Here is a 115,343-nt window from a genome sequence, read left to right on the forward strand (position 1 = left end):
CCAGGCCAGGAGCCTGATGCACCTCGCCGTGCCCACTGGCCGGGCGAAGAGGACGAGCCCGGCTGGCCGGGCGAGGAACCCCCGCGCCGCCCCCAGCGCCGGACGCCCCCGAACGGCACCCCCCGCTCGGCCCCACCACGGTCCGCTGCCCCGCGCCCGGTCGACCCCCAATGGCCCGGCGGGGACAGCGGTGGCAACGGCGGCCCCGAGTGGCCGTCCGACGACGAACCACGCCGTCCCGCGGCCCCGCGCCGCCCCAACGGCATGCCCCCGCGCAGGCAGGGACCCCCGCCGCCCGGTGGCCGTCCCCAGCGTTCCCAGCAGGGCGCCGTCGGTCACCGGCCGCCGCCGCCCCCGCCCGGCAACCGCCGCCCGCCCGCTCCCGCCGACCAGGCGACCGCGATGGTCCGCCCGGTCGAGCCGGACCCGTACGAGCGCGAGCCGGACCTCATCACGCACCACGCGCACAACGGCACCGAAGACCCGTACGGCTACGACCCGTACGACGATCGCTATGACGATCGTCACGAAAGCTCGGCCCTCGGCGCGGAGAGTGACGATCAGTACGACGACGAGCCCGCCGAGGACGAAGACGGCGACAAGAAGAAGGTCCTCACCCCGAAGCAGCGCAAGAAGCGCCGCTGGCGGATCGTCCGCCGGGTCCTCTACTCGATGTTCGGCCTGTTCGTCGTGGTGCCGGCGATCGCGTTCGTCATCACCTACTTCCTGGTGGACGTCCCGTCGCAGGAAAGCATCGCGAGCCTGCAGAGCCAGCCGATCACGTTGACCTACGCCGACGGCAGCCCGATGGGCAAGATCGCGCCCGCGAGCGGCGGCAGCCGGTACCTGCTTCAGCCGGGCGACGTCCCGGACGCGGTCAAGAAGGCCGTTTACGCGGCCGAGGACTCGTCGTTCGAAACCAACTCCGGGTTCGACGTCGGCGGCATCCTGCGCGCGGTCTACAACAACGTCACCGGCGGCCAGGGCGGCGGTTCGACGATCTCCCAGCAGTACATCAAGAAGGCCACGGCCAACGAGGCTCCGACGCTCACCCGTAAATGGACCGAGCTGGCCAAATCCTTCAAGATGAACAACCAGATGTCCAAAGAGGAGATCATCACCGCGTACCTCAACACCATCTACTTCGGTCGCGGCGCGAACGGCATCGAAGCGGCCGCGCAGGCCTACTTCAAGAAGCCAGCCAAGGAGCTCGGCGCGTCCGAGGCCGCCTTGCTCGCCGGCCTGATCCAGGGCCCGAGCAAGTCCGAGAACGACGCGTACGCGCAGAGGCGCTGGAACTTCGTGATGGACCAGATGGTGGCGAACAAGTGGCTGGACCCTGGTCAGCGCGCCACCGCCGAGTACCCGAAGCCGATCCCGAAGGCACAGGCGAAGGCCGACGACGCCGGGACGCTGAGCCTGCACATCCGCAACCGCGTGATCGACGAGCTCGAGGCCCGCGGCTACGACCAGGACCGGCTGCACCAGGGCGGCTTCAAGATCACCACGACGATCGACCCCAAGGCGCAGAAGATGGCCGAGGAGTCCGTCGCCGAGGGGATGAAGGGCCAGACCGACGAGAACATCCTGAACGCGCTGGTCGCGATCGATCCCAAGACCGGCGGTGTGGTCGCCTACTGGGGCGGCCCCGACTGGACGAAGAACGCGCAGGGCCAGGACGTCCAGGCCATCGACTGGGCGAACGTGCCGCACAACCCCGGGTCGGCGTTCAAGGCCTTCGACCTGACCGCGTTCCTCAAGATGGGCAAGGGACTCGGCGAGACGTTCGACGGCTCCAACAACCGGAAGTTCGACGGCCGCACGATCCGGAACGCGGGCGAGAGCTCCAACTGCGGTACGCAATGCACGGTCGCCGAGGCGATGAAGGTCTCCGCGAACACCGTGTTCTACGACATGGTCCGCAACGCGACGAAGATCGACCCGGTGGCGAAGGCCGCGAAGGAAGCCGGCGTGATGGTGGAGGCCGACGGCGGCAAGGCGAAGCTGAGCCCCGACATCAACATCGCCCTCGGCGGTGGTGGCACGGTCACCACGGCCGAGGACATGGCGGCCGGTTTCGCCACCTTCGCCGGTGAAGGCGTCCGGCAGAAGCAGCACTTCGTCGCCAAGCTGGCCAACTCCCAGGACGAGGTCGAGTTCGACGAGACGGCCCCCAAGGGCTCTCCCGCCTTCAGTGACGACGCCGACAAGAGCAAGCAGATCGCCGGCAACGTCACGGACGCGCTCGAAGAGGTCATCCCGTACTCGAAGCTGAAGTGCCCGAAGGGTCACGACTGCGCGGGCAAGACCGGCACGCAGCAGTACGACTTCAAGGACAGCGACCCGGCCAGCTACCGCGACCGCAACGCGCAGACCTGGATGGTGGGCTACACGCCGACCATCTCGACCTCGGTGTGGGTCGGCGGCGACGGCAACAAGCCGCTGCACGACAAGGGCGGCAAGCCGGTCTACGGCCGGACCATCGCGGGCCCGATCTGGGAAGACTTCATGTCCCGGTACATGACCGGCAAGCCGTCGGAGAAGTTCGACAGCGTCAAGCCGATCGGCAAGGACGCCAGGTACGTGCCGCCGACGACGGCCTCGAAGCCGCCGCAGACGTCGACGCCGCCCGAGACGCCGACGACCACCCCGACGCCGACGATTCCCACCGAGCCGACCGAGCCGACGGAAACCGGCGGCTGGCCGACGAAACCGACAAAGCCCACGAAGCCGACCAGGCCGGGGCCGGGGACTTCGGAGCCGTTGTTCCCGAACGGCGAAGATCCGTGATGACCGGGCGAAGCGCATGAAAAAGGTGTGCCGGGCAGGGCTGCCCGGCACACCTTTTTTCGTCGCCCCCGGTGAACCTGAACCGATTTGATACGTCTTAGGTAGAAGGAGACCTGCGACCGCAGGACCGCGCTCACCCACGAAAGGTTCGGAGGACGTCAAGGTGAACGACGATCCCCACGGCGGATGGCCAGGTCAGGACCCGGACCCCGCCCGTCGTCCGCAACGCCCGGCCGGACCGCCCCGCCGCCCCGCCGGAGGTCCTCCTCCGGGTTACGGGCAGCGACCGGGTCCCGGACCGCAGGGACCGGGGCAGGCACCGTGGCAGCGGCAGGGTTCGCCCCAGCAGCAGCCGCCGCCCCAGCAGCCGCGACGTTCGCAGCGACCGCCGGTCGCGCCGCAGCACGAGCCGGACCTCATCACGCATCACGAGCACAACGGCACCGAGCACCGGTACGACGCCGACCGCGGCTACGAAGAGCCGTACGAAGACGAGCAGTACGCCCCGGAGACCGACGAAAACGGGAAGCCGATCCTCACCCCGGCGCAGCGCAAGAAGCGCCGGTGGAGACGGATCCGGCGGGTCTTGCTCGCCCTGTTCTGCCTGTTCGTCGTCATCCCGGGGATCGCGTTCGTGATCACCTACTTCAACGTCGACGTCCCTTCGCCGCAGTCGATCGCGGCGACGCAGGGCCAAGCGGTGACGTACTACTACGCCGACAACACCGAAATGGGCAAGGACGTGCCCAAGGGTGGCAACCGGCAGATCCTGACGCCGGAGCAGATCCCGGACGTCGTCAAGAAGGCCGTCATCGCCACCGAGGACGCCTCCTTCGAGACGAACTCCGGCTTCGACATCGGCGGCATCCTGCGCGCGGTCTACAACCAGGTGACCGCGGGCAAGGGCGGTGGTTCGACCATCTCCCAGCAGTACATCAAGGTCGCCAGCGGGAACGACGAATCGTCACTCACCCGTAAATGGACCGAACTCGCCAAATCCTTCAAGATGAACCAGACGTACGAGAAGAAGGACATCATCTCGGCGTACCTGAACATCATCTACTTCGGGCGCGGCGCGTACGGCATCGAATCGGCCGCGCAGGCGTTCTTCGCCAAGCCCGCCGGCGAGCTGAACGCCTCCGAAGCCGCGCTCCTCGCGGGCCTCATCCAGCAGCCCGGCCGTTCGGAGAACGAGAAGGTCGCGAACGAACGCTGGACCGTCGCGCTGAACCGGATGGTGCAGAACGGTTTCCTCTCCGCCGCGGACCGCGCGAACATGCAGTTCCCGACGCCGGTGCCGCAAGCCGACAAGGAACAGGCCGGGGTGGTCAACCCGTTCATCCGCGACAAGGTCAAGGAAGAGCTCGCCGCGAACGGCATCACCGGCGACGTCTACTACACGGGCGGCTACAAGGTCTACACGACCATCGACCCGAAGGCGCAGGCCGCGGCCGAACAGGCGGTCGCCGACGGGATGAAGGGCCAGACCGACGAGAACCTGCTCAACGCGCTCGTCGCGATCGACCCCAAGACCGGTGGCGTGAAGGCGTACTACGGTGGCCCGTCCATCGTGAAGGGGCCCGACGGCAAGGACCAGAAGGGCCGGGACTGGGCGAACACGCCGCAGAACCCCGGGTCGTCGATGAAGCCGTTCGACCTCACCGCGTACATGCAGATGGGCAAGGGCGGCATCAACTCGACGTTCGACGGGTCCAACAACCGGCAGTTCGGGAAGCAGACGATCCGCAACGCCGGTCCCGGCAGCTCGTGTTCGGCGCAGTGCACGGTGTCCGAGGCGATGCAGCGCTCCGCGAACACGGTGTTCTACGACATGGTCGTGAACGTGACCAAGCCCGGGCCGGTGGCACAGGCCGCCAAGGACGCCGGGATCAAACCCGCCCCCGAGGGCGCCTCCGAACTGTTCGCCGACAACAACATCGCGCTCGGCGGTGGCAAGACGGCCGTCAGCCCGGAGGACATGGCCGCCTCGTACGCGACCTTCGCGGGTGATGGCCAGCGGCGGAACAGGCATTTCGTCGCCAAGGTGACCAACTCGCAGGACGAGGCCGCGTACTCGGCTCCGGAGGAGGCGAAGCCCGCCTTCTCCGACGACTCCGACAAGAGCAAGCAGATCGCGGGCAACGTCACCGAGTCGCTCAAGGGTGTCATCCCGTTCTCGAAGCTCAAGTGCCCCAACGGTCACGAGTGCGCCGGCAAGACGGGAACCCAGCAGCACACCTACCGGCCGGGCGAGCCCGCGTCGGCGAAGGACTCCAACTCGCAGACCTGGATGGTCGGCTACACGCCGTCGATCTCGGCCGCGGTGTGGGTCGGCGGCGACGGCGACAAGGCGCTGAAGGGCAAGAACGGCAAGGCGATCTTCGGTTCGACGATCGCCGGGCCGATCTGGCAGAAGTTCCTTTCGCTGTACCTGAACGGCAAGCCGGGGGAGCGCTTCGACAAGGTCAAGATCATCGGCGGGGACGACAGCAACACCGTCCCTTCGACGCAGACCCCGCCGAGCGACAACGAGGACCCGAACGAGACCGGCACGCCGTCGACGGGCCCGTCGACAGGGCAGTCTTCGCGGAATGAGGAGACGGAGCCGCCGTCGAGCTCGAAGAACCCGCCTTCGTCCAGTGAGAACAACGGGGAAGAAGGCAACGGTCCCGGCCGCGGTGGCGGCAGAGGGGACAACGGATAGCAGCAGCTGAAGGGGCCCTTCACCGCATGTCATGCGGTGAAGGGCCCCTTTGCTACGTCCTATGCGGGGAAAGTCCCCTTCAGCCCCTCGGTCAGAGGGTGACGACGCGCCGTTCGGCACCCGAAAGGTGAGCGGCTTCGATGACCCGGAGCGCGTCGACGGCGGAGGCGGGATCGACCGGGAACTCGCCCTTGCCGAGGAGCGCGTCGCGCACCTGCGCGTAGAAGTCCTCATAGCGGCCGACCTCGGTGGGCACGGTCTCGACGTCGTCGTTCACGCCGAGCTTTCCGGCGTCCGACGGCGGTTCGACCGCCCAGCCGGGGTCGCCGGGCCGCAGCCCGTCCTTGATCTGCGGCTCTTGGACGTCGAGGCCGTACTTGGTGAAAGTCGCCTTGTCGCCGAGCACGCGGAACCGGGGATTCCGGGTCCCCGCCAGCGCGGACGCCCACAGGTGCGAGCGCACGCCGTTCGTGTGGTGGAGGGCGACGAAGACGTCGTCGTCGACCGAGACCCCGTCACGGCGCTTGTCGACCTCCGCGTAGACCTCCGCGACCGGGCCGAACAGCTGCAGCGCCTGGTCGACGATATGCGCGCCGAGGTCGTAGAGCAGCCCGCCCGCCTCGGCGGGATCACCGAACTCGCGCCAGTTGTCCCGCGGCTTCGGCACCCAGCGGTCGTAGCGTGATTCGAAGCGGAAGACGTCGCCGAGGCGGCCCGCGTCGAGCAGCTTCCGGACGGTGAGGAAGTCCGAGTCGAACCGGCGGTTCTGGAACACCGTCAGGCCGACGCCGTTGGCCTCCGCGGCTTCGACGACCTTCGCCGCTTCGGCCGCTGTCGGCGCGAAGGGCTTGTCGACGACGACGGGCAGCCCTGCCTCGATCGCCCGAAGCGCGAGCGGGACGTGCGTGCGGTTCGGCGTGCTGACGACGACCAGGTCCAGGTCGTCCGCCTTCGCGAACAACGCGTCCGCGTCCGGCAGCACCTCGGCGGCCGGATAGTCGGCACTGGCCTGCCCGACCCGCTCCGGGTTCGAGGTGACGATGGCGGCCGGGGTCAGCCCCGGCGTCGCGCTGATCAGCGGGGCGTGGAAGACGCGCCCGCCGATGCCGTATCCGAAGATCCCCACTCGCAAGTCAGCCATGCCTCCATTAAACAACAGTGTTGCGTAATCAGCCAGCCGTGGCAGGATGCGCGCTATGCCGGACACCGGGGTCAATCTGCGCGGGCTGCGCCAGCACAATCGGGCACTGCTGCTCACGCACATCCTGCGCGCGGGCGGGCTCAGCCGCGTCGAGCTGGCGGAACGCACCCGGCTCACGCAGCAGGCCGTCTCGAAGATCGTCCCCGAACTGCTCGAAGCCGGCCTGCTGGACGAGGAACGCCAGCCCGCGGCCGGGGTCGGCAAGCCGCGCACGCTGCTGCGCATCCGCCCGGACGCGCGGCACGCGCTCGGCGCGCAGCTCGACCGGGACTCCTTCCGGGTGGTCCGGACCGATCTGGCCGGGAAGATCGTCGCCTCGGAAGACGGGCCGCTGTCGCCGGGATTCACCCCTGACCAGGCCGTTTCCGCGCTGGGTGAAGCGACGGAAGCACTGCTCGACGGCATCGAGCGTGAACGCGTGCTCGGCCTCGGCGTCGGCAGCGTCGGCCCGCTCGACCACCACGAAGGCGTGGTCCGGGACGCCACGAACATGCCGGGCTGGCACCACGTCCCCCTGCGCGACCTGCTCGCGAAGCGCACCGGCCTGCCCGTGCGACTCGACAAGAACACCAACGCCGCCGCCTTCGCCCAGCACTGGCCGGAGGGCGACCGGGCCGCGACCGCCGTCGTGCTCGTCGGCACCGGCATCGGCGTCGGCCTGCTGATCGACGGCAGGCTGTACCGCGGACCGCGCACCAACGCGGGTGAATTCGGGCATACGACCCTCGCCTTCGACGGACCGCGCTGCGCGTGCGGGCGCCGCGGCTGCGTCGAGGTGCTGCACAACGCGGCCGCGACCACGGAGGAGGCGGCGGGGCTGCTGGGGACCGGGCTCGCCGACCTCGTCCAGATCCTCGACCTCGAACGTGTCGTGCTGACCGGGCGTTCGGTCCGCGAGGAGCCGGAGGTGTACCGCGACACGGTCGCCGCGCGGCTCCGGGAACTGCTGCCTTTGCCGCACTGGCAACGAATCCAGGTCGATCTCGACGAGATGGGCGACGACGTCGTCGCGTTCGGCGCGGCGGCCGAGGTGCTCGCCGGGTTCTACGACAGCGGCGATATCACCTAGGAGCTTCCCAGTAACGGACAGCACCCTCTCGACGACCTAGCATCACATTCGGGAGTCAAAGGGGAGCCAGTTGCGCGCCAGGACGATCATCGCGACCATAGCCGCGACTTACGGGGTTTTGCTGACAGGCTGCGGCGCAGAGGAGACCCCTCCCGACCCCAAAACCGAGTGGACGGCCGCGATGAAGACCGCCGGGTTCACACCGAACTCCCCGCATACCTATGACGAGATGTTCGATGCGGCGAAGAACTTCTGCAGTGCTGGATCCGCACTCGCGATCAGCGGGCTCGCGCGCACCGTTCTGACACCTGAAATGGCTGATCGCACGGCTATGCCAGCCCGCGGCAAGGATCCTGACACCGCGGCCAAGGCCTACGGAGACGCCACCTGGAAGTGGGTCTGTGGACACCAATAGCTCGCCGAGTTCTACGACGGCGGCGATATCGCCGGAGGGGCCTTCACGCGCCATCTCCGGGAGGTGTGAGGGGAACTTTGAGGGACCCTGGGTCCCTCAAGGAGTCCTTCACGGACTACATGGCCCCGGCTCACCCGCCACTCACGACCCAGGTAGCGGCGATATCACCGGAGGGTCACCCGGATAGGCGCTAACATCCGCCACGTGTCCGACCAGACGACCCCGCCGGAGCGCGAGACCCCGCTGTCCCTCACCCCGGGCGAGCGGGTCATCCCGAGCTGGAACGAACCGCTCGTGGCCGCGGCCACCCGGCCGATCGGCGGCCCGCTCGGCGAGCACGCGGCCGTGGGGCGGCACTGGTTCTGGTCGCCGCAGCGGGTCGGGCTGCTGCTGGCCTGCCTCGCGCTGCTGCTCTCGTGGTTCGGCAAGGCGTCCTGCATCCAGCAGTACACCGACGACTCCGGCGTGAACCAGCTCGACTGGCGGGCGGGCCGCCCGTTCGTCGCGATGTGCTATTCGGACATCATCCCGCTCTACAGTTCCGAGCGGCTGAACGATCCCGACACCTTCCCGTACGTGACTTCGTGGACCGAGGACGCGGGAACGGCGAAGGAGACCACGCGGTACATGGAGTACCCGGTCGCGACCGGGCTGTTCCAGTGGATCAACGCGAAGCTCACCGAAGCCTGGCTCTCGATCGCGGAATCGGGCTGGCTGCCCGGCGCGCTCCCGGTCGCCGTCTACTTCAACATCTCGGCGCTCTGGCTCGCGCTGGCCTGGCTCGTCACGGTGTGGGCGACCGGCCGGTCGTTGAAACGCCGGCCGTGGGACGCGGTGCTGGTGGCGATCTCGCCGCTGGTGCTGGTGCACACTTTCACGAACTTCGACGCCATCGCGACCGCGTTCACCGCGACCGCGCTGCTCGCCTGGGCCCGGAAGCGGCCCGAGATCGCGGGTTTCCTGCTCGGTCTCGGCGCGGCGGCGAAGCTGTATCCGCTGCTCCTGCTCATCCCGTTGTTCTTCCTGTGCCTGCGCGCGGGCAAGGTCAAACACTGGGCACTCACCGCAGGGCTCGCCGTGGCGACGTTCGTGGTGGTCAACGTCCCGTTCGCGCTCGCCGCGCCGACCGGCTGGTGGGAGTTCTTCCGGCTCAACACGACGCGCCCGATGGATCCGGACTCGCTCTACAACGTGTTCTCCCACCTTTCCGGCTGGGCCGGTTTCGACGGGAAACTCACCGCGGGCCAGACACCGGTCGTGCTCAACACCGTCGTCGCGGTGTTGTTCCTGGCCGCCTGCGCCGGCATCGGGTACGTCGCGCTGAAGGCACCGCGCCGTCCGCGGCTCGGCCAGCTGGCCTTCCTGGTGGTGGCCGCGTTCTTGCTGACCAACAAGGTGTGGAGCCCGCAGTACTCGCTGTGGCTGGTGCCGCTGGCGGTCCTCGCGATCCCGCGCTGGCGGCTGCTGCTCGGCTGGATGGTCATCGACGCGCTCGTCTGGGCGCCGCGGATGATGTACTACCTCGGCGTCGATCACAAAGGCCTGCCCGAGGACTGGTTCCTCGGCACCGTCGTCGTCCGCGACCTCGCGGTGATCGGCCTGTGCGCGCTGGTGGTCCGCGACATCTACCGGCCGCGGACCGACCCCGTCCGCCTCGCCGGTGACGACGATCCGGTGGGCGGCTTCCTCGATGGCGCTCCTGACGTCAAGCGCGCTTCAACACATCAGGTCCAGGACGTTCCAGCCTGAGATTCTTGCCGAAGTCCTCGGCACCGAAGTCGTTGATCTGGACGACGACCGCTTCGGGTGACGTCTCGACGAGGCGGCAGGTGACCCAGTCCTCGCCGTGCTTGACCGACCAGCGCTCGGCGAGCACGGCCAGGCCTTCGGCCTCCAGCAACGCGACGGAGTCGTCGAAGGCGGCCGGCCCGCCGAGCGGGTAGCCGAAAACGGTCAGTGCCTGCCAGCGCGTGTCCGGCGCGGGGACGACGTAGCCGACGTGCTCGCCGTCCTCCGCCCGGTAGACGGTCCGATTCTCGATCATGCGGACCAGGTTCGACCCTCCCGTGGCGAGAGGGTCAAGCCGATTTCATCGGACGGTGTAGCCGCCCGTGCTCGTCTGGAAGAACGGCACAGGTCCGGTGCACGGCAGGACGTCGTGCTCGATTCCGCCGTAGGCCCAGCTCCAGCCGATTCGATCGTGGCCGCGCGGCTCGTCCTGCACCGAGAAGCCGACCCGGCGGCCGACGACGTTCACGGGGAGGCCAGGAATGTCGGCACGTTCGATCACGCCGGTCAAGATGGCGAGGGTGCCGGCGCGGGAGACACAGTCGACCCGGCCGTCGAAGTCGGCGACGAGTTTTCCGTCCTTGGTCAGATGATTCACGTGGAACCGGCCCGAGGATTTGCCGGGCTCGCCGAACGCGGCGAAGTCGAAGCGGACCGGGTCGTTGTCGTAGCCCGGGAACGTCAGCGGTCCGCCCGCCGATCCCAAGACGACCGAACCCCGCTCCGGCGCGGCACTCGCCTGCGTCGCCCCCAGTGTTCCCGCCGCGATGGCGAGCACGGCGACCGCGGCGATCTTCGACTTGATGTTCATGGCTTCCCTCCAGTACCAGGACCGTCCTGATGGGAATGAGCCTTCCGTGCCGCGCCCGCCCGGCCCTCCCGCTGGAGAGGGAAGTGACTCCCGCTTGAGTAGCCTGCGCGCATGGCCTTCCACCTGGCGCACGGCACGGTCGTCCACCGCACGACGACGTTGCACGGGTATTCCGCGATCATCATGGTCGAGCGCTTCACGGGAGGCCGGTGGCAACTCGCGGCGGAGTTGCCGCGTGACGCCGAAGAGCTCACCGACGACGCCGTGCGGGAAATGCTGGGGGAGGCCGCCGACGAGCCGAGCCCGTTCGCGTTCGCGCCCGAAGACGACGTGACGAGCGGGCTGAACGCGCGGTCGGCCCAGCTGGATTCGATGATCGACACCACGGTGGAGTGGCTGCGGAGGACCGCGGTCGGCACCGACACCGAGCTGGCGTGGGCCCGCTACCAGTCGTCGGATTACGACTACGAGCTCGACACCCGGGAAGCCCTGCGCGACGCCGCGTCGCTCCTGTCCCAGATGGTCAAGCAGCGCACCATGCTCGCCGCGCGTGCCGAGATGCGACGGCGGAAGATCGCCGAAGAGGACGACTGACGACCCGCGCCAGTCCGGACGGCGTGGGTCGGGTTGGTCGTGAGTGGCGATTCGGGTTCTAGCCAAGGGTGCCCTAGGTACCTATTGGATTTTGCGTGCGAGTGTTCGCAAGTTCGTGCTGCCCAGCGGCCGTGTCGCGAAAGCCACTTTCGGGACACCAGACGTCGCGAAAGTGGCTTTCGAGACACCCGGACTGGCTGGCGCGGCCCTCACGACGACCCACCACGCCACCGCCGGGTGTCGCTGAGACGGCGGAGGCCGATCACGTAGTCCGTGAAGGCCTCCTTCACTACCTTCAGAGTAGGCAAGGAGGCCTTCACGGACCTGCAACCAACTCCAGCCACAACCAGCAGGTACCTAAGACCCCTTCGGCTCTAACCCGAATCGCCACTCACGACCACCTGGACACAACGCGGATCCGCCGGGCGAAGACGTCGCGAAAGCGCCCTTCGCAACATCCCCTCAGGCGGACTGGCGCTATGGCGATCGGGTAGGTGAGGCGGGACTGTGTGGATTTTGGGACGTCAGATGTCCCAAAATCCACACAGTCATCAGGCCTGACCCCGCGCCGGAAGAAACCACCAGGCCCGGGGACGACGCCTTTGCCTTACCCCGCATTTAGTCCTCTAAATGCGGGGTAAGCGCATCTAGAGGACTAAACGCGGGAGGGTCAGGCGGAGGCGACGCGCTCGCGGACGTAGGCGATGTCGGCGGCCTGGCCGTCGGCCGGGGTCTCGACGATCACCGGGGCGCCCGCCTCGGCGGCGACCGCGGCCAGCACCTCGGGGTCGATCGTGCCGTCGCCGCCGACGATGTTGGCGTGCCGGTCCCGGGTGGAACCGAACTCGTCGCGCGAGTTGTTGAGGTGCACCAGGTCGATCCGGCCGGTGATGGCCTTGACCTTCTTGACCGCCTCGGTCAGGTCCCAGCCCGCCGCGTACGCGTGGCAGGTGTCGAAACAGAAGCCCGCGCCGAATTCGCCGACCTTGTCCCAGAGCCGGGCGATCGTGTCGAGGTCGCGGGTCATCGCGCTGTCGCCGCCGGCGGTGTTCTCGATCAGGATCGGCACGGCGAAGCCGCCCTTCTCCTGTTCACGCTCGAAAAGCTTGCGCCAGTTGACGAGGCCGTCTTCGACGTCTTCCGAAGAACCGACGTGGCCGCCGTGCACGACGAGCCCTTTCGCGCCGATCTCGGCCGCGCCGTTCGCGTGCTGGGTGACGTTCTTCCGCGACGGGATGCGGATGCGGTTGTTCAACGACGCCACGTTGATCAGGTACGGCGAGTGGATGAACACCTCGACCGGCGACTCTTTGATGGCTTCGCCGTGCGGATGGGGTTTGGGAGCCTTCCAGCCCTGCGGGTCGGAAAGGAAGAACTGGAGGACCTCGGCCTCGCGTTCGGCGACCGCGGAGAGGGGGTCGTCGTCGCGGACATGGGCACCGATTTTCATGCCAGCAAACTACCCTCGTCGCTTTTTCCCCGGCGCGGCCCAGGTTCGTCACGCTCGTGGGGTAGCGTGAGCGCGTTCCGTTAAAACCGCGTTGGGTCTTGAGGGGCGGAGGACGAACTCGATGGGGAAGACTGCCGGGCGGATCACGGCACTGGGTTTCGCACTTTCGGTATCGGCCGGACTCGCGTTCCCGATGACCGCGATGGCCGCCGAGCCGAATCCGACCCTTTCCGGCAAATGCGCCGCGACACTCCAGAACGGGGAGACCGCGGACGGCCTCGTTCTCGACGCGGGCGCGCCGCTCAACTCGCCCGAGGCGCTGACGGTCGGTTTGGACTCGAAGGCCAAGACGGCCCAGGGCAAGAAGCCACTGCTCTCGCTGCCGGTCGGGGACTTGGTCAAGGCCACCGGCCTCACCGACAACGCGGTCGGCGACCTCGTCGCGAAGGGTGCCTGCCCGCCCGCTCAGGGTGTGGTGAACGCGGTCGGCAACCTGACGCAGGGCGTCGTCGACGAACTCCCCATTCCGCCCGATCCAGGTCCGGACCCCGAGCCCGAGCCCGAACCGCCGAACCCCGGGCCGAACCCGCCGCAGCCCCAGCCTCCGAAGCCGGGTCAGCCGGGCGGGCCGGGCAGCGAACTCCCCGTCGAAACCGGCCCGGGTTCCTCCACCGGCATCGGCGGCGACTCGATCGCGGGCGTCATCAGCAACGCGGCGCTGCTGCCCGGGAACTTCGTCCAGGCGCCGGTGATCACCGAGATCATCCCCGGCGAGGTGCCGCCCACCGTCGACGAGAAGGACACCGGCAACGCGCAGGCCGTCCAGGCGCCGGTCGCCCCGGCCAAGCTGCCGTTGCTGCTCGCGGTGCTGGCGCTGGCCGTCGTCGCCGCGGCGCTGGTCCGAGCCTGGCTGCGGGGCAAGCCCGCCTGATCTTCACCGTCAGTGACGCCCGCTTCCACTCGAATGCCTGACCTCTTCGAGTGAGCGGGCGTTACTTGTCTCCATTAGCGTCGTTGGGCAGGTAGGTGAACCCGACGACGGAGGAGTCGAAGGCATGCGCGAACGGACACGGAGGGCGACGGCCCTGGGTGCCTCGGCCTTCATTCTCGCGGGCTCGGCCGCCCTCGCCATGCCTGGCACGGCCGCCGCCGCCGAGACCAAGACCGCCGTCTGCGGTGGTTCGGTGACCGCGAAGACCGGCGACAAGATCCTCGGGAAGACGCCGTTGCTCGGCATCCCGCTCGACCTGGGCCACGCCGGCCCGGTCTCCGGAATCCTCACCGGCACGATCAACGCGCTGCTCGGCACGGTCTGCAAGGTGACGGTGACCGTGGTGAACGCCGTGGTCGCGCCGGTCCCGGTCATCGGCGAACCCGCCGCCGAAGCGCTGACCGGCGCCGTCACCGGTACCCACGACGCCCTGACCGGCGCGGGCAAACCAGCGCCCGGCGGCAAGCCCGCACCCGAGAAGCCCGGCACCGGTACGCCCGGCACCGGCGGCCCGCAGACCGGCGGACCCGGCGCCCCGGCACAGGGCGGGAATCCGGCGGGCAGCATCCCGGCGGCGAACAGTCCGCTGCTGCCCGGCACCTTCACCCCGAACTTCGGTGGCCTCCCCTGGGGCGCCAGCACGGGCTACGCCCCGATGCGCGACTACAGCTCCATCCCGATGGCGATGGCCGGTCTCTTCAGCCCCTCGCCCGGACTGCGGTACGGCGGCCAGATCCCGGGCTACACGCCGCAGTTCGGCCTCGCCGCCGAGGGTGAGAACGCCGCCGGTAATCCGGACGTCCAGAATGCGGGACAGGCCGAGGCGCTACCGAGTGTGAGCGATGGATTCACTCAAGACGGGAAACTGCCGCTGCTGATCGCCGTTTTGGCACTCTCCGGAGTCAGCGCGGGCCTGGTTCGCACCTGGGTACTCCGCCGAATGGCCGCTACAAGTTAGTCCTACCGCCTAGTATCTTTCTGGTCACTCCCTCGTTATCCCCGTTGGTAGTGCTTTTCTCTCTGGTGAAAACCTGATGCACTGCCTGACGCCCCCACCGACCCGGAGGATCGCGCTCGTGCGGAAGACCACCATCTGGCAGACCACCCGCAAGGCGCTCACCGTCACCGCACTCGCGACCATGGTCACCGGTGGCGCGCTCCTGACGGCGGGCACCGCCTCGGCCGCCACCACGCTGGCGAACGCCTGCGGCGGCACCGTCAACGGCGGGATGAACGACACCGTCGCGATCACCGGCTCGTCGGTCAAGGAACTGGTGCGCGCGGGCGCGAAGGAAGCGGGCACGCTCGCCCTCTACGACGTCGCCGCGAACGACATCGCCAAGGTCAACACCATCTCCGTCGGCTCCGTCCCGAGTTCCGCGGGCGGCACGATCGACGGCAAGACGATCGGTGCGGCCGTGCGGCAGGCGGTCAAGGAGACCAAGTCCTGGGGCCTCGGCCTCAACCCGGACAAGACGCTGGACACCATCGCGCACAAGGTCGCCGGGAGCTGTGGCCTGACCACGGTCGCGACGAACTACGTCGCGCCGACGCTGCCCACCCCCGGCACCACCGCACCGCAGCAGGGCGGCAACGGCGGCGGCACCAACGGCGTCCCGTCCTCCCCGAACCTGCTCCCCGGTGGCAGCAACGGCACCGGCTACGCCCCGCCGCGCGAGTACGGCAACCTGCCGGTCGCGCAGCCGGGTGTCGCGGTGGCGCCGGGCGTGCGTTACCCGGCCAACAGCCCGCTTCCCGGTGAGGGTGGCCCGCAGTACGGCGTCCCCGGTGCCGACGGCCAGGCCGGACAGGGCACCGACGTCCGCAACGCGGGCAACGCCGAGGCGCTCGCGACCGACGGCCTGCCCGGTGGCGACGTCCAGCTGCCGATGCTGCTCGCGGTCCTCGTGCTCGCCGGCGTGACCGCCGCGCTGGTCCGCACCTGGGTCCTGCGCCGCGTCTCCTGACGCCCGCTCGGGACCGCCGGAAGCCGCCAGGTACTCTTACCTGGACAAACCCTCCTGTCACGGACAGTCCGTGACCGCGAGCCCATAGGAGGTGAGTGGTTGTGTCACGCCATTACGAGGTAATGGTCATCCTTGACCCCACGCTCGACGAGCGCACGGTCGCCCCCACGCTGGACACTTTCCTCAACGTCATCCGCACTTCGGGCGGAAGCGTCGAGAAGGTCGACGTCTGGGGCCGTCGCCGGCTCTCCTACGAGATCAAGAAGCACGCCGAGGGCATCTACGCGCTCCTCGACCTGAACTCCAGCTTCGAAGCGGTGAAGGAGCTGGACCGTCAGCTCTCGCTGCAGGAGACCGTGCTCCGCACCAAGGTCATGCGCCGCGAGATCAAGCGCGCCGCTGCCGTCGCCGCCAAGGCCTGAGCCGAAGGACTTTCCCGATGGCTGGAGACACCGTCATCACGGTGATCGGCAACCTCACGTCCGACCCGGAGCTTCGCTTCACCCCTTCCGGTGCGGCGGTCGCGAACTTCACGGTCGCGTCCACCCCGCGCACGCTGGACAAGCAGTCCGGTGAGTGGAAGGACGGCGAGGCCCTGTTCCTGCGCTGCAACATCTGGCGTCAGGCGGCCGAGAACGTCGCCGAGTCGCTGACCCGCGGCGCGCGAGTCGTCGTGCAGGGGCGCCTCAAGCAGCGGTCTTTCGAGACCAAGGAAGGCGAGAAGCGCACCGTCGTCGAGCTCGAGGTCGATGAAATCGGCCCCTCGCTGCGTTACGCCACCGCCAAGGTGAACAAGGTCAGCCGTGGCACCGGTGGCGGTGGAGGCGGCGGCTTCGGTGGCGGCGGCGGTGGTGGCCAGAGCGGCCCGCCCGCCGACGACCCGTGGGGCTCCGCTCCGCCCGCCGGTGGCGGCGGCGGTGGCGGCGGCTTCTCCGACGAGCCGCCCTTCTAGCCAGGCGTCCGCCGCGGGCTCCGGCCCGCGAGTCGCCTCGACACAACCACTACGTAGGAATTCAGGAGTAGAACCGTGGCCAAGCCACCCATCCGCAAGCCCAAGAAGAAGGTCTGCGTGTTCTGCAAGGCCGAGAAGAAGGGCCGCCCGGAGAACATCGACTACAAGGACACCAACCTGCTTCGGAAGTACATCTCCGACCGCGGGAAGATCCGTGCCCGCCGGGTCACCGGCAACTGCAGCCAGCACCAGCGTGACATCGCCATCGCGGTCAAGAACTCCCGCGAAATGGCGCTGCTGCCCTACACCTCGACCGCACGCTAAGGAGGCACGTCAATGGCGAAGATCATTCTCACCACCGACGTCGCCAACCTCGGTGGACCCGGCGACATCGTCGAGGTCAAGGACGGCTACGCACGCAACTACCTGCTCCCCCGCGGCTACGCCATCGTGGCCACCAAGGGCGCGGAGAAGAACGTGCGCACGATCAAGCGGGCGCAGGAGAGCCGTCGCATCCGCGACCTCGACCACGCCAAGGAGATCAAGGCGACCCTGGAGGGCCTCGGCGCCATCCAGCTGAGCGGCAAGGCGGCCGAGGGCTCGAAGAAGCTCTTCGGTTCGATCACCACCGCCGAGATCGTGGACGCGATCAAGGCCGCGGGTGGCCCGCTGCTCGACAAGCGCGTCATCGAGCTGAAGGACCACATCAAGACCGTGGGCAAGCACTCGGTCGGCGCCCGTCTGCACCCCGACGTCCGCGTCGACGTGCGGCTCGAGGTCAAGGCCAAGTAACACCGCTTCGCCAAAGGGCGGGACGTCTCCTTCGCGGAGGTGTCCCGCCCTTTGCTTTCCGCGGAACCCGGCCGCCGCGGGCTGCGTCTGAGCCCTTGACGGGGGATCAAGGCATTATGAGACTCGACATTTGAGGCACGGGGACTCAAAAGGGGATCTGGAACCATGGCTTACGACAGCAACGCCGAGCAGAACCGGCAGGAGAAGGTCACGGTGTCCGCGCCGGCCAATCCGGACAAGGCGCCCTCGACGTCGGGCGGAGGTGGCGGCGGGTTCGCCTTCGACAAGGACAAGATCGACGGCATCATCAAGAAGTGGACGGACCTGCAGGTCGAGCTCAAGAGGGACTACGCCGACGCGAACCTGATGGCGAACGTCAAGGCGCCCGGCAAGGAGTTCGCGAGCGGCGACTGGGAGAAGCTGGCCAACCCGTCGGGCAAGGCGTTCCTGGAGCAGAACCAGAAGATGCAGGACTACGTCAAGAACTACATCGACCAGCTGACCACTGCGAAGCAGAAGATCGCGACGAACGAAGCCGAGACGCAGGCCTCGCTCAACAAGCACAAGGCCGTGTGATGCGACGTTCCCTCGTTCTCATCCTCGCCGCCGGTGCGCTGCTCGCCGGCTGTTCCGGCACCAAGAACGGCACCGCCACCACCTCGGAGCCGTCGTACACGACAGGCTCTCCGAGCGCGTCGAGCGGCTCGTCCGGCTCCGCGCCCAAGGTGTCGAACCCTCTGAAGACCTCGTCGATCGAGAGCGACGCGTGCGCCGCGCTCTCGGCGGCGAAGCGGTCCGAGCTCGGTCTCGGCGAAGGCGAGCGACGGACCACGAGCGCCGGACCCGGCTGCTCGATCTTCGCCGCGGACGACCGGCTGAACCAGATCGAGATCAGCCCGGTGCTCGCGAACAAGAACGGCCTCAGCGACGTCTACGACACGAAGGCCAACGACGCCTACTTCGAGACGACCGAGGTCGCCGGGTACCCGGCGGTGTACGCCGCGGCGCTCGACGACCGCAAGAGCGGCAAATGCGGCCTCTTCGTCGGCGTGACCGACCAGCTGGCCGTCAACATCCTGGTGCAGTACGACAACGGGCCCGGCGCGAGCGAGCCGTGCCCCGTCGCGCTCAAAGTGGGGGAAGCGATGATCGAGACGTTGAAGGAGGGCTGACGCGTGTTCCTGCTGCCGATCATCGCCGGATACTCGGCCTACAACCTGGCGACCACGAAATCCGGCGACTTCGAAGCGTCGGGCGGCGATCGCAAGATCGACTGCTACAACATCTGGGAGAAGATCGTCACCGGTCCGGGCACCGGGTCGATCCAGGAGGGACAGGCCGCGGCCACCCGGCTCAAGGCCGGTTACCAGGACAGGCTGACCACCATCGACAACCTGTCGAAGGAGATGGACGCCGCCTGGACCGGCAAGAGCGCCGAAGCCGCGCAGCAGTCCGGCGCGCATCCGCTGCGCGTGTGGATGGACGACTCCGGCAAGAAGCTGGCGGACTCCGACAAGTACCTCGGCGAGCAGAACACCGCGTTCACCACGGTGAAGGCGAAGGTGCAGCAGGTCCCGAAGGACCCGCCGAAGAACAACCTGCTCAACTCGATCACCCCGTGGACCACCGACACCGACCGCGCGATCCGGGACTACAACTCCAAGGGTCAGGCGAACGTCGACGCGTTCAACGAGTACTTCAAGGCCAGTTCCGAGAACGGCAAGGGCCTGCCCACCTACAACAAGATGGAGGGGCAGAAGTCGAACGTCGACGTCAACGGCGGCGGCGGTAACGACAAGGACAAGGACGGCGGCGGCCAGGGCGACCGCAACGGGAACAACGGCATGCCGGGCATCTCGACGCCGCCCGGTTCGATGCCGCCCGGCGGGATGCCGAGCGTCCCCGGTTCGAACATGCCGGGCATCGGCACGCCGGGCTCGAACCTGCCCGGTTCGAACCTGCCGGGCGGCAACATGCCCGGGTCGAACTTTCCGGGATCGAACCTCCCCGGGTCGAACCTGCCGGGCTCGAACCTGCCCGGCGGGCAGTACAACCCGAACATCCCCGGCAGCAACTACAAGCCGCCCGGCTGGGACGACGGGACGAGCGCGTCCGGCTTCACCCCGCCGAAGATCCCCGGCGCCGGAGGCTTCGGCCCGAGTGGCGGCGGAGGCGGTGGCGGCGGTTTCGGCGGCACCGACATCCCCGGCGCGGGCGGCTTCGGCCCGGACGGTGGTGGCTTCGGCCCCGGTGGCGGCGGGTTCGGACCCGGCAGCGGGAGTGGCGCGGCCATGCCCGGCAGCGCGGGCGCGATGGGCGGTGCCGGTATGGGCGGCGGCGCGGCGGGCGCCGGTGCCGGAGCGGGTCGCGGCGCGGGCGGAATGATGGGCGGCATGGGCGGTATGGGAGCCGGTGGCGCCAAGGGGAAGGGTGCCGAGGACGAGGAGCGCAGCTCCAAGTTCCTCGTCGGCGACGACCCCAACGAGATCTTCGGAACCGACGAACTCACCGCACCGCCGGTGATCGGGGAGTAATACGAACAGGCGAGCCGGGCGCGTGCCAAGATTGGGGCCGCGCCCGGCTTGTCTTGTTCCGGGCTGGACGACCAAGAACGACTAGGGGGCAGTTCCGGTGCTGGACAAGCAGGTCACCATCACGACCGGCACCCTCATCACGCTGATCCGCCGCCGCGGCGGCGAGCCGCACACGATCCTGTCGGAGACACCGACCTGGTACGACGAGGACGCGCAGCGGGCCGAGGACGAGCGGACCAACGAGGAACTGGCGAGCCAGGGCCTCTTCGGTGCGCGGGGCCTGCACCCCGGGTTCAAGGCGACGCTCGAAGCGATCGCCAGGCCGTCCCTGGAGTACTACGGCTGGGTCGACGGCGGGTTCGAGGGCAAGGCGCTGAGCTTCACCGTGCTCGCGGGAAGCGCCGGAGGGGAGGGCTTCGTCCTCGCCCGCCACAGTGAGCACGACGGTGTCGCGCTCGCTTCGGCGCGCCCCGAAGAACTGCTCACCGAGTTCCTCGACCAGATCCCGAAGCTCGCACCGGGACGCGGCCGCCCGGTGGCCGTCCCGAAGAGTCAGGTCGAGGCTTCGCGCTCGTCGTCGACGGCGCAGGACGAGGGCTTCGAGGTGCTTCGCAGCGGACGGCAGAGCGCCGGCAGTCAGGAGGCCGACGAGCTTCGCCGCATCCTCGCGTTGCGCCGTTTGGGGAGCGGCAGCCTGTACGTCGCCGCACGCGGCCGGAGCGGCGCGCGGCAGCGGATCGAACGCCCGGTGAACTACATCGATACGACCGAGGGCCGGTGGCTGACCGAAGAGATACCGGGGAGTGGCGAGCCTCGGATCGCCTTCACACCCGCCGACCAGCAGGTTCTCGGAGAACGACTACGGAGCGCACAGGGCAGGTTGTTCGCGTCCTGAATTCGACGCCGTTCAGCCCACCGGGTCATGGCTCTACGCTCCGTAGTATTCATCCACAGGGCACCCCTGTGCGCCCCCGTGCGACACGCCGAACGACCGGTTTTGCCCGACACGCCGCATGGAGTTGAATAAAGTTCTCCACAGTGTCTCCACAGGGTTTGACCAGCACTTTTGTCAGACCGCTCCAGCGTTGCCCACAAGTTGTACACAGGCTTTGGGCCACCTGTGAAGGGATGCCCGCAGTCATCCCCAGGTTGTCCACAGGGCGGTCCCCAGGCGAAATTGCGCTCGTCCTTTCGGGGGGCCTACCGTGCCCGATTGGCCGGTACGCACAGTGGCGTTCTTCCGGCCGAAGGGGAGCACCGGGGGCCGCGGGAGGGCGGCCGGTGGGCACAGGCGGACCGACCGGGGAAATTCTGGCATAATCGAACGCGTGTTCGATGCTTGAGGAGGTGGCAGCAGCGGTGGCGCTGACCGACGACCGCAATCCGATGTACGCGGAGTCCGACCCGGGTCCCAGCGACCCCGGTCCGCGTGGCGGGGAATACGACCGCCAGCCGCCGCAGGACATCGCGGCCGAGCAGTCCGTGCTCGGCGGCATGCTGCTGTCGAAGGACGCCGTCGCCGACGTCATCGAAGCACTCGGCCCCGACGACTTCTACAAGCCGGCACACCAGGCCGTCTACGACGTCATCCTCGACCTCTACGGGCGAGGCGAGCCCGCCGACCCGATCACCGTCTCCGCCGAACTGGAACGCCGCGGCGAACTCGGCCGTGTCGGCGGCGCGCCGTACCTGCACACCCTGATCGCGACGGTGCCGACGGCGGCGAACGCCGGGTACTACGCGGAGATCGTCTCCGAGAAGGCGGTGCTGCGGCGCCTGGTCGAGGCGGGCACGCGGATCGTGCAGTACGGCTACGGCGCGGCCGCGGCCGACGGCGCGAACATCGACGAGGTCGTCGACCGCGCGCAGGCCGCGATCTACGACGTCACCGAGCGGCGCACCAGTGAGGACTACGTCGCGCTGGAGGAACTGCTCCAGCCGACCATGGACGAGATCGACGCGATCGCGTCGCGCGGCGGGCAGTCGCAGGGCATCCCGACCGGGTTCGCCGACTTCGACGATCTGACCAACGGCCTGCACCCCGGCCAGATGATCATCGTCGCGGCACGCCCCGGTGTCGGTAAATCGACGCTGGGACTCGACTTCGCGCGTTCGGCCTCCATCAAACACGGTCTGACCAGCGTCATCTTCTCGCTGGAAATGAGCAGGACCGAGATCGTCATGCGCATGCTCTCGGCCGAGGCTCGAATCCGCCTGGCGGACATGCGCGGTGGCAAGATGTCCGACGACGACTGGACCCGGCTCGCGCGCCGGATGAGCGAGGTCTCCGAGGCGCCGCTGTTCGTCGACGACTCGCCGAACATGACGATGATGGAGATCCGCGCGAAGGCCCGGCGGCTGAAACAGCGCAACGACCTCAAGCTCGTCGTCCTCGACTATCTGCAGCTGATGACCTCGGGCAAGCGCGTCGAGTCGCGGCAGCAGGAAGTCTCGGAGTTCTCGCGGCAGATGAAGCTGCTGGCGAAGGAGATCGAGGTCCCGGTGATCGCGATCAGCCAGCTGAACCGTGGTCCCGAGCAGCGGACCGACAAACGCCCGATGCTGTCCGACCTCCGTGAGTCCGGCTCACTGGAGCAGGACGCCGACCTCGTCATCCTGGTCAACCGGCCGGACGCCTGGGAGCGGGACGACCCGCGCGCGGGTGAAGCGGACCTGATCATCGCCAAGCACCGTGCCGGGCCGACGGCGACGATCACCGTCGCGCACCAGCTGCACTACAGCCGGTTCGTCGACCTGTCGCACGACTAGGGCGAGATCGACCCGGGCTCCGGGGATGATCCTGGGCGTCGTTCGCGTCGAGCCCGCCGGCTAACCCCGAGCGACCTCAGCGGTGTGCGCGGGGGTGTAGCGCTCACCCGTCACCTGGTCGCTCAGCGGAGCCAGCGCGGCCAGCGCCTCGGCGTCCAGGATGAGCTCCAGCGCGGCCGCGTTCTGCTCCAACCGGGCCGGGCTGCGGGTGCCCGGAATAGTCGCCACCGCCACCCCGAGCCGCTCGGCCTGGGCGTACACCCAGGCCAGCGCTACCTGGGCCGGGGTGGCACCCAGCCGGTCGGCCACCTCGCGCACGGTCTGCGCGATCTTCTCGTTGGCCTCGCCCGCCTCGCCGGCGAAGCGGGGGTTGGTGCGCCGGAAGTCCTTCTCGCCCAGTGTGGAGCGATCCAGGCTGCCGGTCAGGAACCCCCGACCCAGCGGCGAGTACGGCACCAGCCCGACCCCCAGCTCGGCCATCACCGGGGTGACCGCCTCGACGTCGCGGGTCCACAGTGAGTACTCGCTCTGCACCGCGGTGATCGGGTGCACCGCGTGCGCCCGGCGCAGCAGGTCGCCGTCGACCTCGGACAGGCCCAGATGCCGGACCTTGCCCGCCTCGACCAGCTCGGCCATCGCCCCGACGGTCTCCTCGATCTCCACGTCCTGGGGCGGACGGTGGGCGTAGTACAGGTCGATCACGTCGACACCCAGCCGCAGCAGCGAGGCGTCGCAGGATCGCAGCACGAAGTCCCGGGCACCGCGGATGCGACGCGCCCGGTCGCCGGCGCTGCGGTCGATGCCGAACTTGGTGGCCAGCTGCACCTGCTCCCGGCGGCCGTGGATGGCCCGGCCCACCAGCACCTCGTTGTGCCCGGTGCCGTAGGCGTCGGCGGTGTCCAGGAACGTGACACCCAGCTCCAGGGCCCGGTCGATGGTGGCCAGGCCGCCGTCCCAGTCGGCGGCGCCGTAGCTCTCGCTCATCCCCATGCACCCCAGGCCCATCGCGCCGACGGTGAGACCGGGCGAGCCGAGCGTGGTTCGGGTGATCATGCGCGGACACTCCTCCTGCCCGGCCGACCGGGCGATACCTCGAAGGCTGACGAACGCCACCGACGCTAGGACCTGGAGCGCGCTCGACGTCAAGCCGGGAGACCCTTCAGCGCAGGGCGTTTTCGACCAGCGCGACGGTCTCGCGCGGGTCGTCGACCTGGAGGACCAGCCGGGTGTAGCGCTCGTCGGCGAGTTCGATCACCACGGCTTTCGATGGGTTCTTGACGTCCCAGAAGACCTTTTCGCCGTCGAGGTGGAACGTGCCCGCCGTGATCACGCCGGGCAAGTGGGCACCCGGCGCCCGGATTCCCTTGGGGTCGGCGGCGATGCCGGGATCCGCGGTCGCGCCGCGGACGTTGGCCAGCGGGATGGTCAGGCTGCTCTTGAAGGCCCAGAGCTTGTCGAGACCTTCGATCACGACGACGAGTTCGTCGCCGTCGATGGTGACCAGTGCCATGTCTGTTTCCTTGTCAGTCGAGAGGATCGAGGCGTTGGGTCAGCGCGCTGCCGGCACCTTCGGGGTCACCGCGCAGGCGGAGGCCCAGAGCGGCGGCCGTGAGGGCGGCGGCCAGGGCGGTGGAGATGCCGAGCGCGTCGGCGATCGCCTGGTCGACCGCGGCCAGCGCCGCGCCCACCTCGGCGGCCACCTCCTCGTCGGCCGGTGCCCGTTCGACCGCCGCGAGCAGCAGCAGATCGAGGTCGGCCGACGTGACGAGCCGCAACGCGGTCGCCGCGTCGGTCGCCGCGGCGAGTGCTTCGGCCAGGGGGCGGACGTCGTCGGCGAGGTGGCGGCGCAGGGCGACCAGGTAGAGGCCGCGTTTGCTGCCGAACGTCTTGTACAGGCTGTTGCGGTGCACGCCGAGGTGGGCGACGAGGTCGTCGATGGACACCCCGTCGTACGCGCGGCCACCGAACAACCCCACGGCGGCGCGCACCACCTCGTCCTCGTCGAACGCCCTTCGCCTGCCCATGCCCCGAGGTTAGCTTTTTGAGGAACGATCAGTCAAGAACGATCGTTCCTCAAAAGTTGCGTGGGGTCTCGTGAGGGATAAAGAGGGGCCTTCGCGGCGTGGTTCCGGACCGGCCAGCGGGCGCCAGTCGTTTCCCGAGTGTCCACAGGGGACACTCTCTGCCAGCCAAATGTCCGATTAATGGTTATATGTGCGGTTTTTGAGAGGGTCGTGAGTGACAAAGAGGGTTAGAACGCGCCTTATCACTCACGACCCCCGTTGCAAAGCGTGCAGATGGGCATCAATCAGACATTTACTCGCCCGGAGGTGTCCTCTGTGGACAGTCAGGATGCGGTCGGCTCTCGTCGGCCGGCCAGATCCGCGAGACCGAAGGCTCGGCGCGACCGCTGGCAAAGCCGCGCTCGGGCCCTATCCGGAGGCATCGAGGCCCGACTCTCACGCTGATGTCAGCGGCATGACTGCCTCGTGTCAGCGCGACCCGCGAACGTGGTCCCATGAGCACTTCACTGAGGGGTACCAAGTTCATCCGGCGCGCCGGCGTCACCGCGGTGGCCGCCACGCTGCTGGCGGGCGTCACCGTGTCGACGGCCTCCGCCGGGCAGGATCGCCCGGAGCTGCGACAGGCCGTCCAGGAGTTCGTCGACAACGGGTTCGCCGGGATGCAGCTTCGAGTCCGCGACAAGCTGGGCGAATGGACCGGCAGCGCCGGGGTGCGCGAGCTGGGCGGGACCGCGAAACCGCCGACCGACGGCCACTTCCGCGTCGGCAGCGCGTCGAAGAACTTCACCGCGACCCTGGTGCTGCGCCTGGTGGCCGAGGGCAGGATCGGCCTCGACACCCCGGTGACGGGTTTCCTGCCCCGGTTCGGCTTCGACCGGCGGATCACCGTGCGGATGCTGCTCCAGCACACCAGCGGGTTGTTCAACCACACCGGCGAGTACTTCCCGGACGGGACGGTTGTGCCGGGGATCCCGTGGCAGGGCCGGGAATGGGTGGACAAGCGCTTCCACACCTACCAGCCGGAGGAACTGGTCCGGCTGTCGCTGTCCAAGCCGCCCCGGTTCGAGCCGGGCGCGGGCTGGAGCTACTCCAACACCAACTACGTCGTGCTCAGGCTGCTGGCCGAGGCGGTCACCGGCCACTCGTTCGCCGACGAACTGGACCGGCGGATCCTGCGGCCACTGAAGCTGCGGGACACCTTGTCGCCGGGCGCATGGTCCGGGATGCCCAAGCCGTACGCACACGCCTACTACACCTACGACGACGCCGGTCAGCAGAAGACGCTCGACGTCACCCACCAGAACCCGTCCTGGGTCTCCAGCGCCGGCGACATGATCTCGACGACCAAGGATCTCCAGACGTACTTCTCGGCCCTGCAGAGCGGAAAGATCCTCCCGGCCTGGCTGCTGACCGAGATGCGCAAGACACACCCGCAGAGCGAAAGCCTCTTCGGCTTCTACGGCCTCGGACAGTTCTCGAAGGACCTGGGACCGGACTGCGGCGGCATCGTCCTCAGCCACAACGGCAGCAACAACGGCTACGGGGCGCTGATGTACAGCACCCCCGACGGCCGCAAGACGATGACCGCCTCGGTCACCTCCGGGGCCACCGTCAGTGACGCGGCGTTCCCTGCGGCGCTGGCCAAACTCCTCAAGACGGTGTTCTGCGGCAAGAGCTGAGGGCTACTCGTCGTCGACGACCTCGAGCCGGGAGGTGAGGTCGTCGACGAACCGTCCGAGGAGGCCGCCGAAGGTCTTGCGGTCCTCCTCGGACCAGTCGGTCAGGGCGTCGCCGAACCAGCCGAGCAGGGTCCGCAGGTACCGATCGGGGATCACCTTCCCGTCCGGGGTCAGCTCGATCAGGCGCGCCCGCTGATCCTCGGGATCCGCGACCCGGACGACCAGACCTCGCCGCTCGAGCCCGTTGAGATGCCGGGTGACATGCGGCCCGACGACGTGCATGCGGTCGGCGATCTCGCCGACCCGCAGCGGCCGGTCGGCCATGTGCAGCGTGACCAGCACCGTCATCGCGGGCCGGTCGAGGGTGATCCCGGCACTTTCCATCGCACGCTCGCCCAGCCGGCTCCGGTTGAGCACGGTGCTGAGCTGCGTGAGCCGGGGGAGCACCGCCATCAGGTCGAGCTCCGGTGAACCTGTGTCGTCCATCACGCCTCACAAAGATACCTAAGTTAGGTATATAGTCGTCTTGAGCCCATAAGGATACCTAAGTTACCTATCCAAGGAGCACTCATGAGCACCGTCCTGATCTCCGGCGCCAGCATCGCGGGCCCGGCACTCGCGTACTGGCTGCACCGCTACGGCTTCGACGTCACGGTCGTCGAGAAGGCGGACGCGGTGCGCGGGGGCGGCTATCCCATCGACGTCCGCGGTACCGCTCTCGACGTCGTCCGGCACATGGGGATCCTTCCCCAGCTGCGGGAGGCCCATATCCACACCCGCAGACTCACCTTCCTCGACGCCGACGGCGAGAAAATCGCCTCGCTCAGGCCCGACGCGGTGGCGGGCGGAGTGGAGGGCCGCGACATCGAGGTACGCCGCGGGGACCTCACGTCGGCCCTCTACGACACGGTCCGCGACGACGTCGAGTTCCTCTTCAACGACTCCATCGACACGCTCGACCAGCGGGCCGACGGTGTGGACGTGCGTTTCCACAGCGGGATCGAACGCTCCTTCGACCTCGTCGTGGGCGCCGACGGCCTGCACTCGAACACCCGCGCCCTGGTCTTCGGTCCCGAGGAGCGGTTCCACCACTACATCGGCTACTGCTTCGCGGGCTTCACCATGCGAAACGACTTCGGGCTCTCACACGAGGGCCTCCTCTGGAACAAGCCCGGCAGGGCCGCGGTGCTCTACGCCGTCGGGGACGGCGACGAACTGCACGGCTTCCTGAACTTCGCCCGCCCCGAACCGCCCTTCGACGCCTTCCGGGATCCCGCCACGCAGCGCGACCTGGTCGCCTCGGTCTTCGCCGGGGACGGATGGCACGTCCCGCTCATGGTCGACACCATGCGGAACGCCGACGACCTCTTCTTCGACGTCGTGAGCCAGATCCACCTGCCGCGCTGGTCCAGCGGCCGGGTCGCCCTGGCCGGCGACGCCGCGCACGCCCCGTCGTTCCTCACCGGACAGGGGTCGAGCCTCGCACTGGTCGGCGCCTACATGCTGGCCCGCGAGCTGGCCATGACGGCCGACCACACGGAGGCGTTCGCCGCCTACGAAGGAAGCATCAGGGAGTTCGTGCGGCTGAACCAGGCGCTGGTCACCGACGGGGGCGCCACCATGTTCCCGAGTACGGCCGAGGCCCTGGAGCAGCGCAATGCCGCGTTGCGTGACCTTTCGGCGCTGCCCGAAGACGCGGAAGAGCCCGCGCATTCGGCGCTCACGCTTCCCGAGCCCGCGCTGCCAGCCGGCCTGCCAGCGCGCTGACCAGGTCACGAAGGTCGTCCGGCCGCTCGATGACGAACGGCCGGTCGAGGGCGGCGAGCAGGGGCGGGATCCAGTCGAGCCGCTGGGCCCGGATCCGGGCACGCACCCAGTCGCCGTCGGCTTCCAGGACGGCCACGGACGGCGGGAGGACGGCGCGGATCCGCTCGGGCGTCGCCTGGATCCGCACGGAGACGTCGTGCCGGTGCGGTGTCTCGGCGAGAGCGGTCAGCACTCGCTCGGCCGGGTCGAATCCGGTGGGCACCTCGAAAGTCCCGGTCCGTGCCTCGGCCGACTTGATCCTGTCGACGCGGAAGGTGCGCACCTCGCCGCTGGCCGAGTCGAAGCCGGTCAGGTACCACCGCCCGGAATGCGCGACGACGCCATAAGGATGGACGACGCGTTCGCTGGCCCCGCCGTGACCGGCGAGGTACGCGAGCCCGACCGGGCGGCGATCCCGCGCCGCTTCCGCGACGGTGAGCAGCACTTCGGCCTCGGCCGACAGGGTTTCCCGGGCGGGCGAGGTGAAGTCGGCGGCCTCCAGCAGCGCGTCCAGCCGACGTCCCAGTGCTTCGGGCAGCACGCGGCGCACTTTCGCGACCGCGCTCTCGGCGGCCGCGACCGACGTGGTGATCAGGCCGGCTCGCCGTCCCGCGACCAGGCCGAGCAGGACCGCCAGGGCCTCCTCGTCGGTGAGCATCAGCGGCGGCATCCGGTAGCCGGGGGCGAGGCGGTACCCGCCGTACCGGCCGCGCACCGAGCGGACCGGGATGTCCAGGTCGAGGAGGTGTTCGACATACCGGCGGACCGTGCGTTCGTCGACGTCGAGCCGCCCCGCGAGCTCGGCGACGGTGCGGGTGCCGCCACTCTGGAGGATTTCCAGGAGAGCGAGCACTCGGGCGATGGGCCGGGTCACAGCGAAAGCGTCTCAATACCGGGCGGATCCTGTCCAGTATTGCTCTTAGCGTGGCCGGTGTTCCTGATTCCCCTGTAAAAGGACCTGCCGTGCAGTTCGTTTCCGTCCGCGTGATCACCCACGACGTCACCCGCCTCACCGAGTTTTACGAGAAGGTGACCGGCCTCGAAGCGCGAAGGCCCGCCGAGCAGTTCGCCGAACTCGTCGGCCCGTCGTGCACCTTGGCGATCGGCAGCGCCGAGACGATGACCCTGTTCGCCCGCGCCGCCGCGGTGCCCGAGTCGAACCGGACCGCGATCCTCGAGTTCCGGGTGGCGGACGTCGACCGGGAGTACGCACGGCTGGCGGGCCTGGCCGAAATCGTGCAGAAGCCGACCACGATGCCGTGGGGGAACCGGTCCCTGCTGTTCCGCGACCCCGACGGCAACCTGGTGAACTACTTCTCGCCGAGCGCGCCGTAGTTCCGGACGAACGCGGTCAGCAGCCGGGCGAACTCGCGGCGGTCGTCTTCCGGCCAGTCCGCCATCGCCTCGGCGAACACCGAGCGGCGGAATTCGTGCATCCGCGTCACCTCGTCGCGTCCGCTCTCGGTGAGGACCAGGACGGCGCGGCGGCCGTCCCGCTGATCGGCTTCACGCCGGAGGAAACCACCCTCGACGGCCCGCGCGACCAGGCGGCTCGCGCGCGGCTGGTCGATGGTCAACGCCGCCGCGAGGCTGGTCACCGTGCCCGGTTCGCCGCTCTCTTCGGCCGCCTCGACGGCGTCGAGAAGCCCCTGTACCGCCTGGTCGGGCATCGTTTCGGCGCGGTCGCGGGCGAGCTTCGAGAGCGAGCGCCTCGCCTGGCTCCGCCGGATGGCGATCATCGCGCGTTCCACGTCGGCCACGGCGTCCGTCATTGCCCATCCTCACCAAATGCATGTACTTTTACATGTAGTTGCCGTCTACATGAAGGAGTATCCATGAAGCCCATCGGATTCTGGTTCGCCCACCTTCACCAGGCCCTCGAATCCTCCCTCGATCGGGTCCTCTCCGGCGAAGCGCTGACCCGCCGTCATTGGCAAGCACTGAACACGATCGACAGCGGGGCCCCGATCGCCGAAGCACTGTCACCGTTCGAGGGAGCACAGGAGGCCGTCGCCGACCTGCGGACTCGCGGCTGGGTCGACGACGAAGGTGGCCTGACCTCCGCCGGAAGGCAGGCACACCTTCGCCTCAAGACCGAGGTGGGCGAGTTCCGCGCACGCGCGACCGCGGGCATCAGCGACGACGACTACCGGACGACGGTCGGCGTCCTGGAACACATGGCGGCGAACCTCGCGCGGGAATAACGCGGAACACCGCGGCGTCGTCTATCCTGGTAGTTGAAAGTTCAAACACCTGGAGCTGACATGACGCCGGTGCTTTACCTCAGCCACGGCGCGCCGCCGCTCGCCGACGACGCCACCTGGACCCGCCAGCTCGCCGGCTGGTCGGCCGACCTCGAAAAGCCGAAGGCGATCCTCGTCGTCTCCGCGCACTGGGAAGAGGCGCCGCTGACCCTCGGCGCCACCACGACGGTGCCGCTGGTCTACGACTTCTGGGGTTTCCCCGATCGCTTCTACCAGGTGAAATACGCCGCGCCCGGCGCTCCCGAGCTGGCGGACAAGGTGCGGAAGCTCCTTCGCTCGACGCAGACCCCGGTCCACGACGCGCCCGATCGCGGCCTCGACCACGGCGCGTACGTCCCGCTGGTGGAGATGTACCCGGACGCCGACATCCCGGTGCTCCAGGTGTCCATGCCGTCGCTGGACCCGCGCGAGCTGTTCGACCTCGGCCGCAAGCTCGCGCCGCTGCGCGACGAGGGTGTGCTGATCATCGGCAGCGGCTTCTTCACTCACAACCTGAGCGCGCTGGGCCAGACCGACGGCACCGACGGCGCGCCGCCGTCGTGGTCGAGCGAATTCGACCACTGGGGTGCGGAAACCCTGCGCGAAGGCGACCTCGACGCACTGCTGGACTTCCAGCACAAGGCACCCGCCGCGGCCCTCGCGCACCCCAGGATCGAGCACTTCGCCCCGCTGTTCGTCTCGCTCGGCGCGAGTTCCTCCGAAGGGAAGGGCGAGACCGTCATCGACGGCTACTGGCACGGCCTCGCCAAGCGTTCCCTCCAGTTCGGCTAGCGAGACCGGAGCACCCCGGCGCCCGCGATCAGGCCGAGCGCGAGCAGCGTGACCAGCCCGAAGGACACCGTCAGCGACGTCAGGTCGGCGATCCCGCCGATCAGCGACGGCGCGACGAGCCCGGAGGAGTAGGTGATGGTCGCGACGCCCGCGATCGACTGGCTCGGCGTCGGCCCGCTGCGTCCGGCCGCGGCGAAGGCGAGCGGGACGACGACGGAGACCCCGAGTCCGATCAACCCGAATCCGGCCAGCGCCATCACCGGATGCGCGGCCAGTACCACCAGGAGGCCGCCCGCCGTCGCGAGCACGCCGCCCGCGCGGACCGTGTTGACCGAGCCGAAGCGCCTGACCAGCGCGTCGCCGGAGAGGCGGGCGACCGCCATCGTGCAGGTGAACGCGGTGGTCGACGCCGCCGCGATCCCGGGCGACGTGCCGAGGACGTCCCGCAGGTAGACGGCGGACCAGTCGAGGCTCGCCCCTTCGGCGAAGACGGCGCAGAACGCGACGGCGCCGATGATGACGGCCGACTTCGGCGGCAGCGCGAACCTCGGCGGCGGGTGCTCGTCGGGTGCGCTGCGGACGTCGAAAACGCCCTGACAGATGAGCAGTCCGGCGATGGTGAGCACGGCGGACGCGATCGCCAGGTGCACCCGGGCGTCCAGCGCGGCGTGCGCGGCGAGTGCTCCGGCGGCGGATCCGACGAGCGCGCCCGTGGTCCACATGCCGTGCAGCCCCGACATCACCGACTTGCCCATCCTCTCCTCGACGTCGACGCCGAGGGCGTTCATCAGCACGTCCGAGGTGCCCGCCGCGGTACCCATGACGAACAACGCGACGCACAGGGTGACGAGGTTCCCCGCCAGCGCGGGGAGGATCAGCGCCAGCGTCCAGTACGCGAGCAGGATCCGGAGGCCTTGCCTGCCGCCGAGCCGGTGTCCGATCCGCGCGGCGAGCGGCATGGTGAGCGAAGCGCCGATGGCGGGGAAGGCGAGCGCGAGGCCGAGCTGGCCCGCGCTGATCCCCGCGTGTTCCTGGATCCACGGGATCCGGGTGGCGAAACTGCCGGTCACCGCGCCGTGCACGGCGAAGATGGCGGCGATGGCGACCCGCGCCTGCCGGACCCGCCGCGTCGGCCCGCCGACGGTTTCCACTGTATTGGTCACTGGGCCCCCAAGGTCCATGAGACAACTCGACGGCGTCAGCGTAAACTATCAGGAAGGGAACCTGATAATTAATTCTGGGAGGATCTGCCGGTGAGTGTCATCCGGATGCCGTCCGCCTCCCCGAGCACCGCGCGGGCCATCAACGACCGCCTGGCCCTCGACCTGCTCCAACGCGAGGGCCCGCTGACGGCCACCCAGCTCAAGACGTCGACCGGGCTTTCCCGGCCGACCGTCGCCGACCTCGTCGAACGGCTGCAGGACGCCGGGCTGATCGAGATCGTCGGCGAAGCGGGCGCCGAACGCCGCGGGCCGAACGCGAAGCTGTACGGCATCGTCGCCGATCGCGCGTACCTCGCCGGGCTCGACGTCCGCACCCACGGCATCGCCGTTTCGGTCGCGGATCTGCTCGGCCGGACTCGAGCCGAAGCCTCGCTGCCGTTCGAACTGGACGTCGACACCGACGCGGCCGTCGAGCGGGCGATCGCGCTGCTGAAGACCACCGCGGCCGAAGCGGGCGCGACCGGGCTGCACACGATCGCCGTCGGTGCTCCCGGCCTGGTCGACCCGGCGACCGGCGGACTGCGGCCCGCCGGGGGACTGCCCGCGTGGCACGGGAAACTCGTCGACGAGCTCCGGCGGCGACTGGGTGTCCCGGTGCTGCTGGAGAACGAGGTCAACCTCGCGGCCGCGGCCGAACAACGGCTCGGCGCCGCCCGTGACCGGGAGACGTTCGTGCTGCTGTGGCTCGGGTTCGGTGTCGGCGCGGCCATCGTCCTCGACGGTTCGCTGCGACGGGGCGCGTCGGGCGGCGCGGGGGAGATCGGGTTCCTGCCGATGCTGGGACCCGGCAGGCTCCCGACGTCGACCGACTGCGACGGTGGCTTCCACACCCTGGCGGGCAGCGCGGCGATCTGCGAACTCGCCCGCGCGCACGGCCTTCCGGCTTCGTCGGCCGACAACGCCGAAGCGGCCGAAGCCGCTGTCGGGTACGCGATCGACGCGGAGGCCGAGGAATTCCTGGAGATCGTCGCCGAGCGGATCGCGATCGGCACCGCCGCGATCACCGCGGTACTGGACCCGGGCTGTGTCGTGCTCGGCGGCGAAGTCGGCCGCGCCGGTGGCGAGGCACTGGCGGCCAGGGTGAGCCGGCGGCTCGCGGAGATCTCGCCGCTGCGGACCGAGGTGCGGGCGGGGACCGTCGGCGGGAGCGGGGTGCTGGAGGGCGCGGTGCTGACCGCGATGGGCGCCGCACAGGACGCGCTGTTCACCATGTCGTGAACACGACAAAGCGGGCCCGGGAGTGACTCCCGGGCCCGCTTCTTCGATCAGTTGGCGCTAGCCGACTGGCAGGTTCACATGGTGTGGAACTTCTTGCCGGTCAGGGTGCCGATGAAACGCTGGAACATGCTCAGCGGCGACGAGTCGACGCCCGCCAGAGCCGGGACCTGCGTGGTCGGCATCGCCGGGGTGCCGCTCACGACGGGCAGGGTGCCCGCGGTGGGCAGCTGCACCGGCAGCGTGCCCGCGGTCGGCAGGGTGCCGGCCGTGGGGAGGGTGCCCGCGGTGGGCAGCGCCACCGGCAGGGTGCCGGCGGTCGGCAGGCCACCCGTGGTGGGCAGCGCCACCGGCAGGCCACCGGCGATCGGCAGCGCGGTCAGCGCCGGGAGCTGCGCGAGCTTCGGGGCGTCCGCACGAGCGGCGTCACCGGGCAGGGCCGGGGTCTTCGGCAGGGCCGGGACACCGGGCAGCGCCGGGGTGACGGGCAGCGCGGGCAGGTCCGCCTTCGGCATCTGAGTCGGGAGCGACGTCAGACCCTTCAGAGCGGACACACCCGCGAGAACGCCACCCAGCTGCGGAGCGTCGGCGCGAGCCGGCGTGGTGGGCAGGCTGCCGAAGGGCAGCGCGGGGAGCGCGTCGATCGGCATTTCCGAACCGACCGAGTCGGTGAAGGCGCGGGTGTAGTCCGCGTCGTTGATCTCGGTGTCGTCGGTCGAGTTCTCGTCCGCGATGGCCAGCACCGGGATCTCGAGCTCGTTCAGCGGGATCGAGAACACGAGCGGGTGGTGGAAGTTGAACCCGGAAAGGGCCTGTCCACTGCCGTCCGTGATGCTGTCGCCGCCGGCCTGGCCGTCGATCACGCTGTCCGCGTTCGTCTCGGAGACGCCGCCGGCCGCCGCGATGGCGTCGCCGAACACCTCCGGAACGGCCGCGACCGGGATGTCGAGGATGTTGCCCGACAGCGATCCTTCGGTGCCCGAGGTCTCGACGTCGCCGCCCGAGATGGCGTCGATGGTGTCGGAACCCTCGGCGTCGGCGATGCCCGCCGCCGCGATGGCGTCGTGCGTGACCGGGACCACCGGCAGCGCCTGCGCGCCGATGATGTTGCCCGCGACCGCGCCGTTGTCACCGGTGGTGGTGGCGTCGCCGCCGGCCGCCGACATGACGTCGTTCAGGCTGTTGCCCTTGGCGATGCCCGCACCGGCCACGCCGAGCCCGGTCACCGGGACCGTGCCGCCGACCGGCGTCTGGACGATGTTGCCCGCCAGCGCGCCTTCTTCACCGTTGGCGGTGGCGTCGCCACCGGCCGACGAGTCGGTCAGGTTCGAGCCCTCGCCCGACGCGATTCCGCCCAGCACCGCGGCGAAGTTGTGCGCCTGGACCGGCAGGGAGACCGGGCCGTAGACCAGGTTGCCCGCGCCCGCGCCACCGTCACCGGTCGCGTGGACGTCGCCGCCCGCGTTGGAGGTGGTGTCGCCGTCCGCGCCACCGTGGCCCTGGCCCGCCAGGGCCGCGCCGATCCCGAACACCTGCGCCGGCACGGAAGCCGGGACGGTGGCCAGGTTGGAGCTGAGGAAGCCGTTGTCGTCGGCGGTGTTCCCGCCGCCGCCACCGGAGACGACCTTGGTCTCGTCGGCGGAGCCGGTGCCCTGCCCGACGAACGAGCCGCCCACGCCGAAGACCTCGACCGGAACCGCGGCCGGGACCTGGACGATGTTGCCCGAGCCGGACGAGTCGTTGCCCGTGGTGCCGTCGTACCCGCCGGCGGTCACGGTCTTGGTCTCGGTCGCCTCGGCGACGGCCTGTCCGATGTGCGAGCCACCGACGCCGTAGACCTCGGGGGCCAGCGCGGCCTGGGTGTTGACGATGTTGCCCGCGAGGGTGGAGTCGTCACCGTTGGTGTGGCTGCCGTTGCCGGCGTTCGCGTCGACGGTGTTCTCGCACGAGGTCGAGGACACGTTGCCGATGTAGGTGCCCGCGATGCAGGTCACCTCGACCGGGGCCGCCACGGCCGGGTCGACGATGTTGCCGCCGCCCGCGGAGCCTTCGCCCTCGGTGCTGACGAAGCCACCGGCGTCGACGACGCTCGAGTGGCTGGTGCCGCCGTCCTTGCCGGTGTTGGCCAGGCCGACCCAGCTGGCGGCCACGCCGCCGACGTTCGCGACGTCCGCGGTCTGCGGCACGATCGCGTTACCCGCGACGGCCGAGTCCTCGCCCGAGGTCTGCACGTAGCTGGGGACGTTGCTCCAGCCGGGCGTGGTGTCGCCGGCCTGCGCGTCCGCCGAGGAGCTGCTGTTCGAGTTCGCGAGCGAACCGTGCGCGGCAGCCGCGTTGTCGTTCACCTTCACCGGGAGGGCGATCGGCACCGCGCCGACGTTGCCGCCGAGGGCGGAGTCGTCACCGTCGGTCTCGACCCAGCCGCCGGAGGTGGCGTCGGTCTCGGCCTCGTAGCCGGAGCTGTTGGCGTTGCCGATGATCCAGGAAGCGGCGTTGCCGGTGACCTGGACCGGGGTGGCGAGCTGGCCTGCCACCACATTGCCGGACAGGGCGGAGCCCTCGCCGTCGGTGGTGATGTTGCCGGTCTCGGTGGTGCTCTGGCTGGCGGAACCGCCGACCACGCGACCGGTGCCGCCGGCGAGCCCGCCGCCGTTGCCGGCGATCTGCACGGGCAGCGCCCAGTCCAGGGACACGACGTTCCCGGCGAGGCTGGAGTCCTCACCGGTGGTCTCGACGTCCTGGTTGTGCGACCAGGTCTGCTGGTGGTTCCCACCCTCGACCTGGGCGTCGCCGATCACGCCGATGGCGTTGTCGACGATCTGGATCGGGACGACGACGTCGCCGACGACCTTGTTGCCCTTGAGGATGTCGTCCGTGGTGGTGAACCCACCACCGGTCAGTCCACCGCTGACCTGACGGGACGAGTCCTTGGCGGACAGCGGCGCGGGCACGGCGCCCTTGTTCGAGAGCTGGGGAAGCCCTCCGCCGATTCCGTCGCTGCTGCTGCCGGGCGACGTGACACCGTCGAGCGCGTCCGAGACGGGCTTGGTGACGGCCTTGGTGCTGACCTCGCCCTTGTAGCCGGGGACGTCGAGCTGGCCGAGGGGCGTGCCAACGGCGTTGTTGTCGATCTCGATGGGAACGGTGACGTTCGCGTCGAGCGGGGAGGCCGGGGTGTCGGGGTTGACCTGTTCGTCAGCCGAAGCGATGCCGGTACCCAGCATCAACAGCCCACCCGTGACCAACGCGGTCTGGAGTCCGCGCTTTGCCCAGGATTGCATGGGGTTGTTCTCCTTCATTTCGGGTTCCCTTTCGGGTTCGAGGAGGTGCTCTCGAAGAGACACCAGAGGGGGGTGGAAAGAGTGCGGGCGCGACAAAGCGCACCGCCGTTTCGCGGGGGATCAGGAGCGGACGCGAAGCCAAGCCCGGAATCGGGAGGCGTGAGGCGCGTCGGCTACCCCGCGGAGGGAGGTGTTCAGTCGGGAGTGACACCGGGCTGCGAGCCCGGGGTGAGCGGCATGTACCGCGTGCCTGCCAGCGAGTAGCCGGTCAGGGAACGCTCGACGGCGGTGACGAGCCAGGCGGGAACGCCGTGGGTCAGGCCGTCGAGGTGACCACCGGGAGCGTTGCCGCCACCGGGGACAGTCGGGATGGAAGGCGCGACGGGAAGCGGCGCCGGGGTGAGCGGACGCGGGAAGTCGCCGCGGTGTCCGTCACGGGAAGGAGAGTCCTCGTCCAGAGCGGAGGCATCGTGCTGCTGCACGACGGCCGGCATCGGGAGGAAGGTCTCGGAGGAGGTGGGGAACTGGGTCGTCGCCAGCTGCGCGAAGTCGGTGATCTGATCGCCGGCGCCGATGGTGTCCAGCGGGGAGTGCGGGTCGACCGGACCGCCACTGACCGGAAGGCCCGGGACGAGGTCGCCGTGTCCCTGCGGGTCGAGGAGGTCCCAGACCTTGCGGCCGAAATCGGGCGACGGGGCGAACGTCTCGTCCAGCACCTGACGGGTGTCCTGCGGCTTGCGCACGATGTGCTCGACGGCGCCGAGGGTCCGCTTGACCGGGGTGACCACCGAGTCGTCCGCGAAGTCGGTGACCGCGTCGCTGACCCGGGTGGAGACCTCGTGCCGGTCGGCGCGGATGTCGCCGCAGTGGTGCTTCGACCCGTTCTTGCCCGGCATCGACCACGTGGTGGCTTCCTGCTGCTTGTCGCCGCACATCGCTCCGGCGACCTCGCCGGAGAACTTGCCCGCGCCGTGCGAAACGTCGTTCAGACCGGCCACGGTGGCATCGGTGACCGGGGTGACGCTCGTTTCGGGAGCGGAGACCACCGGGGCGATGTCGGCCGAAGCGGTAGCACCGGAAACGACCCACGCCGCGGCGGAACCGGCGACGGCGCCGCCGAGAACGAACAGCGCACGCGAAGCGAGACGGCCGAAGCGCGCCGCGCCCCGCCCCTCGTTCTTCGCCGCGTTCGTCACTCGGTCTCCTGCCGTGTCGGTATGCCGTCGGTGGTTGCGGAACCGAGGTAAGCAAAGGGCCGAAGGGCAAAGCGAGTCAGAAGCACCTTGATGGCACGATCGTGTGAAGAACACACGGTGTAGCTCGAAATCACGATGAGTGATCAACGCTGGCGGGACCCGGTTACTCCGGAGTCGATCATCGGCCGGTGTGTCAAGCGTCGCTTCGGGGGAATTCGACCCGTGCGCGTCGCCCGGAATGTGCGAGAACGCCGTCCCGGACCGATACGGTGAGCCAGTGAGCGAGTCCCAGCGCAAACAGCCGGAATCCGACCCGGCGAACCCGTTTCTCTCCGAGTCCACCGAAGACGTCACCAACGTGGTGCCCCGCGGCCTGCGGATCGGCGCGGCGCTGTCGTGGCGCTTCATCGTGGTGATCGCCGCGCTCTACGTCATCGTGTTCCTCATCGGCTACCTGTCGGTGGTCGTCATCCCGCTGTCGATCGCGCTGCTGCTGGCCGCGCTGCTCGCGCCCGCGGTCTCCAAGCTGCAGGCGCTGAGGTTCCCGCGCGGGCTGGCGGCCGGGATCGTGCTGATCGCCGGGCTCGCGGTGCTCGGCGGGCTGCTGACGTTCGTCGTCGCGCAGTTCTCCTCCGGCCTGCCGGAACTGCAGAAGCAGCTGACGGAAAGCCTCAACCAGATCAAGACCTGGCTCATCGACGGACCGCTGCACCTGCGCCAGGAGCAGATCCAGGAGTTCATCAACCAGGCGATCGGCTTCCTGCAGAACAACCAGGCGTCGATCACCACCACCGCGCTCACCACGGCGGGCACGGTCGGCGAGATCGTCACCGGCTTCATCCTGACGCTGTTTATCCTCATCTTCTTCCTCTCCGGCGGCGACCAGATCTGGAAGTTCCTCGTCCTCGGCGTGCCCCGCCGGGTGCGCAACCGGGTCGACGTCGCCGGGCGGCGCGGGTTCGCCTCGCTGGTCAGCTACGTGCGCGCGACGGCGGCGGTGGCCGTCGTCGACGCGGTCGGCATCGGCATCGGGCTGGCGATCGTCGGCGTGCCGCTGGTGATCCCGCTGGCGACGCTGGTCTTCCTCGGCGCCTTCATCCCGATCATCGGCGCCGTGATCGCGGGCGCCGTCGCGGTGCTGATCGCGCTGGTGACGAAGGGCGTCGTCGGCGCGCTGATCGTGCTGGCCATCGTCATCGGCGTCATGCAGCTGGAGAGCCACGTGCTGCAGCCGATCCTGCTCGGCCGCGCGGTCAAGCTGCATCCGCTCGCCGTGGTGCTCGCGATCACCGCCGGTCTCGTGACCGCCGGGATCGCCGGGGCGCTGCTGTCGGTGCCGCTGCTCGCGGTGCTCAACGCCGGTATCCGGTCGCTGCTGCACGAACGGGATCCCGATCCGGACGAGGTCGACGTCCTGCGGGATCAGGCGGCGCAGCCGAACGACAACGAGGAAGCGGCCAAAACGGAGTCATGACGAACACCCCGCTCTGGCGAGCCGTCTCGGCGCTGGGCACGCGGGACCCCGTGACGCCGCTGTGGCGCGGGGTGATCGTGCTTCGCGTGACGACGCTGCTCTTCGCACTCGCCTCGTTCATCGTCCATTACGACGGCTACGCGAAGCAGTGGCTCGCGTGGGCCGCGTTCGGCGTGATGACCGCGTGGACGGTGCTCAGCAGCGTGTTCTACGCGCGGCCGTCGACACGCTGGCCGTGGCTGGTCGTCGTCGATCTCGCACTGACGGTCGTCCTCATGTTCACGTCGGCGTGGGTCCTGTCCACCGCGCAGTTCGACGCCAACACCCCGCTCCTCACGACGGTGTGGGCGGCGGTCCCGCCCGCGGCCGCCGGGACGCGGTTCGGCGCGCTCGGCGGGGTGCTCGCCGGGCTGGTGGTCTCGGTGGTCACCGGGCTGGTGCGCTGGCGGTTCGACGTCGACGTCGCGCGGGACGGCTTCCTGCTGACCGCGAGCGGGTTCGTGATCGGGCTGGCCGCGACCATGGCGCGCCGGTCCGCCGACGCGCTGACCAGGGCGTTGCGCATGGAGGCAGCGACGGCCGAACGGGAGCGGCTCGCCCGCTCGATCCACGACAGCGTCCTGCAGGTGCTCGCGCGGGTGCGCAAACGCGGCGCCGAATTCGGCGGGGAGGCCGCCGAGCTGGCGAAACTGGCCGGTGAGCAGGAGATCGCGCTGCGGGCGCTGGTCACCACCGAGCCGACGCGGCCGAGCGCGAACGGGACGACCGACCTCCGTGCCGCGCTGCAGTTGCTCGCGACACCGTCGGTGCAGGTCTCGACGCCCGCCGGCGAGGTCCGGCTGCCCGAACACATGACCGCGGAGCTGGTGGCGGTGGCCCGCGAAGCGCTGCTGAACGTCGAGAAGCACGCTGGTGGAGAGGCGCATGCCTGGGTGCTGCTGGAGGACCTCGGCACCGAGGTCGTGGTCAGCGTCCGCGACGACGGCCCCGGAATCGCGCCCGGGGTGATGGAACGAGCGGCGGCCGAGGGACATCTAGGTATCGCGGAGTCCATCAAGGGGCGCGTGCGGGATCTGGGCGGGAGCGCCGCCCTGGACACCGCGCCGGGCCAGGGCACGGAATGGGAAGTCAAGGTTCCAGTGGCGGCGAGGGGAAAGCGATGACCGACGCGCCTCAGATCTCGGTGATGGTGGTCGACGACCACCCGATGTGGCGGGACGGGGTCGCGCGCGACCTGGCCGAACACGGTTTCGACGTGCGGGCCACCGCGCCGGACGCGCCCGCCGCGGTGCGGATCGCGCGCACGGTCCAGCCGGACGTCGTGCTGATGGACCTCAACCTCGGCGAGACGTCGGGCGTGGACGCGACCCGGGAGATCACCGCGGAGCTGCCGTCGACCAAGGTCCTGGTGCTGTCCGCGAGCGGCGAGCACAGCGACGTCCTCGAAGCGGTCAAGGCCGGGGCGTCCGGGTACCTGGTCAAATCGGCTTCGGCGAGCGAACTGGTGGACGCGGTCAAGCGGACGGCGGCCGGGGACCCGGTGTTCACCGCCGGACTCGCCGGTCTCGTGCTCGGCGAATACCGGCGGATGGCCGACGCCCCGGACGACGGGCCCGCCCCGCCGCGGCTGACCGAACGCGAGACCGACGTCCTGCGCCTGGTCGCGAAGGGGATGACGGCGCGGCAGATCGCCGAGAAGCTCGTGCTGTCGCATCGGACGGTGGAGAACCACGTCCAGTCGACGCTGCGGAAACTCCAGCTGCACAACCGCGTCGAGCTCGCCCGGTACGCCATCGAGCACGGACTCGACGGGGAGTAACCCGGGCAGCTCAGCCCTGGGCGACGGTCACCACCGACCGGTTCCGTTCGGCGGGCAAAGGTGTCTTGACGACCGTCCACCCCGGCCGGTCGAGACGCCAGCTCGCGACGACGTCGGTGGCGATCACCAGGGTGTCGTCCTCGGACCATTCGATCGCGATCTGCTTGAGCGGGGTCGCGATCGGCATCGAGGGCGCGTGGGTCCAGGTCAGCGTGTCGAGGGCGAGCACCCAGACGTCGGCGGTCTGCGTACTCGTCGCGGCCCAGGCGGGGTCGCCGAACAGCACGGCGACCTTGTAGCCGTCGCGGCTCGGGATCACCTGGCCCGGCGTGCCGTTGGGCACCGGGCGTTCGACCGGGACGCGCTGATCGTTGCGCAGGTCGAGGACGGAGAACCTGGTCAGCTCGGCGAGCAGCAGCCGGTCCTTGGTGATCGCCAGTATCCGCGGGAACTGGTGCACGGCGCGGCCGGTGGCGGGATCGATCAGCACGTCCTCGGCGGTGGCCGTTCCGCTGTTCACCGTGATCAGCAGGCCCTTCGGCACCTCTTGGCGCACCGCCGTCGTGCAGCTCGCCGGACGGCCGCGGTCGCGTTCGGCGCCGAGCAGGGAGACGTACTGGAGGCGGCAGAGGTCGTTGCCGTCGTCGCGGATCAGCCAAACGCCGGTCTCGTCGGCGGACGGGGCCACGCTGCGGGCCTTGCCCAGCTTCCACGGCTGGTTCTCGGGATCCCCGTAGACGAGTACTTCGGACGGCTCCAAGCACGACGGCCCACAGCGGGCGGCCGACAGTACGACCGGGAACTTGCCGACCCGCAGGACGTCGTTGACCCGGTCCCCGGCCGGAGCGCCGGGCAACGGCGTCGTGGCGCCGGTGGCGGGATCGAGGATCGACGGCGGCGAAGTCGCCATGATGAGCCGGAAACCGCTGTAGTCCACCGGTTCGCCTGCGATTTTCGAAGGTGGCGGGAGTGTCGACCTGGGCGCAGGTGCGGGTTGTGGCGTGGCGCCGGTGCATCCGGCCAGCAGCAGGACCGCCGCCATCAGGGCGGTACAGGGGAGAAATGCGGGTCTGTTCAGGGTATTTCCCCGATCTCGCGCGTGAGATCCGGTTCTACCATTCCAGACATGGGCGAGGAAGAGCAGCCGACGACCGAAACCAAGCCGTTGACCGGACGGGACATCCGGGTCTCCGACGCGGAGCGCGAGCACGTCGTCGTGGTGCTGCAGAAGGCGATCGGCCTCGGGATGCTGAACCTCGACGAGTTCACCGAGCGGACCGACCGCGCCCTCGCCTCGAGGACCCGCGGTGAGCTGAACGCGGTGCTCACGGATCTGCCGGGCCTGGTGCATCCCGAAGCGGGAATGGTGCCGCGTCAGCAGCAGAACCCGTGGGCGCCGCCGCCGGGGCAGCATGCCTACGCCCAGCCGTCCGGGCAGGTCATGGAGCTCAACGGCAAGTACTCGGCCCTGCAGCGCAACGGGAACTGGCTGGTCCCGGAGTCGATGGTGATCCGGAACAAGTACGGCGCCACGAAACTGGACTTCTCCCAGGCCGAGATCCCGCATCCGGTGGTGCACATCGAACTGCAGGCCAAATGGGGCCCGGTGGAGATCACCATCCCCGAAGACGGCGCCGTCGACACCAACTCGATCTCCGACATCAAGTTCGGCAACCTCGACGACCGGACCCGCTCGAACGGCCGTCCCGGCACGCCCCGGTTCGTCATCACCGGGCGCGTGCACGGGGGATCGCTGATCATCAAGTACCCGCGACGGGGCTTCTTCGGCTAGGCCCCGACCGGCCGCACGTGCCGGAGGTGCCGGAGCACGAAGCAGGCGACGGCGGCCAGCACCAGCGCGGCCAGCCCGGACACCGCGTGCATCCCGCTGGTGAAGGCGTCGTGCGCGGGCACGGCGTCGGCGAGCTTGGCCTGGGTGACGGCGTTGCCCAGCGTCCCGACGGTCGCGATGCCCAGCGCGTAGCCGAACTCGTTGCCGGTCTGCGACAACGAAGCCGCCGAACCCGCCTTCTCCGGCGGAACCGAGCCGACGACCAGATCAGTGCCGAGCGTGACCAGCGGGCCGCCACACAGGCAGGTGATGGCGAAGGCGATCGACGGGATCACCGGACCGGCGCCCGCCTCGACCTGTGTCAGCAGCAGGAAGCCGGCGATCGCACCGGCCAGGCCACCCGAAATCAGGGTGGCGGGCCGGAAACGGCGGGCGAGGATCGGCGCGCCCAGGAAGCTGACGGTCGAGGCGAGCATGCCCGGCAGCAACGCCAGCGCGGCGCCGACCGGTGAAAGTTCCACCACGACCTGGAAGAACTGCGCGACGAAGAGCATCGTCGTCCCGCCCAGCATGGTGAACGCGCACATCCCGCCGATCGCCGTCGTGAACGCGCGGTTGCGGAACAGCTTCAGGTCGATCAGCGGGTCACGGAGGGTTCGCTGGCGCCGCACGAACACCACGCCGAAGCCGAGGCCGATCAGGAGCGCGGCCGCCGGGACCACGTGCACGCCGTCGCGGGCGAGTTCCTTCACGCCGTAGACCGCGGGCAAAATTGTGACCAGCGAAAGCGCGACGCTCGCCAGATCGAGACGGCCGGCGTTCTCGTTGCGGTATTCGGGCAGGAACTTCGGTCCGACGACGAGCAGCAGGACCATCGCGGGAACGCCGAGCAGGAACACCGAACCCCACCAGAAGTGCTCCAGAAGCACGCCGCCGACCATCGGGCCGACGATCGCGCCGACGGTGAAGCACCCCGCCCAGATGCCGATGGCGAGGGAGCGCTGGCGGCTGTCGAGGAACAGGTTGCTGATCAGGGCGAGCGTCGACGGCGCCAGCGTCGCTCCGGCGATACCGAGGATCGCGCGGGCGGCGACGAGCATCAGCGCGCTGGTCGAGAACGCCGCCAGCACGGAAGCCAGTCCGAACGCCGTGGCCCCGATGAGCAGCAGTTTCCGGCGTCCGACGCGATCGCCGAGGGTGCCCATGGTGACCATGAACCCGGCGATCATGAAGCCGTAGACGTCCATGATCCACAGCTGCTGGGTGCTGTCGGCGCCGAGGCTCTGGCTGAGTTTCGGCAGCGCGAGGATCAGCACGAACACGTCGAGGGAGACCAGGAAGGTGGGGAGGGCCAGTACGGCCAGCCCGACCCACTCCCGGCGGCTTGCCCGTGTCGGGGTCTCGGTGGTCGTCATGGTCCGGTCCTTTCCGTCGCACTCGGTGTCTTCACCAGTGCGTCGAAGCGGCGGACCGGATTTCGACATCAAGCGCGCAGAATGATCACCAGGCCGATACCGATGAGGACGACCGGAAGCAAGAAGTGGCCCCAGCGCGTCAGGGCGCGGGCGATCACCGGGCGGGTCGCGAAGTAGCGGCCCGCCGCGCACCAGACCGCGACGAGCGCGAGGAACACGGCCGCGTACACGATCAGCCCGCCGGTGCCGGTGTTGGCGAAGACAGGCACGTAAACGCCGATGTTGTCGCCGCCGTTGGCGAAGGTCACGCCCGCCACGGCGAGAACGCCGGGACCGACGTCGGGCTCTTCGTCCTCGTCGTCCTTACGCCAGACGCGCCAGGCGGCCCGGAGACCGAGCAGGAGCGGCACCAGCCCGAGCCAGGGCAGAACGGCTTCCGGCAACAGACCGGCACCGAGCGCCCCGACGATCGAAACGGCGAGGATCCCGGCGAACCCGAGGTACTGCCCGGCCACCACCCTCGCCGCGCCCGCACGTCCCGTCGCGCGGCCGAAGAAGAGCGCGAGCAGGACGATGTCGTCGATGTTGGTCACCACGAACATCGCCGCGGCCTGGCCGAAGACCACCACTAGGAGAGCAGGGGACCTTTGCTATCGCGTGGCGGCGGCGCGGGCCTCGACCGGGTCTGCCGTGGCCAGCGCGGCCTCGGCGAGCTCCTCGCATTCGGCCAGCGTCGTGGCGGCCAGGCTCGCGCCCACCGCGCGCACGGCGGGCGCGTTCATCGAGAGGCTCGTCAGGCCGAGCCCGGCCAGGACCAGCGCGAGCCTCGGGTCGGCGGCGGCCTCACCGCAGACCCCGGCGGGCTTGCCGGTGTCCTTGGCGGCCTGGCCGATGACCTTGAGCAGGCGCAGCAGCCCGGGCTGCCACGGGTCGTTGAGCTTGGCGACCGCGCCGAGCTGGCGATCCGCGGCGAAGGTGTACTGCGCGAGGTCGTTGGTGCCGACGGAGACGAAGTCGACCACGTCGAGGATCTCGCGGGCGGTGAGCGCGGCGGCCGGGATCTCGATCATCACCCCCGCGCGGGCGATACCGGCGGCACGGGCACGCTCGGCGAACCACGCGGCCTCGGCGGCGGTGGCGACCATCGGCGCCATCACCGACACCTCGGCGCCAGAATCCTGCGCGGCACCAGCGATGGCCTCGAGCTGACGGTCGAGGATCTCGGGCCGGTCGAAGGCGACGCGAAGTCCGCGTACGCCGAGAGCCGGGTTGGGCTCGGCCTCGGGCTCCAAGAAGGCGAGAGGCTTGTCGGCGCCCGCGTCGAGGGTGCGGACGATGACCGGCTTGCCGCGGAACGGCGAGAGCACGGCGGTGTAGGCCTTGCGCTGTTCCTCGACGCTCGGCTCGGCGGAAGCGTCGAGGTAGCAGAACTCGGTGCGGAAGAGACCGACACCTTCGGCTCCGGCCTCGGCCGCGGCCTGGGCGTCGGTGGCGGAACCGACGTTGCCGAGCACCTTCACCCGGTGGCCGTCGGCGGTCGCGCCGGTGCCGTCCCACTCGATCGCGCCGGTCTTGGCGGCCGCGACGATCTCGGCGCCGGGGTCGGCGACCTCGACCACACCGGTGTCACCGTCCACCGCAAGCGCTTGCGCGTCGAGCGCGAGAAGCCCGCGGACCGCGACGACGGCCGGAATGCCGAGCGCGCGAGCGAGGATCGCGGTGTGACTGGTGGGGCCACCTTCTTCGGTGACCAGCGCGAGCACCTTGTCCGGGTCGAGCCCGGCGGTGTCGGCGGGCGCGAGGTCGCGCGCGACGAGCACGCTCGGCGAGTCCAAGTCGGGTACGCCCGGAGGCGCGATGCCGAGCAGTTCGGCGACGAGCCTGTCGCGCACGTCGAGGACGTCGCGGGCCCGCTCGGCCATGTAGCCGCCCGCAGCCGCCAGCGCGTCGGCGAACTTCCCCGCAGCCTGGTAAACCGCACGCGGGGCGGGCAGGTTCTGAGACTTGACCAGCTGCTCCGCCGAGGAGACGAGCGCCGGGTCGGCGGCCATGGCCGCGGTCGTGATGAGAATCGTCGCGGCCTCGCCGGTCGCGGTCTCGGCCTGCTTCTCGAGCCGGGCCGCCACGATCTGCGCGGCCGGGGCGATCCGGGCGCCCTCGGCGGCGGGATCGGCCGGTGCCGGTGTGCTCGCGGGCACTCCGAGGGGTTCGGCGACTCGGACGACAGGACCGCTCGCGCGGCCGGGACTGACGGCGACCCCGGTCAGTGACTCAGACGGCATGGTCTAGACCATATCTCATAGGGGGCGTGACCTGGCTCATAGGCAACAGCACAACACAGAAAAACACATCATTCCAGTTCGGACGCCGTCGGATACGAAGGCTGCGCGCCCTGGCGGGTCACGGTGATCGCCGCCACCTTCACCGCCCAGCGCGCCGCGTCGGCCAGCTCCTCACCCTTCGCGAGCGCCGTGGCGAGCGCGCCCGCGAAGGCATCACCCGCGCCGGTGGTGTCGACGGCCTCGACCTTCGGCGACGAAACCTCGGTGACGCCGTCCGCGGTCACCACCGCCGCTCCCTTCGCGCCGAGCGTCACGACGGCGGCCTTCGGACCGAGGTCGAGCAGCCGAGGGAAGTCGGCCTCGCCACCGAGGAGGAACGCCGCCTCGTGCTCATTGACCAAAAGGACGTCGAGACTCTGAAGCGTCTTCGCGGAGAGTTCGGCCGCCGGCGACAGGTTCAGGAGCGTCCGCACTCCGGCCTCGGCCGCCTTCGCCACGGCGTGCTCGACGGTTTCGAGTGGAATCTCCAGCGACAGCACCACGATCTCGGCGCCGTCGAGATCGACGTCCTCGGGCCGCAAACCGGAGTTGGCGCCGGGAGAGACGAGAATCGAGTTCTCGCCGTCGGGCGTGACCGTGATGTACGCGATCCCGGTAGGACGTTCGCTGGTGCGCACCGAGGCCGTGTTCACCCCGGACTCGGCCAGCGAGCGCTTGAGCAGTTCGCCGTACGAGTCGTCGCCGACCGCCCCGAGCAGCGCGACGTCGGCCCCGAGCCGCGCTGCAGCGACCGCGGTGTTGGCGCCTTTGCCACCCGGCGACAAGGTCGTGTCGCCACCGAGTACGGTTTCGCCACCACCGGGTCGCCGGTCGACCGGGACCACGAGATCGGCATTGGCGGACCCGATGACCAGCACCTGAGAAGTCATGGAGGGAACCTTGCCATGACCATTGGTTGTCCGGTCATGACCCTTCTCCCGGCGAAGATGTGAAGAACTTTGTAACTTTCCTGGTGCGTAGTGCGACAATCAGGCGAGCAGCGGAACGCCGTCACTCTTTCGGGGGATAACCTTCCCCCGGGCGTCACTTCGGCGATCACGCCCGCTCTTGAGATGCGTTGCCGCGTTCACGCGGTGACGTTGCCCCGATCCCGGCGAAAGCCGGGACCAGGGCATCGGGTCGCCGGCGTCGATCACGTAGCCCCCCGAGTGATCGGCGCCGGCGGCGCCCCGTTTCGACGGGCGCCTCAACCCGCTACGGCCGTTTCCCGGAACTCCACGCGTTCGGACTTCCGCATGCTGCTCTCGAACTCGCGTCGCGCGTTCACCGTGAATGGCCGATCCAACCGGTACCAGCCACCGTCGATACTTTCGGATTCCGCGTCGTACGGGTCACTCTTGGTCAGCTCCGCCAAACGCGGGTGCCGAACGGCGAACATGTCAGAACCCGGTAGGAAGTCCAGGTAAGTGGCGCCATGGTCGACTCCCCACCGGACCGCGTCGATCTCGTGCCACCAAACACCGACGAAACTTCCGTACGTACGGAAGTAGAAGCCGCGAGGCCCAAGCTCGAGCACGACCTTCTGCCTCTTCTCGTGCGTTGCGCCTTCCAGCCCTTCGACCACCATGGTCAACGCGAAGAGCGCGAAGAGCGCCACCACCGCGCACACCCGCACCGCAGAGCCATCAGTCGCAGCGGCGACTACCAACGCGCAGACCTCGATCGTCAGGGAGACGAACCGGAAGACCCACATCTTGCGCTTGTCCCAGCCGTTCACGTGGATCTTCACGACGTCTTCGACGACGTCGAGATCGTCCTCGCGGGCTGTGCTCACCACCGGCTCGTCAGGCACGGCCGCCACCGCGGTGTTGTCATCCTCGATCGCGACGTCGACGTGTTTCACGAGAAACGGCAGCACCAGCTCGGCATCGCGAGGCCAGAGGCCGATGTCCGCTACCTGGAGATCACCGTCGGGTTCCCGGGCGAAGCCCGCAGCCCTGGCATCGAAATCCAGACCTGGGCGAATGACCAACGTGAACTGATCAGAGCTGCTGCTGTATCGGGTGTACTCACGGAACTTCAGGCTCAGGAAGACTTTTTCGATGTCCGCCCACTGAGCCATCCATGCCACCACACCGCCTTTGATACGAGTGATCCCAGCCGGATCGAAGACCAGCTCGTCAGCAGGCGGAGGTGTGCGGTAGTTCCGGAACTCGATGGTGCCGCAGTAGATGAACACGGCACACAGGACCCCCGCGACGATGCGCACCGCCGGCTTGTAGTCCCCGAACACCCCGAACGCCATGACAGTGGTCAAGGTGCCGAACAGAATCACCAGCACCAGATGACCGATGACACCCGGCGTTCGCGAGATCACCAACCGCTCGTCGGCCACTTTATTGTTCCCATCACGTCGATGACGGTCCTAGAGAGATCCAGAGATTCGCTGTCCACCCTGTTGATCAAAGATCGGAGGCTCGGCAACCACCTCGTCCGGATCGGTTGAGCTCTGCGGAGCTCCGGCAGCGCTGTACGGCCCCATGACCCCGGCTGGAGACGGCGCCTTTCTACTCGGTGGCTCCTCTTCCTCCCCGAAGATGTCGCCTGCCGTCTCATCGATCTTCTTGCCGATGGCCTTCCGCTTCTCCTTGGCCAGGTTCGACTGGAAGTCCTCGCCATACTTGTCCTTGAGCCGACCAGTCATGTTTTCCTTCACCTGAGCCAGATTGTCGGCAAGACTCTTATCCTTGGCCGTATCTTCCAAGCCAAAGATATGCTTACGGGACTCAGGTAGATCTTTCCTCGCCTCGGCGACCTTCGACGCGAAGGTAGTCTCCTCAACACCGTCGACCGCTTTTTTGCCGCCACCGGTGAACTTCTTCAATGCCTTCGGAGTCAGGGCGTCCTTGATCTTGTCGAAGCCATCCGTGAGACGTTTGAAGAGGCCCTTCGCCTTGTCGAACGCCTTGGTCAGCTTCTTGATCCAACCGACGCACCTGTTCGCGTAGCTGATGGCCTTCGGTGTCCCCTCGGCGGCGATACCGGCGGGCATCGCCGGCCCGGGGTAACGCATCGCGATGCTCACGAGCTTCCCGAGACACTCAGAAATCAAGTCGCGGACGATGGTTCGCACGACCGCGAGAATCATCTTGCAGACGCTGACCAGTGTCCCGATGGAATTCGCACCCGAGGCGATACCCGCGTACAGATCGGCTCGATTTTTGGCGAAGGCCCGATAGGCGTCCGCAGCTTCACCGGTCCAATTCGCGCTCTCGCGGTCGACAGCCTTACCCAGGTCTTCGCTGACGGACTCGAGTTCTTTGCCGATGTTCTCCCAGGTCCCGATCATGTTGTCCAAGGCGACCTGATCACCGACCAGCCAGTCGAGCGGCTCACGGAGGAACGGGACGTGCTCGATGATCCAACCGAACGCCGACGCCGCCAGAGTCCCGATGGGATCGGCGACGAGATCGGCCAGGCCCATCGCCCCGTTGGCGAGGTTCGCCAACCCTTCGGCCCAGTCACCACTCGCGATCTTGGCACCGGTGTCCCAGAAGTCTTGGAGGATTCCCGCGCCTTCGAGCGAGCTCTCGTCCTGCGCGGCGTCTGTCTTGATCAGTGGGTTCGGGCCCGGAGCCGCGACGGGGGTTTCTGCCATCGGTCAGTCCTCCACCTTGAAGAGGCTCTTGAACTCGTCCTCCTGCATTTGCTTCCTCTGTTGCCAGGTATGCACACGATCGGCATGGTCGGCGGAAGCCTCGACAGCCGACTCGATCGCGCTCCGCGCCAGACTCTGGACGGTGGCGCAGATCGCGGCGAGCGGGATTCCGACCAGGCCGAAGGCTTCATCACCCATGGCCGCGTCCGCGGCGGATCCGGTCATCGCGACTCGTTGTCCCAGGTAGTCGATCGTGTTGCGATGTGTGGCGAGTTCGGCGGGATTGACCCTGAAGTCTTCACCGCCTTGTGGCTGATTCACAGTTCCCCTCCCTCAAGTACCCGCTCAGCGCAGGAAGTCGCCGCCGGTGAAGTAGTCGTCTTCGTGATCCGTCTGCTGCCGTCGCGCGGCACGAGGCGGCGCAGGAGCAGCGGGCGGCACGGGCGACTTGGGAGCAGGCGGGGGCGGAGGAGCGTCGAGTTCGTCTTCGGCGACGAAGCGGTCGTCCTCGTCCACCGTCCGGTGGCCGCCCTCGACGTAGCCCGTCGGCTCGGGTTCCGGGTACTCGTTGTGCAGCTGGTCGACCAGCTCGTTCATGGTCTCGCTGCCCGCGATGGACGGGACGCCGGTCTGCATCGCGTCCGCCAGTTTGCTCTGTGCGCTTTGGACGACGCGGAGGATCTCCTGCGCGAGCGCGGGGTTGTCCCGGACCGACGGACCGATTTCCAGGCCCACCAGGTTTCCCGCGTGGTTGACCTTGACGGAGATCTGGCCGTCCTTGCTGCGTTCCGACACCGAGACGCTTTCGATCTCGGTGCGCATCTGATTCGCTTTCCGCTGGGCGTCGGCCAGCTTGGCCTCGAAATCAGCGAAGAGCTGCTCAGGGTTCGACACGCGAACCTCCCCTGTTCACGTCGTAGCCATCCGGCGACCGAGTGTGGCATATGGGTCCGGCGGCCGGGGAGCTTTCACACGGATCGGCGACCGTTCGTGCGGACCGCCACAGTGTCACGACACCTGGGCCGAATACTCGGAGAACCGTTCCGGAAAGACCGTGGTCATGGCCGTGCGCAGCTTGTCGGCCGCCGCGTCGGAGAGTGCTTCGGGAATGCGATGGGCACCTCGGGCGGGCGGAAGACTCCGCTGTCCCAGTTCGGCGCCGAGTTCCCACAGGCTCTGCAGGTCGGGACGGCGGTCGGGGTCGACCGGATAGATGTCGACGACGCGGAGGATCAGATCACCGTCGGTCAGGGTGACCAGCCTGACTTCGGCGATGTCGTTCCAGCTGAGCATGAAGCCGAGCTTGTCCCGCCGCTGCCAGCCGATTCCGTTGATCCTCGACACGGTGAGTTCCGTCCGGTTCGATGCCCTGCCCAGCCAGCGGGGAGTGGCTCCGATGACCCAGAGCGGCGCGAGCGACCCGACCAACGCGAAAGCCCTGGTGGCGTCTTGTGGATCCCCGCTCGGCAGCACGAACGAGGCGGCACCGGAGATCGCGGCCACTGTCCAGATCACCCCGGTCACCCGCCAGAACCTGGCTCGGGACCAGTCATTCGGAAAGATGACGTGATCTCCGAACCGGGGAGCGCCGGGCGTCCTGAGCGGACGAACGCAGACAGCGGGAGCGATAACCGCCTCGGCGCCACGGGGCTTCGTCGGCGGGCGAAACCGACGTTGCCTGACTCGGTGTGCCCACAACACGGCCCCCACGAAAGCGGCCACGGACGGCACGACCGCCCACCACGGCAGATGCCGTTCCACGTCTCGCCTGAACTTGCCCTTGGAGCCGATCACCTTGACCGGTTTCCCGATGTCGGCCGGAGTGAGTTCGTTGAGTCCGAAGCGGACGGTCTTCAGCTCGTCGTATTTCCCGCTCACGTTGGTATCGACCTCGGCGGTGCACATCCAGTAGTAGCCGAGTCCGCCTCGGCTGATCGGGCCGACCTCGTCGCACGAAGTCGCATACGCCAGCGCGGAAGGCGGGCCTGGCCGTTCGGGGCCGAGTCTGCTGAGACCTCGTGCCATACATGTCCAGGCGCCGAGGAACACCAGTGCGACGAGCACCACCCTTCCGGCGATCCTGAGCGGAGACGGTTTGCGAACCGCGGGAACCCCTTCGTAGCCGGTCGACGGCGTCACGGTGGTCACGGTGGTCACGGGCACGAGAGTCTGACAGCCGCTCTCCGGTTTTCCCTACCCGGGGTCGGCGGCCAGCCCGGTGTTCGCCCAGGTCAGCGGCTCATACCGTGCCAAACATGAAGATTTCGGACTGGAAACGCGCGATCTACGCGCTTCTCGCACTGCCGGGTTACCTCGGCGGCGCGAAGGTTCAGCGTGGGCTCGCGCGGCGCTGGCTCGGGGAGGGCGGCGGGGGACGGCCGCGGTTCGTGGCGGCCTTCGGTCCGAGCGCGGTCGCGTTCCTGCTCGCGTTGCTGCTCCTCTATCTTGTCGGGCGCATCGCGACCTACGGTCTCTTCTGGTCGGGGAGCGACCCCGAGGGCACGTGGGGTGGCCCGACGCTGGCGGGGGCGTGGATCGTGCACTTCTTCGTCGCGCTGGGGATGGCCGTACCGATTTTCCTGGCGCTCCGGCCACTCACCCGGCTCCAGGCTCGCCTTCTGGGCTCATCCCCGGTAATGGGGCACTGACCACCTAGAATGCCCGGATGAACAACCCCAGCCGCAGGGGTCGCGAGCGGGCTGCGACCGATCAGGACATCCGCCGGACGGCGCGGGCGCTCCTGGTCGAGCAGGGCCCGGAGGCCGTGACGCTGCGGGCGATCGCCCGCGAGCTCGGCATCACGGCGCCGGCGTTGTACCGCTACTACGGCTCACGCGACGATCTGGTCGAGCATCTTCGCGCGGACGTGGTCGCGGATCTCGCGGCCGGTCTCGCCGAGGACATCGCGCAGTTGCCGGACGAGGGCGCTCTTCAGCTTTTCGCCATCTGCAAGGGTTTCCGGCGCTGGGCGCTCGCGCACACCAAGGAGTTCACGCTGGTCTTCGCGTCGCCGTCTTCGGACGCGGGGAACAGGCTGGACGAGCCGTTCGGGCGGATCTTCCTCGCCGCGGCGGGCCGGGTGCTCGCGATGCACGATCTGGTGACGCCGTCCAACGACGTGGTCCCCGCCGAGCTGCGCGACGATCTCACGGCGTTCCAAGCGGAATTGCTGGCCGTGCTCAAGGAGTCCGGTGCGGAGTTCCCGCTCGAGAAGCTCGACCTCGGCGTGACGTACCTGATGATCCAGTTCTGGGCCCGGCTCTACGGGCACGTCACGCTCGAGGTCTTCGGCAACTATCCGATCCCGTTCTCGAAACCGGACGTCCTCTTCGACGCGATGCTGGCCGATCTCGCGCGTGAGATCGGCCTGACCACCGGCTAGGCCGCGTGCCCGCCGTCGACCGAAACGGTCGTGGCGGTCACGTACTTGCTTTCGGCCCGCGCCAGGAACGACACCGACGCCGCCACCTCGGACGGCGAGCCGTAGCGGTCGAACACCGTCAGGCTCCGCTGGTCGGCGGCGTACGGGCCGTCGGCCGGGTTCATGTCGGTGTCGGTCGGGCCGGGGTGGACGATGTTCACGGTGATCCCGCGCGGTCCCAGTTCCCTGGCGAGGCCCTTGGTCAGGCCCAGCAGCGCGGTCTTGCTCACCGCGTACAACGACATCCCGGGGCCGGGCACACGGTCCGACACACAGCTGCCGATGGTGATCACGCGTCCGCCGTCGCCGAGATGCCGCGCCGCGGCCTGCGTGGCCACGTAGACGCCGCGGACGTTGATCGCGAGTACGCGGTCGATGTCCTCCAGGCTCGTCTGGTCGAGCGGGCCGACGAAGCCGATACCCGCGTTGTTGACCAGCACGTCGAGCCTGCCGAACTCGGCGACCGTCGTTTCGACCGCGGCCGCCACGGCCGCGGCGTCGGCACTGTCCGCCTGGATCGCCAGCGCTCGACGACCGAGCGCCTTGATCTTGTCGACGACGCCCGCCGCGAGTTCCGCGTTGTGCTGATAGGTCAGCGCGACGTCGGCGCCGTCCTCGGCGAGCCGGATCGCCGTGGCGGCACCGATCCCTCGGCTGCCGCCGGTCACCATTGCCACCTTGCCGTCGAGGGTCATGCGGTGTTCTCCGTTCGATTTCGTTGTCCTTGAACAACTCCATCGAATCGCCTCAAGACCCTCGACGCTGGCGCAAATCGGTCCAGGTGTCACAGCGGCCGTCGCGGCTACAGGACGATGTTGACCAAACGTCCCGGCACCACGATCACCTTGCGCGGCGTGCCGTCGCCGACCAGGGCGGCGACCTTCTCGTCGGCCAGTGCGGCCGCCTGCACGGCGTCCTTGCCCGCGTCGGCGGGCACGGTGACGCGCGAGCGCACCTTGCCGTTGACCTGGATCGGGTACTCGACGGTGTCTTCGACCAGGTACTTCTCGTCGACGACCGGGAACGGCCCGTGCACCAGGGAATCCGCGTGACCCAGGCGCTTCCACAGCTCCTCGGTCAGGTGCGGGGCCAGCGGCGCCAGCATGAGCACCAGTGACTCCACCAGTTCACGCGGCGTCGCCTCGGCCGAGCCGTACGTCTTGGTGACGTAGTTGTTCAGCTCGATCAGCTTCGCGCCGGCCGTGTTGAACCGCAGCTCCGCGTAGTCCTCGCGGACACCGGCGATCGCCTTGTGCAGCTGCTTGCGATCGGCGTCCGTGGCGTCCACAGTGGACACACGCAGCTCGCCGGTCTCCTCGTCGACGACCAGGCGCCACAGCCGCTGCAGGAAGCGCTGCGCGCCGACGACGTCCTTGGTCGCCCACGGCCGCGAGACGTCCAGCGGGCCCATCGACATCTCGTAGAAGCGGAAGGTGTCGGCGCCGTAGTCGGCGGCCATCTGGTCAGGCGTGACGACATTCTTCAGGCTCTTGCCCATTTTGCCGTATTCCTGCTTGACCTCTTCGTCCCCGAAGAAGAACTTGCCGTCGCGTTCCTCGACCTTGTCGGCCTGGACGTAGACGCCGCGGGAATCGGTGTAGGCGTAAGCCTGGACGTAACCCTGGTTGAACAGCTTCCGGTACGGCTCCTTGGACGACACGTGGCCCAGGTCGAACAGCACCTTGTGCCAGAACCGCGAGTACAGCAGGTGCAGCACCGCGTGCTCGACACCGCCGACGTACAGATCGGTTCCGCCCGGATCGTCGACGCCGTGCTCGGCGGGACGCGGCCCGACCCAGTACTCCTCGTTCTCCGGCGCGACGAACACGTCCGGGTTGGTCGGGTCCAGGTAGCGCAGCTGGTACCAGCAGGAGCCCGCCCAGTTCGGCATCGTGTTGATGTCGCGGCGATAGGTCTTCTTGCCGTTGCCCAGATCCAGTTCGACCTCGACCCAGTCGGTGGCGCGCGCCAGCGGCGAGGACGGCGTGCTGTCCTTGTCCTCCGGGTCGAACGTCACCGGCGAGTAGTCGGCGACCTCGGGCAGTTCGATCGGCAGCATGCTGTCCGGCAGCGCGTGGACCTGGCCGTCTTCGTCGTAGACGACCGGGAACGGCTCGCCCCAGTAGCGCTGGCGCGAGAACAGCCAGTCGCGCAGCTTGTACTGGACGGTGCCGCGACCGTGGCCGTGCTCCTCCAGCCAGCCGATCATCGTCTTCTTGGCCTCGTCGACGGCCATGCCGTCCAGGAACCCTGAATTGATCGCCGGGCCGTCGCCGGTGAACGCCTTGCCGTCGAAACCGTCGGACGGCTGGACGGTGCGGATGATCTCCAGGCCGAACTTCTCGGCGAATTCCCAGTCGCGGGTGTCCTGGCCGGGGACGGCCATGATCGCGCCGGTGCCGTAGCCCATCAGGACGTAGTCGGCGACGAAGACCGGGATTTCCTTGCCGTCGGCCGGATTCACCGCGTAGGAACCGGTGAAGACGCCGGTCTTCTCCTTGTTCTCTTGACGGTCCAATTCGGACTTCCGCGCCGCGGCGGCACGGTAGGCGGCGATGGCCTCGGCCGGGTTGGCGGCGTCGCCGGTCCAGCGGGCGTCGACGCCTTCCGGCCACGTGGCGGCGGTCAGCTCGTCGACCAGCGGGTGCTCGGGGGCGACCACCAGGTACGTCGCGCCGAACAGGGTGTCCGGGCGGGTCGTGAAGACCTCGATCTTCCGCTCGCCGGAATCGAACGACACGCGCGCGCCGTGCGAGCGGCCGATCCAGTTGCGCTGCATGGACTTGACCTTTTCGGGCCAGTCCAGCAGGTCCAGATCGTCGACCAGGCGATCGGCGTAGGAGGTGATGCGCATCATCCACTGCCGCAGATTGCGGCGGAACACCGGGAAGTTGCCGCGTTCGCTGCGGCCGTCGGAGGTGACCTCTTCGTTCGACAACACGGTGCCCAGCCCCGGGCACCAGTTGACCGGTGCCTCGGAGATGTAGACCAGCCGATGCGAGTCGATGATCTCCAACTGCTCCGCGCGGGTCAGCTCGCACCAGTTGCGGCCGTCCGGCGTGCTGCGCTTGTCCTGCGCGTATTCGGTCTCCAGGTCGATGATCGGGCGGGCCTTACCCGCCTTCTCGTCGTACCAGGAGTTGAAGATCTGCAGGAAGATCCACTGGGTCCACTTGTAGTAGTCCGGGTCGATCGTCGAGATCCGGCGACGTTCGTCGTGCCCCAGGCCCAGGCGCCGGATCTGGCGCAGGTAGGTCTGCATGTTCTCTTCGGTGGTCTTGCGCGGGTGCTGCCCCGTCTGCACCGCGTACTGCTCGGCCGGCAGGCCGAAGGCGTCGAAGCCCATCGTGTGCAGCACGTTGCGGCCGATCATGCGGTGGTACCGCGCGAAGACGTCGGTCGCGATGAAGCCCAGCGGGTGCCCGACGTGCAGACCGGCGCCCGAGGGGTACGGGAACATGTCCTGGACGAACAGCTTGTCCGAGGGGACCTCGCCGCTCTCGTCGGCGAGCGGGCCGACCGGGTTCGGCGCGTGGTAGGTGCCGTGGTCGGACCAGTAGTCCTGCCAGCGCTGCTCGATCTGGCCCGCCAACTCCGCGGTGTAGCGGTGCTGAGGGGCCGCGTCGGCGCCGCTGGGCGCTTCGCTCGCCTGGTTCATCGATCCTCCGTGCTCATCCACGTCAAGCCACTCCAGAAACAACTCGACCCCTCAGCCCGGAGGGCATGAGGGGTCGCCGCGCTGGTCCCGGCCGTTCGGCCGAGGTCAGCGCGGCAGGCTAAGGAGCAGCCGAGCCGTGTTCATGAACCCAGTTTAACCCGCTGGTCAAAGCCGTTCCGAGGGGACCGCCAGAGCGATGAACTGGGTCACCTGCGTCGCGGAGAAGTTGTTGTCGCTGACGAGCACGAGACTGCGTTCGCCGTTCGGCAGACGCGGGCCCCAGGTCATCCCCTCGACGTTGTCCACAGTGGACAACTTGAAGTCCGCGAGGTCCGCGAGCAGGCGCTTCTTGACCGGTTTGACGTTTTTGGCGTCACTCAGCGAAGGCGTCTTGGCGATGTTCGTGGCGCCCTTGGTGTCGATCTCGTAGATCCGGATCTTGTTGCCGACGCCGGTGACGAACGCGCGCTCCATCACCAGGAAGCGCGTCGGATCGGCCTGGTCGACGGCCAGCAGCGACGAGACGCCGGTCGTCGCGAACGCTCCGGGCGGGTTCGGTGACGCGAAGACCTTGTCCTGCGGGTACGCGAACTGCGCGAGCACCGGCCCGAACCGCGACTGGAGCGTGATGCGCGAGAGGGCGCCCGACGTGGTGGTCGGTTCGGGGCCGTCCTGCAGCAGCGGACCCTCCACCGAGCTGGCGACGAGCGAGCCGAATCCGGCGAAGGTGAGTCCTTCGAGGACGAGGTTCTGCCGCGGCCCCGCCGTCTCGGTCATCTTCTCGTTGGCGGGGATCGGCAGGTCACGGACGTAGGAGCCGTCGCGCTTCGCCTCGCGGATCGACGGGTCGATGCGCGCCGCGGCCGACCGCTCGCCCTCCTGCGACCAGAGATAGTGACCGGTCCAGGGGTCGACACGCAGCTCTTCGGGGTCGATGGTCTGCATGTTCGGCGGCTGCGCCGGGTCGTTCTTCGCGAGCGGCGGGTACGTCGTGCCGTCGGGCCGCAGGAGCGGCTTGGTGCCGGTGAAGGTGACCGGGCCGAGTCCCTTGGCGTCGAGGGAGAACTTCGCCGTGTAGAACCGGGCGGGGTTGACGGCGGACCGGTCGTCGCAGATCAGCGCGTACTCGCCGGTGCGGTGGTCGTAGTCGATGCTGGACAGTCCGCCGACGACGGTGCCCTGGTAGAGCAGCGAATTCGGGACGATCTGTTCACCGATCAACCGCAACGGACGGTGTTCGGCTTGGGCGGCGGGTGCCGCCATCAGGGTGAGGGGAACGGCCCCGATCAGGGCTGCGGCTAGGACTCGGCGTGACATGGCCTGTAGCACAGTCGATCAGGGTATCCGGCAGGTTGCCGGAACGTCACGCTTATCCTCGTGGAGTGTTCGTCATAGCGCTGGTCCCGATCGTGCTGGGTGTCCTCGTCGGCTGGGGTGGGTTCCTCGGCCTGCGCGAGAAGCTGCCGCGTGACCGCGGCGCCGGCGTGCGGACGGCCGCCACGATGCGCAGCGAAGAAGCCTTCCGCCTCGGCAACAAGGTCGCCGGGCTCCCGACGCTGGCCGGTGGCGTGATCGCCGTGCTCGCCGGAGTCGCCGCGCTGGTCATGCCGACGACGTTCGGGCTGCTGCTCGCCTCGTTCGTCGGCGTCGTCGGGATGATCGCGCTGGTGGTGACCGGGGGAGCGCTCGGCAACCGCGCCGCCACGACGGTGCCCGCGCCCGAACCCGCCGCGCCGGAAGCGCCCGCCGGCTGCAGCGGTTGTGCCTGCGGGACCTGCGGTGTCTTCAAGAAGGCCGACACCGCCACCGCCTAATTGCGCTGGAGGTCGCCCGGGTGGGTGGCCAGCAGTGCCAGCGGAATGCCCTGACGGCGCAGCACCTGACCCCAGAGGTCGTGACTCGGCGACGCCAGGACGTCGCTGGGCAGCGCCGGGACGATCAGCCAGTCGTCGCGTTCGATCTCGTTCGCCAGCTGGCCCGAGTCCCAGCCCGCGTATCCGGCGAAGACGCGCACGCCGCGGACCTTCGGGACCAGGATCTCGGGATCGGTGTCGAGGTCGACCAGCGCGACCGGGCCGCGCACGGCGATCACGCCGGGCACGCTGGACGCCGTCTCGCCCGTCCGCAGGGCGGCCAGGCACAACGCGGTCTTCTTCTCCACCGGACCGCCGACGAACACCGACTGCGGTTCGGCGACGTGCCCGCCCCAGTTGGGCAGCACGTCGTACACCGGAACGTCACTCGGCCGGTTGAGCACGACGCCGAGCGTTCCCTCGTCCCGGTGATCGATGACGAACACGACGGTTCGCCGGAAGTTGGGATCGAACATCGTGGGGGCGGCGACCAGGAGCGTTCCCGGTTCGACCTCGGCGTCCGCTGGCACGTCCGCCATGATCCCACTTCGAGCACAGGCAAATCGTCCGGCCAGGGAACAAGAGCATCACGAGCACCGTTGGACACTCCAGGTCGGTGCGCTTTCCGTGTCCCCCGGGCTCACTGAAGAACCGCCTTTGTGGAATACCGTCCGGCTGGAGCCACACTGCGCATAGCCGCCGAGAGGCGACCTCAAAGCGCACCGACCCCCAACTACGCTTCCGCGTGTGACGACCACCGCCACGGCGCCCACCAGGGCGTTCGTTCGCGATCGAGGCTTCCGCCGCCTCCTGTTCACGCGCTTCTCCGCGCACTGGGGCAACGGGATGTACCAGGCCGGACTGGCCGGAGCCGTCCTCTTCAACCCCGAACGCGCCGCCGACGCGCTCGCCATGGCGGGCGGGTTCGCGGCGCTGCTGCTGCCGTACTCGGTCGTCGGACCGTTCGCGGGTGCCCTGCTCGACCGGTGGGACCGCCGGAAGGTCCTGATCTTCGCGAGCCTCCTCCGGTCCTTCACCATCCTCGCGACGGCCGTCGCCGTCGGCACGGGAGCGGCCGGGATCGGGCTGTTCTCCCTGGCCTTGGCGTCCGAGGGCATCTCGCGGTTCATCGGTTCCGGGTTGTCCGCGTCGCTTCCGCACGTCGTCGAAGAGAAGTCCGTGGTCGCCGCGAACGCCTTCGCCGCGACGTGGGGTTCGGTGCTCGCGGTCGTCGGCGGCGGCTGCGCGATCGGCCTCCGGGGACTGACCGGAGCCGACGATGCCGGTTCCGCCTGGGTCACCGCCGTCGCCGCGCTGGGCGGGATCGGCGCCGCCGTCCTCGCCTCGGGGTTCACACGCGGCCTGCTCGGGCCGTCGACGGTGGACGAACCGTCGAACCCGGCCATCGCCGTCGCCCGCGGTCTGTCCGACGGCGCGAAGGCGGCTTGGCGCACGCCCAGTGTCATGGCCGGGTTCGTCGCGCTGTTCGCCCATCGCGCGTCGTTCGGGATCTCGCTGCTGGTGACCGTGCTGTTGATGCGCAACCACTTCACCGACGCCGGGATCTTCCGCGCCGGGATGGCGGGGCTGGGCCAGATGGCGGCGTTCGCCGGGGCGGGGATCCTGGTCGCCGGGCTGCTGACCGCCCGGCTGATCCGGCGGTTCGGCAGGCTCCGTGCCGTGGTGGGCGCGCTGGTGCTGGCGGCGATCGCGCAGTCCGCGCTCGGCCTGCCGATGGTGGTCCCGGCCGCGTTGCTCGCGGCGTTCCTGGTGACCGGCGCCGGACAGGTGCTGAAGCTCTGTGTCGATTCGTCGGTCCAAATCGACGTCGCCGACGAGGCCAGAGGACGGGTCTTCGCCCTTTACGACACGCTTTTCAACATCACCCAGGTGGCCGCGGTCTCGCTGGCCGCGGCGGTGATCCCTGACGACGGCCGTTCACCGGGACTGCTGATCGCGGCCACCGTCCTCTACCTGGCGGGAGCCGCCGGTTACCTTCTCGCCGTACGAAAACGGAGAACAGGCGATACCGCTCCGCCGTTGGCATTAGGGTGACGCTTACCGACACCGGGTGGCGTAGGCCCGGGATCAAGTACTTGCGGGGGCTCAAGTGACGACGGCCGGCGACGACAGCGCACGCCTCGAAGCGCGCAATGCCGCCATGAAGGACCAGGTCGACACGCTGCTCGAACAGTTCGAGCGCCAGACGGCCCAGCTCCGGGACGCGCAGGAAGCCGCCTCGCAGACGTCCGCGACGGTGGTCTCGCAGGACGGTCTCGTCCGCGCCACCATCGACGCGACGGGCACGCTCGCCAAACTCGAGATCCAGCCGAACGCCTTCGAGCGCACCAATCCCGCGCAGCTGGCCAACACCGTGCTGACCCTGGTGCGCCAGGGATCGCTGCAGGTCAAGCAGCAGGTCGCCGAGCTGATGGCGCCGATCACCGAAGGCCTGCCGGACCTCTCGGACCTCATCGAGGGCGCTCCTTCACTGCAAGGGCTGATGCCGGCCATCCCGGACTTCCTCGCGGAAGAGGAAGAGCCGAAAGCGCCCGCGAAGTCCGAAGACTTCGAGGACCCGCTGCTGCGCAAGGACGACGCCCCGCCGCCTCCGCCGCCGGTCCCGCCCGCGCCGCCGGCGCCGAAACCGATTCCGAAGCGCGTGCGTCAGAACCAGGACGATGACGAGGAAGAGCCGCCTTCGAGCTGGCTGACCAGGGGAGTCTGATGCCGAACGGTGGGGGCGGTGGCGGGTTCACCGCGGATCCGGACGCGGTGAAGACAGCCGCGGCCAAGCTGGGGATCGCCGCGGACCAGTTGGACGACGCGGGCAAGGAACTGATGGCCGCGATCAACTCGCTCGGCCAGTGCTGGGGGAACGACGACGCGGGCAAGGAGTTCGCGAAGGACTACGAGCCGGGCGCGCAGGGTTCGTCCGAGGGGTTCGCGAACATCGTCGAGGCGCTGCGGGGCATGCAGCACAACGTCGAACGGTCGATGACCGCGTTCACGAACGCCGAGGAAGAGATCAAGACGACGCTGGACAAGAAGGTCTAGCGCCGTGGGTATGGAGATGCCCGACGCGGTCAAGTGGCTCTTGCCGATCGTCGTCGGGGAAAGCTGGCCCGAAGGCGACGAGGACAAGCTCCGCGAACTGCGCGATGCCTGGCACAACGCTTCGAAGGCCGTCCAGCCGATCGCCGACACCGCGACCAAGGGCGCCACCGAGGTCCTCGGCGGCTGGACCGGCGAGGGCGCGGAGAAGTTCGCCGAGGCCTGGAAGAAGTTCATCGAGGGCGACGAGGCGTACTTCAAGTCGCTCGCCGATTCCTCGAAGGCTCTCGGCGACTCGTGCAACGCGACCGCGCTGGACGTCGAGTACACGAAGTACATGATCATCATCTCGCTGGTGATCCTCGCCGCGCAGATCGTCGCGATGATCGCGGCCGCCGCGGTGACGTTCGGTGGCTCGACGGCCGGGATCGCGCCGGCGCAGATCGCCACCCGCATGACCGTCCAGATGATCTTCCGCCAGCTGATGCAGAAGCTCGCGCAGGAAGGCTTCAAGAAGGTCGCGAAGGAACTCCTCGAGAAGCTTCTCAAAGAGGGCCTGAAGAAGATCGGCAAAGAGGTCCTGCAGAACACGGCGATGAACCTCGCCATGGACGCGGGCATCCAGGGCCTGCAGATGGCCAAGGGCGACCGCGACAGCTGGGACTTGAGCAAGACCAAGGATTCCGCGATCAGCGGTGCCGTCGACGGCGTCGTCGGCGCGGGCAGCAGCAGTATCGGCAAGGGCGCCACCAAGGGACTTTCCGACAGCGTGGGCGGCCAGATCGTCGACAGCGCGGCGCGGGGTGCCGTGCGCGGCGCGGCCGAAGGGGTCGCCAGCACGGTCGGGCAGGCCGCCGTCACCGGTGACCTGGACAAGCTTTCGGCCAAGGACGTCCTGATGGGCGCCTCCGGCGGGGCCGTCGGCGGTGGTGTCGACGGGGCGAAGAGCCAGATCGGCGACATCCGCACCGCGAACACGCCCGATGCCACGCCGGACGTCGACGGTCCGACGACGCCGGATGTGGATTCCGGGGACTCCGGGACGCCTTCGCGCTCTCCGGACAGTTCGTCGAGCCGCGATTCGTCCTCTAATGGCGACTCCTCGTCGCGGTCCACTTCGGACGGTGACTCGTCTTCGAGCCGCGATTCGTCCTCTAGTGGCGACTCTTCCTCTAGTGGCGATTCTTCGTCTAGTGGCGATTCTTCGTCGCGGAGTTCGTCCGAGCCTTCGTCCGGGTCGTCCGGGTCGCAGGCCCCGTCGCGGGCGGACGGCGGGAACCAGGCGCCGCAGCAGGCCTCACAGCAGCACACACCGAGTTCGGAGAACGGCCCGCAGCGGGCGCCGGACAGCGACCGGGTCAGCCAGTCGTCGACGCAGGCTCCGGAACGTCCGGCGGACGCCCCGGCGAACACCGGCGATGGTCAGCGCGCGGCGCAGCCCCACCAGAACGCACCGGCCGCGGACAACGGCGCCGGTTCCGGTCAGCAACAGCAGGCCGCGGCGGCGAACCAGCAGCAGGCACCCGCGGCGGCGGCACAAGCACCAGCACAAACACCGGCGGCGAGTCCGGCGCAGACACCGGCGGCCGCGTCCCAGACACCCGCGCAGACACCCGCCCAGACATCGGCGGCGAGTCCGGCACAAACTCCGGCGTCGAGCCCGGCTCCCAGTCCCTCGCAGGGACCGGCGCCGAGCCCCTCGCAGTCCAGCGGGATGCCACCGGCCGCCTCCTCGGGCTCGACCGGTGGGTCGTCTTCCGGCGGGTACGGCATGGCGCCGAACCAGGGTTCGAGCCCGGGCGGCCACGGCATGGCCCCCGGTGGCAACCCGCCGGGCAACGGGCCCGCACCGGGCGGTTTCCCGCCGGGCGGGCACGATTCGTCCCGGCCTCCCCGGCCGAACGACAGCGTCCAGGCCGCCGGTCTGTCCGGCAACGGCGGACCGCAGCAGCCGCGCTTTGACCAGCCGCCCGCCCAGATGCCCTTCCAGGGCCAGCCGATGCAGCAGCAACCGCCACCGGGCGGTTTTCCGCCTCCACCGCCTCCCGGTGGTGGTCAGGGACCCATGCCGCCTCGTGGGCAGCAGGGTCCGATGGGACCGCGTCCCACCGGGCCGCCGCCTCCCCAGCACCCGGGTCAAGGCGGATATCCGCAGCAGCGTCCTCAGCAACCGCCGCCGCCCCAAGGCCCTCGGCCGCCGCAGGGCCCGCAGGCCTATCAGGGCAGGCCGGGCCCCGGCGGGGTTCCGCCGCGGCCGCAGACGCCTCCGCCCGGTCCGCCTCCGGGCAACCGCGGCCCGGCGGGCCACCCGCCGCCCCCGCCGCGGCCCCAGCATCCGGGCAACGGCCCGTTCCAGGGCAATCGCGGTCCCGTGCCGCCGCCCCCGCCCGGGCATCACCCTGGCCAGCACCCCGGACAGCCCCGGCACCCCGGTCCGCAGCCCGGCCGCCCGATGCCGCCCGGCGCCGAACCGCCGCGGTTCGGTGGCCAGCAGCCGCCACGTCCGCCGCAGGTCCCGGCGCCGCGCCCCGGTCAGGACGCGAACCCGGGTCCGCAGCAGCAGCGCCCGCCGCAGCAGGCCGAGCCCGTCCGCCCGGCGGAGCAGGCACCCGTACCGCCGAAGGAACCCGCGACCCAGTCGTACCAGGGGAAACTCGACGACGACGCCGACCTGCCCAAGGACACCGAGACTCCGCACGAGACCGAGGCGCCCCAGGACGTCACGCCCGACGACAAGACTTCGGACGACATCAGTTCCACGATCGACGAGCCGTACCTGACGGATCCGAAATTCCACACGGACGACCCGGCGGCGTACCGCGCGCTCGCCGAAACGCAGATCGACAAGCGTGGTTTCGACGCCGAGACCGGGGAGTCGCGGGCCGAGCAGGTCCGTCGTGAAGCACTCGACAAGCGTCAGGCGCACGAAGACCCACGCGTCAAGAACATGTCGGATCAGGGCGCGTACGCGGTGCACAGCTACACGCGGACCGACATGGCCGAGCGGATCACGCACGCCCAGCGGCACGGTGGTCCGGAGCTCGACGCGCTCAGGCCGCACATCGAGGCGATCACCTCCGGCCTCAACGAGATGCCCGCGTACGAGGGTGTCGTCTCGCGGCGGGTGAACTTCCACGGCAACGAAAGCGCGATCCAGGGCTTCCTCGCGGCGCACGCCGCGGGGAACGTCATCGTCGACCCGCAGATGCTGAGCACGTCACGGGTCACGCCCGAACATCCGCGCAGCACGTTCCCCGGCGAAGTCGAGATGCGCATCCAGTCGAAGACCGGACGCCACATCGAGGACCTCGCGTCGATCAAGGACGAGCGCGAAGTGCTGATGAAGTCGGCGACACAGCTGCGCGTCACCGACGTCAAACCGGGGCCGGGGCATCCCGAGCACCCCGAATACGCGGCGCGGGTCGCGGACGGCACGGCGGGCAACCAGCCGAAGTGGATCGTCGAATGCGAAGAGGTCGTCGCCGGGGACGACGGCCACCTGACCCCGGACCAGGTCCAGCAGAAGGTCGCCGAGCGGCGCGAGTTCAACAACGCCGAGCAGGAACGGCTGGCTCAGGAAGAGGCCGACCGCGACCGGCAGCTGCGTCGCGATCACCCGGAACTGTTCCAGAACAAGGGTTTCGCCAGTCTCGACACCAAGATCTCCGACGGCAAGGGCGGCTGGATCGACGCCGCCGACGCCCCGGTCCGCGACGTTCCCAAGCCGAGGGAACACGTTCCCGACGGCGGCTGGTCCGAGCTGGCGAAGCCGCTCGACGAGGGCGGGACGCCGGTCATCCACGCCGGTTCGACCGAGACGCCGCATCAGCAGGTCCGGCTGGTCATGGACGAGCTTCCCGCGATCGGCGAGGCCAACACGCGCAACTACTACGCGCCCGAGTCGTGGAAGGACGGCTTCCAGACCAACTCGGCCGAGGCGCTGGTCGCGTTCGAGAACCGGATGGACGGTGGCGACGCGGTCGCCGGGCCGTCGACCGGCGGATCGCCGCTACAGCACGTCAGCGACCGGCTCGGCGGCCAGTGGTCGGATCGGAACGGCTTCGGCGACATCGCCCGTGAGCTGGGCGAACGCCCGGTCGGCGCGCGGACCGCGGTGGCGTTCGAGCATCACGCCGCGGCCGATCCGAACGCGCCGGCGGGCTCGCCGCGATCCATGGACCGGGTCGAGACGCGGATCGTCGCCGCGGTGAACACGCCGCACGGCGTGGTCTTCGCCGACCCGATGACCGGGCGGCTCGCGACGCTGCCCGACGATCCGACGTCGATCAAGGCGATGCCGATGGGCGGCGGCGACGCTCCGCACGCGCACACGCCGGAAGCACCGGAGACGACGCACACCGAGACGCCCACCGACAAGACCGACGACACCGACAAGACCGACGAGACTGACGAGCCCGACAAGACCGGCGACACCGAAACGCCCGTCCAGGAGCAGGCGCCCAAGACCGAACTCGACATCAGCGAGCGGCTCCGGGGTCCTGAAGAGACGCCGTCACGACTCGACGAGAGCTACCTCGGCGACGACGACTTCCGCGGTACGCCGGAGGATCACCAGAGCCTCCGTGACCGCTACGACAGCACCGACCTCGCCGAGCAGGCCCGCGAAAAGGCGCTCAAGCGGCTCGAAGCCAGCCCCCTGAAGGACCGCGTCTCGCCCGAGGCCGCGGAAGCGATCTACTCGTACTCGCGCGAACACGCGTACACGATCAACGAGGCGAACCGCCGGGGTGAGTCGCACCCCGACTTCGAGAACGCCCAGCGGAGCACCCGGGCGATCGTCGGCGCGCTCAACGAGCTGCCGGACTTCCACGGCGAAGCCATCCGCGGTATCGACACCAAGGGCGACCAGCGGGCCGCCGCGATCATGGCCGCGCACTACGAACCCGGTCAGACCGTCCCCGAGCCGACGATGACCAGCGCCACCATCAAGACGTCGCCCGACACGAAGTCGAAGTTCGGCGAAGACGTCGAGATCCACATCGTCTCGAAGACGGGCAAGGACGTCTCGTCGCTCGCCGAGAACGCGGGCGAGAACGAGTCCATCAACAAGCCGGCGACCCAGCTTTACGTGCACAGCAAGGAGTTCAAGACTCCGCCGCTGGTCGACCGGCCGAAGTGGGTCATCCACGCCGAAGAGGTCACTCCCGGAGACCCGCGCTATCTCGACCCCGACACCGCCAAGCAGAAGATGGACGAGCGGAGGGCCCGGCACGCCGCGGAGGCGCCCGAACTCGCGCGCCTCGCCCAAGAACGCTCGATGGCGCGCCTCGGCGGCTTCGACGAACCGCAGACCCCGCACCTCACCACGGAAAACCCTGCGGAGCACGGGGTCGCGGACGCGGACAAGGGACCCGAGTACGGCGAACAGCCCGCTCAGGACCACTCCGACGGCGACCAGACCGCCGAGCTTCCCGCCCCGGAGCGGGACTACTCGTCGATGGCGGTCGCGACGAACCCGCCGAGCGAACCGGCGATCCACGCCGGTACGGCGAGCCCCGAGCAGCAGGCCGCCTACCTCGCGGACCGGCACCCGAGGCTCGGCGAGGTCAACCCGCACTTCAACGACCCCGACGCGCTGGCGAATGGCTACCGGTCCAACTGCACCCGGACCCCGGGCGCGTACATGGACCGGTTGAACGGCATCGACTCGACGGCCGATCCGCTGCTCGTGCACGAGATGGACGGCCGCGGCACGCTGGAGCACGTCGAACAGCGCTTCGGCGGCCAGTTCTCGGACCGGGCCGACTACGACACGGTCATCCGCGAGATGCGGGACATGCCGACCGATCACCACGCGGTCGTGGCGGTGAAGTACCTCGACGAGAACGGCGTCGAGCGGGGCCACGTCGCCATGGTGGCGAACACCCGTGACGGCGTCGCGTTCATCGATCCGCAGTCCGGTGCGCTGATGAACCTGCCGCATCCGCCGCTGGGCGTGCGGCTGATGCACGTCGGCGTCCCGGAGGGCCCGGCCGCGCACCACACCGACGGCCACACCACGCGGACCGACACCGCTTCGGCGCGGCCCGTCGACCCGCGGATCGCGTTCGCGCGACCGGATCAGCCGGTGGACCCGCGCATCGCGTTCGCCAGGGAAGACACGCCTGACGTGCAGCCGTCGCGGATCGGCCCGGACGGCCGCCCGATCGTGACGCCGCCGCGCGACGGCGGCTACGGCATGGCGCACGAGAACACGGGCGACGTGGACCCGGCGGTCCGCGCCGAGGTCGAGCGATTCCTGAACGACCCCGAGATCTCGACCGCGCTGGACCGGCTGGATCCGGAAAAGGACCGGGCCAAGCACGTCGACGAGGACGGCGTCACCCACGACCTCGGCCCGATGCGGGACTTCATCGCCGAGCAGCTGCCCCGGCATCCCGAGCTCATGCACCTGCTGCAGGACCCCGCGAACGCGTACCTCGCCGAGTCGCTCCTGCACAACCCGGTCACCATCGGCAGCCTTCTCCAGCATCCGGAAGCGATCCCGATGCTCGAAGACGCGATCCGCGAAGCGCATTCGAGCGACTATCGGCTGATCGACGACGTGGAGCAGGCAGGCCCTGGCGAGACTCCGCTGACTCCGGAACAGCGGGAGCTCGCACAAGCGGCGGCCGACGTGGCCGCCGGCGTCGATCCGAGCGAGCGGGTCCACGCCGGTTTCCCGGACGAGCATGTGGGCGACGAACCCCGGATCAGGGAGTTCCTGCGGCGGGAAGCGGCCGCGTGGCCCGAAAACCAGGGGAGGCTCAACCGGATCGTCGCCGAGATCGCCGGGGACAACGACGGCACGGCGGGCGCGCGGACCGAACCGAAGAAGGAAGGCCGGGCGATGGCCAAGATCGCCAAGTACGGGGGCGACGCCTCCCGGCTGGTCGATCTGGTCGGCGCGAAGATCCAGTTCAAGACGGTCGCCGACGCCTACAACGCGTTGAACGCGGTCATGGCGCATCCGGATCTCAAGATCGTCAAATTCGAGGACCGGTTCGCGAATCCGCAGGCGAGCGGCTACCGCGACCTGCAGATGAACGTCCGGCTGCCGAACGGGCACGTCGCCGAACTGCGGCTGCACCTGGAGAGCATCGACGACGTCGCCGTGTTCGAGCACGCGCTGTACGAGGTCCGCCGGGACTTCCCGACCTACAACCGGGCGGCGGACGAGGCGAGCGAAGGCAGGCTGACCAGGGAACAGGCACAGCTGGAAGCCGCGTTGATCAACCAGGTGCGGGTGAAGTTCATGGAAGGCCTGCGGCTGGGGCTGCCGAAGCCCCCGGAGGAGAGCGCGTGATCGAGACACCGGCCTACTTCACCTACTACGCGCAGACCTACCGGGTCGAGGCGACGCCGGACGGCGGCCTCACCGGGTATCTCCTCAACCTGCGCACCGGCGAGTTCGAGGAGGATCCGAGTCACGTCCGCGAGGTCCTTCGCGCGATGGCGAGTTCGGACATCAGCAAGGTGAGCGAGCAGAAGTTCGTGCAGGAGACCGAGTTCGCCCGCGCGCGCTACCTGAAAGGCGAGGGGGCGGCCTTCGCGCTCTACGAGACCATCGATGGTCTGTACGCGCAGGCCAAGCGGGAAGAGCGCGAGATGCAGCCACAGGAAGTCGCCTTGATCCAGTCGCTCCGCAAGCGCACCTTCAAGCTGTGGGAGGACGAGCTGGCGCGCCGCGCCGCCGGTGAGCCGCCGTCGTTCCGGGCGGAACCGCGCTTCCCGAAGTACGAACCTCCGGCGGAATGATTCACGTGGAACAGCTCACTTCGGAACAACAGCGCGGGCTGCTGATCCAGATCGGCAGGCTCATCCTGGCGGGGATCACCGACCCCGCCCACGCCGCGGCCGCCGATTTCCGGCAGGCCGGAGAGCACACCGAGATCGAGGGCCACAACCTCACGCCCGCGCCCGAGCTGAACGAGCTCTTCGGCCGCCTTCGCGCCGGGATGTACGACACCGGCCGGGGGACCTGGTTGCAGTCGAGGTTCACGCTCAAACCCGACGGCACCTTCGACTTCGACTTCACCCTCGACGACGAACCGGCGTGGACCAAGGCACCGGCGTCTTCGGCGTACCCGGACGAGCTGGCCACGTTCCCACGCGAGGACGAGCACGTCCCGGACTGGTGGCGGCTGCGCGCGCAGCTGCCGTTGCGCGTCGAGTTCCGGCATGCCCGGATCGTCGACGCCTACACCGAGGGCAAGCCGCCGGTGGTGGACAGACCGGAGCTGGACGAGTCCGAAGCGCCGCTGGTCGCGCAGTATCTCGAGCGCGAACCGGCGATCCTTTCGGGCAGCGGTCTCGGGAAGGACATCTTCGAGCCGGACGCCGACGGCGACGTCCCGGAGAGCTACCACACCGACGGCACCTGGATCTGGCACGCGTCCGTGCCGCACTACCTGCGGAAATACGGGATCCCGCCGGAGCCGGAGCTGGTCGCGCACATCCGGGGCCAGCGGTTCCAGCCGCCGTACGTCGAGCACCTCGTACGGCGGACGGCGGAGGCGGACCTGCTCGGCAAGCCGAGGCCGAAACCGGGCCGCTCCGACGTCAAGAAGACCGAGGGCGACATCGCCGCGGAGCTGGAGACGTCGCCGAATCCGTCGCTGGCCGACGAAGAGCTCCTGGTCGTGCTGGTCAGCAGGCTCGGCGAGCACGCCGTCTGGCCCGAGGCGTACCGCATCGGCGACCGCGCCGACGGCGCCTGGTGCCTCAACTTCACCGAGAAGGGCTGGGAGGTCGCCGCGTACTCGGGCGGCGTCCCGGTGTCGCCGAAGTACTTCGACAAGCTCGAAGACGCGGCGCATCAGCTCCTCGGCGCCGTCCTGCTGCATCCGGCGAGGATGACGGCCGGACACGAAACACCGTTGGAGACCGCGAAGGAACTCGCCGACTGGCCGGTGCAGGCGGCGGCGGGTGAGCCTCCCCTCACCTTGCTCCGCAACAAGCGCGTCAGCCGGATGGTCGCCGGTACGGTCGTACTGCGGTTCGGCGAGGAAACCGGCAATCTGGTTCATCACGGAGGGGTACGGTTCGCCACGACGTCCCTGCCGCTGGAACGGGAACGCGCCGGTGGGACCTATCGGCTGCGCCGCCCGCTCCACGTGATCACCGGAGTCACCGTCCCTTGGGCGAACATGCCTGGTGGGGCGGTGGCCTACGTGCTCCCGAGGACCATCGCCGAGCACGTGTCCGACGGCAGCCTGGAGAGGATCGAGTAGGTGGAATCGGCGGAAGCGGTAGCCAAGGTCGAAGAGTGGCTGCGCGCGGTCCACGGTCCGGACGTGTCCGCACCGGGCGGCGCTGGCCTGCGCGTGCACCACGAAAAGGTCCTGCGCATCCCCGAGGGCTGGTCGGTCCCCTACAACACGATCGCCTTCCTCGACGAGGGTCATGCCGAGAAGGAGATCTTCCCGCCGCCGTCGGTGATCGTCCGCGAGCCGGACGGCGAACTGCGCCAGGCGCATCCGCAGCCCGGCGGGCTCAGCGTCCCGGTCGCGTTCCCCGGTCAGGAGGCGTGGCGCGAGGTCGTCGACCCCGAGTACGCGAAGGCCGGGCTCGGTGACCTCGGGGTCCCGCCCGCGGTCGTCGCGGGCTGGGTCCAGGTCAACGCGGACGGCGTGCAAACCGGGCAGGAACGGGAGAACCCCGAGTACAAGGCCGGTCCGGTCCGCCGCGGTTACCCGAAGCCGGAGAACAAGCTCGAAACGCTGCTGTCGTTCGCCAGCGTCGGCTGGCTGACCAGGGAACAGCTGCTCATCGGACTGCTGCGCTGCGAGGTCTATGTCCCGCTGGACCTGGCGTCGGGCAAGACGGAACGCTTCTACTTCAACGAGGAACGCGCCGAGCTGAGGGTGTTCAGCTCGTCCAGGAACCTCCCGTCCCGCGAGCACGGGTACTGGAAGGTCGACATCGCCACGCTGGCCGGGTACGAGAGCCCGCCGAACCTCGTGATCAACGGCGGCCCCGCGACGTTCGAGGACGTCAGCGGCGCCGAACTCGCCGGGACCGCGGCCAAGTTCCCGCGCCGGGACACCCCGGTCGACGTCAACGAACGCTGCCCGGAAGCGGATCCGGAGCTGGAGACCCTCGCCGCCGAAACCGCCGCGAAGATGGGCCTGCCCGAACCGGTGAAGCCGCCGCTGCCCGCCGCCGAACGGGCCCGCCGCCGCGGCTTCGAACTGACCGTCGAGGAATGCCAGAAGACCGTCCTCGGCCAGTCGTGGCTGGCGGCGCTCAAGCGGCCCGAACCGCCGCGCGGCCGTCCGAACGACCTGCGGGCGAACGGGCTGGCCCCGAGCTACGACAACGAAGGGCAGATCCAGCCGCGCCTGGACACCTTCGGCAAGTACTTCGAGCGAGACCGCTCCAGCTCGCGCTATGGCTGGCAGCGCGTCACGGGCGCCTTCGTGGGCTTCGCGCTCGGCGAGGCGCTCGGGGCGGCCGTCGACCGGATGCGGCTCGACGAGATCCACGGCACCTACGGCCCGGACGGGGTCACCGACCTGCCGGTCGCGTTCGACCTGCCCGGCCGGATCGGGCCGCTCACCCAGCGGCTGCTGTTCTACACCGAGGCGGTGATCCGCAGCCCGCATCGCGAGCAGCCGGAGAACCGCAGCGCGGAACAGGCGCTCGGGACGGTCGCCCGCAACTCGCTGATGCGCTGGCTGCACACCCAGGGCGCACCGCTGGACAACGCCGACGGCTGGCTGGTGAAGGTGCCGGAGCTCCGCGTCCGCCGCACCCCCGACGACGCCGAACTGAACGCGTACCACGCGCTGGCGACCATCTCGCCGACAGCGATGCCGCTGAGCGGGCCGGACGCGCTGGTCGCGGCGCTGCCGGCGGCGATGACCGCGGCCGGACCCGGCACCGCGATGAGCGGCGGGGTCCGCCAGGCGGTGCGCGACCTCGTCTCGGTCACCCATCCCGGGGAGATCGACGTCGAGGCGGCGACCTACCTGACCTGGCTGTTCGAACCCGCGCTGACCTCGGAGGCGTTCAGCTACCCGATCTGGAACACCTCCCGCGAGATCTTCACCGAGCAGAACCCGCACCAGCGGGGGCCGGTCTGGGCGGATCTCAAGGCGATGGTCGCGGAATCGGTGCCGTTCTTCGGCAAGCACGGCCTGCCCGATCTGCGCGTCCCGGAACTGATCGGCGACGGCAAGGGCACGCTTTCGGTGCTGGGCCGCGCGTTCGCGGCGCTGTCCGGTTTCGAGAACTACCCGGAGCAGGCGCTGCTGCGGGCGGTCAACCACTCGGGCCGCAGCGCCATCACCGGGGCGATCGCCGGTGCGCTGCTCGGCGCCCGCACCGGCATTCCCGGTCTGCCGCAGAAGTGGGTCGAGCAGCTGGAACTGCGGTACCTGGTGGAGAACATCGCCACGGACGCGTTCTGGCACTTCGACCGCCACTCGGCGCTGCACGAGGTCGATGGCTGGGCCCAGCGGTATCCGCGCTGGTGAGCTGGTGATTCTGGAATGGGGACGATGAACGAAGAGGAAGCCGTCAGCCGCGTCGAGGAGTGGCTGACGGGCCGAGGTGGGGAGGGGACCGGCGCGCTGCGGGTCCGCCGCGAGTACGTCGTGCGCGCGACCGACGGCTGGAACGTCACCTACAACTCCGTCGGCTGGCTCGACGGGACCGACCCCGGCGCCGGGCTGTTCCCCAGCCCGGTCGCCTTCGTGCCGGACGACGGCGGGGAAATCCGGCTCGACCTGGAGCTGATGGCGGTTTCGGCGGCGGGCGGCGGTGGCGACGACGACGCGTTCACCCGCTGGGCCGAGGTCGTCGATCCCGAGTTCGATCCGGCCGTGGTGCCCGGGCTGCCCGTCCCGAAGGCCGCGATCCTGCGCTGGGACCAGCACACGCTGTACGGCGAGCCGACCGGCGCCGTCCGCGCGAATCCGGACCACCGGCCGGGGCCGCGGTTCTCCGGGCGGCCGAAGCCGGAGAGCGAGGTCGAGACGCTTCTCGGCTACCTCCGCGTCGAATGGATCACGCCGGAAGAGTTCGTCCACTGGATGCTCGATCTCGACGTGCTCGCCCCGGCGAAGGACGGCCACCTGCAGGTCCGCGACTTCGGTGACGCGGGCGCGAGGTTCGTCGTCTACACCTCCGAGGCGCAGATCCCGTCGGAGTACACGATGTGGCAGCGGATCCAGCCCCGTGTGCTCCTGCGACGCGCCAAGGACACCCCCGGGGTCGGCCTCCTGGTCAACCCGGGCAGGCCCGAGACCTTCAACGTCTACCCGGAGACGCTGCGGCAGGTCGCCGACCTCGAACTCCCGAAGGGCACCGAGCGCCCCGAGTCCGTCGGCCGCCCCGCCTACTTCAGCGGGGAGTACGACGGCGCCGCCGTCGCGAACCTGCGCAGCCTCGTCGACCAGGCCAGGGACAACGGCTACCCCCTGAGCGCCGACGAGCTCACCCGCTACGTCCGTGCCGCGACGCTGTCGTTCGAGCGCTCCCGGGCGAAGCACGACGGCCGTCCGCTGCCGGAACTGCCCGAAGACCTGTTCGCCAACGGCCTGGTCACGCACTTCTACGACGACGGCGCACCGCGCCCGGCCGCCTGGACGTTCGGGAAGTTCTACAACCCGACGATCCCTGTCGGCAGCTTCGCGTACCCGCGGCTTCTCGGCGCTTACGTCGGCTTCGCGCTCGGAGACGCGCTCGGCTCCGGCGCGGACCCGGCGGACGGGTTGCCGCTCGGCGGGCTGACCCGGCAACTGCTGTTCCACACCGAATCGGTGATCCGCGGTCTGGATCCGACCCCGGACAAGGCCGAGATCCCGGCGTCGCTGCCCGCGGGCGGACGGCCGGACGGCTGGGTCGCCAAGGCCACCGAAGGCGCGGGCCCGGCTCCCGCCGAGTTCTCGACGATGCTGGCGACAGCGCTCGCCGCGACGGTGACCGGTGGCGTGGAAGGTCCCGCCGACAACGCCGTCTACGCGATGAAGGTGGTCCGCGAGCTGGTCGGTTCCGCCGCGGGTCACGAGGTCGTCCACGGCGCCGACCTGCTGGTGAACCTGTTCCGCGCCCAGTTGGCGGCCCGGAACGGCCAGCCCGCGGTGGCGAACTTCCTCGAAGGCTTCGACGAGTACAACGGCGAGGTCGGCGACCTGGTCAAGACCGTGCTCGACCTCAGGAACGACATCGACGGCGAAGACGTCGAACAGTTCGACAGCATCGGGGACGGCCGGACGCCGCTTTCGGTGCTGGGCAGGGCGTTGTTCGCCGCCGCCAAACGGGGCCACGACCCCGAGGCGGCACTGGCGCTGGCCGCTCGCGGCGGCTCGGTGACCGCGGCGCTGACCGGGGCGATGGTGGGTGCCAGGCTCACCGTGCCCGGTCTGCCGGAGTCGTGGCTCGCCGCTTTCGGCGAACTCGGCGTCGTCGACGGCCTGGCGGGCGACGCTTATTACTACTTCAACCGGTTCGGCCTGCCCCGCGAGCCCGAAGAGCGGCGCCGCTGGGACGCGAAGCGGTACCCACGAGGAGATCAGTAGACCAATGCGCGAGTGGCTTCACGATCCGGCGACCCGTTCGCGGCTGCGCGGCAGCCTCTTCGCCGGGGCTCTCGGCGACGCGCTCGGCGCGAAGACCGAGTTCGACTCGATCGACCGCATCCGGGAGATCGCCGGACCCGACGGGATCACCGGCCTCATCCCCGCGTACGGCGGGCTCGGGCGGATCACCGACGACACCCAGATGACGCTGTTCACCGTCGAGGGCCTGATCAGAGCCCACCACGGCACGGTTCCGGTCGAGCAGTCGCTCCAGCTGGCCTACCAGCGCTGGCTGCACACCCAGGGCGTCTCGTGGGAACGGGCGCGCGGCCCGGAGAACACGAGCACGGAACCGGACGGCTGGCTGATCACCAACCGCGAACTGTTCAGCCGTCGCGCGCCCGGTCTCACCTGCTTCAGCGAGCTGGAGGCGTACGGCAAGACGGGCGTGCGCGCCGGCATGGACAAGCCGGTGAACAACTCGAAGGGCTGCGGCGGGGTCATGCGCGTGGCGCCCATCGCGCTGTGGTCGGACGATCTCGCCGAGGTGTTCCGGCTCGGCGCCGAGTGCGCGGCGCTGACCCACGGTCACCCGAGCGGGTATCTCTCGTCGGGGGCTTTCGCGGTGATCGTGCACGAACTGCTGCTCGGGAAACCGCTGCTCGACGCCGTCGCGATCGCCCGTGCCGAACTGGAGAAGTACCCGGGGCACGAGGAGCAGAGCGTCGCGCTGGACGAGGCGCTCGCCCTGGCCGAGAAGGGAGCCCCGACGCCGGAGAAGCTCGAGACGCTCGGACAGGGGAACATCGGCGAAACCGCGCTCTCGATGTCGGTCTACGTCGCCCTGACCACCACGGATCCGAACACCGCGCTGCTCGCGTCCGTGAACCACAGCGGGGACAGCGACTCGACCGGATCGATCTGCGGGAACCTCGTCGGCGCGATGTACGGAGAGGAAGAACTCGACACGGATTGGGTCTCGAAGCTGGAACTGTCCGGGGTGATCGGTGCGCTGGCGGACGACGCGCTCGCGGAGTTCGGCGGGAACGCGCCGGGTGACGACCGGTGGTACGCCCGCTATCCGGCCCACTAGATTTACCTCCGGTTTGGGGAACTTGGGGAGGGGACACATCGTGCGTTACCGGGTTCAAGCGGCGGAGCGGCCGGACGGCCTGTACGCCGTCTGGGGGGAAACCGTCTTCGCGGCCCAGCGGTCGACCGAAGACGGCACGCTGCTGCTCATCGCGCCGCCGGGAGAAGCGGCGCCCGAGGGCTTCGATCGTGAGTGGGACGGCCGTGCCGCCCGGGTGGTGCTGAACGGCGAGGTCGGCGCGACCTTCAGCCTGCAGACGCACGGCCGGTTCGACGACGAGCACTTCCAGATCGCACCGCACACCGGCGGCGGCGATCTGACCCTGCGCTGGGCGGGCGAGGACGCGGCCCGCGCGGCCGAACTGGGCCTGACGGACTTCTCGACCACGGCCGCGCCGTCACGGCTGACGGCGTTGTGGCAGACCAGGCACGACTTCGTCGAGACGCCGGAAGCCCGGCCGGAGATCGGCACGGGCGATCAGCCCCCGCTGCTGCGCGCCATCGGCCGGACCCTGCTGCGGGTGCTGCCGCCGGGCTGGCAGCGCGTCGGCGCCCAGTTCCGGCAGGTCGGGGACTACGCCGAACTCGAGGTCCGTTCGGTCGGCGACGAGGGCAACGGCCCGGTTTCGGTGTCGATCGCGGCGCCGCCGGAGCTCGGCACGCTGTTCGCGCGGCTGCGCGCGGCGATGCACACCCCCGAGACCGGCACCTGGTTCCAGGGCACCTTCACACTGGACTCGGAATCGCATTTCGACTTCGACTTCGACGCCGAACAGGAACCGACCTGGCGGCTCGTGCCGAACGAGGGCGGGAAGCCGACGCCCCGCGCGTACGCGACCGAGCTCGCGATCTTCCCGCGCGACCACAAGCACGTCCCGGCCTGGCTCGCGGCCAAGGCCGGGCTGCCGCTGGACGTGGTGTTCCGGCACGCGAAGGTCGCCGACGCGCACAACGAGGGCGAACGCCCGGTCGTCAACCGGCCGCCGGTGCCGCCGGACCAGGTCCGCGGTGTACTGGACTACCTCTTCCGCTCGCCGGTGGCGCTGTCCCGGCCGGGTCCGCAGCCCGACATCTTCACCCCGAACGGCCCGCCGGACGTGCCGAACGCGTTCCACACCGACGGCGTCTGGATCTGGCCCGCGGCCGTCCCGCACTACCTGCGCAAGTACGGGGTGCCGCCGGAGCCGGAGCTGGTCGAGCACATCCGGGCCGCCGGGTTCCGGCCGCCGCTGGTCGGCGAGCTGGTGCGGGCGACCGCCGAGGCGGAGATCGTCGGCAAACCGCGGCCGCCGCAGACCGAAGCGGATCTGCCGGACGAAAGCGTCCGCACCCGCGTCGAACGTGACGGCGAGCCTGGCCGCGACATCCGCGCCGTCGAGGTGCTGGACGTCCTGTACCAGCGGCTGGCCGAGCACGGGGTCGCGCCGACGTCCTACCGGATCGGCGCCAACGCGGTCCCGGAACCGGGGCTCTGGACCCTGCGCCGCGCCGAGAACGGCTGGGAGGTCTCGCGTCCGCCGACGGACGAGCCGGTGGCGTTCGCCAAGCTCGAAGAGGCGGCGCGGTTCTTCCTCGGCACCCTGCTGCTGTATCCGGCACGGGCCACCGTGGGCGCGAGCGAGGAGGCCGACAACCCGGCCGACTGGCCGATCCTGCCGTTGCGGGGCGAGCCGCCGCTGAACTTCTTCCGGCGCAAGCGGATCGTCGTGCTGCCGGCGGGCACCACCGTGCAGCGGTTCGGGAACGAGACCGGCAACCTCGTGCACGCCGAACCGGCGCGGTTCGTCGAGACGTCGCTGGCCGCGGACCGCGAACGGGAACACCGCCTGTACCGCGTCCTGCGGCCGCTGCGCGTGGTCACCGGGATCACCGCGCCGTGGAACGGGACGCCGGGCGGGGCCGTGGCCTACGTGCTGCCCCGGCCGATCGCCCAGCACCTCGAAACGGGTGCGCTTTCGCGGGTCCAGTGACCGTTTAGTCCTCTGGATGCGGTCCTAGAACGCCTTGGCGACGAGTTCGTAGGACCTCGCCCGCGCACCCGGGTCGTACACCGGTGTCGTCAGCATCAGCTCGTCGGCACCGGTGGCCTCGGCGAGGTTCTTCAGCGAACTCACCGCCTTCTCCGGCCCGCCGTGCGCCTGCACGGCGGTGAACTGCGCGATCAGCTCCGTCGACTCCGGCGCGAACTCGTGGGCCGCCGCCTGCCGCAAGGTCGGGAAGGCGAGATCACCACCTTCACCCCTGAGCAGGTACGACTTGATCACCGCGCACGGACCGGCGAGGTACGCCGCTTCGGCGTCCGTGTCCGCGCAGATGGTCTCGACGCAGAGGATCACGTACGGCTTCTCGCGCCACTGGGACGGCTTGAAGTTCTCCCGGTAGGCCTGCAGCACCTCGGCCGTGTTCTGCGGGCGGATGTGGTGCGCGACCGCGATCGGCAGGCCGAGCTCGGCGGCGAGCCCGGCACCGGCCGCGCTCGAACACAGCAGCCACGGTTCCGGCGTCGGCACCTCGCCGGGCAGCACCCGGATCCCGGTCTCCCCGGCCAGGTGCCGCAGCAGCTCGGCGACGTCGGCGCGGTACTCGTCGTCCGTCGCCGGATCCGCGCCCCGCCGCAGCGCGCGGATGATCTTCTCGTCGAAGGTGCCGGGACCACGCCCGACGCCGAGGTCGATCCGGCCGGGGTGCAGCGCGGAAAGCGTCGCGAACTGCTCGGCGATCGCGAGCGGGGCGTGGTTCGGCGCCATCACCCCGCCGGACCCGATCCGGATGGCCGACGTCACCGCCGCCAGATGCGCGGCCAGCACCGGCGGCGAGGACGTCGCGATGGCGGGCGAACCGTGATGCTCCGCGATCCAGACCCGGTGATACCCCAGTTCCTCCAGTTTCCCGGCGACGGCGGCCGTCGACGCGAGTACTTCGGTGGCCGCGCGGCCCTCTTCGACGACGGCGAGTTCGAGCGCGGAAAGCAAGATCCCCATGCCCCCAACGTAGCCAAACTCAGGACGCGGTGATGAGCACCGCGGGAGACCACCAGTAGTCGGCCAGCGGCTCGATCCGGATGCCGGTGAAGCCCGCTTCCTTGAGCTGAGAAGCCCAATCGGTGGCGGGCTGCTCCCAGTTCGTCCGGTCGGCCCCCGGTTTGACCAGGCCCAGCAGGATCGGCAGCAGGAACCCCTGCGCCACCAGCGACGCGTCCTTGCCGTACTCCGAGATCCCGCGTTCGTAGCGCGTGACCAGCGAAAGCAGGTACTCGTCGGAGTCTTCGTCGTACTCGGGCACGTCGAACTCGGCGAGCACCAGGCAGGCGGTGCGGGGCCGGAGCGCCCGCAGGACCTCGGTGCGCTCGGCGGTCGGGATCGACTGGAGCGCGAAGGTCGACTGCGTCAGCTGCCACTGCCTGTCGTCGTCGCGGGCGAGGAACTCCTGCGCGGTGTCGTCCCAGGTGTGCAGGCCGTGGGTGCCGTCGAGATGCTTGCGCGTTTCGGCGAGCAGCGCGCCCGACGGCTCGACGAGGTCGATCCGGCCCGGCTGCCGGTCCGCCTGTTCGAGGGCGGGGATGACGGCGAGCCCGTCGCCACAGCCGAGGTCGAGCAGTGAGCCGACGCTTCCGTAGCGCTTGGCGAGCATCGCGCTGAGTTGGCGGTAGAGCTTGACGTTCCCGCCGCCGCGGATGAACGCGGTGAACGCGGCGGGCTGGTCGTAGACACCTCCGCCGCCGCCTTCGGTCAGGTACCGGTGCAGTTCGATGCCGAGCGTGGATCCGGCCCGCTCGGCGAGGTCAGCTGCCTTGGCCCGGTCACCGTCGCGGTACGCGGTGAGCGCTTTGGCCAGGACGTCCGTTTTCTTCATGTTCTCCTGTTTACCGTCAGAACGGCACCCAGAGGGTGACTCTGGTGCCATTGCCCGGGGCGGACTCCACCCTGGCGGTCCCGCCGACCTCGTTCAGCCGGGCGGTGATGGACTCGCTGATCCCGAAACCGGCGGGCCGGGAGTCGAGACTGAACCCGGCACCGTGATCGCGGGTGATCACCGCGACGCCGCCTTCCTGCTCTTCGACGCGCACGACGACCTTGTCCGTCCCCGCGTGCTTGAGGGTGTTGCGCAGGGACTCGCGGACGGCGTCGCGGATGGCGATCTGCCGGACCTCCGAGAGGGTGTCGTCGTCGAGTTCGGCGATCACGAGCTGGGCGCGCAGCCCGTCCCGCGCCATCTCCGCCGCCAGCGACGCCAGTTTCTCGCCCAGTGGCCTGGAGCCTGCCTCAGACCGTTCCGAAGCCTCGGTCTCGATCGTCTGCCGCAGCTCCATCGACTGCGCCCGCGCGAGCCGCTGCACCTCGGCGAGCCGCTCGGCCGGGTCTTCCTTGTTGGCCAGCGCGATCGCTTCGAGGGTCTGCAGCACGGAGTCGTGCAGCACCCGGTGCTGACGGGCGCGTTCGGCGAGCCGTCCGTTGCGGATGCCGTACGCGAGGGCGAGCCGCGTGCCGAGCCCGATCAGGACGAGCGCGCCGGTCGCGGTGAAGAGCACGCCGAGGATCGACGGGAAGGTGGCCAGCGCGTCGCCGGGGGCGCCGTGGCCGGTGGCGAACAGGGACGCGAGCATCCGGATCGGGAAGCTGACGATGGCCAGCGCCGCGGCGGCGGGCATGCCCAGCGCCAGTGCCAGCAAGGCGACCTCGCCGAGCAGGTGTTTGCCGGGCACCGCCATCGCCTCGGTGAACACCGAACCCGGCACGAGCGCGCCGATGGCCAGCGGCGCGAGCAGCGTGAACACGAGGTCGACGGCCAGCAGCCGGGCCGCGTGGTGCGGCTGGAACGGCGCCGAGCGCAGCATCCAGCGGATCCCGTACAGGCTCAGCGCGACCGACCCCAGCGTCACCAGCCCGACCGGGCCGATCCCGGTCATGCCGTGCGCGGAGACGTAGACGCCGAACGCGCCGGGAACCGCGAAGAGCCGGTAGACCAGCGGCACGAGCGCGACGTAGCGGGCGGCCCGGAGCAGGAGGTTGTCGCGATGCGCCGGGTCGACGGGACCCGACATCTGCTGGATGCGCCGGAGCGCGCGGATCGGCGTCGGGTCGCCGACCTCGTCGGACAGCTCACTCGTCGCCGTGGCCAGCGCGGGCGCGCCGCGACGCAGCAACGTCACCAGAAAACTGGGCGGCCGCTTCGCCATGGATTTTCCCCCTACCAGGAGCACCGGCAGGAGTATCGCCGTTTACTCCATGTGGATCCAGAGACCAACGGTGTTTATCTCAGCTGATGACGTGGAAATCCGTGACGAACCGGGCGACATCGCCCTTCGCCGTGTAGCCGATCCAGGTCGGATAGCTGCCGTCTCCCCAGCCGGAGCCGAACGCGGAGACGTTCAACCCGCTGACCGGATCGCGGACGAGTGCCGCCTCCGGACCGTCGAGCGCCTTGATCAGCGGACCTTCCAGATCCTCTCCGACGAGACGGCACAGCGCCGGGACCGCGTCCGCGTCGACGAACGCGCCGAGCCCGGCGTCGACGCCGTATCCGTAGAACTCGTTCGGCCCCAGTTCCGCCGGATCCTCGCCCTTGACCAGCGCGAGCTCCCAGCGGGTGACCGGCTCCGGCCGGATCGTCAGCCGGGCCGCCGCGACCCGCAGGTGCTCGGTGGGACCCGCGATCCGGACCTTCGCCACGGAAACCGGGTACGCCCCCGGCGGCACCCGGACCACGAAGGGCACCGGCGGCTCGGTGAGGTCGTTGATGGTGGTCGGGTCGCCGCCGAGCACCCGGCCGCTGGGCAGGTCGAGGGCGCCGAGTTCGACGACCTCCACGACCGCGGGTTCCTTGCCCGCCAGGACCTCACGGCCGGTCCGGAACAGCTCGTCGAATCCGTCGCGGCGCAGTGGCGGGGCGGGTTCGGCCGGCTGCGCGAAGACGACAGCCTGGACAGGCTTCGGATCGCAAGAGACGTCCTTCGGCACCGGCGCGGCGACCGGACGGGCGGAGAACACCGCGATACCCGCGCAGGTCGCGACCAGCGCCAGCACCACCAGGCCGATGGCAAGCTTCGCTCTGACCCCCATGGGTGAAGACGCTAGCCGCCGACACCGTTCTCGGCGGCCCACTTCTTCAATTCGGCGACGGCGTCGTCGTGCTCCAGCGGACCGCGGTCGAGCCGCAGTTCCTTCAGGTGCTTCCACGCCTTGCCGACGTCCGGCCCCGGCTTGAGGTCGAGGATCCGCATGATCTCCTCGCCGTTGAGGTCCGGCCGGACCCGGTCGAGGTCCTCCTGCGCCTGGATCGTCTCGATCCGCCGCTCGAGGTCGTCGTACGTCGCCTGCAGCGCGGCCGCCTTCTTCCGGTTGCGCGTGGTGCAGTCCGCGCGCACCAGCTTGTGCAGCCGGGGCAGCAGGTCACCGGCGTCGGTGACGTAGCGCCGCACCGCCGAATCGGTCCACTCGCCCTTGCCGTACCCGTGGAACCGCAGGTGCAGGAACACGAGCTGGCTGACGTCCTGGACGATCTCCTTCGAGAACTTCAGGGCCCGCAAACGCTTGCGCGCCATCTTCGCGCCGACGACCTCGTGATGGTGGAAGCTCACGCCGCCGCCGGGCTGGAACTCGCGCGTCGCGGGCTTGCCGACGTCGTGCAGGAGCGCCGCGAGCCGCAGGATCAGATCCGGCTCGGACGTCGGTTCGTGCGTTTTCTCCAGGTCGATCGCCTGCGCGAGCACGGTCAGCGAGTGCTGGTAGACGTCCTTGTGCTGGTGGTGCTCGTCGATCGCCAGCCGCATCCCGGGCACCTCGGGCACCACGCGGTCGGCGAGGCGGGTGTCGACCAGCAGCTCGATCCCCGGCCGGGGGTCGTCCGCCAGCAGCAGTTTCGACAGCTCGGCCTGGACGCGCTCGGCCGTGATCCGGTCGATCTCCTCGGCCATCGACGTCATCGCGTCGATGACCCGCGGCGCCGCGGTGAAGCCGAGCTGCGCGGAGAACCGCGCGGCCCGCAGCATGCGCAGCGGGTCGTCGGCGAAGGACTCCTGCGGGGTCGCGGGCGTGTCGAGCACCCGGTCCCGCAACGCCTGGAGCCCGTCGTACGGGTCGACGAAGGTCTGGTTCGCCAGGTCGATCGCCATCGCGTTGACCGTGAAGTCACGGCGGAGCAGATCGCCGTCGATGCTGTCGCCGAAGGTGACCTCGGGATTGCGGCCGACGCGGTCGTAGTTGTCCGCGCGGAACGTGGTGATCTCCAGGGTCATGCCCTGTTTGGTCACGCCGACCGTGCCGAACGCGATACCGACGTCCCACACCGCGTCGCCCCAGGCGCCGACGATCTTGAGCACCTGGTCCGGCCGCGCGTCGGTGGTGAAGTCGAGGTCGCTCGACAGCCTGTCGAGCATCATGTCGCGGACGCTCCCGCCGACGAGGTACAGCTTGTAACCCGCCTTCGCGAAGAGCTTCGCGAGCTCGTCCGCCAGCGGGGAGATGCGCATCAGCTCCGTCACAGCGTTCTGCATCGCAGTGCTCTTCCCCGCAATCGCCTGCCCGGCGACCACCTTGTTCACGACAATCCCACCACGATTTGGATGTACTTACCGAGACACTTACTACGACCCGGCCCAACACGGGCACGGAGAGCCAGCGTACCCGTACCGCCGTTTGCTCTAGCATCGCAGCATGTCTGGATCAGCCGGCCGCTCCGGCGCTTCGAAGCCGGGCCGCCGGCGGAGGCGCAGGCGGGGAAGGCGGCTGACCACGGTCGACGAAACCTCGGCCGGCGGCCTCGTCGTCGACGTCGAGCGGGCCAACGCCGCGCTGATCGGGCGGCTCGACAGGCACGGCAGACTGCTGTGGTCGCTGCCGAAGGGCCACATCGAGGACGGTGAAACGGTGGAGCAGACCGCGGTGCGCGAGGTGAAGGAAGAGACCGGAATCTCCGCGCGGGTCCTCGAGCCCCTCGGCACCATCGACTACTGGTTCGTGGCCGAGCGACGACGGGTGCACAAGACGGTGCACCATTTCATCCTGGAATCCACCGGCGGCGAACTTTCGGACGAGGATGTCGAGGTGACCGAGGTCGCCTGGGTGCCGCTCGCCGACCTGGAGACCACCCTCGCCTACTCCGACGAGCGCAAGCTGGTCCGGAAGGCCAAAGAACTCTTCGCGCAACAGCACACCGCCGAGGGAGCACCTGAGTGAAGCGGCTTGCCGCCACTGTCCTGTCGATCCTGTTCCTGGCCCTGCCCGCGTTGTTCGGCGCGGTCGCGCAGGCGCAGGAGCAGCCCCGGCTGCGCGTGGACCTCGACCAGCTGAACCCCCGCGTGATCGGCACGAACTCGACGTCGCTCATCGTCACCGGCCGGGTCACCAACATCGGCGACCGGCCGATCCGCAAGCTCAGCGTCCGGCTGCAGCAGGGCACCCGGCTGCAGAGCGAGCAGCAGATCGGCGACGTGCTCGCCGGCGGGAAGTTCAAGGACCAGTCCGCGACCGAGTTCGTCGACCTCGAACCGGACAGCCTGGAAGCGGGTCAGAGCGCGACGCTGAACCTGAACATCCCGCTCGGCCAGTCCTCGAAGCTGCAGTTCGCGAAGCCCGGCGTGTACCCGCTGCTGGTCAACGTCAACGGCACCCCGGAGTTCGGCGGCGCGGAACGGCTCGCGGCGGTCAGCCTGCTGATGCCGGTGCTCGGTGTCCCCGGCAAAGCGCCCTCGTCGCGTCCGCCGACAGCGCCCTCGGTGCCGTCGGCGAGCCTGCTGTGGCCGATCGCGAACAGCACCGTCCACGTCGTCTCGTCCCCGCTCGGCGGCCCGCTGACCCTGGCCGACGAGCGGCTGGCCGGCGAGCTGGGCGCCGGGGGACGGCTGGACTCGCTGGTCGCGGCGGCACGGGCGGCGGAGGCCGACACGAAGGTCTCGTCGTCGTTGTGCCTGGCCATCGATCCCGACCTGGTCGCGACCGTGGACGGGATGACCCGCGGCTACCAGGTCGCCAACGGCGGCGCTCCCGCTCCCGGCAGGGGCGTCGACGCCGCGAAGAACTGGCTCGGCCAGCTGAAAGCCCTGGTCGCGGGCCGGTGCGTGGTCACCCTCCCGTTCGCCGACGCCGACCTCACCGCGCTGACGAAGGTCCGGGCGGGCGACGCCACCGACACCGCGCTCCTGGCCAGTGCGGTCGGCGGCGCGGCGACGATCAAGAACCTCCTCGGCATCCAGCCGCAGGACGGCGTGCTCTGGCCGGGCGGCGCCCTTGACTCACAGACCGTCGAGGCGATCGGCAAGGCGGGCGTCAAGACCGTGCTGACCGACTCCGGCAAGCTCCAGTCCGACTCCCCTCTTTCGAGTGGGGTCGCGATCGAAGGGACGGATCTCCGCGCGCAGCCGATCGACGCGCTGATCACGTCCGCGCTGAACGGCCCGGGGGGCACCCAGAACGGCCTCGGCGCGATCGCCTTCCGCGCCGGGCTCGGCGGGCAGGCCGCGGGGCAGGAGCGCTCACGGCTGCTGATCGCGCCGCCGCGGCACTGGGACGCGTCCGGCACCGAGCTCACCACGTTCCTGGAGCGGATGGGCGACTTCTACGCGACAGGCCTCGCCAAGTCGGCACCGCTGCCCGACCTGCTCGGCGAAAGCCCGGCCGGGACGGCCTCGGTCAACTACGACCCGCAGGACGTTTCGGCCGCGACCAGCGGCGACGTCACCGCGAGGATGTCGCAGATCGACAACGAGACCCTGGGCCTGTCGTCGTCGATGACGATGGATTCAACGAAACGGGTGAATCCGGCCGACGTGATCGCCCCCGTCCGGCTCGCCATCATCCGGGCCGCGTCGACCTCGTGGCGCGGCGCGGACGCCGGGACCGCCACCGGCAACGCCCGCGGCGACCTCGAGGCGATCCGCAGCCAAGTGACCGTGGAGCGGCCGAAGCAGACCATCGCGCTGGCTTCCGGCGCGTCGCCGTTGCCCGCCTACGTCACCAACGGCCTCCCGGTCGGCGTCAACGTACGCATCGTGCTCAAGAACAATTTGGGCCTGCGATCCACCGCGGCCGTCCCGGAGCGGACCGTCCCGGCCAACGGCGCCATCAACCAGCTTCTCCCGGTCGAGGCGCTGCGAGCGGGCCGGTTCAGCGTCGACGTGTCCCTGACCACGCCCGACGGGACCAAACTCGGCACCGACGCGCGGTTCGAGCTGACCTCCACGGAGTACGGCGCGATCACCATCATCATCACCGTCACCGCGGCCGGCGCGCTGCTGCTGCTCTCGTCCCGCCGGATCTACCGGAGGATCAAGGACTCCCGCGCCGATCGGGCGAACGAAACCGCCCCTCGTGTGACCGAGGACGCACAGGTTTAAGTGTTTCCGGCCGTTGCCGATTACCCTGGGTCGAACGATGCCGCCGGGCATCACGTAGTCGAGCACCGAGGATTGGGCGCACGTTGGAAAGAGAGCCGGGTGTACCGCCCGAGCGTGCAGGCCGTCCCCGGCGCGAAGGTACTCCGCCGCCGCCCCGTCGCACCGATGGCCCAGTGCGCCGCCCTGAGCGTTCAGGACGTCCTGAACGTCCTGAACGCGCGGAACGTCGTCAGCCGCCCCCGCAGCAGCTCCCGCCCGAACGCGGAGAGCGCCCGCGGCGTGCGGCACCGCCGCCCCCGCCGCCGGTGGACGGCCGCCGTCAGCGAGCCGCGGGCCGCCCCGACGACGAGACACGGCGGCTGAGGCCGCCCCAGAACCCGCCGCCCAACCAGGCGCCGCCCCGGCAGCAGGCTCCGTCACCGACGCCGCCTCCGCCGACCCGGCGTCAGCCGGTTCCGCCCCCACCGGGGCAGCCGCTTCCGCAGCCGTCCCAGAACCCGGCTCAGAATCCACCCCAGCGTCGTCCGGCGGCGCCACAGGCACCACAGACGCCGCAGGCGCTGAACCAGACGCCGCCCCCGCCGCATCGCGGGCGCCGCCAGCCGCCACCGGTCCGCCCGTGGCAGGTGGACCGGCGCGACGAACCCGACGCGACGCGGTTCATCCCGCGCACCCCCGGCGTGCCGATGGGCTCGCGCTGGCCGGTCGCCGACCCCGACGTCCTCCGCCCGTACGACCAGCTCGCCACGCAGGTCATGCCTGCGATCAAGGACGCGCCGCTGGTCAAACCGCGGCCGGGCGAGACCGGCGAACAAGATGTCGCCGCCCCGGCGAAGGCGCCCTCGCTCGCGAAGTCCAGCGGCCGGATGGCGATCGCCTCGCTGATCAGCCGGATCACCGGCTTCGCGTGGAAGCTGCTGCTGGTCGCGGCCATCGGCGCCCAGGTGGAGAACGACTCGTTCAACGTCGCCAACACGATGCCGAACATCATCTTCGAACTGCTGATGGGCGGCGTGCTGTCCAGCCTGGTGGTCCCGCTGCTCGTGCGGTCGCAGGACGACAAGGACGGCGGCGAGGCCTACACCCAACGACTGGTCACGGTGGCGGGCACGCTGCTCGTCGTCGGGACGACCATCGCGGTCCTCGCCGCGCCGCTGATCACCAAGCTCTACGTGGACGACAAGGGACAGGCGAATCCCGACCTGGTCACCGCGTTCGCGTACCTGCTGCTGCCGCAGATCTTCTTCTACGGCGTGTTCGCCCTGCTCTCGGCGGTGCTGAACGCGAAGAGCATCTTCGGCCCGACGGCCTGGGCGCCGGTGATCAACAACCTGGTCGTCATCTTCACGATCCTCGTGGTGTGGATCATGCCGGGGAACATCTCGACCGATCCGGTGTCGATCACCGACCCGAAGCTGCTGACGCTGGGCCTCGGCGTGACCGCGGGCATCGTGGCTCAGTCGGTGCTGCTGATCCCGCCGCTGCTGCGGTCCGGGTTCAAGTTCAAATGGCGCTGGGGCATCGACAAGCGCATGAAGGAGTTCGGCGGGCTCGCCCTCTGGACCGTCGGCTACGTTGCCGTCAGCCAGGTCGGGTACACGATCACGACCCGGGTGCTGACCAGCGGTTCGCAAGGCGGGGTGACCGCGTACAGCAACGCGTGGCTGCTCTTCCAGCTGCCGTACGGCGTCATCGGCGTTTCGCTGCTGACCGCGATCATGCCCAGGATGAGCCGCGCGGCGGCCGACGGCGACCACAAGAAGCTGATCGGCGACCTCTCGTACGCCTCCAGGATCTCGACGGTGACACTCCTGCCGATTTCCGCGGTGATGACCGTTGTGGGCGGTTCGGTCGGTATCGCCCTGTTCACCTTGGGCAAGGGCCGGGTCGAAGACGCGTCGAGGATGGGCGAGGCGCTGGCGATCAGTGCGTTCGCGCTGCTGCCGTACGCGCTGGTCATGCTGCAGATGCGGGTGTTCTACGCGATGAAGGACGCGCGGACGCCGGTGCTGATCATGATCGTGATGACCGTGGTCAAGGTGCCGCTGCTCTACCTGTGCCCCGCGCTGCTCTCGCCGGACAACATCGTGCTCGGCGTGATGATGGTCAACGGCCTCACGTTCGTCGTCGGCGCGATCCTCGGCCAGGTTTGGCTGTGGGTGACCCTCGGAAATCTCCGGAGCAAGCGGATTCTCGGGGTGATCCTCTTCACGGTCGTCGCGAGTGTGCTCGGGGTCGGCGCGGCGTGGCTCGCCGGGCAGATCGTCCCTGACTCGTTCGGGCCTACTTTCCATGCCTGGGTGAAACTTCTGCTGCAGACGATGGTCGGCATCGTGGTGTCGTTCGGCGTGCTCATGGCCTTGAAGGTCGAGGAATTGAAGCCCGCCACGGCGAGGATCACCCGGTTGATCAAGCGCGGATAACGATTCACGCACGGATGGCCCGCGTTCACGCGTCGTATTCTGGGTACCCTCGGGGCGGGAGCTACGCGGGAGAGTGCGGTGGATACGAGACGGAGCGAACAGGCAGGGGAGGCGAGCCAGGTGGGCATCCGGGCCCAAGGCGGGTCGCTGGCCCCTGGCCGGGTCGTCGGTGACGGCCGGTATCGCCTGCTCGCACAGTTCGGGGTGGACGAACGAGCCGCCGCGCATCTTTGGCGCGCGCGCGACGGGCAGCTGAAGCGCGATGTCGCGCTGACGTTGCTGGTCGGCGACCCGGCGGACGCGGAGGCCGCGAGGCTCGCGCGCCGGACGCTGGAGCGTGCCGCGCACGCTTCGAAGTTCGGGCACGGCGGGGTCGCGCGCGTCCTCGACGTGCTGAGCCTCGGCAGCGGCGTCACTTCGAGTGAAGGACTGCTCGGTGTCGTCGTGGCGGAATGGACCAAGGGCAGCGACCTGGTGGACCTGGTGTCGCAGCGCCCGGTGGCGCCCGCCGCGGCGGCCAGGATGGTGCAGGCGCTGGCGGAAGCCGTCGACCACGCGCACCAGAACGGTCTCGTCCTCGGCCTCGATCATCCGCAGCGGTTGCGGCTCACCCCGGACGGCGCGCTGAAGCTCGCCTTCCCCGGTCCGCTGCCCGAAGCGACCCTTCGCGACGACGTCAAGGCACTCGGCGCGGTCCTGTACCTGCTGCTGACCGGCCGCTGGGCCCTGCCCGGCGGGCCTGCCGCGATCCCGGCGGCGCCGCACGCGCCGACCGGCCGCGTCATCCCGCCGCGCTCACTGGTCCCGACGGTGCCGGTCGAGCTGTCCTCGCTCGCCGTCCGCACCATCGAGGACGGCGGCCACGGCGGCATCCGCACCAGCGCGGCCATCCTGCGCGTCCTGGACCAGGCCGCCGAAGCCGAGGAGCGCACCCAGCTCATCAAGGCCGTCGGCGAGGAAGAAGCGGTGGCCGAGCCGGACGGCACGGTCTGGACGACGAAGAAACCGGTCAAGGACGTCGCGCGGCGCAAGAAGCTGGCGTTCGGCGTGACCGTGCTGGTCGTCGCGACCGTGGTCATCCTCGCCTGGGGCGGGATGATGCTGATCAACCTGTTCCAGGGTGAATCGAAGTCCAGCGGCCCGAACCTGAACGTCGCCGCGTCGTCGTCTTCACAGGCTCCGCCGCCTTCGGGCGAGCAGCCGCCGCCCACCCAGCAGCCGCCGGCACCCGCCTTGGGCGCCGCGGTGAAGCCGTCGGCGGTCGCCGTCTTCAACCCGGGCAGCAAGGGCGACAGCCCCGGCCGCGCCAAGAACACCACCGACGGCGACGCGGGCACCTCCTGGAAGACCGACGAGTACGACAAGCAGTTCCCGGTGCTCAAGGACGGTGTCGGGGTGGTCGTGACCTTCAAGGACCCGATCAACCTCAGCCAGATCAAGATCGACTCGGCAAGCCCAGGCTCGAAGGTCGAGATTCGCTCCGCCGACAAGAAGAACCCGAAGCTCGACGAGACCAAGGTCGTCGGCACCGGGGATCTCGCGGCGGGTGAATCGACCATCGCGCTGCAGCAGCCGCAGCAGGGTCAGTACTTCATCATCTGGATCACTCAGCTGGGTGAAGATGCGGACGGGAAGTTCATCACCGAACTCAAGGAGCTGACCTTCCTGCCTGCGGGGTGACGTAAATCAAGGGGTCAGTAGGCTCTCCCGGGTGACAGCTGCAGCTCCAACGGACGCGGATCTCATAGCGGCGCATGCCGCCGGTGACCCGCACGCGTTCAGTGAACTGGTCCAGCGACATCGAGACCGCATGTGGGCGGTGGCCCTGCGCACCGTGCGGGACCCGGAAGAAGCCGCGGACGCCCTGCAGGACGCCTTCATTTCCGCGTTCCGCGCAGCGGGCAACTTCAGAGCCGAATCACAGGTCACGACGTGGTTGCACCGCATCGTCGTGAACGCGTGCCTCGACCGCATCCGGCGGGGCAAGGCCAGACCGACCGTTCCGCTGCCCGAAACCGGGCAGTTCAACGAGCCCGCCTCACCGCGCGACTCGATGTCCGAGCGCGAGACGAGCCTCGTCGTCAAGGAAGCCCTCGACCAGCTTCCCGAAGAGCAACGTGCCCCGATCGTGTTGGTCGACGTCGAGGGATACTCCGTCGCCGAGACGGCGAAAATGCTCGGTATCGCCGAGGGCACGGTCAAGAGCAGGTGTGCTCGAGGTCGGGGAAAGCTCGCGAAGGTTCTCGGACATCTGCGGAACCCCGATGCGATTGCGAACGTCCCAACTCACGAAAGCAAACGTGTTCGCGCTACCCCGGAACGGGGTGCCAGGCGTCCTCAGGGCACGCCGGGTGACGGGGAGGGACGATGACAGACGAGAGCAGGGGGATCGGTGGGACCGTCGGTCCGCCGTGGTCTGTCGATGTGCTCGCCGACCTGCACGCAGGTGTGCTGGACGAGCGAGAGGCGGCCGAACTCTGGCCGTTGGTGAACGCCGACCCCGAAGCACTGGCGATCATCGAAGCACTCGAAGCGACGACGGCCGACCTCGCGGAACTCGCGAACGAGCCGGTCGCTCCGATGCCCGCGGAGTTCGCGGCGCGGCTCGACGCGGCGCTGGCCGCCGAGATGCAGGCCCGTCAGGCGTCGCCTGCGTTTCAAGGCGCATCTGAAGGGCAGCAGGCGCAGGTCGCCCCGGTGGTGGACCTCGCGGCCGCACGGCGGAAGCGGAACAAGCGGATCGGCTGGGGCGCGGGGATAGCGACCGTGGCCGCGGCGGCCATCGCCGCCGTCGCGATCGTCGTACCGACCACGCAGCAGTCGACACCGGGCGGCGTCGCGCAGCCTCCGCCCGCCCCCACCGGCTCGTCGGTCGGCGGAGACGGCGGCGGGGCCGAAGCCCTCGTCGGCAAGGCGATCGGCGTCCGCGACTTCGGCTCGTTGAAGACCGAGGAGCGCCTCGACGCCTGCGTCGAAGCCGCCGGACTGGACCCCGACGTGCGGCCGGAGGGCATCCGGCCGGTGAACGTCGCGGGCAAGGACGGCGTGATGGTGATCTACACCACAGGCAAGCTCGCCCAGTTCCGCATCGTCGCCTTCGGTGCCGACTGCGGCCCGGGCAACGCGTCGGTCCTCTTCGACAAGATCATCGGACAGAAGTAGCAGCGGAGAGCGATAGCAGCGGTAGCAAAGGTCCCCTGCTGCCTTCGGCTGCCAGGAAAAGGTCCTCTGCTTCCGACCGGGAGCAGGGGACCTTTGCTATCGCCGCCGCAAGCCCGGAGAAGTAGCGCCGGTCACCCCGGGAACACCGGCCCTTACGATCGTGTTGAGCCTGGTGAACAGGTCACTACGAGCGGAGGTCACGGGTGGCTGGCGAGGAAATCAGGAACTTGATCGTTGTCGGGTCGGGTCCTGCGGGGTACACCGCCGCTGTCTACGCGGCACGAGCGCAGCTCGAACCGCTGGTGTTCGAGGGCACTCAGTTCGGCGGTGCCTTGATGACGACGACGGAGGTCGAGAACTTCCCCGGCTTCCGCGAAGGCATCCAGGGTCCCGACCTCATGGAAGAGATGCGCGAGCAGGCCAAGCGTTTCGGCGCCGACCTGCGCCAGGAGGACGTCGAGTCCGTCGAGCTGACCGGTGACGTCAAGTACGTCGTCGCGAACGGCAAGCGCTACGCGGCCCGCGCGGTCGTGCTCTCGATGGGCGCCGCGGCCCGCTACCTGAACGTCCCGGGTGAGCAGGAACTGCTCGGCCGCGGTGTTTCGGCCTGTGCCACCTGCGACGGGTTCTTCTTCCGCGACCACGACATCGTGGTCGCCGGCGGCGGCGACTCCGCGATGGAGGAGGCGACCTTCCTGACGAAGTTCGCCAAGTCCGTCACGATCGTCCACCGCCGCGAGGAGTTCCGCGCCTCCCGGATCATGCTGGACCGGGCCCGCGAGAACGAGAAGATCAAGTGGGCGCTCAACAAGCAGATCACCGGCGTCGAGGGTGAGGGCAAGGTCGAAGGCCTGAAGCTCAAGGACACGGTGACCGGCGAGGAGTCCCAGCTGGACGTGACGGGGTTCTTCGTCGCGATCGGTCACGACCCGCGCAGCGAACTGGTGCGTGGTCAGGTGGACCTCGACGAGGACGGCTACGTGCTCACCAAGGGCCGGACCTCGTACACGAACCTCCCCGGCGTTTTCGCGGCAGGCGACCTGGTCGACCGCACTTACCGGCAGGCGATCACGGCCGCGGGTTCGGGCTGCGCCGCGGCGATCGACGCGGAACGATGGCTGGCGGAGCACGCCGGTGTCGAGACCGCCCAGGAGACCCCTGAGCTGGTCGGCGGCGGCTACGGCGCCACCACCAGCTGACTTTCACAGCATCCGTTCACCACCCAGGAGGAGACACCATGGCCAACACCGTGACGGTGACCGACAAGACCTTCGTCGACGACGTCCTGACGAGCGAGAAGCCCGTGCTGGTCGACTTCTGGGCCACCTGGTGCGGTCCGTGCAAGATGGTCGCCCCGGTGCTCGAAGAGATCGCGGCGGAGAACGGCGAGAAGCTGACTGTCGCGAAGCTCGACATCGACGCCAACCCGAACACTGCGCGTGACTACCAGGTGATGTCGATCCCGACGCTGATCCTGTTCCAGGGCGGCAAGCCGGTGAAGCAGATCGTTGGCGCCAAGCCGAAGGCCGCGCTGCTCTCGGACCTCGCCGACGTCCTCTGATCTCGCGTTTCACCAGCCGAAACCCGGGGCCTGCCCAGGCTCCGGGTTTCGTCGTTCCGCCGGACGGGTATTCCTCACCGTCACAGGAACATGATCATGGCGCCGGGAAGGGTTCCACGAACGGGGACTTGACGCACCGACCGGGCCTCCGCGCTCACCGAGAGTTCACAGGGCACAATAGAGCACCGGGGTTCGCCCCGCAGGGTTTTCAAAGTCGTGCATCGAGCTCCTTCGGTGCCCCAAAGGAAGAGCGAGGAGTGCATGCGGGTACTCCGCCGCGGTGACGCCGGACCGGACGTCGCCGAGATCAGGTCCACGCTGGCGGCGATGGAGCTGCTCCCGCCGGTGACCGAATCCGGGGAGTACGAGGTCTTCGACACGGCGATGGAACATGCCGTGCGAGCGTTCCAGCAGGGCCGTGGGCTCATCACCGACGGCCTGGTGGGTCCGGCGACCTATCAGGCGCTTCGTGGCGCGGGCTTCCATCTCGGCAGCCGCCCGCTGACCTACATGTTCTCCGCCCCCATGCAGGGCGACGACGTCTTCGCGCTCCAGGAGCGGCTGACCGAACTCGGCTTCGACGCCGGCCGCCCGGACGGGCACTTCGGCGCCCAGACCGAGCGCGCCCTCAAGACCTTCCAGCGCGACATGCGCCTGGTCGCCGACGGCATGTGCGGTCCGGCCACCATCCGTGAGCTGCACCGGCTCTCTTCGCCGCGCGCCCGCGGTGGCCGGCCCGTCTTCCTGCGCGAGCAGGAGCAGGTGCGCCAGGCGGGCCCCCGGCTGCGCGGCAAGCGCATCGTGATCGACCCGGGCCACGGCGGCGAAGACCTCGGTGTCGTCGCGAGCGGCCTGCGTGAAGCGGACATCGCCTGGGATCTGGCGCGACGGCTCGAAGGCCGTATGCAGGCCACGGGCATGGAAGCGCTGATCTCGCGCGGCCCGAACCAGAGCCCGACCGAGGGTGAGCGCGCCAAGTTCGCGAACGAGGCGGGCGCCGACCTGTTCCTTTCGCTGCACAACGACAAGAACCCCTCGCCCAAGGCGCAGGGGGTCGCGAGCTTCCACTTCGGCACCGGCAACGGCACGACGTCGACCGTCGGTGAGCTGCTGGCGGGCTTCATCCAGCGTGAGCTGGCCGCCCGCACCGGCATGCTCGACTGCCGCACGCACTACAAGACCTGGGAGATCTTCACCCGCACCCGCTGCCCGGCGGTGCGGATCGAGATCGGCTACCTGACCAACCCGGAAGACAGCCGCAAACTGGCCGACCCGGCCTTCCGCGACATCGTCGCCGAAGGCATCCTGGTCGCCGTGAAGCGCCTGTACCTCCTCGGTGAAGGGGACCAGCCGACAGGCACGTTCACCTTCGCCGACGTCCTGGCCCACGAACTCGCCAAAGCGGAGTAGCCAGTCCTCCACACCCGCACAAAGGCGCACACGCCCCTGCCGACGCTCTCGGCACAACCGGTTGTGTGCCCCCTCGCCGGACCACGCCACCCCTAGCTCCACCCGGCGCGCAGCCCCCGCCCTTCCCGGGGGGCGTCCCCAGGTCCAGCCTACCCATCCACAGATTTTCCACCGCTCCTAGCAGCGATCTGTGGATAACTCGGCAGGTTACCCACAGCTGTCCCCAAGGCGGGGGATGGCTGCTGCGCGCACCCGAAAACTCTGCTAGAGGCGTGAGATGAAGGGGCGTTCCCAAGGAATCCGGAACGGCCGAAAAGGTCAGGCGCGACCCATGCTCGGTTCGGCGGTGGTGATGGAGACCTGGCCGAGCAGCCGTTCGAGGGCCGCCTCCACGTCTTCCTTCCACGAGATCGCCGACCGCAGTTCCAGTCGCAGCCGCGGCCACCGCGGATGCGGCCGGACGGTCTTGAACCCGACGCTCTGCAGGAACGCGGCGGGCAGCACGCAGCTGTGCCCACCGTCCGGATCGGTCTCTTCGGGCTTGGCGTCACCGAAGGCCTCGATCGCGCGGACCCCGCGTTTGGTCAGATCCTTCGCGACCGCCTGCACCAGCATCCGGCCGAGCCCGCCGCCCTGGAATTCGGGGAGGATCTGGAAGGCGGTCAGCAGAACCGCGTCCGGGCCGGGCGGGGAAGTCGGGAAGGCCAGCGAACGCGGCACGGCGTTCGGCGGCGCGTAAAGCACGAAGCCGACAGGCAAGGTGTCGCTGTAGACGATGCGGCCGCAGGAACCCCACTCCAGCAGCACGCTGGAGACCCAGGCTTCCTTTTCGACCTCTGTCGCGCCGTACTCCTCGGCCTGCGCCTTCATGTGCGGCGCCAGCTCCCAGTACACGCAGCGGCGGCAGCTCTTGGGCAGATGCTCGAGATTGTCCAGGGTTACGCCCACGACGCGACGCGACACCGACAAACCTCCCTGGACGACGACACCCGACTCAGCCCTGTCCCGAGCAGGGCTCGCTGAAGGGGTCCTGATCGAGGATAGGCCGATGTGATGAACACCGGAAGGCCAGGGCCCCTCAAGGGAGGGTGGTTACACTCGATGGAACTACCAGTCGGTAGCGACTATGTCCACTTCGAAGCACGGGTGAAGCGCCTGATGACCGAGAATCGCCCTGTCAGGCCGCAGAGCGGCCGACACAACCTCGACCCGCATCTCGACCGCTACGCCGCGCGTACGGCCGGAATGACTGCTTCCGAGATCAGGGCATTGTTCGCGGTGGCCAGTCGCCCCGAGGTGGTCTCGCTCGCCGGCGGAATGCCGAACCTCGCCGCGCTCCCGCTCGACTCGTTGTCCGCACAGGTCAGCGAGCTCATCGCCGAAGAGGGCCTGGTCGCGCTTCAGTACGGCTCCGCGCACGGTGTTCCCGCGCTGCGTGAGCAGATCTGCGAAATCATGGCCCTCGAAGGCATCAAGGCCCATCCGGACGACGTCGTCGTGACGGTCGGCTCCCAGATGGGGCTCGACATGGTCACCCGGCTGTTCTGCGACCCGGGCGACGTCATCATCGCCGAAGGCCCGTCGTACGTCGGCGCGCTCGGCTCCTTCGCCGCGTACCAGGCGAACGTCGTGCACGTCGCGATGGACGACCACGGCCTGGTCCCCGAGGGGCTGCGAGCCGCGCTCGCGGAGACCAAGAAGACGGGCCAGCGGGTCAAGTTCCTCTACACGATCCCCAACTTCCACAACCCCGGCGGCGTCACGCTGGCCGTCGAGCGCCGCGCGGAGATCGTGGAGATCTGCCGCGAGCACGACATCCTCATCGTCGAGGACAACCCGTACGGCTTGCTCGGCTTCAGCGGACAGACGTACCCGGCGCTCCGCTCGATCGACCCCGACAACGTGGTGTACCTGGGCTCGTTCTCGAAGACTTTCGCCTCCGGCCTGCGGGTCGGCTGGGTGCTCGCACCGCACGCCGTCCGGGAGAAACTCGTGCTCGCGGCCGAGTCCGCGACGCTTTGTCCGCCGACGCTTAACCAGTTGATCGTGTCGCGATACCTCTCGACTCATGACTGGCTGGGCCAGATCAAGACCTTCCGCGAGAACTACCGGGAGCGCCGGGACGCGATCCTGACCGCGCTCGAACAGCACATGCCCGCCGGCTGCAGCTGGACCAAACCCGATGGCGGTTTCTACGTCTGGATGACAGTCCCCGAAGGCGTCGACACGAAGGCGATGCTGCCGAGGGCCGTCACCGCCCGGGTCGCGTACGCCTCCGGAACCGGTTTCTACGCCGACGGTTTCGGCAGCAGGCAACTGCGCCTTTCCTACTGCTACCCCACGCCGGAGCGGATCCGCGAAGGCGTCCGAAGGCTCGCCGCGGTGCTCGAGTCCGAAATGGACCTCGCGCGTACCTTCGGTAACGTGAGCCCACGCTCGATCTCGGGGCCACAGAACCCCTCTCCGGACACGGTCTGATCGACCGGGCGTCCCCATAGAAAAAGGAGTCCTCGATGGTCGACCGCACCGTCGCCGTACTCGCAGGCGGACTTTCCCACGAACGCGATGTCTCTCTCCGGTCCGGGCGGCGGCTCTCGGTCGCGCTGCGGGCGGAAGGTCTCATCGTCGAGGAGTGGGACACCGACGCGGGCTTGCTCGAACGTCTTCGCACCCAGCGGCCCGACGCGGCCATCGTCGCCCTTCACGGTGGTGAAGGGGAGAACGGCGCGGTGCAGACGGTGCTGGAGATGCTGGACGTGCCCTACGTCGGCACCAGCTCGCAAGGCTGCCGCCGCGCGTGGGACAAGCCGACGGCCAAGGCGCTGGTCGCCAACGCGGGCTTCACGACGCCGGACTGGGTCGTGCTGCCGCACAGCACCTTCCGTGAGCTCGGCGCGCAGGCCGTGCTGGACGCGATGGTCGAGACGCTGGGCTTGCCCCTGATCCTCAAGCCCGACCAGGGTGGTTCGGCGCTGGGCGCCCAGGTCGTCAAGGAAGCCTCGGAGATGCCCGGTGCGATGGTCGGCTGCTTCGCTTACGGCGACACCGTTCTCGCCGAGAAGTTCGTCTCCGGCGTTGAGGTGGCCGTGACGGTCATCGAAGGCGAACAGGGACCCGAGGCCCTGCCCGCGGTCGAGATCGTGCCGGAGAGCGGCGTGTACGACTACACCGCTCGCTACACCGCCGGGCTGACCGACTTCTTCACCCCCGCGCGGATCCCCGACGACGCCGCCAAGGCGGTCGGCGAGCTCGCCGTCGCCGCGCACCGGCAACTGGGTCTGCGCGACATCTCCCGCACCGACGCCGTGGTCACCGACGACGGCACGGTCTACTTCCTCGCGGTGAACCCGTCGCCGGGTCTCACCGAAACGTCGATCGTGCCCATGGCGATCGAGGCGGGCGGCGCCACGCTCGGATCGGTGTTCGCCGATCTCGTCGGACGGGCGATCTCCCGCAAGAGCTGAGCCGGATTCGACGAAGGGGACTTGCCCACCGCGGGCGAGTCCCCTTTCTCATTTCCGGGCCACGGCGACGATCTGATGCTCGTCCTCGTAGATGACCAGTCCCGGGTCTGCCGACCAGACCGCCTCGCACGGAATCCCGTGCCTCTTCAGAATCGACAGGTAGCCGTCGACCCGCTCGATGAAGACATGGGCCGTCGCCTTGAACCACGCCATAGCCCCGGGATTCACCTCCGCGTCGTAGACGCTCGGATCGGTGTATGCCGGGTTACTGAAGTTCGCGTCGTACCAGTCGTTGCTCGTCCTGCGAAAGGCTTCCTGCTCGGCGGTGAGACGACCGGCCTGGGCGAGCCCGTTGACGAGACCGAAGACACCGGTGAAGGTTCCTCGCTCGTTGCGGGTCGGGCTCTGGAAGCGAACGTAGGGCAGCTCGGTCATCGCCGGGGCCATCCCCGCACCCACGCGAGCAGATCCTCATCGCGCAGGGAGCCGATCACGATGTCCGCAGGGAATTCTTGATGCTTCAGTGTGGGCACCCCGATGACAGGAACCCCTGCCGCCCGCGCGGACCGGAGACCGGTCATCGAATCCTCGAAAGCCAGCGCGTCGGCAGGCTCGACGTTCAAGAGGCCGCAGGCGGTCAGGTACATCTCCGGATCCGGCTTCGGGGCGGCCACCTCATCGGCGGCCAGTTTCACGGGAAACATTTCCGAGAACCCGCCGCGGCCGAGAGCGGCGTCCAGGAGAGCGCGGGGCGAGTTGCTCGCGACGGCGACCGGAACCGCGGCGGCGGTCAGTTCGACCAACTCCCGCGCGCCGGGCATCGCCTCCGCCTTCGCGGTGACGACCTCGGTCACCAACCTCAACAACTCGTCTGCGATCTCGGCGCCGCCGCCAGGTTCGCCGAACGCCTCCGCCATCGCGTCGGCGGCGGCCGGTAGCGACTTGCCGATCACCGACGCCTTCTCGTCCGGACCGAACGGCAGACCTCGCCGCGCGAACAGTTCGGTCTCGGCCACCGACCAACACGGCTCGGTGTCCATGAGCAATCCGTCGCAATCGAAGACCACCGCTCGCGGATTTCGACCGCCGAAGAACTCCTTCATACTTGCCCCCAGAACAAGCACTCAGCGTTACCTCTTCATCATCGCTCAGCAATCGTCACCGTGACAAAACGACCTGGGGTGATCCCTAATCGGTTTCGCGTGTCCGATTTGCCTGGTTTTCGTCCATCAGTGCCACGATGCGTTCAAGATCGTCAACAGACCCGAATTCGAGGGTGATCCGGCCTTTGCGGCGGCCCAAGTCGACCTTCACGCGAGTGTCGAACCGGTCCGAAAGCCGGCTCGCCAGTTCTTGGAGACCGGGTGCCTGGATCGGCTTGCGGGGTGCGGGCTTCGGCTTGGCCGGCTTCTCGCTCTTCTTGAGCGTGACGGCTTCCTCGGTCGCGCGGACGGACATGCCCTCCGCGATGATCCGCGCGGCCAGTTCTTCCTGACTTTCGGCGTCTTCGAGAGAGAGCAGCGCCCGCGCGTGCCCCGCCGAAAGCACCCCGGCGGCGACCCGTCGCTGGACCGCGAGGGGCAGTTTGAGCAAGCGGATCGTGTTCGTGATGACCGGCCTGCTGCGCCCGATCCGACCGGCCAGCTCCTCGTGCGTGACCGCGAACTCGTCGAGCAGCTGCTGATACGCGGCCGCCTCTTCGAGCGGGTTGAGCTGAACGCGGTGGATGTTCTCGAGCAGCGCGTCGCGCAGCATCGCCTCGTCGGCGGTCTGGCGAACGATCGCGGGGATCGCCTCCAGCTCGGCCAGCTGGGACGCGCGCAGACGCCGCTCGCCCATGACGAGTTCGTATTCGTCGGTCCCGAGCTCCCGGACCACGATGGGCTGCATGAGCCCGAACTCGCGGATCGAGTGCTCCAGCTCGCTGAGCGCGTCTTCGTCGAAGACCTGCCGCGGCTGCTTCGGGTTCGGCTTGATCTGGCTGAGCGGCACCTCGCGGTAGACCGCGCCCGCCACCGCGCCGCCGTGCGAACCGGCCGCGCCGTTGGCCGCGAACCAGCCCTTGTCGTCCGGTCCCGTCGGGCCGGCCGGGGGAGCGGGAGCCACCGCGGAACCGTTCTCGGCCGGGGCCGCCGAGCCCGGCGGCGGGCCGGTGGGGATCAGGGCGGCGAGCCCGCGCCCGAGCCCCCCTCTGCGCTCGCTCATGCCGTACCGCTCCTTTCCTTCATCTCCGCCCCACGTTGGGCGATCTCCTTCGCCGCGTCCACGTAGCTCATCGCGCCCCGGGAACCCGGGTCGTACGCGAGGACCGTCTGCCCGTATCCGGGCGCCTCGGAGACCTTCACGCTGCGCGGGATCACCGTCTTGAGGACAGTGTCCCCGAAGTGATTCCGGACCTCGTTCGTCACCTGATCGGCCAGCTTCGTCCGGCCGTCGTACATGGTGAGCAGAATCGTGGAGACGCTGAGTTCGCGGTTGAGGTGCTTCTGGACGAGCTCGATATTGCTCAGCAGCTGACCCAGACCTTCGAGCGCGTAGTACTCGCACTGGATCGGGATCAGCACCTCCTGCGCGGCGACCATCGCGTTGACGGTCAGCAGACCGAGCGACGGCGGGCAGTCGATGAAGACGTAGTCGACGCCGATCTCGTCGAGGATCTCGGACGAGAGCGCCTCCTTGAGCCGCATCTCGCGGGACGCCATCGACACGAGTTCGATCTCGGCGCCGGCGAGGTCGATGGTCGCGGGCACGCAGTAGAGGTTCTCCGACTGCTCGCTCTGCGCGGCCGCCTCGGCGAGCGTGACCTCGCCGATCAGCACCTCATAGATGGACGGCGTGCCGGACCGGTGTTCGATGTCGAGCGCGGTGCTCGCGTTGCCCTGCGGGTCGAGGTCGATCACGAGCGTCTTGAGCCCGTGGACGGCCAGGGCGGCGGCGAGGTTCACCGTGCTCGTGGTCTTGCCGACGCCGCCCTTCTGGTTGGCGACCGTCAGAACGCGCCGACGGGTCGGACGGGGGAGCGCGCCCTTCTTGGGGTGCAGCACGCTGGCGGCCCGGACGGCCTCTTCGGCGATGGGCGTCCAGCCGAGTTCGTGGCCAGTGCTCGCGGGGTCGGACGGTGGGGGAGTCACCGGTCTCGAACCTCCTCTGTATTAGAAGTGGGAGTCGGTCTGCGTTGTTTCACGTGGAACCGGTCTAGCTACGCCTGCCGCGCGGTCGAGACGGTTTCGAAGGCAGACGATGGATCACGACGACCGTGCTGGGGACCTCAAGCACCTTGGTGCCGCACTCGAAGACTTCCGGCTCGCCACCGCCGGCCTTCCGGACGGCGACGCGATCGCGTTCGATTTCCTCTCCGGCGCTCGCTCCTTTGAGGGCGACCAGAGCACCTTGGGAACGCACAAGCGGGAGGCACCAGCTCGCGAGCCGGGCCAACGGAGCAACCGCCCGGGCGGTGACGACATCCGCGTCACCGAGCTCCTCGCGTACCTGCCGCTCTTCCGCGCGCCCGCGGACAACGGTGATGGGGAGTTCCAGCTTCTCGGCAACCTCGGCCAGCCAGTCGACCCGGCGGGCCATCGGTTCGAGCAGAACGATATCGAGGTCCGGTCGGCTGATCGCGAGCGGTACACCCGGAAGCCCCGCGCCCGATCCGACGTCGACCACGCGGGCGCCGTCGGGGATCCGCTCGCCGATCACGGCGGAGTTCAAGACGTGTCGTTCCCAGAGCCGGTCGACCTCACGGGGACCGATCAGGCCACGCTCGACGCCGTGCCGCTCCAGGAGTTCGACGTAGCCGATGGCTTGCTCGACGCGGTCTCCGAACACTTCCGACGCCGCACTCCGAACCGATGCGGCGACCCCGTCCAAGCCCACTCTTGCTCCTCAACCCTCGACGCCGTTTCACGTGAAACGCGCTTCACCGATTGTCCATGACGCCGACCGCAAAGCGGGGAGACAGTCCGAAGTTGTGGACAACTCCACTCGTCTTCGCGCGTTTCACGTGAAACGCCACGCGTGTAATTCACCCGGGCAACAAAGAAGCGGCCCGCCGGATGACCGGCGGGCCGCTTCGTTCAGAGAACTCGTCAGGCGGGGAAGATGACGACCCGGCGCTTCGGGTCCTCTCCTTCACTCTCGCTCTTGACCCCGTCGACGGCGGCGACCGCGTCGTGCACGACCTTCCGCTCGAACGGGCTCATCGGCTGCAGCCGGACACGCTCACCGGACGAGACCACGGTCTCGGCGGTCGAGCGGCCGAGCTCGCGAAGCTCTTCGCGACGGTCCGCGCGCCAGCCCGCGATGTCCAGCATCAGACGGCTCCGCGAACCGGTCTCCTGCTGCACCGCCAGGCGCGTCAGCTCCTGCAGCGCCTCAAGAATGGTGCCGCGGGGACCGACGAGCTTCTCCAGATCCTCGCCACCGTCGATGCTGACGATCGCGCGGCCCGCTTCGACATCGAGGTCGATGTCGCCGTCGTAGTCCAAAAGGTCGAGCAGCCGCTCGAGGTAGTCGCCGGCGATGTCGCCCTCCTTCACGAGGACGTCGTCGTCGACACCTCCCTTGCGCCCGGTCTCTGACGCCGTATCTTCGGCATCACCAGTCTCGACCTCGGCCGCGCTGTTCTCTTCGGCGTCGATCGTGTCGATCGTCTCCGCCATTGTTGGTCTCCTCTCCAGCCCGGATCGGCGTCAGCGACGCTTCCGGCCTGATTTCTTAGTCGAGTCAGAGATGAGACCGGGCACGTCGGCGCCGTTCTCCTTCGAGCCGTTGGTCGACGGCTCGGCTGATGCGTTCTCGGTGTCCTTCTTCTCCGCGGCGGACGAACCGGTCTGGGCGAAGCCGTGGGGCGAACCCGCCTTCTTGACCTGACCACCGGAGGACTGCTTGTTCCTCTTCTGCTGGACCGGCTTCTGGCCGGGGCGCGGCGCGGTCGGCTTCTGGCCGGGCTTCGGGCCGAGGTTCGCGCGCTTCTCCTTCTCGGCTTCCTTGCGGGCCTCTTCTTCCTTGTCGATCTTCGTGTAGACGAGGCGCTGCTGCATCAGGGTCCAGCCGTTGTTCGCCAGCCAGTAGAAGAGGAGGCCGAGCGGGAACAGCGCACCGAAGACGAGGACACCGAGCGGGAAGATGTACATCGTCAGCTTGTTCATCATCGCGGTCTGCGGGGTGGCCGACTCGGGGTTCTGACGCTGGACCGAGTGACGCGCGGTGAGGTGCGTGGCGATGCTCGCGATGATCATCAGCGGGATCGCGACGGGGGCGACGCTCCAGTGGAACCCGGCGGCCGTGTTGCCACCGCTGACCATGTCGACGCCGGTGTAGATGGCCTCACCGAGGTTCGTCCCGAACAGCTTCGCGTGGACGTACGACTCGACACCGGACTGGTCGAAGAAGTAGTTCTCGGTCTTCGGGCCGCCGTACGGGTTGATGGTGAACATCCGCAGGACGTGGTTCAGGCCGATGAAGACCGGGATCTGAAGCAGCATCGGCAGGCAGCTGCCCAGCGGGTTGACGCCGTGCTCCTTCTGGAGCTTCTGCATCTCCATCGCCTGGCGCTGCCGGTCGTTGGCGTACTTCTTCTGCACCTTCTTCATTTCCGGTGCGAAGTCCTGCATCTTCTTCATCGACCGGACCTGGTTCACGAACGGCTTGAACATGATGCCGCGGACGGTGAACGTCAGGAAGATGATCGCCAGGATCCAGGAGACCGCGTTCGCCTCACCGAACACAAGCCCGAAGACCTTGTGCCAACACCACAAGATGAAGGACACGGGGTAGTAGATGAAGTCGAGCACTGAGCTACTCCTCGATCGGTGTTTCAGGTCGGCGGTGGCGCCACGAGAACGTCTCGGGGACCGGGTCGCGGCCGGGCATCGTCCACGGGCCACAGCGCAGCAAGCGCCGGACCGCGAGGTAGGTACCGCGGCCGGCGCCGTGCCGGGTCAGTGCCTCTACGGCGTACGCGCTACAGCTCGGGTAGAACCGGCACGCCGGAGGAAGGAAGGGAGAGATCGCCTTGCGATACAGCTTGACGGGCAGGAGCAGCACCCAGGCCACCGGGCCGGGGCGGGCTTCTTCGGTGGTCTCGCTCTCGGTGGCTCGCATGTCGTTACACCGCTGATCCGTTGTCGGAGGGTCGCGTCTGGCGGGACTTCCCGGTGACGGCGGAAGGCCCGGACAACCCGAGGCGCCGCAACGACGCGTCGAGATCCGAACCGAGTTCCGCGCTGGACGCGTCCGCGGCCGGAGGTAGTGCCCGTACCACCAACGAGCTCCCCGGCGGCAGTGTTCCGATCCTGGCGGAAACGAGATGCCTCAACCGGCGGGAGACCCGGTGGCGGACCACCGAATTCCCCACGGCCTTGCTCACCACAAAACCCGCCCGCGCCGCCTCGGCGGCTTCGGACGGGTCCGTGGTCAACGCATGGACGACGAGGCGGCGCCTGCCTGCCTTGGCCCCACGCCGCATCACGGCACGGAAATCCTCACTGCGCCGCAACCTCGCGGCGGCCGGCAGCACGACGTCCCTCGACGGCGGCCGGATCAGGCGGACAGTGCGCCGCGGCCCTTGCGACGACGAGCCGCCAGGATGGCCCGGCCGGCGCGGGTCCGCATCCGAAGCCGGAACCCGTGGACCCGGGCGCGTCGGCGGTTGTTCGGCTGGAAGGTGCGCTTACCCTTGCTCACGACTTACTTCTCCTGTTTCATCGGCCGCCGGGGACGGTTCGACCCGTTCCTGGCGTGTCGTGCTGACGCACGGCAGTCTCTGGTGTCTCCTACCAACGTGTGGCCTCGTCACGTCGAGCGACGACAACGTGGGCACGCGAAACGCCCCCGCTGTATACGGGAGACCTTACGAGGGTACGCACCCACCGCCCGGGCCCGGCAGGCACCCCCTCGACCACGGACCGCGACCGTGCGTGGAGAGTGATCACCGGCGACGTGAAGGCATCGAATGGCAACACGCCGTACACCGTGAAATGCTTGCGCGCGAGGATGCCTTGTGGCATCGGGCGGGGCTTGTTAGCGTGCCTCTCCCCGGGTTTTCGCCAAGGTGGAACGGTGCAGGCGCCCGGGTGTCCTCGGGGCGTGGAGGCGTCCCGCCGGCCTACGTCGATCCCGCAGGTGACGTCGCCGCGGGCCGCCGTACATTAGTGCACAGCTGTGGACAACTATGTGGATATTTGCTGTGCGCATGAGCTGATCGGGCCATGATGGCGCCCGACCCGGTGTTTCGGAGCGCGGTGTTTCCCGGATGTTCACACGCACCGATGAGGGGAGGGGAGTCAGGCAGGTGTCCGATCACCAGCACAATCTTGGCGTCATCTGGGAACAGGTCGTGCGCGAACTGTCGGATGGCACCCTCTCCCCGCAGCAGCGCGCCTGGATGCGGGTGACCCGGCCGATCGGCCTGCTCGACGGCACCGCACTGCTCGCCGCACCCAGTGACTTCGCCAAAGAAGCGATCGAGCGCGCCCTTCGCGGCGCGATCACCGAAGCCCTTTCGCGACGACTCGGCCGCGCGGTCTCCCTCGCGGTGAAGGTCGACAGCACCGAGATGCCCCCCGCTTCGCCCGGCCCCCGCTACGAAGCGTCACCCGGCCGGGTGGAAAACGGCGGCGGCCCGGTGCCCGGCCCGCCGCCGCTGCCCGACGGTGACGGCATGTTGTCGCCGAACCGCCCCCGGCCCGAGCCTCCGAAGCCGAGGCCCCCGCGGCAGCCGGTGGACAACAGCCTCAACGACGGCGACGACAGCGATGAAGAAGTCGACGAAGAGGGCGAGGCCCTCGCGGCCGTGACCGAGATCTGGCCGACGTTCTCCGGCCAGCCGATCGCGGGCCAGCCCTACACCGCGCCGGCGCAGCCGCAGACGTCGAAGACGAAGCTCAACGAGAAGTACACGTTCGACACCTTCGTCATCGGTGCCTCGAACCGCTTCGCGCACGCGGCCGCGGTCGCCGTCGCCGAAGCACCGGCGCGCGCGTACAACCCGTTGTTCATCTGGGGAGAGTCCGGCCTCGGGAAGACGCACCTGCTGCACGCCGTCGGGCACTACGCCCAGCGGCTGTTCCCCGGCATGCGCGTGCGGTACGTGTCGACCGAAGAGTTCACCAACGACTTCATCAACTCGCTGCGAGACGACCGCAAGGTCGCGTTCCAGCGCCGCTACCGCGACATAGACATCCTGCTCGTCGACGACATCCAGTTCCTGGAAGGAAAAGAAGGTACGCAGGAAGAGTTCTTCCACACCTTCAACACCCTCCACAACGCGAACAAGCAGATCGTCGTCTCCTCCGACCGCCCGCCGAAGCGCCTCGAGACGCTGGAAGACCGGCTGCGCACGCGGTTCGAGTGGGGCCTCATCACCGACATCCAGCCGCCCGAGCTCGAAACCCGGATCGCGATCCTCCGAAAGAAGGCCGCGCAGGACAGGCTCGCGGTCCCCAACGAGGTGCTGGAGTTCATCGCTTCGCGCGTCGAGGCGAACATCCGGGAGCTCGAAGGCGCGCTCATCCGCGTCACCGCCTTCGCGTCGCTGAACCAGCAACCGGTCGACGTCGCGCTCGCCGAGATCGTGCTCCGCGACCTCATCCCGGATTCGCACGCGCCGGAGATCACCGCGCCGACCATCATGGGCGTCACTTCGGAGTTCTTCGACGTGACGCTCGACGACCTCTGCGGGCCCGGCAAGACGAAGGCCCTCGCGACGGCTCGTCAGATCGCGATGTACCTCTGCCGCGAACTGACCGACATGTCGCTGCCGAAGATCGGGCAGACCTTCGGCGGCCGCGACCACACGACCGTCATGCACGCGGACAAGAAGATCCGCAAGGAGATGGCCGAACGACGGCGCATCTACGACCAGGTCCAGGAACTGACCTCGCGTATCAAGCAACGGGCCAGGCAGTAATCCCTTAGCACACAAGGACTTCAGGGGCTCTCACCGTCCAGGTGGGAGCCCTTTTTGGTGCGCGCGCAGCCGTCCACATAGGTCTTAGAGCGTGTGAAGGCGCGAAGGACCGGGTACCCCGAAGACAGCACGTACGGGTGAGAAGGACACGAAACGTGCTTGAGTGCATTTCAGGTTTTCCCTTGTGCACAAAGGAAATCCACATGCTGTGGGTACTTTGTGCACAACTCGGGCGGGCCGGAGACCAGCGGAGATCGGTTTTCCGTCCACATCGCACTCACAGGAAATCCACAGCATTTCCACACCATGATCCACACGCTGTCCCCAGGTTGCCCACATGTTGTGCACAAGGGTGACGCGGGCTGCACGGATCACTCTCCCGAGCGATTCCGGTCACGAACCGGACCCACAGCCCCTGGGTACAAACCGCCCCACATCTGGGGATAACCATGGGGACAACTCGGGCCGAATGTGGATGGATCGAGCGCGGCCCGAAACCATCCACCGACGGCCCGAGCTGTCCACCGTCCGTACACACCCGGAGTCCACAGGGTCCGAGCCGTCCGGACCTGCGCGAACGAGGCTTGTCCACACAATCCACAACGCCTATTACTACTGCTGTTCTTAGTTCTTCTTAAGAAGGGAATAAAACAAAAACAGGCGATGGACGAATCTGGGGACAGTCGGCGAACCGTGTCGTCTTGTCGACAAAAGCAAGGGGAGGCCGAGGTGACGCGGACCCCGGGGACGGCCTAACGTGGGTCCCTGCACCTGGTCTGCGTGTCGACGTGCGTTCGCGTCCTCGCTCGGACCGAACGAACCTGCGAGGCACCTGGCCATCGCGCTCTCCGGCCGCGGTGACCCGTTGAGCTTTCGAGCCGTCAGGGGCTCGGCTGTCGAAAGGAAGCGCGCATGAAGATCCGCGTCGAGCGTGACGGGCTGGCCGACGCCGTCGCGTGGGTGGCGAGAAGCCTCCCGTCGCGGCCTCCGGTCCCGGTTCTGGGCGGTGTCCTGCTCGATGCGGGATCCGACGGGACGAGTGACGCACTCACCGTCTCCGGATTCGACTACGAGGTCTCCGCCACGGTCGGCGTCCCGGCCACCATCGCCGACGGGGGCCGTCTCCTGGTCTCCGGTCGTCTGCTGGCCGACATCACCAAGTCGCTGCCCGCGCAGCCGGTCGAGATCTCCGTCGACGGCGCCCGCGCCACCATCACCTGCGGCTCCGCGCGCTTCTCGTTGCCGACCATGCCGGTCGAGGACTACCCGCAGCTCCCGTCCCAGCCCGCCTTCGCCGGCGAACTCACCGGCGACGCGTTCGGCCAGGCCGTCACCCAGGTCGTCGTCGCGGCGGGCAAGGACGACACCCTCCCGATGCTGACCGGCATGCGGCTGGAGATCTCCGGCTCCTCGCTGACCCTGGTCGCCACCGACCGCTTCCGGCTCGCCATGCGCGAGTTCACCTGGGAGCCCGCCGAGGGCCTGTCCGACGCCGCCGTGCTCGTCCCGGCGCGCACGCTCGCCGAGGCGGCGAAGACGCTCGGTGCCAGCGGCGCCAAGATCCGCCTCGCGCTCGCCAGCGGTGAGGGCCTCCTCGGCCTGTCCGGCTCCGGCCGCTACACCACGACCCGCCTCCTCGACGCGGAGTTCCCGCCGTACCGGCAGCTGCTGCCGGCGCAGCACACGTCGCGCGCGGTCATCGAGGTCTCCGCGCTCGCCGAGTCGATCAAGCGTGTTTCGCTGGTGGCCGAACGTGGCACCCAGGTGCGGCTGGAATTCAACGACGGTTCGCTGCGGCTCTCCGCCGGCGGCGACGACGAAGGTTCGGCCGAAGAAGAGCTTCAGGTCGACTACGAGGGTGAGCCGGTGACCATCGCGTTCAACCCGGGTTACCTCGTGGACGGCCTCGGCGCGCTGAACGCCAACCGCGCCGAGCTCACCTTCACCACGCCGAACCGGCCGGCGCTGATCAAGCCCGCCGACGAAGAGGGCAACGTCGTCCCCGGCTACCTGTACCTGCTGATGCCGGTCCGCCTCCCGGGCTGACCGGTCTTTAGTTTCTGTTTCGCACCAAAGGGGATCTTCATGGCTCAGCTGGGACTCATCGGCCTCGGCAAAATGGGGTTCAACATGCGTGAGCGGCTGCGCGGCGCCGGTCACGAGGTGGTCGGCTACGACCGCAACCCCGACGTCACCGACTCCACGTCGCTCGAGGACCTGGTGTCCAAACTGGACGGTCCCCGGATCGTCTGGATCATGGTGCCCGCCGGTGAACCCACCCGGCAGACCGTCGCGGAGCTCGGCAACCTGCTGTCCGCCGGCGACCTCGTGATCGACGGCGGCAACTCGAAGTACACCGAAGACCGGATCAACGCGGACCTGCTCGCCACGAAGGAGATCGGTTACCTCGACTGCGGGGTTTCCGGTGGTGTGTGGGGCAAGGACAACGGCTACGGCCTGATGGTCGGCGGCGCCGCTTCGGACGTCGAGAAGGCCATGCCGATCTTCGACGCGCTTCGCCCCGAGGGTCCGCGTGAAGAAGGCTTCTCGCACGCCGGCGCCGTGGGCTCCGGTCACTACGCGAAGATGATTCACAACGGCATCGAGTACGGCATGATGCAGGCCTTCGCCGAAGGCTTCGAGCTGCTTGAAGCCGCGAAGGTCGTCGAGAACGTGCCCGCGGTGATCAAGGGCTGGCAGCGGGGGACCGTCGTCCGCTCGTGGCTGCTCGACCTCCTCGTCCGCGCGCTCGACGAGGACCCGGAGCTGGACGATCTCGAGGGCTACGTCGAGGATTCCGGCGAAGGCCGGTGGACCCTCGAAGAGGCGATCAACAACGCGGTCCCGGCGCCGGTCATCTCGGCCGCGCTGTTCGCGCGGTTCGCCTCGCGCCAGGAGGACTCCGCCGCCATGCGCGCCGTCGCCGCGCTGCGCAACCAGTTCGGCGGCCACTCGGTCAAGAAGGTCGGCGGCTAGGCGGGTTGTACCTCAGACATCTCCAGGTCACCGACTTCCGGTCCTGGCCCCAAGCCGATCTCGCGCTCGAACCCGGCCCGACCGTCCTCGTCGGACAGAACGGCCGCGGCAAGACGAACCTCTTGGAGGCGATCGGCTACATCGCGACGCTGGGTTCGCATCGCGTCGCGACCGACGCGCCGCTGGTGCGGCACGGCTGCGAACGCGCGCTGATCAGGGTCGCGGTGGTCAACGAAGACCGTGAACTGACGGTCGAGCTGGAGATCACCCCGGGCAAGGCGAACCGCGCGCGGATCAACCGCGGCGCGGTCGGCAAGCCCCGTGACGTGCTCGGGATCCTGCGCACGGTGCTGTTCTCCCCGGAGGACCTGGCACTCGTGCGCGGGGATCCCGGCGAGCGCCGCCGGTTCATGGACGAGCTCCTGGTGCTGCGCGCGCCCCGGTACGCCGGGGTCCGCGCCGACTACGAGAAGGTGCTGAAGCAGCGGAACGCCCTGCTCAAGACGGCGGGTAAGCGGCGTACGGGGCGCGAAGACCCGTACGCGCTGTCGACGCTCGACGTCTGGGACGACCACCTGGCGGTGGCGGGCGCCGCGTTGCTGGCAGCCCGGCTCAACCTCATCGCGGACCTCGCGCCGTACGCTGCCGCCGCGTACATGGGGGTCGCGCCCGACTCGAGACCGGCGAAGATCGCGTACAAGTCGAGCCTCGGCGAAGCGATGCCAGAGGGCTACGGCGTGCCGGACGGTCCTCGCGCAGACGAAGCGGTACTCAAGGAAGTATTGGTAGAAGCGCTGAAGCGGTCCCGGAACCTCGAGCTAGAGCGCGGGGTGAGCATGGTCGGCCCGCACCGGGACGAACTCGACCTCATCCTCGGCGAAGCGCCTGCGAAGGGCTACGCGAGCCATGGGGAGTCCTGGTCGTTCGCCCTCGCACTGCGTCTGGGAAGCTACGAGCTCCTGCGTGGCGAGGCCGGGGAACCGGTGCTTCTGCTGGATGATGTGTTCGCCGAGCTGGACCGGCGTCGCCGGGCCCGGCTGGCGGAGGTGGCGGCCGGTGCCGAGCAGGTGCTGGTGACCGCCGCCGTGGACGAGGACGTACCCGCCGAACTGGCCGGGCACCGGTTCCTCGTGGCAGATGGTGAGATCAACCGAGGGTGATCCCGCGAAGCGGACACCCCGGGTGATCGGCGCCACAGCAGTTACCCACCGATCTGGGGACAAACCTGTGGACAGTGTGGATAACACCGTGAACGCGTTATCGCCCCGCGTGACCAAGGGGCCTGAAAAGCGGCTTGACACCCCCCGCTCGGGCGGTAACCCGAGTGAGGGAGCCCTGTTCGACACGCAGAGTGAACGGGCCCCGGTATCGAACGGCGCAACCGATACCAACAGCAAAGAGTCGACTACCGGTCGTGACCTCGCGCATGCCGCTTTGGAGGCCGCGAAGGCCAAAGCGAAGGCGCGCGGAGTTGAACCGGGCGTGCGCCGCGGCCGTATCACCGGAGGAGGAGCCGGTTCGAACGGTCAGAGCCCGCGACGTCGTCGCTGGTCAGGGCCGGGTGCCGACACGCGCGACCCGCAACCGCTCGGCAGGCTCGCCTCCCGGATCGCGGTCGACCGCGGCTGGAACACGCGGCTGGCCAACGGTCAGGTCTTCGGTCACTGGGCCCGGCTTGTGGGTGAAGAGGTCGCCGAACACGCCCAGCCGGTGGCCTTGAAGGACGGCGAGCTGACCGTGCGCGCCAGCTCGACGGCATGGGCGACACAGTTGCGCCTGCTCCAGGGGCAGCTGCTGACGAAGATCGCGGCCGGCGTCGGGCACGGCGTCGTGAAGAGGATGCGGATCCAGGGACCGACGGCGCCGAGCTGGCGGAAAGGCCCGCGGCACGTCCCAGGACGTGGACCGCGTGACACGTACGGCTGATCCGAGTTGCGCTTCGCGACAACTGTGTACCAGCGCCCCGAGAAGGCGCCCAGAGTGCTTCGCGAACGTCAAGACTCTTCTTCGAACGAATTAGCGCGTCTGTGAGCAAATCAGGGGTGTCCTTGCCGCATGCCAGCGGACGCGGCCAAGTACACTGGAGACGAGCGAGCTTCCGCTCGGGGTAGACGAGGAGAATCAACGCCTGTGACCGAGAACAAGAGCGAGTACAACGCGTCATCGATCACGGTGCTCGAAGGCCTCGAAGCAGTCCGCAAGCGTCCCGGTATGTACATCGGTTCCACCGGGGAACGAGGTCTCCACCACCTCGTCCAAGAGGTGGTCGACAACTCCGTCGACGAGGCGATGGCGGGTCACGCCACCAAGGTCGAGGTTACCCTGCTCGCCGACGGCGGGGTGCGGGTCGTCGACGACGGGCGCGGTATCCCGGTCGACATGCACCCCAAGGAGAAGAAGCCGACCCTCGAGGTCGTGCTCACCGTGCTCCACGCGGGCGGCAAGTTCGACAGCGACTCGTACGCGGTGTCCGGTGGTCTGCACGGCGTCGGTGTCTCCGTGGTCAACGCGCTTTCGAAGACGCTGCTCGCCGAGGTCAAATACGGCGGCCGCAGCTGGCGCCAGGAATACACGAACCAGCTTCCCGGTGAGCTGCAGGACCTCGGTCCGGCCGACGAGACCGGCACGACGATCACCTTCTGGGCCGACGGCGACATCTTCGAGACCACGACGTACAACTTCGAGACGATCTCCCGGCGTCTTCAGGAGATGGCCTTCCTCAACAAGGGCCTGACCCTCTCACTGCGCGACGAGCGCGTCGCCGACGAAGAGACCGAAGAGGACGCTTCCGGCCAGGCGGCGCGGGTCAAGGAAAAGACCTACTGCTACCCCGGCGGTCTCGAAGACTTCGTCAAGCACATCAACGGCAGCAAGGACCCGATCCACAACAGCGTGATCTCCTTCGAGGCCAAGGGCACCGGCCTCGAGGTCGAGGTCGCCATGCAGTGGAACAACGGCTTCACGCCGTCGGTGTACACCTTCGCCAACACGATCAACACGCACGAGGGCGGCACGCACGAAGAGGGCTTCCGCGCCGCGCTCACCCGCGTCGTCAACGCGTACGCGCGCGAGAAGAAGCTGCTCAAGGAGAAGGACGCCAACCTGACCGGTGACGACGTGCGCGAGGGTCTCGCCGCGATCGTCTCGATCAAGCTGGCCGAACCGCAGTTCGAGGGCCAGACCAAGACCAAGCTGGGCAACAGCGAGGCGAAGACGTTCGTGCAGCAGACGTCGAACGAGTGGCTGGCCGACTGGTTCGAGCGCAACCCCACCGAGGCGAAGACGGTCATCAACAAGTCGATCTCCTCGTCGCAGGCGCGGATGGCCGCCCGCAAGGCGCGCGACCTGGTCCGCCGCAAGGGCGCGCTGGAGATCGGCGGCCTGCCGGGCAAGCTCAAGGACTGCCGCTCGACCAACCCGTCGGAATGCGAGCTCTACATCGTCGAGGGTGACTCGGCGGGCGGTTCGGCCAAGGAAGGCCGCGACTCGATGTACCAGGCGATCCTGCCGATCCGGGGCAAGATCATCAACGTCGAGAAGGCCCGTATCGACCGCGTCCTCAAGAACACCGAGGTCCAGTCGCTGATCACCGCGCTCGGCACCGGTATCCACGAAGAGTTCGACCTCGAGAAGCTGCGCTACCACAAGGTCGTGCTGATGGCGGACGCCGACGTCGACGGCCAGCACATCACCACGCTGCTGCTCACCCTGCTGTTCCGCTTCATGACCCCGCTGATCGAACACGGCCACGTGTTCCTCTCGCGCCCGCCGCTGTA

The 115,343-nt window shown here is 69.0% G+C and carries 102 protein-coding genes (1 of these 102 cut by a window edge); 59 read left to right on the forward strand and 43 right to left on the reverse strand.

Annotated elements, in window-relative coordinates:
* Positions 1-402: 402 nt before the first annotated feature.
* Together ACLJPX_RS20370 and ACLJPX_RS20375 are read left to right on the forward strand one after the other, a co-directional pair.
* On the forward strand, positions 403-2,790 hold the full coding sequence (locus tag ACLJPX_RS20370) for a transglycosylase domain-containing protein (protein ID WP_410601912.1): 2,388 nt from the start codon (positions 403-405) through the stop codon (positions 2,788-2,790).
* Between the two features lie 163 nt (positions 2,791-2,953).
* Positions 2,954-5,494 carry a transglycosylase domain-containing protein gene (locus ACLJPX_RS20375; protein WP_410601489.1) on the forward strand — a complete coding sequence of 847 codons (2,541 nt, stop codon included), beginning with the start codon at positions 2,954-2,956 and terminating at the stop codon, positions 5,492-5,494.
* Positions 5,495-5,585: 91 nt separating this feature from the next.
* Here ACLJPX_RS20375 and ACLJPX_RS20380 read toward each other — a convergent pair whose 3' ends face one another.
* On the reverse strand, positions 5,586-6,635 hold the full coding sequence (locus ACLJPX_RS20380; protein ID WP_410601490.1) for a Gfo/Idh/MocA family oxidoreductase: 1,050 nt from the start codon (positions 6,633-6,635) through the stop codon (positions 5,586-5,588).
* Between the two features lie 55 nt (positions 6,636-6,690).
* Between ACLJPX_RS20380 and ACLJPX_RS20385 the strand changes: the two genes are divergently transcribed.
* From ACLJPX_RS20385 to ACLJPX_RS20395, 3 genes are all read left to right on the forward strand, one after another.
* Positions 6,691-7,764, forward strand: a complete 1,074-nt coding sequence (locus tag ACLJPX_RS20385) for an ROK family transcriptional regulator (RefSeq protein WP_410601491.1) — start codon at positions 6,691-6,693, stop codon at positions 7,762-7,764.
* A gap of 70 nt (positions 7,765-7,834) precedes the next feature.
* Positions 7,835-8,179 carry a hypothetical protein gene (locus tag ACLJPX_RS20390; protein ID WP_410601492.1) on the forward strand — a complete coding sequence of 115 codons (345 nt, stop codon included), beginning with the start codon at positions 7,835-7,837 and terminating at the stop codon, positions 8,177-8,179.
* 204 nt (positions 8,180-8,383) lie between these two features.
* The gene (locus ACLJPX_RS20395; RefSeq protein WP_410601494.1) at positions 8,384-9,928 is read left to right on the forward strand and encodes a glycosyltransferase family 87 protein; all 1,545 of its coding nucleotides are present in this window, start codon (positions 8,384-8,386) and stop codon (positions 9,926-9,928) included.
* Here the strand turns inward: ACLJPX_RS20395 and ACLJPX_RS20400 are convergent.
* Together ACLJPX_RS20400 and ACLJPX_RS20405 are read right to left on the reverse strand one after the other, a co-directional pair.
* Complete coding sequence (locus ACLJPX_RS20400) at positions 9,885-10,223, reverse strand: hypothetical protein (RefSeq protein ID WP_410601495.1); 339 nt, start codon at positions 10,221-10,223, stop codon at positions 9,885-9,887. The genes ACLJPX_RS20395 and ACLJPX_RS20400 overlap by 44 nt on opposite strands.
* A 45-nt stretch (positions 10,224-10,268) precedes the next feature.
* On the reverse strand, positions 10,269-10,778 hold the full coding sequence (locus ACLJPX_RS20405) for a hypothetical protein (protein ID WP_410601496.1): 510 nt from the start codon (positions 10,776-10,778) through the stop codon (positions 10,269-10,271).
* Between the two features lie 111 nt (positions 10,779-10,889).
* On the opposite strand from ACLJPX_RS20405, the gene ACLJPX_RS20410 reads away from it, so the two are divergent.
* Positions 10,890-11,372 carry a hypothetical protein gene (locus tag ACLJPX_RS20410; RefSeq protein ID WP_410601497.1) on the forward strand — a complete coding sequence of 161 codons (483 nt, stop codon included), beginning with the start codon at positions 10,890-10,892 and terminating at the stop codon, positions 11,370-11,372.
* A gap of 670 nt (positions 11,373-12,042) precedes the next feature.
* Here the strand turns inward: ACLJPX_RS20410 and ACLJPX_RS20415 are convergent.
* Positions 12,043-12,822, reverse strand: coding sequence for a deoxyribonuclease IV (locus ACLJPX_RS20415; RefSeq protein ID WP_101611513.1), 780 nt, complete (start codon positions 12,820-12,822; stop codon positions 12,043-12,045).
* A gap of 121 nt (positions 12,823-12,943) precedes the next feature.
* On the opposite strand from ACLJPX_RS20415, the gene ACLJPX_RS20420 reads away from it, so the two are divergent.
* The 12 genes from ACLJPX_RS20420 to dnaB all read left to right on the forward strand — a co-directional run bounded on the left by ACLJPX_RS20420 (position 12,944) and on the right by dnaB (position 22,827).
* Entirely contained in the window at positions 12,944-13,753 is an 810-nt protein-coding gene (locus ACLJPX_RS20420) for a hypothetical protein (protein ID WP_410601498.1), read from the forward strand.
* A 124-nt stretch (positions 13,754-13,877) separates the two neighbouring features.
* Entirely contained in the window at positions 13,878-14,771 is an 894-nt protein-coding gene (locus tag ACLJPX_RS20425) for a hypothetical protein (protein ID WP_410601499.1), read from the forward strand.
* A gap of 118 nt (positions 14,772-14,889) precedes the next feature.
* The gene (locus tag ACLJPX_RS20430; protein ID WP_410601500.1) at positions 14,890-15,780 is read left to right on the forward strand and encodes a hypothetical protein; all 891 of its coding nucleotides are present in this window, start codon (positions 14,890-14,892) and stop codon (positions 15,778-15,780) included.
* Between the two features lie 101 nt (positions 15,781-15,881).
* Entirely contained in the window at positions 15,882-16,202 is a 321-nt protein-coding gene (rpsF, locus tag ACLJPX_RS20435) for a 30S ribosomal protein S6 (RefSeq protein WP_174720483.1), read from the forward strand.
* Between the two features lie 17 nt (positions 16,203-16,219).
* Positions 16,220-16,732 carry a single-stranded DNA-binding protein gene (locus ACLJPX_RS20440; RefSeq protein WP_101611516.1) on the forward strand — a complete coding sequence of 171 codons (513 nt, stop codon included), beginning with the start codon at positions 16,220-16,222 and terminating at the stop codon, positions 16,730-16,732.
* Between the two features lie 75 nt (positions 16,733-16,807).
* Complete coding sequence (gene rpsR / locus ACLJPX_RS20445; RefSeq protein WP_005168122.1) at positions 16,808-17,056, forward strand: 30S ribosomal protein S18; 249 nt, start codon at positions 16,808-16,810, stop codon at positions 17,054-17,056.
* A 12-nt stretch (positions 17,057-17,068) separates the two neighbouring features.
* The gene (gene rplI / locus ACLJPX_RS20450; RefSeq protein ID WP_005168124.1) at positions 17,069-17,524 is read left to right on the forward strand and encodes a 50S ribosomal protein L9; all 456 of its coding nucleotides are present in this window, start codon (positions 17,069-17,071) and stop codon (positions 17,522-17,524) included.
* 165 nt (positions 17,525-17,689) lie between these two features.
* Positions 17,690-18,100 carry a hypothetical protein gene (locus ACLJPX_RS20455; protein ID WP_168214451.1) on the forward strand — a complete coding sequence of 137 codons (411 nt, stop codon included), beginning with the start codon at positions 17,690-17,692 and terminating at the stop codon, positions 18,098-18,100.
* Positions 18,100-18,696: a DUF3558 domain-containing protein gene (locus tag ACLJPX_RS20460; RefSeq protein ID WP_410601501.1), complete on the forward strand. Its 597-nt coding sequence runs from the start codon at positions 18,100-18,102 to the stop codon at positions 18,694-18,696. Before ACLJPX_RS20455 ends, ACLJPX_RS20460 begins: the two co-directional genes overlap by 1 nt.
* Positions 18,697-18,699: 3 nt before the next feature.
* Entirely contained in the window at positions 18,700-20,058 is a 1,359-nt protein-coding gene (locus tag ACLJPX_RS20465; RefSeq protein WP_410601502.1) for a hypothetical protein, read from the forward strand.
* A 97-nt stretch (positions 20,059-20,155) separates the two neighbouring features.
* Positions 20,156-20,953: an ESX secretion-associated protein EspG gene (locus ACLJPX_RS20470; RefSeq protein ID WP_101611519.1), complete on the forward strand. Its 798-nt coding sequence runs from the start codon at positions 20,156-20,158 to the stop codon at positions 20,951-20,953.
* Positions 20,954-21,417: 464 nt separating this feature from the next.
* A complete protein-coding gene (gene dnaB / locus ACLJPX_RS20475) occupies positions 21,418-22,827 on the forward strand; it encodes a replicative DNA helicase (protein WP_410601913.1) in 1,410 nt (469 codons plus the stop codon).
* A 60-nt stretch (positions 22,828-22,887) separates the two neighbouring features.
* On the opposite strand, the gene ACLJPX_RS20480 is transcribed toward dnaB, so the two are convergent.
* From ACLJPX_RS20480 to ACLJPX_RS20490, 3 genes are all read right to left on the reverse strand, one after another.
* Positions 22,888-23,880: an aldo/keto reductase gene (locus tag ACLJPX_RS20480; protein WP_410601503.1), complete on the reverse strand. Its 993-nt coding sequence runs from the start codon at positions 23,878-23,880 to the stop codon at positions 22,888-22,890.
* A 106-nt stretch (positions 23,881-23,986) separates the two neighbouring features.
* On the reverse strand, positions 23,987-24,337 hold the full coding sequence (locus ACLJPX_RS20485; protein WP_101611522.1) for a hypothetical protein: 351 nt from the start codon (positions 24,335-24,337) through the stop codon (positions 23,987-23,989).
* 13 nt (positions 24,338-24,350) lie between these two features.
* Positions 24,351-24,851 (reverse strand): TetR/AcrR family transcriptional regulator, encoded by a 501-nt coding sequence (locus tag ACLJPX_RS20490; RefSeq protein WP_410601504.1) that lies wholly within the window; start codon positions 24,849-24,851, stop codon positions 24,351-24,353.
* Between the two features lie 494 nt (positions 24,852-25,345).
* On the opposite strand from ACLJPX_RS20490, the gene ACLJPX_RS20495 reads away from it, so the two are divergent.
* Positions 25,346-26,530, forward strand: coding sequence for a serine hydrolase domain-containing protein (locus tag ACLJPX_RS20495; RefSeq protein WP_410601505.1), 1,185 nt, complete (start codon positions 25,346-25,348; stop codon positions 26,528-26,530).
* Between the two features lie 3 nt (positions 26,531-26,533).
* Here the strand turns inward: ACLJPX_RS20495 and ACLJPX_RS20500 are convergent, their stop codons facing one another.
* A complete protein-coding gene (locus tag ACLJPX_RS20500; RefSeq protein ID WP_410601914.1) occupies positions 26,534-27,016 on the reverse strand; it encodes a MarR family winged helix-turn-helix transcriptional regulator in 483 nt (160 codons plus the stop codon).
* Between the two features lie 84 nt (positions 27,017-27,100).
* Here ACLJPX_RS20500 and ACLJPX_RS20505 point away from each other — a divergent pair, with 84 nt between their 5' ends.
* Positions 27,101-28,297: an FAD-dependent monooxygenase gene (locus ACLJPX_RS20505; protein WP_410601506.1), complete on the forward strand. Its 1,197-nt coding sequence runs from the start codon at positions 27,101-27,103 to the stop codon at positions 28,295-28,297.
* Here ACLJPX_RS20505 and ACLJPX_RS20510 read toward each other — a convergent pair.
* Positions 28,251-29,210, reverse strand: coding sequence for a helix-turn-helix transcriptional regulator (locus ACLJPX_RS20510; RefSeq protein WP_410601507.1), 960 nt, complete (start codon positions 29,208-29,210; stop codon positions 28,251-28,253). The genes ACLJPX_RS20505 and ACLJPX_RS20510 overlap by 47 nt on opposite strands.
* 89 nt (positions 29,211-29,299) lie before the next feature.
* Here ACLJPX_RS20510 and ACLJPX_RS20515 point away from each other — a divergent pair, with 89 nt between their 5' ends.
* The gene (locus ACLJPX_RS20515; protein WP_410601508.1) at positions 29,300-29,671 is read left to right on the forward strand and encodes a VOC family protein; all 372 of its coding nucleotides are present in this window, start codon (positions 29,300-29,302) and stop codon (positions 29,669-29,671) included.
* On the opposite strand, the gene ACLJPX_RS20520 is transcribed toward ACLJPX_RS20515, so the two are convergent.
* Positions 29,647-30,108 carry a MarR family winged helix-turn-helix transcriptional regulator gene (locus tag ACLJPX_RS20520; RefSeq protein WP_410601509.1) on the reverse strand — a complete coding sequence of 154 codons (462 nt, stop codon included), beginning with the start codon at positions 30,106-30,108 and terminating at the stop codon, positions 29,647-29,649. The genes ACLJPX_RS20515 and ACLJPX_RS20520 overlap by 25 nt on opposite strands.
* 63 nt (positions 30,109-30,171) lie before the next feature.
* Here ACLJPX_RS20520 and ACLJPX_RS20525 point away from each other — a divergent pair, with 63 nt between their 5' ends.
* Positions 30,172-30,540 carry a MarR family transcriptional regulator gene (locus tag ACLJPX_RS20525; RefSeq protein WP_410601510.1) on the forward strand — a complete coding sequence of 123 codons (369 nt, stop codon included), beginning with the start codon at positions 30,172-30,174 and terminating at the stop codon, positions 30,538-30,540.
* A gap of 60 nt (positions 30,541-30,600) precedes the next feature.
* Positions 30,601-31,371 (forward strand): dioxygenase, encoded by a 771-nt coding sequence (locus tag ACLJPX_RS20530; RefSeq protein WP_410601511.1) that lies wholly within the window; start codon positions 30,601-30,603, stop codon positions 31,369-31,371.
* Here the strand turns inward: ACLJPX_RS20530 and ACLJPX_RS20535 are convergent.
* Positions 31,368-32,534 carry an MFS transporter gene (locus ACLJPX_RS20535; protein WP_410601512.1) on the reverse strand — a complete coding sequence of 389 codons (1,167 nt, stop codon included), beginning with the start codon at positions 32,532-32,534 and terminating at the stop codon, positions 31,368-31,370. The two genes, ACLJPX_RS20530 and ACLJPX_RS20535, sit on opposite strands and share 4 nt — an antisense overlap.
* A gap of 90 nt (positions 32,535-32,624) precedes the next feature.
* Between ACLJPX_RS20535 and ACLJPX_RS20540 the strand changes: the two genes are divergently transcribed.
* Positions 32,625-33,812, forward strand: a complete 1,188-nt coding sequence (locus tag ACLJPX_RS20540; protein WP_410601513.1) for an ROK family transcriptional regulator — start codon at positions 32,625-32,627, stop codon at positions 33,810-33,812.
* A gap of 74 nt (positions 33,813-33,886) precedes the next feature.
* Here ACLJPX_RS20540 and ACLJPX_RS20545 read toward each other — a convergent pair whose 3' ends face one another.
* Both ACLJPX_RS20545 and ACLJPX_RS20550 read right to left on the reverse strand, forming a co-directional pair.
* On the reverse strand, positions 33,887-37,090 hold the full coding sequence (locus tag ACLJPX_RS20545) for a beta strand repeat-containing protein (protein WP_410601514.1): 3,204 nt from the start codon (positions 37,088-37,090) through the stop codon (positions 33,887-33,889).
* Between the two features lie 194 nt (positions 37,091-37,284).
* Entirely contained in the window at positions 37,285-38,286 is a 1,002-nt protein-coding gene (locus ACLJPX_RS20550; protein WP_410601515.1) for a hypothetical protein, read from the reverse strand.
* A 277-nt stretch (positions 38,287-38,563) separates the two neighbouring features.
* On the opposite strand from ACLJPX_RS20550, the gene ACLJPX_RS20555 reads away from it, so the two are divergent.
* Genes ACLJPX_RS20555 through ACLJPX_RS20565 form a run of 3 tightly spaced genes read left to right on the forward strand, consistent with a single transcriptional unit; the run spans position 38,564 to position 41,579 of the window.
* On the forward strand, positions 38,564-39,760 hold the full coding sequence (locus tag ACLJPX_RS20555) for an AI-2E family transporter (protein WP_410601516.1): 1,197 nt from the start codon (positions 38,564-38,566) through the stop codon (positions 39,758-39,760).
* Complete coding sequence (gene macS / locus ACLJPX_RS20560; RefSeq protein ID WP_410601517.1) at positions 39,757-40,923, forward strand: MacS family sensor histidine kinase; 1,167 nt, start codon at positions 39,757-39,759, stop codon at positions 40,921-40,923. The genes ACLJPX_RS20555 and macS overlap by 4 nt, the downstream gene beginning before the upstream one ends.
* Entirely contained in the window at positions 40,920-41,579 is a 660-nt protein-coding gene (locus ACLJPX_RS20565) for a response regulator (protein ID WP_101611536.1), read from the forward strand. Before macS ends, ACLJPX_RS20565 begins: the two co-directional genes overlap by 4 nt.
* Positions 41,580-41,589: 10 nt before the next feature.
* Here ACLJPX_RS20565 and ACLJPX_RS20570 read toward each other — a convergent pair whose 3' ends face one another.
* Complete coding sequence (locus tag ACLJPX_RS20570) at positions 41,590-42,516, reverse strand: hypothetical protein (protein WP_410601518.1); 927 nt, start codon at positions 42,514-42,516, stop codon at positions 41,590-41,592.
* Positions 42,517-42,705: 189 nt separating this feature from the next.
* Between ACLJPX_RS20570 and ACLJPX_RS20575 the strand changes: the two genes are divergently transcribed.
* On the forward strand, positions 42,706-43,371 hold the full coding sequence (locus ACLJPX_RS20575; protein WP_410601519.1) for a DUF1707 domain-containing protein: 666 nt from the start codon (positions 42,706-42,708) through the stop codon (positions 43,369-43,371).
* Here ACLJPX_RS20575 and ACLJPX_RS20580 read toward each other — a convergent pair.
* The 9 genes from ACLJPX_RS20580 to ACLJPX_RS20620 form a co-directional block, all read right to left on the reverse strand.
* Positions 43,368-44,786, reverse strand: a complete 1,419-nt coding sequence (locus tag ACLJPX_RS20580; RefSeq protein WP_410601520.1) for an MFS transporter — start codon at positions 44,784-44,786, stop codon at positions 43,368-43,370. The genes ACLJPX_RS20575 and ACLJPX_RS20580 overlap by 4 nt on opposite strands.
* 68 nt (positions 44,787-44,854) lie before the next feature.
* On the reverse strand, positions 44,855-45,388 hold the full coding sequence (locus ACLJPX_RS20585; protein ID WP_410601915.1) for a cadmium resistance transporter: 534 nt from the start codon (positions 45,386-45,388) through the stop codon (positions 44,855-44,857).
* A gap of 48 nt (positions 45,389-45,436) precedes the next feature.
* Positions 45,437-47,068 (reverse strand): phosphoenolpyruvate--protein phosphotransferase, encoded by a 1,632-nt coding sequence (gene ptsP, locus ACLJPX_RS20590; RefSeq protein WP_410601521.1) that lies wholly within the window; start codon positions 47,066-47,068, stop codon positions 45,437-45,439.
* Between the two features lie 68 nt (positions 47,069-47,136).
* A complete protein-coding gene (locus ACLJPX_RS20595; RefSeq protein WP_410601522.1) occupies positions 47,137-47,997 on the reverse strand; it encodes a ribokinase in 861 nt (286 codons plus the stop codon).
* A gap of 317 nt (positions 47,998-48,314) precedes the next feature.
* Positions 48,315-49,463: a hypothetical protein gene (locus tag ACLJPX_RS20600; RefSeq protein WP_410601523.1), complete on the reverse strand. Its 1,149-nt coding sequence runs from the start codon at positions 49,461-49,463 to the stop codon at positions 48,315-48,317.
* 30 nt (positions 49,464-49,493) lie between these two features.
* Positions 49,494-50,726, reverse strand: coding sequence for a WXG100 family type VII secretion target (locus tag ACLJPX_RS20605; RefSeq protein WP_410601524.1), 1,233 nt, complete (start codon positions 50,724-50,726; stop codon positions 49,494-49,496).
* Positions 50,727-50,729: 3 nt separating this feature from the next.
* Positions 50,730-51,047, reverse strand: a complete 318-nt coding sequence (locus tag ACLJPX_RS20610; RefSeq protein ID WP_410601525.1) for a hypothetical protein — start codon at positions 51,045-51,047, stop codon at positions 50,730-50,732.
* Between the two features lie 24 nt (positions 51,048-51,071).
* Complete coding sequence (locus ACLJPX_RS20615; protein ID WP_410601526.1) at positions 51,072-51,620, reverse strand: YbaB/EbfC family nucleoid-associated protein; 549 nt, start codon at positions 51,618-51,620, stop codon at positions 51,072-51,074.
* Positions 51,621-51,734: 114 nt separating this feature from the next.
* Positions 51,735-52,883, reverse strand: coding sequence for a DUF6346 domain-containing protein (locus tag ACLJPX_RS20620; protein WP_410601527.1), 1,149 nt, complete (start codon positions 52,881-52,883; stop codon positions 51,735-51,737).
* A 98-nt stretch (positions 52,884-52,981) separates the two neighbouring features.
* Here ACLJPX_RS20620 and ACLJPX_RS20625 point away from each other — a divergent pair, with 98 nt between their 5' ends.
* Together ACLJPX_RS20625 and ACLJPX_RS20630 are read left to right on the forward strand one after the other, a co-directional pair.
* Positions 52,982-53,374, forward strand: a complete 393-nt coding sequence (locus tag ACLJPX_RS20625; RefSeq protein ID WP_410601528.1) for a hypothetical protein — start codon at positions 52,982-52,984, stop codon at positions 53,372-53,374.
* Positions 53,375-53,391: 17 nt separating this feature from the next.
* Positions 53,392-54,108 (forward strand): TetR/AcrR family transcriptional regulator, encoded by a 717-nt coding sequence (locus ACLJPX_RS20630; RefSeq protein WP_410601529.1) that lies wholly within the window; start codon positions 53,392-53,394, stop codon positions 54,106-54,108.
* Here the strand turns inward: ACLJPX_RS20630 and ACLJPX_RS20635 are convergent.
* From ACLJPX_RS20635 to ACLJPX_RS20645, 3 genes are all read right to left on the reverse strand, one after another.
* Positions 54,105-54,842 (reverse strand): SDR family oxidoreductase, encoded by a 738-nt coding sequence (locus ACLJPX_RS20635; protein ID WP_101611546.1) that lies wholly within the window; start codon positions 54,840-54,842, stop codon positions 54,105-54,107. The genes ACLJPX_RS20630 and ACLJPX_RS20635 overlap by 4 nt on opposite strands.
* 107 nt (positions 54,843-54,949) lie before the next feature.
* A complete protein-coding gene (gene leuS / locus ACLJPX_RS20640) occupies positions 54,950-57,805 on the reverse strand; it encodes a leucine--tRNA ligase (protein WP_410601530.1) in 2,856 nt (951 codons plus the stop codon).
* Between the two features lie 165 nt (positions 57,806-57,970).
* Positions 57,971-59,122 carry an esterase-like activity of phytase family protein gene (locus tag ACLJPX_RS20645; protein WP_410601531.1) on the reverse strand — a complete coding sequence of 384 codons (1,152 nt, stop codon included), beginning with the start codon at positions 59,120-59,122 and terminating at the stop codon, positions 57,971-57,973.
* Between the two features lie 65 nt (positions 59,123-59,187).
* On the opposite strand from ACLJPX_RS20645, the gene ACLJPX_RS20650 reads away from it, so the two are divergent.
* Entirely contained in the window at positions 59,188-59,619 is a 432-nt protein-coding gene (locus tag ACLJPX_RS20650; RefSeq protein ID WP_101611549.1) for an SdpI family protein, read from the forward strand.
* Here ACLJPX_RS20650 and ACLJPX_RS20655 read toward each other — a convergent pair.
* Positions 59,616-60,197 carry a YqgE/AlgH family protein gene (locus ACLJPX_RS20655; protein ID WP_168214453.1) on the reverse strand — a complete coding sequence of 194 codons (582 nt, stop codon included), beginning with the start codon at positions 60,195-60,197 and terminating at the stop codon, positions 59,616-59,618. The genes ACLJPX_RS20650 and ACLJPX_RS20655 overlap by 4 nt on opposite strands.
* 208 nt (positions 60,198-60,405) lie before the next feature.
* On the opposite strand from ACLJPX_RS20655, the gene ACLJPX_RS20660 reads away from it, so the two are divergent.
* Genes ACLJPX_RS20660 through ACLJPX_RS20705 form a run of 10 tightly spaced genes read left to right on the forward strand, consistent with a single transcriptional unit; the run spans position 60,406 to position 79,300 of the window.
* A complete protein-coding gene (locus tag ACLJPX_RS20660; protein ID WP_410601532.1) occupies positions 60,406-61,713 on the forward strand; it encodes an MFS transporter in 1,308 nt (435 codons plus the stop codon).
* A gap of 55 nt (positions 61,714-61,768) precedes the next feature.
* A complete protein-coding gene (locus ACLJPX_RS20665) occupies positions 61,769-62,386 on the forward strand; it encodes a YbaB/EbfC family nucleoid-associated protein (RefSeq protein WP_410601533.1) in 618 nt (205 codons plus the stop codon).
* A complete protein-coding gene (locus ACLJPX_RS20670) occupies positions 62,386-62,715 on the forward strand; it encodes a WXG100 family type VII secretion target (protein WP_101611551.1) in 330 nt (109 codons plus the stop codon). Before ACLJPX_RS20665 ends, ACLJPX_RS20670 begins: the two co-directional genes overlap by 1 nt.
* A 10-nt stretch (positions 62,716-62,725) precedes the next feature.
* Positions 62,726-70,018: a toxin glutamine deamidase domain-containing protein gene (locus ACLJPX_RS20675; protein ID WP_410601916.1), complete on the forward strand. Its 7,293-nt coding sequence runs from the start codon at positions 62,726-62,728 to the stop codon at positions 70,016-70,018.
* Positions 70,015-70,470 carry a hypothetical protein gene (locus ACLJPX_RS20680; RefSeq protein WP_410601534.1) on the forward strand — a complete coding sequence of 152 codons (456 nt, stop codon included), beginning with the start codon at positions 70,015-70,017 and terminating at the stop codon, positions 70,468-70,470. The genes ACLJPX_RS20675 and ACLJPX_RS20680 overlap by 4 nt, the downstream gene beginning before the upstream one ends.
* Before the next feature lie 5 nt (positions 70,471-70,475).
* Positions 70,476-71,945, forward strand: coding sequence for a TNT domain-containing protein (locus ACLJPX_RS20685; protein ID WP_101611554.1), 1,470 nt, complete (start codon positions 70,476-70,478; stop codon positions 71,943-71,945).
* Positions 71,946-74,192, forward strand: coding sequence for an ADP-ribosylglycohydrolase family protein (locus tag ACLJPX_RS20690; protein ID WP_410601535.1), 2,247 nt, complete (start codon positions 71,946-71,948; stop codon positions 74,190-74,192). It begins immediately after the preceding gene.
* A 24-nt stretch (positions 74,193-74,216) separates the two neighbouring features.
* Positions 74,217-76,238 carry a YrhB domain-containing protein gene (locus ACLJPX_RS20695; protein ID WP_410601536.1) on the forward strand — a complete coding sequence of 674 codons (2,022 nt, stop codon included), beginning with the start codon at positions 74,217-74,219 and terminating at the stop codon, positions 76,236-76,238.
* Between the two features lie 4 nt (positions 76,239-76,242).
* A complete protein-coding gene (locus ACLJPX_RS20700; RefSeq protein ID WP_410601537.1) occupies positions 76,243-77,331 on the forward strand; it encodes an ADP-ribosylglycohydrolase family protein in 1,089 nt (362 codons plus the stop codon).
* Positions 77,332-77,371: 40 nt separating this feature from the next.
* Positions 77,372-79,300 (forward strand): TNT domain-containing protein, encoded by a 1,929-nt coding sequence (locus tag ACLJPX_RS20705; protein WP_410601538.1) that lies wholly within the window; start codon positions 77,372-77,374, stop codon positions 79,298-79,300.
* Positions 79,301-79,324: 24 nt separating this feature from the next.
* Here the strand turns inward: ACLJPX_RS20705 and ACLJPX_RS20710 are convergent, their stop codons facing one another.
* The 5 genes from ACLJPX_RS20710 to ACLJPX_RS20730 form a co-directional block, all read right to left on the reverse strand.
* The gene (locus tag ACLJPX_RS20710) at positions 79,325-80,311 is read right to left on the reverse strand and encodes an LLM class flavin-dependent oxidoreductase (RefSeq protein WP_410601539.1); all 987 of its coding nucleotides are present in this window, start codon (positions 80,309-80,311) and stop codon (positions 79,325-79,327) included.
* A gap of 19 nt (positions 80,312-80,330) precedes the next feature.
* On the reverse strand, positions 80,331-81,182 hold the full coding sequence (locus ACLJPX_RS20715) for a class I SAM-dependent methyltransferase (protein WP_410601540.1): 852 nt from the start codon (positions 81,180-81,182) through the stop codon (positions 80,331-80,333).
* A gap of 16 nt (positions 81,183-81,198) precedes the next feature.
* Positions 81,199-82,506: an ATP-binding protein gene (locus tag ACLJPX_RS20720; RefSeq protein ID WP_410601541.1), complete on the reverse strand. Its 1,308-nt coding sequence runs from the start codon at positions 82,504-82,506 to the stop codon at positions 81,199-81,201.
* Between the two features lie 79 nt (positions 82,507-82,585).
* A complete protein-coding gene (locus tag ACLJPX_RS20725) occupies positions 82,586-83,389 on the reverse strand; it encodes a DUF4241 domain-containing protein (protein WP_410601542.1) in 804 nt (267 codons plus the stop codon).
* An 11-nt stretch (positions 83,390-83,400) separates the two neighbouring features.
* Positions 83,401-84,822: a CCA tRNA nucleotidyltransferase gene (locus ACLJPX_RS20730; protein ID WP_410601543.1), complete on the reverse strand. Its 1,422-nt coding sequence runs from the start codon at positions 84,820-84,822 to the stop codon at positions 83,401-83,403.
* A gap of 160 nt (positions 84,823-84,982) precedes the next feature.
* Here ACLJPX_RS20730 and ACLJPX_RS20735 point away from each other — a divergent pair, with 160 nt between their 5' ends.
* The 10 genes from ACLJPX_RS20735 to ACLJPX_RS20780 all read left to right on the forward strand — a co-directional run bounded on the left by ACLJPX_RS20735 (position 84,983) and on the right by ACLJPX_RS20780 (position 96,216).
* Positions 84,983-85,504 carry an NUDIX hydrolase gene (locus ACLJPX_RS20735; protein WP_101611562.1) on the forward strand — a complete coding sequence of 174 codons (522 nt, stop codon included), beginning with the start codon at positions 84,983-84,985 and terminating at the stop codon, positions 85,502-85,504.
* Complete coding sequence (locus ACLJPX_RS20740) at positions 85,501-87,660, forward strand: DUF6049 family protein (RefSeq protein WP_410601544.1); 2,160 nt, start codon at positions 85,501-85,503, stop codon at positions 87,658-87,660. Before ACLJPX_RS20735 ends, ACLJPX_RS20740 begins: the two co-directional genes overlap by 4 nt.
* 99 nt (positions 87,661-87,759) lie before the next feature.
* Positions 87,760-88,023 carry a hypothetical protein gene (locus ACLJPX_RS20745; protein ID WP_410601545.1) on the forward strand — a complete coding sequence of 88 codons (264 nt, stop codon included), beginning with the start codon at positions 87,760-87,762 and terminating at the stop codon, positions 88,021-88,023.
* Positions 87,966-90,083, forward strand: a complete 2,118-nt coding sequence (gene murJ / locus ACLJPX_RS20750) for a murein biosynthesis integral membrane protein MurJ (RefSeq protein WP_410601546.1) — start codon at positions 87,966-87,968, stop codon at positions 90,081-90,083. Before ACLJPX_RS20745 ends, murJ begins: the two co-directional genes overlap by 58 nt.
* A gap of 120 nt (positions 90,084-90,203) precedes the next feature.
* Entirely contained in the window at positions 90,204-91,763 is a 1,560-nt protein-coding gene (locus ACLJPX_RS20755) for a protein kinase family protein (protein WP_174720571.1), read from the forward strand.
* A gap of 31 nt (positions 91,764-91,794) precedes the next feature.
* Entirely contained in the window at positions 91,795-92,454 is a 660-nt protein-coding gene (sigM, locus tag ACLJPX_RS20760) for an RNA polymerase sigma factor SigM (RefSeq protein ID WP_101611566.1), read from the forward strand.
* Positions 92,451-93,245, forward strand: coding sequence for a hypothetical protein (locus tag ACLJPX_RS20765; protein WP_410601547.1), 795 nt, complete (start codon positions 92,451-92,453; stop codon positions 93,243-93,245). The genes sigM and ACLJPX_RS20765 overlap by 4 nt, the downstream gene beginning before the upstream one ends.
* 203 nt (positions 93,246-93,448) lie before the next feature.
* On the forward strand, positions 93,449-94,444 hold the full coding sequence (gene trxB, locus ACLJPX_RS20770) for a thioredoxin-disulfide reductase (RefSeq protein WP_101611568.1): 996 nt from the start codon (positions 93,449-93,451) through the stop codon (positions 94,442-94,444).
* Positions 94,445-94,482: 38 nt separating this feature from the next.
* Positions 94,483-94,806 carry a thioredoxin gene (gene trxA, locus ACLJPX_RS20775; protein ID WP_101611569.1) on the forward strand — a complete coding sequence of 108 codons (324 nt, stop codon included), beginning with the start codon at positions 94,483-94,485 and terminating at the stop codon, positions 94,804-94,806.
* A gap of 261 nt (positions 94,807-95,067) precedes the next feature.
* Positions 95,068-96,216 carry an N-acetylmuramoyl-L-alanine amidase gene (locus tag ACLJPX_RS20780; RefSeq protein WP_410601548.1) on the forward strand — a complete coding sequence of 383 codons (1,149 nt, stop codon included), beginning with the start codon at positions 95,068-95,070 and terminating at the stop codon, positions 96,214-96,216.
* A gap of 318 nt (positions 96,217-96,534) precedes the next feature.
* Here ACLJPX_RS20780 and ACLJPX_RS20785 read toward each other — a convergent pair whose 3' ends face one another.
* Positions 96,535-97,179, reverse strand: a complete 645-nt coding sequence (locus ACLJPX_RS20785; RefSeq protein ID WP_101611571.1) for a GNAT family N-acetyltransferase — start codon at positions 97,177-97,179, stop codon at positions 96,535-96,537.
* A gap of 195 nt (positions 97,180-97,374) precedes the next feature.
* Here ACLJPX_RS20785 and ACLJPX_RS20790 point away from each other — a divergent pair, with 195 nt between their 5' ends.
* Together ACLJPX_RS20790 and ACLJPX_RS20795 are read left to right on the forward strand one after the other, a co-directional pair.
* Positions 97,375-98,694, forward strand: a complete 1,320-nt coding sequence (locus tag ACLJPX_RS20790; RefSeq protein ID WP_101613632.1) for a PLP-dependent aminotransferase family protein — start codon at positions 97,375-97,377, stop codon at positions 98,692-98,694.
* 35 nt (positions 98,695-98,729) lie between these two features.
* The gene (locus tag ACLJPX_RS20795; RefSeq protein ID WP_410601549.1) at positions 98,730-99,680 is read left to right on the forward strand and encodes a D-alanine--D-alanine ligase; all 951 of its coding nucleotides are present in this window, start codon (positions 98,730-98,732) and stop codon (positions 99,678-99,680) included.
* A 48-nt stretch (positions 99,681-99,728) separates the two neighbouring features.
* Here ACLJPX_RS20795 and ACLJPX_RS20800 read toward each other — a convergent pair whose 3' ends face one another.
* The 10 genes from ACLJPX_RS20800 to rpmH all read right to left on the reverse strand — a co-directional run bounded on the left by ACLJPX_RS20800 (position 99,729) and on the right by rpmH (position 106,367).
* Positions 99,729-100,115, reverse strand: a complete 387-nt coding sequence (locus ACLJPX_RS20800; RefSeq protein WP_410601550.1) for a hypothetical protein — start codon at positions 100,113-100,115, stop codon at positions 99,729-99,731.
* The gene (locus tag ACLJPX_RS20805) at positions 100,112-100,783 is read right to left on the reverse strand and encodes an HAD family hydrolase (RefSeq protein WP_410601551.1); all 672 of its coding nucleotides are present in this window, start codon (positions 100,781-100,783) and stop codon (positions 100,112-100,114) included. Before ACLJPX_RS20805 ends, ACLJPX_RS20800 begins: the two co-directional genes overlap by 4 nt.
* Before the next feature lie 85 nt (positions 100,784-100,868).
* Positions 100,869-101,885: a ParB/RepB/Spo0J family partition protein gene (locus tag ACLJPX_RS20810; RefSeq protein ID WP_410601552.1), complete on the reverse strand. Its 1,017-nt coding sequence runs from the start codon at positions 101,883-101,885 to the stop codon at positions 100,869-100,871.
* A complete protein-coding gene (locus ACLJPX_RS20815) occupies positions 101,882-102,811 on the reverse strand; it encodes a ParA family protein (protein ID WP_410601553.1) in 930 nt (309 codons plus the stop codon). Before ACLJPX_RS20815 ends, ACLJPX_RS20810 begins: the two co-directional genes overlap by 4 nt.
* Before the next feature lie 64 nt (positions 102,812-102,875).
* Entirely contained in the window at positions 102,876-103,556 is a 681-nt protein-coding gene (gene rsmG, locus ACLJPX_RS20820; protein ID WP_410601554.1) for a 16S rRNA (guanine(527)-N(7))-methyltransferase RsmG, read from the reverse strand.
* 212 nt (positions 103,557-103,768) lie between these two features.
* Positions 103,769-104,341: a protein jag gene (locus tag ACLJPX_RS20825; RefSeq protein ID WP_410601555.1), complete on the reverse strand. Its 573-nt coding sequence runs from the start codon at positions 104,339-104,341 to the stop codon at positions 103,769-103,771.
* Positions 104,342-104,371: 30 nt separating this feature from the next.
* Positions 104,372-105,475 (reverse strand): membrane protein insertase YidC, encoded by a 1,104-nt coding sequence (gene yidC / locus ACLJPX_RS20830; protein WP_410601556.1) that lies wholly within the window; start codon positions 105,473-105,475, stop codon positions 104,372-104,374.
* A gap of 4 nt (positions 105,476-105,479) precedes the next feature.
* Positions 105,480-105,785, reverse strand: a complete 306-nt coding sequence (gene yidD / locus ACLJPX_RS20835) for a membrane protein insertion efficiency factor YidD (RefSeq protein ID WP_410601557.1) — start codon at positions 105,783-105,785, stop codon at positions 105,480-105,482.
* Between the two features lie 4 nt (positions 105,786-105,789).
* A complete protein-coding gene (gene rnpA, locus ACLJPX_RS20840; RefSeq protein WP_410601558.1) occupies positions 105,790-106,200 on the reverse strand; it encodes a ribonuclease P protein component in 411 nt (136 codons plus the stop codon).
* Positions 106,201-106,223: 23 nt separating this feature from the next.
* Positions 106,224-106,367 carry a 50S ribosomal protein L34 gene (rpmH, locus tag ACLJPX_RS20845; RefSeq protein ID WP_005154511.1) on the reverse strand — a complete coding sequence of 48 codons (144 nt, stop codon included), beginning with the start codon at positions 106,365-106,367 and terminating at the stop codon, positions 106,224-106,226.
* Positions 106,368-106,974: 607 nt separating this feature from the next.
* Between rpmH and dnaA the strand changes: the two genes are divergently transcribed.
* From dnaA to gyrB, 6 genes are all read left to right on the forward strand, one after another.
* Positions 106,975-108,591, forward strand: coding sequence for a chromosomal replication initiator protein DnaA (dnaA, locus tag ACLJPX_RS20850; RefSeq protein WP_101611581.1), 1,617 nt, complete (start codon positions 106,975-106,977; stop codon positions 108,589-108,591).
* A 912-nt stretch (positions 108,592-109,503) separates the two neighbouring features.
* Positions 109,504-110,637 (forward strand): DNA polymerase III subunit beta, encoded by a 1,134-nt coding sequence (dnaN, locus tag ACLJPX_RS20855; RefSeq protein WP_020632653.1) that lies wholly within the window; start codon positions 109,504-109,506, stop codon positions 110,635-110,637.
* 39 nt (positions 110,638-110,676) lie between these two features.
* The gene (gene gnd / locus ACLJPX_RS20860; protein ID WP_410601559.1) at positions 110,677-111,567 is read left to right on the forward strand and encodes a phosphogluconate dehydrogenase (NAD(+)-dependent, decarboxylating); all 891 of its coding nucleotides are present in this window, start codon (positions 110,677-110,679) and stop codon (positions 111,565-111,567) included.
* A 5-nt stretch (positions 111,568-111,572) separates the two neighbouring features.
* Entirely contained in the window at positions 111,573-112,727 is a 1,155-nt protein-coding gene (gene recF, locus ACLJPX_RS20865) for a DNA replication/repair protein RecF (RefSeq protein WP_410601560.1), read from the forward strand.
* Between the two features lie 274 nt (positions 112,728-113,001).
* A complete protein-coding gene (locus ACLJPX_RS20870; RefSeq protein ID WP_101611584.1) occupies positions 113,002-113,493 on the forward strand; it encodes a DciA family protein in 492 nt (163 codons plus the stop codon).
* Between the two features lie 204 nt (positions 113,494-113,697).
* A protein-coding gene (gyrB, locus tag ACLJPX_RS20875; protein WP_101611585.1) for a DNA topoisomerase (ATP-hydrolyzing) subunit B crosses the window boundary here: on the forward strand, positions 113,698-115,343 show its 5' portion. It continues 322 nt past the right edge of the window; 1,646 of the gene's 1,968 nt are visible here — the first part of the coding sequence; it begins with the start codon at positions 113,698-113,700; its stop codon lies off the right edge, out of view.

The organism is Amycolatopsis sp. lyj-90 (assembly GCF_046549035.1).
Lineage (GTDB): Bacteria > Actinomycetota > Actinomycetes > Mycobacteriales > Pseudonocardiaceae > Amycolatopsis.

Coding starts and splice junctions, on each gene's coding strand:
- ACLJPX_RS20530 (WP_410601511.1), top strand. CDS start 30,601: ATGACGCCGGTGCTTTACCTCAGCCACGGCGCGCCGCCGCTCGCCGAC.
- ACLJPX_RS20460 (WP_410601501.1), top strand. CDS start 18,100: ATGCGACGTTCCCTCGTTCTCATCCTCGCCGCCGGTGCGCTGCTCGCC.
- gnd (WP_410601559.1), top strand. CDS start 110,677: ATGGCTCAGCTGGGACTCATCGGCCTCGGCAAAATGGGGTTCAACATG.
- ACLJPX_RS20765 (WP_410601547.1), top strand. CDS start 92,451: ATGACAGACGAGAGCAGGGGGATCGGTGGGACCGTCGGTCCGCCGTGG.
- ACLJPX_RS20635 (WP_101611546.1), bottom strand. CDS start 54,842: ATGACCCTCGACGGCAAGGTGGCAATGGTGACCGGCGGCAGCCGAGGG.
- ACLJPX_RS20595 (WP_410601522.1), bottom strand. CDS start 47,997: ATGACTTCTCAGGTGCTGGTCATCGGGTCCGCCAATGCCGATCTCGTG.
- ACLJPX_RS20380 (WP_410601490.1), bottom strand. CDS start 6,635: ATGGCTGACTTGCGAGTGGGGATCTTCGGATACGGCATCGGCGGGCGC.
- ACLJPX_RS20575 (WP_410601519.1), top strand. CDS start 42,706: ATGGGCGAGGAAGAGCAGCCGACGACCGAAACCAAGCCGTTGACCGGA.
- rplI (WP_005168124.1), top strand. CDS start 17,069: ATGGCGAAGATCATTCTCACCACCGACGTCGCCAACCTCGGTGGACCC.
- ACLJPX_RS20625 (WP_410601528.1), top strand. CDS start 52,982: ATGAAGATTTCGGACTGGAAACGCGCGATCTACGCGCTTCTCGCACTG.
- ACLJPX_RS20605 (WP_410601524.1), bottom strand. CDS start 50,726: ATGGCAGAAACCCCCGTCGCGGCTCCGGGCCCGAACCCACTGATCAAG.
- ACLJPX_RS20490 (WP_410601504.1), bottom strand. CDS start 24,851: ATGGGCAGGCGAAGGGCGTTCGACGAGGACGAGGTGGTGCGCGCCGCC.
- yidD (WP_410601557.1), bottom strand. CDS start 105,785: ATGCGAGCCACCGAGAGCGAGACCACCGAAGAAGCCCGCCCCGGCCCG.
- ACLJPX_RS20790 (WP_101613632.1), top strand. CDS start 97,375: ATGACCGAGAATCGCCCTGTCAGGCCGCAGAGCGGCCGACACAACCTC.
- ACLJPX_RS20400 (WP_410601495.1), bottom strand. CDS start 10,223: ATGATCGAGAATCGGACCGTCTACCGGGCGGAGGACGGCGAGCACGTC.
- ACLJPX_RS20500 (WP_410601914.1), bottom strand. CDS start 27,016: ATGGACGACACAGGTTCACCGGAGCTCGACCTGATGGCGGTGCTCCCC.
- ACLJPX_RS20655 (WP_168214453.1), bottom strand. CDS start 60,197: ATGGCGGACGTGCCAGCGGACGCCGAGGTCGAACCGGGAACGCTCCTG.
- ACLJPX_RS20425 (WP_410601499.1), top strand. CDS start 13,878: ATGCGCGAACGGACACGGAGGGCGACGGCCCTGGGTGCCTCGGCCTTC.
- ACLJPX_RS20795 (WP_410601549.1), top strand. CDS start 98,730: ATGGTCGACCGCACCGTCGCCGTACTCGCAGGCGGACTTTCCCACGAA.
- trxA (WP_101611569.1), top strand. CDS start 94,483: ATGGCCAACACCGTGACGGTGACCGACAAGACCTTCGTCGACGACGTC.
- ACLJPX_RS20420 (WP_410601498.1), top strand. CDS start 12,944: ATGGGGAAGACTGCCGGGCGGATCACGGCACTGGGTTTCGCACTTTCG.
- ACLJPX_RS20675 (WP_410601916.1), top strand. CDS start 62,726: ATGGAGATGCCCGACGCGGTCAAGTGGCTCTTGCCGATCGTCGTCGGG.
- ACLJPX_RS20800 (WP_410601550.1), bottom strand. CDS start 100,115: ATGACCGAGCTGCCCTACGTTCGCTTCCAGAGCCCGACCCGCAACGAG.
- ACLJPX_RS20725 (WP_410601542.1), bottom strand. CDS start 83,389: ATGGGGGTCAGAGCGAAGCTTGCCATCGGCCTGGTGGTGCTGGCGCTG.
- ptsP (WP_410601521.1), bottom strand. CDS start 47,068: ATGCCGTCTGAGTCACTGACCGGGGTCGCCGTCAGTCCCGGCCGCGCG.
- ACLJPX_RS20630 (WP_410601529.1), top strand. CDS start 53,392: ATGAACAACCCCAGCCGCAGGGGTCGCGAGCGGGCTGCGACCGATCAG.
- ACLJPX_RS20495 (WP_410601505.1), top strand. CDS start 25,346: ATGAGCACTTCACTGAGGGGTACCAAGTTCATCCGGCGCGCCGGCGTC.
- ACLJPX_RS20520 (WP_410601509.1), bottom strand. CDS start 30,108: ATGACGGACGCCGTGGCCGACGTGGAACGCGCGATGATCGCCATCCGG.
- ACLJPX_RS20810 (WP_410601552.1), bottom strand. CDS start 101,885: ATGAGCGAGCGCAGAGGGGGGCTCGGGCGCGGGCTCGCCGCCCTGATC.
- ACLJPX_RS20710 (WP_410601539.1), bottom strand. CDS start 80,311: ATGGGGATCTTGCTTTCCGCGCTCGAACTCGCCGTCGTCGAAGAGGGC.
- ACLJPX_RS20735 (WP_101611562.1), top strand. CDS start 84,983: ATGTCTGGATCAGCCGGCCGCTCCGGCGCTTCGAAGCCGGGCCGCCGG.
- ACLJPX_RS20825 (WP_410601555.1), bottom strand. CDS start 104,341: ATGGCGGAGACGATCGACACGATCGACGCCGAAGAGAACAGCGCGGCC.
- ACLJPX_RS20485 (WP_101611522.1), bottom strand. CDS start 24,337: ATGGCACTGGTCACCATCGACGGCGACGAACTCGTCGTCGTGATCGAA.
- ACLJPX_RS20730 (WP_410601543.1), bottom strand. CDS start 84,822: ATGCAGAACGCTGTGACGGAGCTGATGCGCATCTCCCCGCTGGCGGAC.
- ACLJPX_RS20805 (WP_410601551.1), bottom strand. CDS start 100,783: ATGAAGGAGTTCTTCGGCGGTCGAAATCCGCGAGCGGTGGTCTTCGAT.
- ACLJPX_RS20545 (WP_410601514.1), bottom strand. CDS start 37,090: ATGCAATCCTGGGCAAAGCGCGGACTCCAGACCGCGTTGGTCACGGGT.
- ACLJPX_RS20480 (WP_410601503.1), bottom strand. CDS start 23,880: ATGATCACCCGAACCACGCTCGGCTCGCCCGGTCTCACCGTCGGCGCG.
- ACLJPX_RS20580 (WP_410601520.1), bottom strand. CDS start 44,786: ATGACGACCACCGAGACCCCGACACGGGCAAGCCGCCGGGAGTGGGTC.
- ACLJPX_RS20440 (WP_101611516.1), top strand. CDS start 16,220: ATGGCTGGAGACACCGTCATCACGGTGATCGGCAACCTCACGTCCGAC.
- ACLJPX_RS20405 (WP_410601496.1), bottom strand. CDS start 10,778: ATGAACATCAAGTCGAAGATCGCCGCGGTCGCCGTGCTCGCCATCGCG.
- macS (WP_410601517.1), top strand. CDS start 39,757: ATGACGAACACCCCGCTCTGGCGAGCCGTCTCGGCGCTGGGCACGCGG.
- ACLJPX_RS20370 (WP_410601912.1), top strand. CDS start 403: ATGGTCCGCCCGGTCGAGCCGGACCCGTACGAGCGCGAGCCGGACCTC.
- ACLJPX_RS20585 (WP_410601915.1), bottom strand. CDS start 45,388: ATGTTCGTGGTGACCAACATCGACGACATCGTCCTGCTCGCGCTCTTC.
- ACLJPX_RS20455 (WP_168214451.1), top strand. CDS start 17,690: ATGGCTTACGACAGCAACGCCGAGCAGAACCGGCAGGAGAAGGTCACG.
- ACLJPX_RS20715 (WP_410601540.1), bottom strand. CDS start 81,182: ATGAAGAAAACGGACGTCCTGGCCAAAGCGCTCACCGCGTACCGCGAC.
- ACLJPX_RS20780 (WP_410601548.1), top strand. CDS start 95,068: ATGCGGGTACTCCGCCGCGGTGACGCCGGACCGGACGTCGCCGAGATC.
- ACLJPX_RS20700 (WP_410601537.1), top strand. CDS start 76,243: ATGCGCGAGTGGCTTCACGATCCGGCGACCCGTTCGCGGCTGCGCGGC.
- dnaN (WP_020632653.1), top strand. CDS start 109,504: ATGAAGATCCGCGTCGAGCGTGACGGGCTGGCCGACGCCGTCGCGTGG.
- leuS (WP_410601530.1), bottom strand. CDS start 57,805: ATGAACCAGGCGAGCGAAGCGCCCAGCGGCGCCGACGCGGCCCCTCAG.
- ACLJPX_RS20525 (WP_410601510.1), top strand. CDS start 30,172: ATGAAGCCCATCGGATTCTGGTTCGCCCACCTTCACCAGGCCCTCGAA.
- ACLJPX_RS20505 (WP_410601506.1), top strand. CDS start 27,101: ATGAGCACCGTCCTGATCTCCGGCGCCAGCATCGCGGGCCCGGCACTC.
- ACLJPX_RS20410 (WP_410601497.1), top strand. CDS start 10,890: ATGGCCTTCCACCTGGCGCACGGCACGGTCGTCCACCGCACGACGACG.
- ACLJPX_RS20720 (WP_410601541.1), bottom strand. CDS start 82,506: ATGGCGAAGCGGCCGCCCAGTTTTCTGGTGACGTTGCTGCGTCGCGGC.
- ACLJPX_RS20415 (WP_101611513.1), bottom strand. CDS start 12,822: ATGAAAATCGGTGCCCATGTCCGCGACGACGACCCCCTCTCCGCGGTC.
- ACLJPX_RS20695 (WP_410601536.1), top strand. CDS start 74,217: ATGAACGAAGAGGAAGCCGTCAGCCGCGTCGAGGAGTGGCTGACGGGC.
- ACLJPX_RS20565 (WP_101611536.1), top strand. CDS start 40,920: ATGACCGACGCGCCTCAGATCTCGGTGATGGTGGTCGACGACCACCCG.
- ACLJPX_RS20670 (WP_101611551.1), top strand. CDS start 62,386: ATGCCGAACGGTGGGGGCGGTGGCGGGTTCACCGCGGATCCGGACGCG.
- ACLJPX_RS20645 (WP_410601531.1), bottom strand. CDS start 59,122: ATGTCACGCCGAGTCCTAGCCGCAGCCCTGATCGGGGCCGTTCCCCTC.
- ACLJPX_RS20385 (WP_410601491.1), top strand. CDS start 6,691: ATGCCGGACACCGGGGTCAATCTGCGCGGGCTGCGCCAGCACAATCGG.